The organism is Halomonas sp. ABH4_019 (assembly GCF_056159885.1).
The window spans coordinates 503,834-614,676 of sequence record NZ_JBSWWC010000003.1 but is presented as its reverse complement, the minus strand read 5'-3'; the positions used below and the strand labels follow the sequence as shown (position 1 = coordinate 614,676).

Annotated in this window: 107 protein-coding genes, 2 pseudogenes and 1 riboswitch (2 of these 110 running past the window's edge); of the genes and pseudogenes, 52 read left to right on the top strand and 57 right to left on the bottom strand. The window is 67.7% G+C overall.

The window, feature by feature from the left end:
• The 5 genes from ACXAFN_RS15225 to ACXAFN_RS15205 form a co-directional block, all read right to left on the bottom strand.
• A protein-coding gene (locus ACXAFN_RS15225) for a phenol hydroxylase subunit P4 (RefSeq protein WP_474989962.1) crosses the window boundary here: on the bottom strand, nt 1–169 show its start. Its footprint begins 194 nt before the window's first position; 169 of the gene's 363 nt are visible here — the first part of the coding sequence; the start codon lies at nt 167–169; the stop codon falls past the left edge of the window.
• Nucleotides 170–182: 13 nt separating this feature from the next.
• On the bottom strand, nt 183–1,694 hold the full coding sequence (locus tag ACXAFN_RS15220) for an aromatic/alkene/methane monooxygenase hydroxylase/oxygenase subunit alpha (protein ID WP_474989960.1): 1,512 nt from the start codon (nt 1,692–1,694) through the stop codon (nt 183–185).
• A gap of 95 nt (nt 1,695–1,789) precedes the next feature.
• Complete coding sequence (locus ACXAFN_RS15215; RefSeq protein WP_474989958.1) at nt 1,790–2,059, bottom strand: MmoB/DmpM family protein; 270 nt, start codon at nt 2,057–2,059, stop codon at nt 1,790–1,792.
• 72 nt (nt 2,060–2,131) lie between these two features.
• Nucleotides 2,132–3,118: an aromatic/alkene monooxygenase hydroxylase subunit beta gene (locus tag ACXAFN_RS15210; protein WP_474989956.1), complete on the bottom strand. Its 987-nt coding sequence runs from the start codon at nt 3,116–3,118 to the stop codon at nt 2,132–2,134.
• 47 nt (nt 3,119–3,165) lie between these two features.
• Complete coding sequence (locus tag ACXAFN_RS15205; protein WP_474989954.1) at nt 3,166–3,405, bottom strand: phenol hydroxylase subunit; 240 nt, start codon at nt 3,403–3,405, stop codon at nt 3,166–3,168.
• Nucleotides 3,406–3,761: 356 nt separating this feature from the next.
• Here ACXAFN_RS15205 and ACXAFN_RS15200 point away from each other — a divergent pair, with 356 nt between their 5' ends.
• Together ACXAFN_RS15200 and ACXAFN_RS15195 are read left to right on the top strand one after the other, a co-directional pair.
• The gene (locus ACXAFN_RS15200) at nt 3,762–5,474 is read left to right on the top strand and encodes a sigma 54-interacting transcriptional regulator (protein ID WP_474989952.1); all 1,713 of its coding nucleotides are present in this window, start codon (nt 3,762–3,764) and stop codon (nt 5,472–5,474) included.
• Between the two features lie 307 nt (nt 5,475–5,781).
• Nucleotides 5,782–6,261, top strand: coding sequence for a phosphate-starvation-inducible PsiE family protein (locus tag ACXAFN_RS15195; RefSeq protein ID WP_474989950.1), 480 nt, complete (start codon nt 5,782–5,784; stop codon nt 6,259–6,261).
• 199 nt (nt 6,262–6,460) lie between these two features.
• Here ACXAFN_RS15195 and ACXAFN_RS15190 read toward each other — a convergent pair whose 3' ends face one another.
• The 11 genes from ACXAFN_RS15190 to ACXAFN_RS15140 all read right to left on the bottom strand — a co-directional run bounded on the left by ACXAFN_RS15190 (nt 6,461) and on the right by ACXAFN_RS15140 (nt 15,452).
• Entirely contained in the window at nt 6,461–7,432 is a 972-nt protein-coding gene (locus ACXAFN_RS15190) for a branched-chain amino acid transaminase (RefSeq protein ID WP_474989948.1), read from the bottom strand.
• Nucleotides 7,429–8,571: a class II histone deacetylase gene (locus ACXAFN_RS15185; RefSeq protein ID WP_474989946.1), complete on the bottom strand. Its 1,143-nt coding sequence runs from the start codon at nt 8,569–8,571 to the stop codon at nt 7,429–7,431. The genes ACXAFN_RS15190 and ACXAFN_RS15185 overlap by 4 nt, the downstream gene beginning before the upstream one ends.
• Entirely contained in the window at nt 8,568–9,509 is a 942-nt protein-coding gene (gene lhpI, locus ACXAFN_RS15180) for a bifunctional Delta(1)-pyrroline-2-carboxylate/Delta(1)-piperideine-2-carboxylate reductase (RefSeq protein ID WP_474989944.1), read from the bottom strand. The genes ACXAFN_RS15185 and lhpI overlap by 4 nt, the downstream gene beginning before the upstream one ends.
• A gap of 1 nt (nt 9,510) precedes the next feature.
• Nucleotides 9,511–9,867, bottom strand: coding sequence for a RidA family protein (locus ACXAFN_RS15175; RefSeq protein WP_474989942.1), 357 nt, complete (start codon nt 9,865–9,867; stop codon nt 9,511–9,513).
• A gap of 40 nt (nt 9,868–9,907) precedes the next feature.
• Nucleotides 9,908–10,942 (bottom strand): histone deacetylase family protein, encoded by a 1,035-nt coding sequence (locus ACXAFN_RS15170; RefSeq protein WP_474989940.1) that lies wholly within the window; start codon nt 10,940–10,942, stop codon nt 9,908–9,910.
• A gap of 22 nt (nt 10,943–10,964) precedes the next feature.
• Nucleotides 10,965–12,242 carry a TRAP transporter large permease gene (locus tag ACXAFN_RS15165; RefSeq protein WP_474989938.1) on the bottom strand — a complete coding sequence of 426 codons (1,278 nt, stop codon included), beginning with the start codon at nt 12,240–12,242 and terminating at the stop codon, nt 10,965–10,967.
• Nucleotides 12,239–12,784 (bottom strand): TRAP transporter small permease, encoded by a 546-nt coding sequence (locus ACXAFN_RS15160; RefSeq protein WP_474989936.1) that lies wholly within the window; start codon nt 12,782–12,784, stop codon nt 12,239–12,241. The genes ACXAFN_RS15165 and ACXAFN_RS15160 overlap by 4 nt, the downstream gene beginning before the upstream one ends.
• A gap of 75 nt (nt 12,785–12,859) precedes the next feature.
• Nucleotides 12,860–13,936, bottom strand: a complete 1,077-nt coding sequence (locus ACXAFN_RS15155; RefSeq protein ID WP_474989934.1) for a TRAP transporter substrate-binding protein — start codon at nt 13,934–13,936, stop codon at nt 12,860–12,862.
• Between the two features lie 135 nt (nt 13,937–14,071).
• Nucleotides 14,072–14,845, bottom strand: coding sequence for a helix-turn-helix domain-containing protein (locus ACXAFN_RS15150; protein WP_474989932.1), 774 nt, complete (start codon nt 14,843–14,845; stop codon nt 14,072–14,074).
• 84 nt (nt 14,846–14,929) lie between these two features.
• Nucleotides 14,930–15,256: a hypothetical protein gene (locus ACXAFN_RS15145; RefSeq protein ID WP_474989930.1), complete on the bottom strand. Its 327-nt coding sequence runs from the start codon at nt 15,254–15,256 to the stop codon at nt 14,930–14,932.
• Nucleotide 15,257: 1 nt separating this feature from the next.
• Complete coding sequence (locus ACXAFN_RS15140; protein WP_474989928.1) at nt 15,258–15,452, bottom strand: hypothetical protein; 195 nt, start codon at nt 15,450–15,452, stop codon at nt 15,258–15,260.
• Between the two features lie 327 nt (nt 15,453–15,779).
• On the opposite strand from ACXAFN_RS15140, the gene ACXAFN_RS15135 reads away from it, so the two are divergent.
• From ACXAFN_RS15135 to ACXAFN_RS15080, 12 genes are all read left to right on the top strand, one after another.
• Nucleotides 15,780–16,955, top strand: a complete 1,176-nt coding sequence (locus ACXAFN_RS15135; RefSeq protein WP_474989926.1) for an alcohol dehydrogenase catalytic domain-containing protein — start codon at nt 15,780–15,782, stop codon at nt 16,953–16,955.
• Nucleotides 16,952–18,004, top strand: a complete 1,053-nt coding sequence (locus ACXAFN_RS15130; protein ID WP_474989924.1) for a proline racemase family protein — start codon at nt 16,952–16,954, stop codon at nt 18,002–18,004. Before ACXAFN_RS15135 ends, ACXAFN_RS15130 begins: the two co-directional genes overlap by 4 nt.
• 81 nt (nt 18,005–18,085) lie before the next feature.
• Entirely contained in the window at nt 18,086–18,574 is a 489-nt protein-coding gene (locus ACXAFN_RS15125; RefSeq protein ID WP_474989922.1) for a LabA-like NYN domain-containing protein, read from the top strand.
• A 226-nt stretch (nt 18,575–18,800) separates the two neighbouring features.
• Nucleotides 18,801–20,540, top strand: coding sequence for a sodium:solute symporter family protein (locus ACXAFN_RS15120; protein WP_474989920.1), 1,740 nt, complete (start codon nt 18,801–18,803; stop codon nt 20,538–20,540).
• Nucleotides 20,541–20,773: 233 nt separating this feature from the next.
• Nucleotides 20,774–21,850: a patatin-like phospholipase family protein gene (locus ACXAFN_RS15115; protein ID WP_474989918.1), complete on the top strand. Its 1,077-nt coding sequence runs from the start codon at nt 20,774–20,776 to the stop codon at nt 21,848–21,850.
• Between the two features lie 275 nt (nt 21,851–22,125).
• Nucleotides 22,126–22,440 (top strand): hypothetical protein, encoded by a 315-nt coding sequence (locus tag ACXAFN_RS15110; protein WP_474989916.1) that lies wholly within the window; start codon nt 22,126–22,128, stop codon nt 22,438–22,440.
• A gap of 91 nt (nt 22,441–22,531) precedes the next feature.
• Nucleotides 22,532–22,870: a hypothetical protein gene (locus ACXAFN_RS15105; protein WP_474989914.1), complete on the top strand. Its 339-nt coding sequence runs from the start codon at nt 22,532–22,534 to the stop codon at nt 22,868–22,870.
• Between the two features lie 40 nt (nt 22,871–22,910).
• A complete protein-coding gene (locus ACXAFN_RS15100) occupies nt 22,911–23,369 on the top strand; it encodes a copper chaperone PCu(A)C (RefSeq protein WP_474989912.1) in 459 nt (152 codons plus the stop codon).
• A 13-nt stretch (nt 23,370–23,382) separates the two neighbouring features.
• Nucleotides 23,383–23,973, top strand: a complete 591-nt coding sequence (locus ACXAFN_RS15095) for an SCO family protein (RefSeq protein ID WP_474989910.1) — start codon at nt 23,383–23,385, stop codon at nt 23,971–23,973.
• 195 nt (nt 23,974–24,168) lie between these two features.
• The gene (locus ACXAFN_RS15090) at nt 24,169–25,329 is read left to right on the top strand and encodes an efflux RND transporter periplasmic adaptor subunit (protein ID WP_474989908.1); all 1,161 of its coding nucleotides are present in this window, start codon (nt 24,169–24,171) and stop codon (nt 25,327–25,329) included.
• Nucleotides 25,329–27,263 (top strand): MacB family efflux pump subunit, encoded by a 1,935-nt coding sequence (locus ACXAFN_RS15085; protein WP_474989906.1) that lies wholly within the window; start codon nt 25,329–25,331, stop codon nt 27,261–27,263. Before ACXAFN_RS15090 ends, ACXAFN_RS15085 begins: the two co-directional genes overlap by 1 nt.
• Nucleotides 27,256–28,659, top strand: coding sequence for an efflux transporter outer membrane subunit (locus ACXAFN_RS15080; protein ID WP_474989904.1), 1,404 nt, complete (start codon nt 27,256–27,258; stop codon nt 28,657–28,659). Before ACXAFN_RS15085 ends, ACXAFN_RS15080 begins: the two co-directional genes overlap by 8 nt.
• 22 nt (nt 28,660–28,681) lie before the next feature.
• On the opposite strand, the gene ACXAFN_RS15075 is transcribed toward ACXAFN_RS15080, so the two are convergent.
• A complete protein-coding gene (locus ACXAFN_RS15075; protein ID WP_474989902.1) occupies nt 28,682–29,005 on the bottom strand; it encodes a TfoX/Sxy family protein in 324 nt (107 codons plus the stop codon).
• 30 nt (nt 29,006–29,035) lie between these two features.
• Nucleotides 29,036–29,830 (bottom strand): helix-turn-helix domain-containing protein, encoded by a 795-nt coding sequence (locus ACXAFN_RS15070; RefSeq protein ID WP_474989900.1) that lies wholly within the window; start codon nt 29,828–29,830, stop codon nt 29,036–29,038.
• Nucleotides 29,831–29,949: 119 nt separating this feature from the next.
• On the opposite strand from ACXAFN_RS15070, the gene ACXAFN_RS15065 reads away from it, so the two are divergent.
• Nucleotides 29,950–30,417 carry a carboxymuconolactone decarboxylase family protein gene (locus ACXAFN_RS15065; protein ID WP_474989898.1) on the top strand — a complete coding sequence of 156 codons (468 nt, stop codon included), beginning with the start codon at nt 29,950–29,952 and terminating at the stop codon, nt 30,415–30,417.
• A gap of 37 nt (nt 30,418–30,454) precedes the next feature.
• Here ACXAFN_RS15065 and ACXAFN_RS15060 read toward each other — a convergent pair whose 3' ends face one another.
• Nucleotides 30,455–31,354, bottom strand: coding sequence for an AraC family transcriptional regulator (locus ACXAFN_RS15060; RefSeq protein ID WP_474989896.1), 900 nt, complete (start codon nt 31,352–31,354; stop codon nt 30,455–30,457).
• Nucleotides 31,355–31,611: 257 nt separating this feature from the next.
• Here ACXAFN_RS15060 and ACXAFN_RS15055 point away from each other — a divergent pair, with 257 nt between their 5' ends.
• The 6 genes and pseudogenes from ACXAFN_RS15055 to ACXAFN_RS15030 form a co-directional block, all read left to right on the top strand.
• Nucleotides 31,612–31,893 (top strand): hypothetical protein, encoded by a 282-nt coding sequence (locus ACXAFN_RS15055; protein ID WP_474989894.1) that lies wholly within the window; start codon nt 31,612–31,614, stop codon nt 31,891–31,893.
• A gap of 227 nt (nt 31,894–32,120) precedes the next feature.
• Nucleotides 32,121–33,173, top strand: coding sequence for an NAD(P)-dependent alcohol dehydrogenase (locus ACXAFN_RS15050; protein WP_474989892.1), 1,053 nt, complete (start codon nt 32,121–32,123; stop codon nt 33,171–33,173).
• A gap of 278 nt (nt 33,174–33,451) precedes the next feature.
• A complete protein-coding gene (locus ACXAFN_RS15045) occupies nt 33,452–34,450 on the top strand; it encodes an NADP-dependent oxidoreductase (protein ID WP_474989890.1) in 999 nt (332 codons plus the stop codon).
• Nucleotides 34,447–35,073 carry a nucleotidyltransferase family protein gene (locus ACXAFN_RS15040; protein WP_474989888.1) on the top strand — a complete coding sequence of 209 codons (627 nt, stop codon included), beginning with the start codon at nt 34,447–34,449 and terminating at the stop codon, nt 35,071–35,073. The genes ACXAFN_RS15045 and ACXAFN_RS15040 overlap by 4 nt, the downstream gene beginning before the upstream one ends.
• Before the next feature lie 83 nt (nt 35,074–35,156).
• A complete protein-coding gene (locus tag ACXAFN_RS15035) occupies nt 35,157–35,627 on the top strand; it encodes a (2Fe-2S)-binding protein (RefSeq protein ID WP_474989886.1) in 471 nt (156 codons plus the stop codon).
• Nucleotides 35,627–37,714, top strand: a pseudogene (locus tag ACXAFN_RS15030) (xanthine dehydrogenase family protein molybdopterin-binding subunit); the annotation flags it as partial. The gene ACXAFN_RS15035 and the pseudogene ACXAFN_RS15030, both read left to right, overlap by 1 nt.
• A 307-nt stretch (nt 37,715–38,021) precedes the next feature.
• Here ACXAFN_RS15030 and ACXAFN_RS15025 read toward each other — a convergent pair.
• Both ACXAFN_RS15025 and ACXAFN_RS15020 read right to left on the bottom strand, forming a co-directional pair.
• Nucleotides 38,022–38,303 carry a hypothetical protein gene (locus tag ACXAFN_RS15025; protein ID WP_474989884.1) on the bottom strand — a complete coding sequence of 94 codons (282 nt, stop codon included), beginning with the start codon at nt 38,301–38,303 and terminating at the stop codon, nt 38,022–38,024.
• Between the two features lie 270 nt (nt 38,304–38,573).
• Nucleotides 38,574–39,305 carry a lipoyl protein ligase domain-containing protein gene (locus tag ACXAFN_RS15020; RefSeq protein ID WP_474989882.1) on the bottom strand — a complete coding sequence of 244 codons (732 nt, stop codon included), beginning with the start codon at nt 39,303–39,305 and terminating at the stop codon, nt 38,574–38,576.
• 543 nt (nt 39,306–39,848) lie between these two features.
• On the opposite strand from ACXAFN_RS15020, the gene ACXAFN_RS15015 reads away from it, so the two are divergent.
• The 6 genes from ACXAFN_RS15015 to ACXAFN_RS14990 are packed head-to-tail and all read left to right on the top strand — an operon-like array spanning nt 39,849 to nt 45,666.
• Nucleotides 39,849–42,641 carry a monovalent cation/H+ antiporter subunit A gene (locus ACXAFN_RS15015; RefSeq protein WP_474989880.1) on the top strand — a complete coding sequence of 931 codons (2,793 nt, stop codon included), beginning with the start codon at nt 39,849–39,851 and terminating at the stop codon, nt 42,639–42,641.
• On the top strand, nt 42,641–42,979 hold the full coding sequence (locus ACXAFN_RS15010) for a Na+/H+ antiporter subunit C (RefSeq protein ID WP_474989878.1): 339 nt from the start codon (nt 42,641–42,643) through the stop codon (nt 42,977–42,979). The genes ACXAFN_RS15015 and ACXAFN_RS15010 overlap by 1 nt, the downstream gene beginning before the upstream one ends.
• The gene (locus ACXAFN_RS15005) at nt 42,976–44,499 is read left to right on the top strand and encodes a monovalent cation/H+ antiporter subunit D (protein WP_474989877.1); all 1,524 of its coding nucleotides are present in this window, start codon (nt 42,976–42,978) and stop codon (nt 44,497–44,499) included. The genes ACXAFN_RS15010 and ACXAFN_RS15005 overlap by 4 nt, the downstream gene beginning before the upstream one ends.
• On the top strand, nt 44,496–45,002 hold the full coding sequence (locus tag ACXAFN_RS15000; protein WP_474989875.1) for a Na+/H+ antiporter subunit E: 507 nt from the start codon (nt 44,496–44,498) through the stop codon (nt 45,000–45,002). Before ACXAFN_RS15005 ends, ACXAFN_RS15000 begins: the two co-directional genes overlap by 4 nt.
• Complete coding sequence (locus tag ACXAFN_RS14995) at nt 44,999–45,268, top strand: K+/H+ antiporter subunit F (protein ID WP_474989873.1); 270 nt, start codon at nt 44,999–45,001, stop codon at nt 45,266–45,268. Before ACXAFN_RS15000 ends, ACXAFN_RS14995 begins: the two co-directional genes overlap by 4 nt.
• The gene (locus ACXAFN_RS14990; RefSeq protein WP_474989871.1) at nt 45,265–45,666 is read left to right on the top strand and encodes a Na+/H+ antiporter subunit G; all 402 of its coding nucleotides are present in this window, start codon (nt 45,265–45,267) and stop codon (nt 45,664–45,666) included. The genes ACXAFN_RS14995 and ACXAFN_RS14990 overlap by 4 nt, the downstream gene beginning before the upstream one ends.
• 61 nt (nt 45,667–45,727) lie before the next feature.
• On the opposite strand, the gene ACXAFN_RS14985 is transcribed toward ACXAFN_RS14990, so the two are convergent.
• Nucleotides 45,728–46,627, bottom strand: coding sequence for a substrate-binding domain-containing protein (locus tag ACXAFN_RS14985; protein WP_474989869.1), 900 nt, complete (start codon nt 46,625–46,627; stop codon nt 45,728–45,730).
• Nucleotides 46,628–46,736: 109 nt separating this feature from the next.
• Between ACXAFN_RS14985 and ACXAFN_RS14980 the strand changes: the two genes are divergently transcribed.
• The 3 genes from ACXAFN_RS14980 to ACXAFN_RS14970 are packed head-to-tail and all read left to right on the top strand — an operon-like array spanning nt 46,737 to nt 49,035.
• The gene (locus ACXAFN_RS14980) at nt 46,737–47,441 is read left to right on the top strand and encodes an ABC transporter permease (protein WP_474989867.1); all 705 of its coding nucleotides are present in this window, start codon (nt 46,737–46,739) and stop codon (nt 47,439–47,441) included.
• Nucleotides 47,438–48,160, top strand: a complete 723-nt coding sequence (locus tag ACXAFN_RS14975; RefSeq protein ID WP_474989865.1) for an energy-coupling factor ABC transporter ATP-binding protein — start codon at nt 47,438–47,440, stop codon at nt 48,158–48,160. Before ACXAFN_RS14980 ends, ACXAFN_RS14975 begins: the two co-directional genes overlap by 4 nt.
• Nucleotides 48,161–48,198: 38 nt before the next feature.
• A complete protein-coding gene (locus ACXAFN_RS14970) occupies nt 48,199–49,035 on the top strand; it encodes an ABC transporter substrate-binding protein (protein ID WP_474989863.1) in 837 nt (278 codons plus the stop codon).
• 74 nt (nt 49,036–49,109) lie between these two features.
• Here the strand turns inward: ACXAFN_RS14970 and ACXAFN_RS14965 are convergent, their stop codons facing one another.
• On the bottom strand, nt 49,110–50,906 hold the full coding sequence (locus ACXAFN_RS14965) for an NAD(P)/FAD-dependent oxidoreductase (RefSeq protein ID WP_474989861.1): 1,797 nt from the start codon (nt 50,904–50,906) through the stop codon (nt 49,110–49,112).
• A gap of 353 nt (nt 50,907–51,259) precedes the next feature.
• On the opposite strand from ACXAFN_RS14965, the gene ACXAFN_RS14960 reads away from it, so the two are divergent.
• From ACXAFN_RS14960 to ACXAFN_RS14935, 6 genes are all read left to right on the top strand, one after another.
• The gene (locus tag ACXAFN_RS14960) at nt 51,260–53,233 is read left to right on the top strand and encodes a sigma-54-dependent Fis family transcriptional regulator (protein ID WP_474989859.1); all 1,974 of its coding nucleotides are present in this window, start codon (nt 51,260–51,262) and stop codon (nt 53,231–53,233) included.
• Between the two features lie 257 nt (nt 53,234–53,490).
• On the top strand, nt 53,491–54,660 hold the full coding sequence (locus ACXAFN_RS14955) for an isovaleryl-CoA dehydrogenase (protein WP_474989857.1): 1,170 nt from the start codon (nt 53,491–53,493) through the stop codon (nt 54,658–54,660).
• A 112-nt stretch (nt 54,661–54,772) separates the two neighbouring features.
• A complete protein-coding gene (locus tag ACXAFN_RS14950; protein ID WP_474989855.1) occupies nt 54,773–56,380 on the top strand; it encodes a carboxyl transferase domain-containing protein in 1,608 nt (535 codons plus the stop codon).
• Nucleotides 56,381–56,511: 131 nt separating this feature from the next.
• Complete coding sequence (locus ACXAFN_RS14945; protein ID WP_474989853.1) at nt 56,512–57,342, top strand: enoyl-CoA hydratase/isomerase family protein; 831 nt, start codon at nt 56,512–56,514, stop codon at nt 57,340–57,342.
• A complete protein-coding gene (locus tag ACXAFN_RS14940) occupies nt 57,339–59,414 on the top strand; it encodes an acetyl/propionyl/methylcrotonyl-CoA carboxylase subunit alpha (RefSeq protein ID WP_474989851.1) in 2,076 nt (691 codons plus the stop codon). Before ACXAFN_RS14945 ends, ACXAFN_RS14940 begins: the two co-directional genes overlap by 4 nt.
• 256 nt (nt 59,415–59,670) lie before the next feature.
• A complete protein-coding gene (locus tag ACXAFN_RS14935) occupies nt 59,671–60,570 on the top strand; it encodes a hydroxymethylglutaryl-CoA lyase (protein ID WP_474989849.1) in 900 nt (299 codons plus the stop codon).
• 289 nt (nt 60,571–60,859) lie between these two features.
• Here the strand turns inward: ACXAFN_RS14935 and ACXAFN_RS14930 are convergent, their stop codons facing one another.
• Nucleotides 60,860–61,513: a TetR/AcrR family transcriptional regulator gene (locus tag ACXAFN_RS14930; RefSeq protein ID WP_474989847.1), complete on the bottom strand. Its 654-nt coding sequence runs from the start codon at nt 61,511–61,513 to the stop codon at nt 60,860–60,862.
• 93 nt (nt 61,514–61,606) lie between these two features.
• Between ACXAFN_RS14930 and fabF the strand changes: the two genes are divergently transcribed.
• The gene (fabF, locus tag ACXAFN_RS14925) at nt 61,607–62,872 is read left to right on the top strand and encodes a beta-ketoacyl-ACP synthase II (protein WP_474989845.1); all 1,266 of its coding nucleotides are present in this window, start codon (nt 61,607–61,609) and stop codon (nt 62,870–62,872) included.
• 135 nt (nt 62,873–63,007) lie between these two features.
• Here the strand turns inward: fabF and ACXAFN_RS14920 are convergent, their stop codons facing one another.
• The 7 genes from ACXAFN_RS14920 to ACXAFN_RS14890 all read right to left on the bottom strand — a co-directional run bounded on the left by ACXAFN_RS14920 (nt 63,008) and on the right by ACXAFN_RS14890 (nt 70,156).
• Nucleotides 63,008–65,197: an OsmC domain/YcaO domain-containing protein gene (locus ACXAFN_RS14920; RefSeq protein WP_474989843.1), complete on the bottom strand. Its 2,190-nt coding sequence runs from the start codon at nt 65,195–65,197 to the stop codon at nt 63,008–63,010.
• Nucleotides 65,198–65,367: 170 nt separating this feature from the next.
• Complete coding sequence (locus tag ACXAFN_RS14915) at nt 65,368–65,946, bottom strand: acyloxyacyl hydrolase (RefSeq protein ID WP_474989841.1); 579 nt, start codon at nt 65,944–65,946, stop codon at nt 65,368–65,370.
• A 189-nt stretch (nt 65,947–66,135) separates the two neighbouring features.
• The gene (locus ACXAFN_RS14910; RefSeq protein WP_474989839.1) at nt 66,136–66,435 is read right to left on the bottom strand and encodes a hypothetical protein; all 300 of its coding nucleotides are present in this window, start codon (nt 66,433–66,435) and stop codon (nt 66,136–66,138) included.
• Complete coding sequence (locus ACXAFN_RS14905; protein ID WP_474989837.1) at nt 66,428–67,309, bottom strand: hypothetical protein; 882 nt, start codon at nt 67,307–67,309, stop codon at nt 66,428–66,430. The genes ACXAFN_RS14910 and ACXAFN_RS14905 overlap by 8 nt, the downstream gene beginning before the upstream one ends.
• Before the next feature lie 107 nt (nt 67,310–67,416).
• Nucleotides 67,417–68,211 (bottom strand): hypothetical protein, encoded by a 795-nt coding sequence (locus ACXAFN_RS14900; protein WP_474989835.1) that lies wholly within the window; start codon nt 68,209–68,211, stop codon nt 67,417–67,419.
• 309 nt (nt 68,212–68,520) lie between these two features.
• Nucleotides 68,521–69,492, bottom strand: a complete 972-nt coding sequence (locus ACXAFN_RS14895) for a hypothetical protein (RefSeq protein WP_474989833.1) — start codon at nt 69,490–69,492, stop codon at nt 68,521–68,523.
• Nucleotides 69,493–69,571: 79 nt separating this feature from the next.
• The gene (locus ACXAFN_RS14890; RefSeq protein WP_474989831.1) at nt 69,572–70,156 is read right to left on the bottom strand and encodes an HNH endonuclease; all 585 of its coding nucleotides are present in this window, start codon (nt 70,154–70,156) and stop codon (nt 69,572–69,574) included.
• A gap of 222 nt (nt 70,157–70,378) precedes the next feature.
• Between ACXAFN_RS14890 and ACXAFN_RS14885 the strand changes: the two are divergent.
• Nucleotides 70,379–70,468, top strand: a pseudogene (locus ACXAFN_RS14885) (hypothetical protein); the annotation flags it as partial.
• A gap of 126 nt (nt 70,469–70,594) precedes the next feature.
• On the opposite strand, the gene ACXAFN_RS14880 reads toward ACXAFN_RS14885, so the two are convergent.
• Nucleotides 70,595–71,011 carry a hypothetical protein gene (locus ACXAFN_RS14880; protein ID WP_474990170.1) on the bottom strand — a complete coding sequence of 139 codons (417 nt, stop codon included), beginning with the start codon at nt 71,009–71,011 and terminating at the stop codon, nt 70,595–70,597.
• Nucleotides 71,012–71,297: 286 nt separating this feature from the next.
• Here ACXAFN_RS14880 and ACXAFN_RS14875 point away from each other — a divergent pair, with 286 nt between their 5' ends.
• The gene (locus ACXAFN_RS14875) at nt 71,298–71,753 is read left to right on the top strand and encodes a DCC1-like thiol-disulfide oxidoreductase family protein (RefSeq protein ID WP_474989829.1); all 456 of its coding nucleotides are present in this window, start codon (nt 71,298–71,300) and stop codon (nt 71,751–71,753) included.
• A gap of 34 nt (nt 71,754–71,787) precedes the next feature.
• Here the strand turns inward: ACXAFN_RS14875 and ACXAFN_RS14870 are convergent, their stop codons facing one another.
• From ACXAFN_RS14870 to ACXAFN_RS14845, 6 genes are all read right to left on the bottom strand, one after another.
• Nucleotides 71,788–72,618, bottom strand: coding sequence for an alpha/beta fold hydrolase (locus ACXAFN_RS14870; RefSeq protein WP_474989827.1), 831 nt, complete (start codon nt 72,616–72,618; stop codon nt 71,788–71,790).
• Nucleotides 72,619–72,775: 157 nt separating this feature from the next.
• Nucleotides 72,776–74,302, bottom strand: a complete 1,527-nt coding sequence (locus tag ACXAFN_RS14865) for a sodium:solute symporter family protein (protein WP_474989825.1) — start codon at nt 74,300–74,302, stop codon at nt 72,776–72,778.
• The gene (locus ACXAFN_RS14860) at nt 74,295–74,531 is read right to left on the bottom strand and encodes a hypothetical protein (protein ID WP_474989823.1); all 237 of its coding nucleotides are present in this window, start codon (nt 74,529–74,531) and stop codon (nt 74,295–74,297) included. The genes ACXAFN_RS14865 and ACXAFN_RS14860 overlap by 8 nt, the downstream gene beginning before the upstream one ends.
• A 58-nt stretch (nt 74,532–74,589) precedes the next feature.
• On the bottom strand, nt 74,590–75,987 hold the full coding sequence (locus ACXAFN_RS14855; RefSeq protein ID WP_474989821.1) for an amidase: 1,398 nt from the start codon (nt 75,985–75,987) through the stop codon (nt 74,590–74,592).
• Nucleotides 75,988–76,104: 117 nt separating this feature from the next.
• On the bottom strand, nt 76,105–77,001 hold the full coding sequence (locus ACXAFN_RS14850; RefSeq protein WP_474989819.1) for a LysR family transcriptional regulator: 897 nt from the start codon (nt 76,999–77,001) through the stop codon (nt 76,105–76,107).
• Between the two features lie 3 nt (nt 77,002–77,004).
• Nucleotides 77,005–77,496, bottom strand: coding sequence for a GNAT family N-acetyltransferase (locus ACXAFN_RS14845; protein ID WP_474989817.1), 492 nt, complete (start codon nt 77,494–77,496; stop codon nt 77,005–77,007).
• A 159-nt stretch (nt 77,497–77,655) separates the two neighbouring features.
• Here ACXAFN_RS14845 and ACXAFN_RS14840 point away from each other — a divergent pair, with 159 nt between their 5' ends.
• Both ACXAFN_RS14840 and ACXAFN_RS14835 read left to right on the top strand, forming a co-directional pair.
• Nucleotides 77,656–78,561, top strand: coding sequence for a cation diffusion facilitator family transporter (locus ACXAFN_RS14840; RefSeq protein ID WP_474989815.1), 906 nt, complete (start codon nt 77,656–77,658; stop codon nt 78,559–78,561).
• A 35-nt stretch (nt 78,562–78,596) separates the two neighbouring features.
• Nucleotides 78,597–79,055: a RidA family protein gene (locus ACXAFN_RS14835; protein WP_474989813.1), complete on the top strand. Its 459-nt coding sequence runs from the start codon at nt 78,597–78,599 to the stop codon at nt 79,053–79,055.
• A 61-nt stretch (nt 79,056–79,116) separates the two neighbouring features.
• Here the strand turns inward: ACXAFN_RS14835 and ACXAFN_RS14830 are convergent, their stop codons facing one another.
• The 7 genes from ACXAFN_RS14830 to ACXAFN_RS14800 form a co-directional block, all read right to left on the bottom strand.
• The gene (locus ACXAFN_RS14830; protein ID WP_474989811.1) at nt 79,117–80,793 is read right to left on the bottom strand and encodes a mechanosensitive ion channel family protein; all 1,677 of its coding nucleotides are present in this window, start codon (nt 80,791–80,793) and stop codon (nt 79,117–79,119) included.
• Nucleotides 80,794–80,944: 151 nt separating this feature from the next.
• On the bottom strand, nt 80,945–81,421 hold the full coding sequence (locus ACXAFN_RS14825; RefSeq protein ID WP_474989809.1) for a VOC family protein: 477 nt from the start codon (nt 81,419–81,421) through the stop codon (nt 80,945–80,947).
• Nucleotides 81,422–81,573: 152 nt separating this feature from the next.
• The gene (locus ACXAFN_RS14820) at nt 81,574–81,927 is read right to left on the bottom strand and encodes a DUF1428 domain-containing protein (RefSeq protein WP_474989807.1); all 354 of its coding nucleotides are present in this window, start codon (nt 81,925–81,927) and stop codon (nt 81,574–81,576) included.
• Nucleotides 81,924–82,301, bottom strand: a complete 378-nt coding sequence (locus ACXAFN_RS14815) for a YciI family protein (RefSeq protein WP_474989805.1) — start codon at nt 82,299–82,301, stop codon at nt 81,924–81,926. The genes ACXAFN_RS14820 and ACXAFN_RS14815 overlap by 4 nt, the downstream gene beginning before the upstream one ends.
• A gap of 49 nt (nt 82,302–82,350) precedes the next feature.
• Nucleotides 82,351–83,166: a YciI family protein gene (locus ACXAFN_RS14810; protein ID WP_474989803.1), complete on the bottom strand. Its 816-nt coding sequence runs from the start codon at nt 83,164–83,166 to the stop codon at nt 82,351–82,353.
• A gap of 147 nt (nt 83,167–83,313) precedes the next feature.
• A complete protein-coding gene (locus ACXAFN_RS14805; protein ID WP_474989801.1) occupies nt 83,314–84,597 on the bottom strand; it encodes an RNA polymerase sigma factor in 1,284 nt (427 codons plus the stop codon).
• Between the two features lie 225 nt (nt 84,598–84,822).
• Complete coding sequence (locus tag ACXAFN_RS14800) at nt 84,823–85,422, bottom strand: LysE family translocator (RefSeq protein ID WP_474989799.1); 600 nt, start codon at nt 85,420–85,422, stop codon at nt 84,823–84,825.
• 99 nt (nt 85,423–85,521) lie between these two features.
• Here ACXAFN_RS14800 and ACXAFN_RS14795 point away from each other — a divergent pair, with 99 nt between their 5' ends.
• A complete protein-coding gene (locus tag ACXAFN_RS14795; protein ID WP_474989797.1) occupies nt 85,522–86,919 on the top strand; it encodes an aminotransferase-like domain-containing protein in 1,398 nt (465 codons plus the stop codon).
• A 252-nt stretch (nt 86,920–87,171) separates the two neighbouring features.
• On the top strand, nt 87,172–88,380 hold the full coding sequence (locus tag ACXAFN_RS14790) for an ammonium transporter (protein WP_474989795.1): 1,209 nt from the start codon (nt 87,172–87,174) through the stop codon (nt 88,378–88,380).
• A gap of 170 nt (nt 88,381–88,550) precedes the next feature.
• Here the strand turns inward: ACXAFN_RS14790 and ACXAFN_RS14785 are convergent, their stop codons facing one another.
• Nucleotides 88,551–88,979 (bottom strand): GFA family protein, encoded by a 429-nt coding sequence (locus tag ACXAFN_RS14785; RefSeq protein WP_474989793.1) that lies wholly within the window; start codon nt 88,977–88,979, stop codon nt 88,551–88,553.
• A 135-nt stretch (nt 88,980–89,114) separates the two neighbouring features.
• Between ACXAFN_RS14785 and ACXAFN_RS14780 the strand changes: the two genes are divergently transcribed.
• The 4 genes from ACXAFN_RS14780 (at nt 89,115) to ACXAFN_RS14765 (ending at nt 93,626) form a co-directional block, all read left to right on the top strand.
• Nucleotides 89,115–90,821 (top strand): chloride channel protein, encoded by a 1,707-nt coding sequence (locus ACXAFN_RS14780; RefSeq protein ID WP_474989791.1) that lies wholly within the window; start codon nt 89,115–89,117, stop codon nt 90,819–90,821.
• Nucleotides 90,811–91,953, top strand: coding sequence for an extracellular solute-binding protein (locus ACXAFN_RS14775; protein WP_474989789.1), 1,143 nt, complete (start codon nt 90,811–90,813; stop codon nt 91,951–91,953). The genes ACXAFN_RS14780 and ACXAFN_RS14775 overlap by 11 nt, the downstream gene beginning before the upstream one ends.
• Nucleotides 91,954–92,096: 143 nt before the next feature.
• Entirely contained in the window at nt 92,097–93,089 is a 993-nt protein-coding gene (locus tag ACXAFN_RS14770; RefSeq protein ID WP_474989787.1) for a serine hydrolase domain-containing protein, read from the top strand.
• Between the two features lie 99 nt (nt 93,090–93,188).
• On the top strand, nt 93,189–93,626 hold the full coding sequence (locus ACXAFN_RS14765) for a secondary thiamine-phosphate synthase enzyme YjbQ (RefSeq protein ID WP_474989785.1): 438 nt from the start codon (nt 93,189–93,191) through the stop codon (nt 93,624–93,626).
• 97 nt (nt 93,627–93,723) lie between these two features.
• Here ACXAFN_RS14765 and ACXAFN_RS14760 read toward each other — a convergent pair whose 3' ends face one another.
• The 6 genes from ACXAFN_RS14760 to ACXAFN_RS14735 form a co-directional block, all read right to left on the bottom strand.
• Nucleotides 93,724–93,861: a hypothetical protein gene (locus tag ACXAFN_RS14760; protein ID WP_474989783.1), complete on the bottom strand. Its 138-nt coding sequence runs from the start codon at nt 93,859–93,861 to the stop codon at nt 93,724–93,726.
• Complete coding sequence (pyk, locus tag ACXAFN_RS14755; RefSeq protein WP_474989781.1) at nt 93,858–95,330, bottom strand: pyruvate kinase; 1,473 nt, start codon at nt 95,328–95,330, stop codon at nt 93,858–93,860. The genes ACXAFN_RS14760 and pyk overlap by 4 nt, the downstream gene beginning before the upstream one ends.
• Before the next feature lie 58 nt (nt 95,331–95,388).
• On the bottom strand, nt 95,389–97,557 hold the full coding sequence (locus tag ACXAFN_RS14750) for a TRAP transporter permease (protein WP_474989779.1): 2,169 nt from the start codon (nt 97,555–97,557) through the stop codon (nt 95,389–95,391).
• Between the two features lie 89 nt (nt 97,558–97,646).
• The gene (locus ACXAFN_RS14745; protein WP_474989777.1) at nt 97,647–98,627 is read right to left on the bottom strand and encodes a TAXI family TRAP transporter solute-binding subunit; all 981 of its coding nucleotides are present in this window, start codon (nt 98,625–98,627) and stop codon (nt 97,647–97,649) included.
• 103 nt (nt 98,628–98,730) lie between these two features.
• Nucleotides 98,731–99,858: a glycerate kinase gene (locus tag ACXAFN_RS14740; protein ID WP_474989775.1), complete on the bottom strand. Its 1,128-nt coding sequence runs from the start codon at nt 99,856–99,858 to the stop codon at nt 98,731–98,733.
• Nucleotides 99,859–99,924: 66 nt separating this feature from the next.
• Nucleotides 99,925–101,070: a tartrate dehydrogenase gene (locus ACXAFN_RS14735; RefSeq protein WP_474989773.1), complete on the bottom strand. Its 1,146-nt coding sequence runs from the start codon at nt 101,068–101,070 to the stop codon at nt 99,925–99,927.
• Between the two features lie 59 nt (nt 101,071–101,129).
• On the opposite strand from ACXAFN_RS14735, the gene ACXAFN_RS14730 reads away from it, so the two are divergent.
• The 4 genes from ACXAFN_RS14730 to ACXAFN_RS14715 all read left to right on the top strand — a co-directional run bounded on the left by ACXAFN_RS14730 (nt 101,130) and on the right by ACXAFN_RS14715 (nt 104,542).
• Nucleotides 101,130–102,029, top strand: coding sequence for a LysR family transcriptional regulator (locus tag ACXAFN_RS14730; protein WP_474989771.1), 900 nt, complete (start codon nt 101,130–101,132; stop codon nt 102,027–102,029).
• Between the two features lie 400 nt (nt 102,030–102,429).
• A complete protein-coding gene (locus ACXAFN_RS14725; protein ID WP_474989769.1) occupies nt 102,430–102,864 on the top strand; it encodes a DUF411 domain-containing protein in 435 nt (144 codons plus the stop codon).
• A 190-nt stretch (nt 102,865–103,054) separates the two neighbouring features.
• Nucleotides 103,055–103,231: riboswitch (FMN riboswitch) on the top strand.
• 105 nt (nt 103,232–103,336) lie between these two features.
• The gene (locus tag ACXAFN_RS14720; protein ID WP_474989767.1) at nt 103,337–103,816 is read left to right on the top strand and encodes a 6,7-dimethyl-8-ribityllumazine synthase; all 480 of its coding nucleotides are present in this window, start codon (nt 103,337–103,339) and stop codon (nt 103,814–103,816) included.
• 255 nt (nt 103,817–104,071) lie between these two features.
• Nucleotides 104,072–104,542: an aminoacyl-tRNA deacylase gene (locus ACXAFN_RS14715; RefSeq protein ID WP_474989765.1), complete on the top strand. Its 471-nt coding sequence runs from the start codon at nt 104,072–104,074 to the stop codon at nt 104,540–104,542.
• A 92-nt stretch (nt 104,543–104,634) separates the two neighbouring features.
• Here the strand turns inward: ACXAFN_RS14715 and ACXAFN_RS14710 are convergent, their stop codons facing one another.
• The 5 genes from ACXAFN_RS14710 to ACXAFN_RS14690 form a co-directional block, all read right to left on the bottom strand.
• Nucleotides 104,635–105,834, bottom strand: a complete 1,200-nt coding sequence (locus tag ACXAFN_RS14710; RefSeq protein WP_474989763.1) for a methyltransferase — start codon at nt 105,832–105,834, stop codon at nt 104,635–104,637.
• Complete coding sequence (locus ACXAFN_RS14705) at nt 105,824–106,786, bottom strand: YbgA family protein (protein ID WP_474989761.1); 963 nt, start codon at nt 106,784–106,786, stop codon at nt 105,824–105,826. The genes ACXAFN_RS14710 and ACXAFN_RS14705 overlap by 11 nt, the downstream gene beginning before the upstream one ends.
• A 79-nt stretch (nt 106,787–106,865) precedes the next feature.
• Complete coding sequence (locus ACXAFN_RS14700; RefSeq protein WP_474989759.1) at nt 106,866–107,666, bottom strand: helix-turn-helix transcriptional regulator; 801 nt, start codon at nt 107,664–107,666, stop codon at nt 106,866–106,868.
• A 50-nt stretch (nt 107,667–107,716) separates the two neighbouring features.
• Nucleotides 107,717–108,784, bottom strand: coding sequence for a class II histone deacetylase (locus ACXAFN_RS14695; protein WP_474989757.1), 1,068 nt, complete (start codon nt 108,782–108,784; stop codon nt 107,717–107,719).
• 50 nt (nt 108,785–108,834) lie between these two features.
• Complete coding sequence (locus ACXAFN_RS14690; RefSeq protein WP_474989755.1) at nt 108,835–110,289, bottom strand: Na+/H+ antiporter NhaC family protein; 1,455 nt, start codon at nt 110,287–110,289, stop codon at nt 108,835–108,837.
• Nucleotides 110,290–110,451: 162 nt separating this feature from the next.
• Between ACXAFN_RS14690 and ACXAFN_RS14685 the strand changes: the two genes are divergently transcribed.
• Nucleotides 110,452–110,843, top strand: partial view of a ChaN family lipoprotein gene (locus ACXAFN_RS14685; protein WP_474989753.1) — the 5' end (the start) only. Its footprint extends 760 nt past the window's final position; the window shows 392 of its 1,152 coding nt (coding positions 1–392); its start codon is at nt 110,452–110,454; its stop codon lies off the right edge, out of view.

Sequence of the window (110,843 nt, the reverse complement as noted above, 5' to 3'; positions counted from 1 at the left end):
CGTCGCGGAAGGCATCGAAGGACATTGCCGGATCGGCGAGAAAGGTCAGCGGGGCGCAGAACAGCAGGTGGCGCTCCCACATCACGTACACCAGCTGCTGGCCGTGGAAGTTCTCGGCGCGGTCCCGCACCGGGCCCCGGTAATTCGCATAGTTGGCTTGCACGCTCATGATCGTTGCCTCCTCAGACGGCCTGTTTCCACGCATTCCAGCGGTGCTGCTCCGCGGAGCCCTCGAAGTCGAGGTTGTCCTCGCCCATCTCGATCCGGTAGTAGTCGCCGATCACCTTCTCGAGATCGGCGCCACCGCAGTTGCCCTGCAGGATCTGGTGCACCGGCAGCCAGGCCTGCACGTACTTCTCCGGCTCGTGCTGGAAGATGTCGCGGCAGCCATCGGAACAGAAGTGGTAGCGCTCGCCCTCGTGCACGGTGTCACGGTGGCTGAGCAGGGTGTCGTCGTCCGGCTCGGTGATCGACAGCGGGATCTGGCACACCTGGCACAGCTGCGGCAGGGTGTTGTTGTAGAAGCGCTCGCCGCGGGCGGCCTTTTCGGCCAGCAGCTCGAAGCGCGGCCGGTAGAGACGGTCGAAGGTGTCGGGATACTTCTCCGACAGCCAGTCCATCTCCTTGGCAGTGGGAATCCAGGTATTGAAGGCGGTGGCATGGCCGTACTGGTAGAAGATGAACCAGGCCTGGTGGCTGACATGGTGCTTGCCGGTAACGGTCTGCTCGGCATACTTGGGCGGACGAATGCCGTAGCGCTCGAGCTCCTTGAACAGCGCGCCGCCGGCCTCCTCGTAGTACATCGTCCAGGCCTCGGCCCAGGACATCACCTTGTTGGGCAGCATGTAGTCCATCATCATGCCGACGATCGACAGCAGCCGGTAACCGCGCCACAGCCACTTGTCCAACCAGCGCTGGACGATAGGCACGTTGTCCTCGTGCTGCTCGAGGATGAACTTGATGATCTCGAGCCCCAGGGTCATGTGACGCGCCTCGTCGGACTGCGCCGAGAAGCCGAAGGTCACGGTGTTCATGTCGCCGTTGTAGGCGGCCCCCGACATGAACGGCAGGAACAGCAGGTTGGTCAGCACGTACTCGAAGGAGAACGAGATCGCGGTCAGGAATTCGAAGGGACCGGCCGTGGAGGCATCCTCGAAGAACGACTTGGGTACCGACAGGTACCACACCCGGTCGAACATGTGCGGGAAGTCATGCATGCCACCGAAGTACTTGTTGTAGTGGCTCATGGCATGGATCTGGGTCTGGGTGTGGCGAAGCTCGTCGATGGACTGCATCTGGCAGGCGATACGCGCGCCGACACCGCCGAACTGGCGCCCCACCCGGGCATAGCCCTTGTAGGCGTTGTACTCCAGCGGGGTCACGGCGGTGATGAACAGCTTGACCGCATTCAGGTAACGCGGGTCAGAGATCTTCATCTGGCCGTTGTTCTGCGACACTGCGTCGAAAATAGCGTACAGCTTGCGTTCCTTCTCCGCCTGGAATTTCCAGTAGTTGTCCATGGTCAGGCGGAACGGGTCCTCCCACTGGCTCCAGTCGGTGATCTTGATGCCCTCGAAGCTCTCCTGGGGAAAAATGTCCTCGTAGCGCTGGTAACTGGGTTCCCAGTCCAGGTCACGGGTCATGATCCGGTAGCGCTCCTTCATGTTGAGGCGCTTGTGGGTCTTGGCGTTCATGGGAAGGCTCCTCGCCGTTATTGTTGGCTGGCTGTTGGCAGATGATTGGCTGGCGCATGCGTGTGGGACCGGCGTATGGCGCGAGCCACCACGGCTCAGGTGTTCCAGTAGAGGGTGAAGCTGTCGTCGTCCTCGTCGACGTTGCCACCGAGGCTGATCAGGTCGACCTGCAGCTCCTGGGTGTCCCAGTCGCGACCCAGCTTCTCCTCCACCGTTTCGCGCCGGATGGTCAGGCGATCGTCGGCTTCGATGCGCACCATCGCCGGGCTGTGCTTGACCTCGGCACTTGGGTTGTCCTCGGTCACCGCCTCGACGATGAAGCGGGCATTCTCGTTGTCCTGCAGGGCGATAAAGACGCGTGACATGAGCGGGTACTCCATTGGCGATAAAGATCGGGGGTTGGCGTGCAAGATCGAGCGTGGCGATCGAGCGCCGGCTCAATGCGTCTCGAGCAGGCCGAGCTTGGCCAGGCGCTTGTCGAGGATCGACAGGGCATCGTCGAGCGTTACACCGGCCCTGGCGGCGATCGGCTGCAACGCGGCAACGGCACGCTCTCGCCATGCCAACACCCAGCGTGCGAGCAGGCCGCGGTTCTCGTCGCTTTCGGTGGCCAGCGCCTTCACCAGCGCATCGATGAAGCGACTGCCGTCCTTGAACCACTCGCCCATGAAGTCGGTGAGCATGGCGAGTTGGCCGCCTCCCGCGTCCATCAATCGGGCATCCAGGGTTTCCTGAACGAAGGGATACAGCAGGCCGTCCAGCACCAGGTTCTGGGCCACCGACAGCTCGGCCCAGTCCTCGAGCACCAGCGTGTCTTCGACGTAGCGGCGTACGCCTTGCCAGTCGGGATCGTCCATCCACAGCCGCTTGGCCTCGCCCAGCAGCACTCCCGGGCTGTCATCGATCAGCAGGCCGATCCGCGACAGGTACTGGGCCGCGGCCAGTCGGTCCATGCCGTGAAACATGTGGGCCTGGCTGAGGGTGGTGCCGTAGGCGGTCGAGGCGATACCGACATTGTTCATGTTGGCGCCGAGCTCGACGTGACGCAGCGGCAGCAGGCACTCGGTCACCAGGCGCCGCGCCTCGTCGCTCAGCTGGCCGCCGAGATGGCGCTTCTCGAAGAAGGCGAAGCTGGTTTCGGTGCTCTCCTGGAACTTGGCACGGGCGCCGACCCAGGCGCCGTAATAGAACTGGCGAGGATCGCTGAAGGCATACCAATCCTCCATCTTCAGCGCCGTGTAACCCGGGTCGTAGAGCTCATGCCGCTCGTCGAACATCGGACGATAGTGGAAGTTCTCGGTCGGCTGGATATCGAAACTGGCTTCCTGGTAGCGGGTCGCCGGCTTGTCGCCGAATCGCCTGCGGGTGTGGCCATAGGTCTGGCGAATCGGCTCGATTTCTGCCGTCTTGATCTCGACGCTCATAGTATCTCCTCGCTTGTTGTTGTCCGGTGTTGTCGACACCTGCTCGCTTATTGGCTGACGCTGTAGCGCCACTTTTCCATCTGGATATCGACCTGCCTGGCCTGCTCATCGCTCATGTGAATCACCTCATTTCGGGCGCAGAACGCCTCGAAGGCCTGGGGGGGAAGGATCAGCTCGACGAAGAGTTCGGGATTCTCGATGGCAAAGTCGAACTCGACGAACTTCTCGCTGCGCTCCCTGACACGCACATAGCGCTTGAGAGGACGGGAAATGACGGGTTGGGACATCGGGCACCTCCGGATGCATCATCACCCTGACGTTACAAGCGTCGTGCCAGATGCCGATTCGTAATAAAAAATCATTGATAAACAATAAATTGAAAAGAAAGCAACCCAGATGCCGTGCCCCCGAAGGCCGCCAGGCATCAAGCAAATGATGAGTTGCTGCCTTGCAGCGTCATCAATTCATGAAACCGGAAGGCCGCCGGGCGATGGCCAAGCGGAATGCTGGTGGGAAAAGCGCGGGAGATTTATGCTGGATCTCCGGCCGGCGGAGCGCCCGGCCGGGAAAATACGACCAAAGAATCATCATCACAATAACCACAACATCCCGCATGCCAACGCCCGACACCGTGAGAGACCCCATGCCCACGCCCTTGACGACGCCGCGCTATCCCGACAGCCAGGACATCCTGGACAAGTTGCGCTTCCTGCCCAGCGAGGGGCAGATATGGCTCGGCGAGCAGCGCATGCTGCTGCTGCAGGTCCAGACCATGGCCACGTTCCGCCAGGAAATCGTCAACACCATGGGCATGCAGCGCGCACGCAGCTTCTTCATGCGCCTGGGCTACCATGCCGGCCTCCAGGACGCCGAGCTGGCCCGATCGGTACGCGGCCAGGAAATGTCGGTGGAAGACGGCTTTCTCACCGGGCCCCAGCTGCACGCGCTCCGCGGGCTGGTGAAGGTAGTCCCCATCGCCCTGGACATCGATCCCCGACATGGCCACTTCTATGGCGAATTCGAGTGGCAAGACTCCTACGAGGTCAGCATCTCCCAGCACATCTTCGGCCCGCTCAAGGAGCCGGTGTGCTGGCTTCAGCTGGGCTATGCCTGCGCCTATTCCAGCCAGTTCCTCGGCCAGGAGATCCAGTATCGCGAGGTGGAATGCCGCGGTTGCGGCGACGCGCGTTGCCGCATCGTCGGCAAGCCGGCCCGAGAGTGGGAGGATCATGAAGCCTTCGCCGAGCTGTTCCGCGAGGACCCTCTGATCGACGAGCTCTACGAGCTGCAGTCGCGCATCGCCTACCTGGAGGACGACATCGCCCGCCACCAGGGCGAGGAGCGATACCGCCCCATCGGTCAGGCCCCCGCCTTCCTAGGCGCCCTGGACCTGATCGATCGCGCCGCCCGCTCCGAGGTGCCGATCCTGCTGCTCGGCGAGACCGGCACCGGCAAGGAGATCCTCGCCCACCGCGCCCACCAGCAGAGCGCGCGCGCCGACAAGCCCTTCGTGGCGGTCAACTGCGCGGCGATTCCGCCCGAGCTGATCGAGTCGGAACTGTTCGGCGTCGAGAAAGGCGCCTACACCGGCGCCGTGCAGTCCCGAGCCGGACGCTTCGAACGTGCCCATGGCGGCACCCTGTTCCTCGACGAACTCGCCGAACTCTCGCCGCGGGCTCAGGCCGCCCTGTTGCGCGTGCTGCAGGAGAAGCAGATAGAGCGGGTCGGCGGCCAGGAGAGCCGCCACGTCGACGTGCGCATCGTCGCCGCCACCCACGGGGATCTCGCCGAGCGGGTCCAGGACGGTCGCTTCCGCGCCGACCTGTTCTTCCGGCTCAATGCCTATCCGGTGGCGATCCCGCCGCTGCGGGATCGTCGCGACGACATCCCGCTGCTCGCCGAGCACTTCCTCAAGCGCTTCGAGCAGCACTACCGCCTCAAGAGCCTGGGCTTCACCGACCAGGCCCAGGCGGCCATGCGCCGCCACGACTGGCCGGGAAACATCCGCGAGCTGCAGAACACCATCGAGCGCGGCGTGATCCTGACCGGCGACGGTCATGCGGTCGGCGAGCAGGCATTGTTGGGTCAGGCGCCAGACACCGCCCGCGGCCAGGTACTCGGCGACAGCGGTCATCTCACCCAGGCCGGCGATGACGCGGCCACCGGCGATGCGCTGGAAGCGTTGTGCGGCAGCATCCTGGAAGGCGGCATTGCCTTGGAAGCGCTGGAGGAAGCATTACTGGCGCGGGCCTATCGTGATGCCGGCGGCAACGTCTCCGCGGCGGCACGGCGCCTGGGCCTTAGCCGCGCCGCGCTGGACTATCGATTGAAGAAGCGCCAGATCGGCGAGCGCTGAGGTCCGCCGCACCCGTCGGGTTACGCCTCTCAGGCTGACGCCACCGAACCGTCATGCAACGGTCACGGTGGCGTCATCTCTGTCGCCGACACTGATCCTGCCCAAGACGGGACCGGCAAGGGACACTGCCACACGCTTTGCCAGGGATGCCAGGGGCAGGACGCCCCTCAGGGACGCCGATCTCGGCATCGGGACGATGCCCAGGGAGGATGGAGATGTCGCCACGACGCCCTGCGTCGTGGCGTTTTTATTGGCGAACGCCCGGGCAGGGTGGCAGAGTGCTCTAAGGCCCGCCAGGAGAGACGCCATGAGCACGGAGCCCGAGACTCCCAAGGTGCCACGCCAGCGACTCGTCCACGACGAACTCCCCGAGGAGCACGACGATCCGCTGATCGGCATCCTGCATCGCGTCATACGCGTCGGCGTCAAGGTCATGGCGGTACTGATGGTGCTGGTGATTCTATGGGGCATCTTCGACGTCATCTACGTCCTCTACCAGCAGCTCGCCTCCCCGCCCTTCCTGCTGCTCGAGGTCGGCGATATCTTCCGGCTGTTCGGCGCCTTCATGGTGGTGCTGATCGCCATCGAGATCTTCATCAATATCCGGCTCTATCTCGGTACCAGCGTGCTGCCCATCCAGTTGGTGATCGCCACCGCGCTGATGGCCATCGCCCGGAAGGTGATCGTGCTGGACATCGAGACCGTCTCGGCCGAATACGTCCTGGCCATCGCCGCCGTGGTCCTGGCGCTGGGCGTCACCCACTGGCTCGTCGCCCGCAAGTCCTAGGCTTTGTCTGAAAAGCCGGTGAGCGAAGGCTAGACAAGGCAAAAATCGGTGAAAAGACGGAGTTTACAGGTAGTAAATGAGTACTTTGAGCCGATTTTTAACGCCGTATAGCCGAGCGCAGGCACTTTTCAGACATTGCCTAGTGTCTTGACATGCCTAACCCGAGCCCACTGCGACAACAGCACTCCCCCCAATGGGCTCAGGCGGGCGTCAGCCAGTCACCGAAGCCCGTCAGGTCGTCGCCCAACTCACCTCGGGTGACCCGCCGATAGAGCCACTGCAGGCGCGCGGTCGCAGAGTCATCGGCGATCGGCTCGCCGGGGGGCGGTGCTCCCGCTCTCGCCCCGATATGGCGGCCGTCCAGCTCGCGCAGCGGCAGGATCTCGGCCGCGGTGCCGGTGAGGAAGGCCTCGTCGGCCACATATAGCTCATCGCGGGTGATTCGCCGCTCCACCACCTCGAGCCCCATCGCTTCCCGGGCCAGGCGGATGACGCTGTCGCGGGTGATGCCCTGCAGGCAGGAGGTGATCTCCGGGGTATGCAGGACGCCGTCGCGCAGCAGGAAGACGTTGGCCGCCGAGGCCTCGGCCACGTAGCCCTCGGGATCGAGCATCAGGGTCTCGTCGAAGCCCGCCTTCACCGCCGTGTTGAGCGCCAGCATCGCGTTCACATAGTGGCCGTTGGTCTTGGCCCGACACAGGCTGATATTGACGTGGTGGCGCGCCCAGGAGGACGTCAGCGCCCGCAGACCGACGCTCGATGCCTGCGGCGAGACATAATCGCCGAGGTCCCAGGCGGCAATCATCACGTGGCTGGTCAACCCCTTGGCACGCAGGCCCAGGCCTTCGGCGCCCAGATAGACGGTCGGCTTCAGGTAGGCGTTGGTCAGGCCGTTGCGCGTCAGGCACTCGCGCTGGGCCGAGATCAGGGCCTCGGCGTCGTGAGATAACGGTATATCCAGGGCGTGAGCGCTATCCAGCAACCGCCGGGTATGCTCGGCGACCCGGAACAGGGACGGACGGCCATCCGGGCCCTCATAGGCCCGCACGCCCTCGAAGCAGCCCATGCCATAGTGCAGGGTGTGGGTCAGCAGATGGGTCCCGGCCTCACGCCAGGGCAGCCAGTCGCCGTCTCGCCACAGCCAGCCGTCGCGGTCATAAAGGGGCGTCATGGGATTCTCTCGTCGGGGGAAGGATGAGCGAACCAGCGATCGCGCCAGTCGTCGATCAGGGCCCGCTGATGGGGCTGCAGGGCCTGGTAGCCCCAGGCGGCGATCTCGTCGTTCTGGGGGTCCGGCACGGCGATCTCGCTGCCCGCCAGGGCCTCGATCACCGCGTGTCCGCAGAAGGGCACGTAGCCTTCCGAATAGCCGCCCTCGTGGATCATCACCAGCCGCCCGCCACAGACGCGCTCGGCCAGCGCCATGAGCCGGCGGGTCATCTCGCCGAAGGCCCGGCCGTTGAGCAGCATCTTGCCCAGCGGATCCTTGGCGCAGGCGTCATAGCCGCAGGCGACCACGATCAGCTCGGGCCGGAAGGCCTCGAGGGCCGGCAGCACCAGGGCCTCCATGGCATGGGCATAGGCCCCCAGGCCGCAGCCTGGCGGCAGCGGCAGGTTCAGGCAGGCGCCCCGCCCCGCTCCCTCGCCCTGCTCCTCGAAGGCGCCGGTGTCCAGCGGGTAGTTGCCGGCCTGGTGGATCGACACCGTGAAGACCTCGGGGTCGGCGTAGAAGGCCGACTGCTGGCCGTTGCCGTGGTGGACGTCCCAGTCGAGGATCGCCACTCGCCCCACCTGGCCGAGCGCCCGGGCGCGCCTCACCGCCACCGGGATGTTGCCCAGCAGGCAGAAGCCGCGCCCGCGGTCGGCCTCGGCGTGATGCCCCGGCGGGCGGCACAGCGCATAGGCGTTGGTCAGCCCGCCGATGGCCACCGCCTCGACCGCCGCCACGGCGAGCCCGGCGGACTGGCACGCCGCCGCCAGGCTGCCCGGCGTGTAGGGCGCGCAGTCCCCGGCGTCGCCGCCGCGGTCGCGATCGCCGGCCGCCAGGGCCTCCAGATAGCGCACGGTATGGAAGCGCTCGAGGTCCTCCCGCGTCGCGGGCGGCGCCTTGCGCATCGCGAGCTCGTCGATCAGCCCCGAGACCTCGAGCAGGTTCTTGAGCCGCCGCTTGCTCTCCGCACTCTCCGACGCCGGCTGGGGCTGACGGAACTCGCCCGGGGAGGCGAACACCCCGATGGCGCCGGGATCGTGCCAGAAGCAGCGCTCGTGCCAGAAGAAGCCCGTGGCGGGCCTCGTCGTCCCGGCCGTCATGGGCCCGCCTCCTGGCGCTCCCAGACCTCGATGGCGGCCGCCAGGTCCTCCAGCGAGGCGCCCACCGACTTGAACACCGTGATGGCCTCGTCGCCGCTGCGGCCGGGCTTTCGACCATCCAGCAGTTCGGCCAGCTCGCCGCGCAGCGCGTCGAAGGCGAAGGCGCCCTCGTCCACGGCCTGGAGGATATCCCCGGCCTCGCCCCGGGCCCCGGCGTAGGTGTCGACGAACACCTCGCCGCGTCGCAGGCACTCGGCGTCGGTCTCGCGCATGGTCGGCCGGAAAGCGCCGATCAGGTCGAGGTGGGTGCCCGGCGACAGCCAGTCGCCGCGAACCAGCGGCTCGCTGGACAGCGTCACGCAGCTGACCAGGTCGGCCTCGCGGGTCGCCGCCTCCAGGTCGGTGACCGCCGCGGTATCGAAGCGATCCGCATACTCGGCGGCCAGGCGCTCGGCCTTGTCGGGATGCCGGCCCCAGATGCGTACCCGGCGAATCGGCCGCACCGCCGCGTGCGCTTCGATGACCATCGGCGCCAGCTTGCCGGTGCCCACCACCAGCAGGGACTCGGCGTCCGCCCGGGCCAGTTCGCGCGCCGCCAGCGCCGAGGCCGCGGCGGTGCGCCGCCGGGTCAGCTCGCTGCCGTCGATGCAGGCCAGCGGTCGGCCGTGCTCGCCCTCGCTGAGCAGGTAGACGCCGGCAATCGCCGGCAGGCCATGATCGGCGTTCTGGGGAAAGACGTTGACCATCTTCACCCCGATGTAGCCGGCCCGCTCCCAGGCCGGCATCAGCAGCAGGGTAGCCTCGCCGTCGGGGCGATGCATGGCGTGGTGATGCCTCGGCGGCGACTCCACCCCCTCGCGGAAGGTGACGGCCAGCCGCTCCACCAGCGCCGGCCAGGCCAGCGCCGCGGCCACGTTATCGGCGTCGATGATGCGCATCTCAGGCCTCCGGCAGCGCGGCCACGACCATGATCTCGACCTTCCACTCGGGCCTGGCCAATTGGGCCTCCACGGCGGCCCTCACCGGCGGACGGCCAGGCGCTACCCAGGCATCCCAGGCGGCGTTCATCTCGGCGAACTCGCTCATGCTGGTCACCCAGATCTGGGCGGAGACGAGGTGTTCCTTGGCGGTGCCCGCCTTGGCCAGCAGCGCGTCGATGCGCGCCAGCACCTGCTCGGTCTGGCCGCGCATGCCCGCGCCGGCATCGGTAGGCACCTGACCGGCCAGGTAGACGGTGCCGTTGTGGACGACGATCTGGCTCATGCGCTCGTTGCTGTCGTGGTGGCTCAGGCTCATGGCGTGTCTCTCTTCTCTCGCGTTCTCTGTCGGGACGCCCTCAGGCGCCTTGGAAGCCACCCATGAAGGCGGCCAGGTTATGGCTCAGGTGCTCAGTGGGATAACCGCCCTCCTGCACCAGCACCGTGGGCAGGTCGAGCGCCGCCAGGCGTCGGCCCACGGCGGTGAAGTCCGCGGTTTCCAGGGCCAGGCCGGCCAGCGGGTCGGCGCGGTGGGCGTCGAGGCCCAGGGCCACCACCACCACCGCGGGGCGGAACTCGGTGAGGCGTTCGACCAGGGTGTCCAGGGCGGCCAGGAAGGCCACGCCGTCGCTGCCCACCGGCAGCGGCAGGTTGAGGTTGGCGCCGTGTCCCGCGCCCTCGCCGACCTCGTCGGCGCCGCCCCAGAAGAACGGATAGAAGTCCGCCGGGTCGGCGTGCAGCGAGCCGGTCCAGACGTCGCCGTCGGCGTAGAAGATGTCCTGGGTGCCGTTGCCGTGGTGCAGGTCGACGTCGAGGACCGCCACCCGGGGAAAGCGCTCGCGCAGCAGCGTCGCCGCCAGGGCGGCGTTGTTGAGAAAGCAGAAGCCCCCGGCCCGCTCCGGGCCGGCGTGGTGGCCGGGTGGGCGGCACAGCGCATAGGCGGCGTGCTCGCCGCCGGCCACCGCCTCGGCGGCGGCCTGGGCGGTGGCGGCGCTGGCGAGGATACCGGCGAAGCTGTCGGCGGTGATCGGACAGGCCATGTCGTGCAAGTGCCAGCCGGCCTGGCCCACCGGATGGCGCGGGTAGTGGTGGCCGCCGCCGCAGGGATGCACGTTGGGTGCGACGATCTCCGCGGCATCCGGCATCGCCCGCCAACGGGCATGGATGGTCTCCAGGAAATCGAGGTAGCGCGGGGTATGGATGCGCGCCAGGCGCTCGCGCAGCCGCGCGCCGTCGGCCTCGGCGGGAGACGTGAGCGCGAGCCCGGCCGCGGCCAGCCCCTCGCCCAGCAGCTCGGCCCTCACCGGTCCCTCGGGTGAAGGCGCCGGCCGGCCCCGCAGCAGGAAGGTCTCCGGGGCGTGTCGCTCCTGGTCGGGATGGTAGAAGAGCTTCATGGACCTGTCCTTGTCACGGGGCTCAGTCGAGCAGCGAGGGAATCCAGGTGGACAGCGACGGGAACACCGCCAGCAGCACCACCACCGAGATGAAGGCCGCGTAGAACGGCAGCGAGGCGACGATGGCCCGCTCGTAGGGCACCTCGGCGATGCGCGCCGCGGTCATCAGCGTCATGCCCACCGGCGGGGTGACGTTGGCGATGTTGAGCGTGACGATCATCACGATGGCGAAGTGCAGCGGGTCGAAGCCCAGCGAGACCATGGCCGGCACTACCACCGGGCCGATCACCACCAGCGCCGGCAGCACGTCCATCACGGTGCCGAGCACGATCAGCAGCAGGCACACCAGCATGATCTGGACGAAGGGCACGTCGCTGAGCGTGGTGATCAGGGTCGCGGCCTCTCGGGCGATGCCCGAGCGGGTCACGAACCAGCCCAGCACCGCCGAGGTGGCCAGCAGGAAGAACACCACCCCGGAGAACTTCACCGTGGTGACTAGCGCCAGCCAGACCTTGTGCAGCGTCAGGTTGCGGTAGAAGACCATGCCGATGAACAGGGCGTAGACCGCCGCGAAGCCCGAGGCCTCGGTGATGGTGGTCATGCCGGAGAGGATCCCGCCGAGGATGATCAGCGGCACCAGCATGGCCGGCAGCGCCGAGAGAAAGGCGAACACCGCCACGCGGACCGGCGTGCCGGCCTGCTTGGGATAGCCGCGCCACCAGGCCAGCACGATGCTGGTCACCAGCAGCGCCAGGGTCATCAGCACGCCGGGCAGGATGCCGCCGGCAAACAGGTCGATCACCGAGATGTCGCGCAGCAGGGTGGCGTAGACCACCATCACCACGCTGGGCGGGATGATCGGGCCGATGATCGACGAACAGGCGGTGATGGCCGCGGCGTATTCGGCGTCGTAGCCCTGCTTCTTCATCTCCGGGATCATGATCTTGCCGATCGCCACGGTATCGGTGATCGCCGCCCCGGTGAGGCCGGCGAAGAACAGCGACACCGTGACGTTGACGTGGGACAGCGCCCCGCGAACGCGCCCGAACAAGGCGTTGTTGAAGGCGATCAGCTTTTGGGTCAGCCCGCCCTGGTTCATCAGCTCGGCGGTGAAGATGAAGTACGGCACGGCGATCAGCATGTAGCCGGAGACCCCGGAGAACATGCGATCGGCGATGATGCCGACCAGGCGTTCGCCGCCCAGCGAATACACGCCGGCGACGCCGGAGATGGCCATGACCACGGCCACCGGGGCGCCGATCAGCAGCACCAGGACGAAGGCGATGATGGCGGGAGTCATGGGCGGGCCTCCTCGTCGTTGGCGTGGATCGCCTCCTCGATCGCCGCAGACTCGTCGACGAAATGCTCGAGCAGGCCGAAGCCCTGCACCAGGTGCAGCAGGAAGATCGCCCCGGACAGCGGCACGGCGATGGCCGTCCACTTGCGGGATATCTGGAGGTTGTCGGACACCATGTAGACCTGGGTGGCATTCTGGAAGAAGCCCCAGCCATACCAGATCACCAGCAGCGCGAAGCCCGCCATCACGACGAGCGTGAGCCCGGCGCACAGCCTGACCAGCGCCTCGGGCAGCAGGCGCATCAGCAGCGTCATGGCCACGTGCTCGCCGGCGTGCAGGGCGATGGTAGATGACAGCAGGCCGATCCACGGCAGGAACAGCCGCGCCAGCGAGTAGGTCCAGCTCAGGGCATCGCCGGTGAACAGGGTGTACAGGAAGCCCGTGAAGGAGATGGCCAGCATGCCGAGGATACAGGCCACGCACACCACGATGGCGGCCCGATTGACGGCATCACTGACCCGACGGGCCGAGGTTGTCAGGCTCATGGGCGCTCCGGCGGCGGTCATGGGCGACGGGGCGACGCTGGGGCCGCCCCGTCGTGGCGGGCGATGGCCGGAGGATCACTGGCCGTAGCGCTGGTAGGCCTGCTCGGGCAGCGATTCGCGCAGCGACTGCACCTCGGCCAGCAGGTCGTCGACCAGCTGCGGGTCGGCGCCGAAGTCCTCGACGATCCAGGTGCGCCAGGCCGGACGGGCGATCTCGGCCATGCGCTGGCGCTCGTCGGTGGGCATGATGTAGCACTCCTCGAACAGCTCGCAGGACTTCTGCCAGCTGGCCGTGGCGAGCATCGCCGAGGCCCCGTGGCTGAGCGCCACCGCCTCGCGGGCGGCCCCGGTCACGATGCGCCGGTAGTCCTCGGGCAGTTCCTGGAACCAGCTCTCGCTGACCACCCAGGAGGCGCTGTTGTACACGTGGCCGGTCAGGGTGGTGTAGTCGGTGACCTCGTCCAGCCCGTAGGTGGTGTTGATCACCGGGGCGTTGAACTGGCCGTCGGCCAGGCCGGTCTCCAGGGCGGTGATCAGCTCGCCCCAGGGCAGCGGCGTGGCCGAGGCGCCCAGCGCCTTCATGGTCGCCACGTGGGCCGGGTTCTCCTCGGTGCGGATGTTGAGCCCCTCGAGGTCATCGACGGTCTCGATCAGGCGCTCGTTGTTGGTGAAGGCCACGAAGCCGCCGCCGTCGTCGAAGGTGCCCAGGTAGCGCATGTCGGCGGCCTCGACGGTGCCGGCCATGAAGTTCGCGAACCACTCGCCGTCGAAGAACGCCCAGGCCTGGCGCCAGTTGTCGAACAGGAAGGGGGCGGTGACCACCTGGTAGTCCGGATAGAAGGACGACATGGCCCCCGAGGTGAGGATGCTCGACTGCAGGGCGCGCCCGCCGGCCTGGACCTGGGAGCCGGTCTCCACCTCCGAGCCCATCTGGCCACCGCCGAAGATCGAGACCGCGAGGTCGCCCTCGGTCTGCGACTCCACCTGCTCCTTGAAGTGCACCAGGGCGGGATAGATGCTGTTGTTGGTCAGGTTCTCGGGGATCAGGGTGGCGATGGCCATCTCGTAGGACTGGGCCTGCGCCTGGGTAACGGCCAGGGCCAGGGGCAATACGGCGCATGCCGCCAGTCGGGGAAGCGTCTGGGTTGTCATCGTCTCGACCTCTTGTGGTTGTTATCGAGCCGGGCCGCAAAGGCCCGACGCCGGTGACTGAACCTCAAGGTAGGTCGGGCGCCCGCCGCCTGCTTGCCCGAGGCTGCGGCCTGCTTGCCCCAGGCTACTGAACCCTCACGACCGGCGACGCTCCCGGGAGGGGGCGATCTCGAACCGGCGACGGTAGGCGCGGGAGAAACTGCCCTGGTCGCGAAAGCCTACCAGGGCCGCGATATGGCCCAGGCTCAGGTCGCTGTGATGGACCAGGGTGCGGGCGTGCTCCAGGCGGCGCCGCTGGACGTAGGCCTGCGGGGTCAGGCCGGTGCGCTCGCGGAAACGGGCATGGAAGTGCCCGACGCTCAGCGCGCACAGCGCCGCCAGGCGCTCGACCCGGATCTCATCGGCCAGGTGGCGGTCGATCCAGGCATCCAGGCGAGCCAGGTCGAGCCGCCCCTCGTCGGCCTCGGCCAGGATCGCGCCACCCGTCGACGGCTCGACGGCCAGGTGCAGGTAGAGCGCACGCAGCAGCAGCGCCGCGATCTCGCTGTGCAGCGCAGGGCAGGCCTCGAGCTGCAGCATCAGGCTGTCGGCCAGCCGATTGAGCCGCGGCGGCACGCCGAAGAAGCGCGGGCGGTCGAAGAGCCGCTCGATGCGCTCGCCGTCGCGCAAGCCGGGCAGGGTCACGGCGGGAATATCCAGCACGAAGGTCCGGTTGCGCCCGTCACCGCGATACTCGTGGTGGCGGGCACAGGGAATCAGGCATCCCCGTGCGCCGGTGATGCGCTCGCCCTGCCCCTCGATGGAGAGCTCGGTGGCGCCCCGGGTCGCCAGGATCAGCTGGTGATGGTCGTGGGCGTGGGCCACATGCTCGCGTTCGAGGGTGGTGGCCCGCAGGTCGAAAAGAGACATGGCGTCCTGCCGGAGACTCGTCGATGACGCCCTTTAACATGGGCCGAGCCGACCGAGAACGCAACCGGCGGTCCCCGGTGCGGCTCAGCAGCGCCCTTGCATGGCGAGCCCCGGCGGGCAGAAGCGCGAGCGGTGGCGGCCGTCGCGATGATGGCGATGGCGCCGATGATGGGCGCGACGCTTCCCGTCATCGCGATCGTGATAGTGGCGATCGTGACGATGCCGGCGTTCATGATGACGGCGCTCATGGTGGCGATGGCCGTCGTGATAGCCGCCGAACTCCACCAGCGGGCCGGTATCGATGCGCGCCGGCGTATAGCTGCAGCCGGCCACCATCAGGGCCGCCGCCAGCCCCAGGGCGATGACGGCTCGCCTGCCGACACACGACAGGCCGCGCCCCTCTTCCGCCACCTCAGCAGCGCCCCTTCTTGGCCTGACCCGGCGGGCAGAAGCCGCCGCCGTGGCGATGACGATCATGGTCATGGTCGTGACGATCGCCGAATTCCACCAGCGGCTCGGCGTCGATTCGTGCGGGGGTATAGCTGCAGCCGGCCATGACGGTGGCGGCACTCAGCAGAATCACGGACATCAGCAGGCGATATGACATGGGGCCTCCTCGGCGAGATGAATGGCCACCATTCTAGCGAAGCCTCTATGCCTTACCCATGTGGCACGACGGCGACAGGCGTGTCGCCGCCGAAAGACAGTTCGCTCACCCTCTCCTCGCCAGAGGACGACATCGCCCGTGTCGCGCCCCTCCTCTTCACGATCGCCTCGTCCACATGCCGACACCCCAGGGCTCGCGCTCAGCGCCGTGCCAAAACCGAAAAAACCCCCAATGCCGCGGCAATAAATCGAAAAAAACCCCTGATGGTGCGCGCCGGCGACTTTGCTATCGTCGCCCTTGAATCCACCCCAGACGAGGAGTTTGCCGATGGGCGCAGCGTCCCTGCCCGCTCAGGTCCCCCCCACCATGGCCGCCATGCGGCTGGTCGGTCACGGCGACGTGGACCAGCTGGTCTTCGATGAGTCCGTGCCCACACCGCGCCCCGGTCCCGGCGAGGTGCTGGTGAAGGTCACCGCCACCGCCAAGAACAACACCGACCGCAAGGCGCGCGAGGGCCTCTACCCCACCAAGGACCAGGGCGACGTGACCTCGTTCGCCATGGGCGGCTCACCGACCCTGACCTTCCCGCGCATCCAGGGCGCCGACGTGGTCGGCCGGGTGGCCGCCGTGGGCGACGGCGTCGATGCCTCGCGCCTGGGGGAGCGTGGCCTGCTGGACTTCAACCTCTACGCCGACGCGCGCCGCGACATCAACCTGACGCCGGACTACTACGGCCACGGCGCCGACGGCGGCTTCGCCGAATACGTCGCCGTGCCCTCCGACCAGTTCCACCACGTGCCGAATCCCGAGCTCGCCGACGCCGAGCTGGCCGCCATGGGCATGTGCTCCTACCAGACCGCCTACCACATGATGACCGCGGCGGGCGTGAAGACCGGCGAACGCATCCTGGTCACCGGCGCCAGCGGCGGCGTGGGCACCGCCCTGATCCAGCTGTGCCGGGTAGTGGGCGCCATTCCCTACGCCCTGAGCCAGCAGGACAAGGCCCCCGCGCTGCTCGAGCTCGGCGCCGAGGCGGTGCTCGACCGCTCCGACATGCACGACTTCGAGGCCAAGGTCAGGGCGGTGACCGGCGGCGCGCCGATCGACGCGGTGATGGACCTGGTCGGCGGCGAGATGACCGATCGCTTCATCGACACCATGATCTTCGACATGAAGGCCCGCGCGAGCTACCCGAGGCTGTCGATCGCCGGGGCCAGCGGCGGCAACGTCAGCGAGATCATGTGGACCCGCATCTACCTCTACCAGGTACAGATCTTCGGCGTTTCCCACGGCACCCGCGAGGAGGCCGAGCAGCTGGTGGAATGGATCCGCGGCGGCCGGCTCAAGCCGGTGCTGCACGCGGCCTTCAGGCTCTCCGACCTGCGCGAGGCGGAGCGCTACTTCGTCAACCGCGGCAGCAACTATTTGGGTAAGATCGTGATCGTCCCCGATGCCGAGTGGGACGAGCACGGCGCCCCCTTCGCCCTCGAGGGAACACCATGAGCAAGCCCGAGCTGAAGATCCGGCTGATGGACACCCACGCCGGCGGCGACGTCAGCCGCATCGTGCTCGGCGGCATCGACCCGCTGCCGGGCGCCACGGTGCGCGACCAGATGCACTACCTGCGCGACGACGCCGACGGCCTGCGCAAGCTGCTGCTCGACGAGCCCTACGGCATCCCCGAGATGTCGGTGGACCTGATCGTGCCGGCCACCGACCCGGAGGCCGAGGCCGGCTACATCATCATGGAGGTGATGGGCTACCCCATCTACTCCGGCTCCAACACCATCTGCACCGCCACGGCGGTGCTGGAAGCCGGCCTGGTGCCCAAGCGCGAGGGCCGCCAGCGCTTCCTGCTGGAATCCCCCGCCGGGCGGGTGCAGATCGAGGCGCTGGTGGAGAACGACGTGGTCGAGGCCATCACCTGCGAGGGGCTGCCGAGCTACATCGACACCTATCGCAGCACCATCCACGTGCCCACCATCGGCGACGTCACCTACAGCGTGGCCTACAGCGGCGGCTTCTATGCGCTGGTCGACGCCGCCGAACTGGGCTTCTCGCTGGTGCGCGAGGAGGAACGCGCGCTGTCGGAATGCGCCTACAAGATCGTCGAGGCGCTGCAGGCCGAGCGCGGTTTCTCCCACTACACCCTGGGCGACGTGGGCCCGCTGCCCTTCCTGCACTTCATGGGCCCCGTGGAACAGGTGGCCGACGACTTCTATCGCTCGCGTTCCACCACCTACGTGCATCCCGGGGTGATCTGCCGCAGCACCACCGGCACCGGCACCTCCGCGCGCCTGGCGCTGATGCATCATGAAGGGCGCATCCGCCCCGGTGACAAGCTCGAGACCGTCTCGCTGCGCGAGACCGGCTTCATCGGCGAGTTCACCGGCACTCGCCTGGAGGGCCAACAGCCGGTGGTGGAGAACACCATTACCGGCAAGGCCTTCGTGCTGGCCCACTCCGACATCGTCATCAACCCCGAGGATCCCATGGTTCGCGACGACAGCGTGTACCATATCCTCGGCTCGCGACACGACGCCGCGAGCTGAGCCAGGCGCGCCGGCTTCGAGCCGGCGCGTTGTCTTCTGCCGCGGCCACGCCGCCCGGCCAACCCTCGCCAAGGGGCCTGCATGCCGAAGGTACTGATCCTGTTGGATGTCCAGAACCTCTACTACACCAGCCGCCAGGCTCATCGTCGCAACGTCGACTACAACACCCTCTGGGCCCGAGCCACCGCAGGACGCCAGGTGAGCCGGGCCTTCGCCTATGCCATCGATCGCGGCGACGAGAAGCAGCGCCAGTTCCAGAACATCCTGCGCGCCATAGGCTTCGAGGTGAGGCTCAAGCCCTTCATCCAGCGCGCCGACGGCTCGGCCAAGGGCGACTGGGACGTGGGCATCACCCTGGACGCCATCGAGCACGCCGGCGAGGTGGACCTGGTGGTGCTGGCCTCCGGCGACGGCGACTTCGCCCCGCTCGTCGACAAGTTGCGCGACAAGTTCGGAGTGGAAGTGGAGGTCTTCGGGGTCCCCGCCTACACCGCCGATGCCCTGATCCGCTCGGCCAGCCGCTTCGTGCCCATCGAGGGCGAGCTGCTGCTGGGCGCTCCCCCACGCTAGCCCGGCACACCAGCGGCGAAACGATCCTCCAGACGCCATGCGTCGGGCGTTTCACAGCCTTCTCGCGGCGCCCCAGTCGCCGCATTGCCCGTCGCGCCGTCTGCTCAGCGCAGACTCCCACCCTCCGATGTCGCATCGACGGCATGCCATGACGCTTCCAGAACGCCTTCCCCGCGGCGGAGCCGCATCATGGTCCCCCACAAATCAATAAATTACGGTTCCTGCCATGGTCTACACCTCCGCCATCCTGCTGAGCCTGATCGGCTACTTCGTCATCGGCCACCTGGCCGGGCGCCGGGTCAAGCACCTCGACGACTATCTGGTCGCCGGGCGCAACGCCCCGACCTTTCTCATCCTCGGCACCCTGGTGGCCAGCTACCTGAGCACCAGCGCCTTCCTCGGCGAAACCGGCTTCGCCTACCAGGGCTATCCCTTCGTGATGCTGATCTTCGCCGCCATCAGCACCTCGGGTTGCCTGCTCGGCGCGCTGGCCTTCGGCCGCTACCTGCGCCGCAGCGGCGCCCTGACGGTGCCGGAGTTCTTCGGCAAGCGCTTCGCCTCGAAGCGCGTGCAACGGATCGCCGGCCTGACCACGGTGCTGGGCCTGGGCGCCTACCTGCTGGGCGTGATGCAGGGCGCGGGCATCATGTTCCAGGAACTCACCGGCCTGCCCTACTGGGTCGGCCTGGTGCTGGTGTGGCTGACCTATACCGGCTTCATCCTCTACTCCGGCTCGCCGGGGGTGATGCTGACCGACACGGTGATGTTCGTGATCTTCTCGGTGGCGGCGCTGGGAGGCTCGCTGTACATCATCCATGACCTGGGCGGCTGGCACGGCGTGGTCGAGGGCCTGCTGGCCCAGGGCGACAAGCCCGGCATCGCCCTGTGGCACGGCGTGCTGCAGGGTGACGAGGCGGCCTTCTCGACGCCCGGCGAGGCCCTGACCTGGGGCCTGACCCTGGGCCTGGTGTGGGCCGCCGTGCTGGCAGCCAGCCCCTGGCAGTCCAGCCGCTACCTGATGGCGCGCAACGAGCAGGTGGTGATGCGCTCGGCGATGCTCACCGCGGTGTCGCTGGCCGTCTTCTACGCCCTGATGATGATGACCGGCGCGGCGATCAACCTGTATGACCCGACGCTGAACGGCGAACGCGCCATGGTGTGGGCGGCCCTCAACGTGCTGCCGACCTGGCTCGGCGTGGTGATCCTCACCGGCGTCTTCGCCGCCGGCCTGTCATCTTGCTCGACCTTCCTGTCGATCATCGGCTTCAGCATCTCCAACGACATCCTGCCCGCCAACCGCAGCGAGGCCTCGGCCATGCGCGCCAGCCGCATCGCGGTGCTGGGCGCCGGCCTGGCCGCCCTGGTGCTGGCGCTGTTCCAGCCGCCGGCGGTGATGGCCGTGGTGTGGTTCGCGGCGACCCTGTTCGCCTCCTCCTGGGGTCCGGTGGCGCTGATGAGCATCTGGAGCCGCCGGATCACCGCCGCCGGCGCCGGCTGGGGCCTGACGGTCGGCTTCGTTGGCAACCTCATCCTGTCGCTGATGGTCCAGGCCGAGTGGATCGCGCTGCCGACCTACCTGCACCCGGTGCTGCTCAGCACCCTGATGGCGCTGGTGGCGATCGTCGTGGCCTCGCGGCTGACCCGGGTCAGCCAGGCCGAGCGCGATTACCTGGCCTTCCTGCATCGCGACGCGGAGCACGAGGCCAGCGGCTGGGCCGCCGGCTCGCGCCGGGTGGCCGTCTTCACCATGCTGGCAGGCGTCGGCGTCGGTGCCTTCCTGTGGCGCCAGTACGCCGTGACGCTGGCCGAACTGGCCGGCCGCTTCGGTATCCCCGAGTCGGCGGTCACCGGCGCCTACGCCCTGGCCGCAGGTTGCGGCGCCATGCTGGTGATCGCCGGCGCCGTGGGCTATCGCGTGGTGCGCTCGCGCGGCGCCGCCCGCCGAGATCTCCCGGCCGAGGCCTGACCGCCACCTTTCGCCATCGAGCGCGGCGCGCCGACCCGGGCGCCTGGCTCGCCATCCCGCCGCTTCACTGCCTGCGCCCATCGTGCCCGACCGGCCGATGGGCGCACTCGGTGCCCACCCCTGCCTCCCCTGTAGCGGCCCTGCGCTCCCGGAGCGTGGCCAGGAAGCCACGGCAAGCATGGCGCGAGCCGTCTACACTGCAACGCAGCATGGACGCCGACACAGGAGCTCGCATGGCTAACCGCATCCCCGCGGCAGACAGGAAACGCATCGACCTGGCCCTGCAGGGCGGCGGCTCCCACGGGGCCCTGACCTGGGGCGTGCTCGACCGCCTGCTGGAGGACGAGCGCCTCGAGATCGACGCCATCAGCGGCACCAGCGCCGGGGCCATGAACGCCGTGATGCTCGCCGACGGCCTGCACCGCAACGGCCGCGACGGCGCCCGCGAGGCGCTGCGAGCCTTCTGGGAGGCGGTGAGCCGCATGGCCCGTTTCTCTCCCCTGCGGCGCACCTTCTGGGACCGCCTGATGGGCAACGATAGCCTCGATTACTCCCCCGGCTACCTGTTCGTGGAGGGGCTGACCCGGCTGGTGGACCCGGGGCGCCTCAACCCGCTGGGCCTCAATCCCCTGCGCGACCTGATCGAGAAGCAGGTCGACTTCGCCCGAGTCAATGCCTGCGGCCAGGTCAAGGTCTTCGTCACCGCCACCAACGTACGCACCGGCCGGGCGACGATCTTTCGCCAACCCGCCCTCTCGGTGGATACCCTGATGGCCTCGGCCTGCCTGCCGACCCTGTTCGCTCCCGTGGAAATCGACGGCGAAGCCTACTGGGACGGCGGCTACAGCGGCAACCCCGCCCTCTATCCGCTGGTCGACAACCGCGGCTGCAGCGACCTGGTGGTGGTGCAGGTCAACCCGCTGGTCCGCCGCAAGCTGCCCGACGGTGCCCGGGAGATCATCAACCGGGTCAACGAGATCACCTTCAACTCGAGCCTGGTCAAGGAACTGCGCAGCATCCGGCTGCTGCAGCGGCTGATCGAGGCCGAGGGCCTGGAGCTCGAGCGCGTCCGTGCCATGCGCCTGCACCTGATCCACGCCGAGCAGGAGGTCGAGGAACTCAGCGCCTCCAGCAAGATGAACGCCGAGTGGGAGTTCATCTCGCGGCTGCACGACCAGGGACGCGCCTGGGCCGACCGCTGGCTGGCCGAGCACTTCGAGGCCATCGGCCGGCACTCCACCTTCGATCTGGACGCCGTCTTCGACGACACCTTCGCCGCACCGCTGACTCGACCGGATAACGCCGACTGACCAAGCCGGTCTTGCATGTCGTGAACTCGTCCAGCACCAGGGGTCCGAGCATTATTCGTGAGATCTCCGAAAGCCCTGCCTATGTCCTGACGGGGGCGATCTCACAACCGACCCTCGGTCATTCCCCCTCCTAGCACGCCGGCTCGCTGCGCATGACGATGACCTGGCGCTCCGGGCTCGACGCGCAGCGCATCGTGCCGCCGGCCGACATTAGCCGCCGCCTCGCGTTTCTGGCACTATCCCATGCCATCACGAGAGACCGACCAAGGAGCCCCATGAGCAGAGAGCTGGATGACTTCGAGAAGACCATGCACCAGGAGATCGACGCCTTCCTCAAGGCGGAGCCCGGCACCGCCAAGCGTCCGCCCCCCGCCAAGGAGCCACCGGCCGCCCGAGCGAAGGCCAGCGAGATCCGCACCGGCCACATCGTCAAGCTCGCCGTGCGCACCAAGCAGCTGGAGATGGACAGCACCTTCGAATACCACTCCACCAGCATCTCCAAGCTCGAGGCCCAGATGGAAGCCGAAAAGGCCGCCCGCCAGGCCGGCTACCCGATCATCGGCTATGTGATCGACATCCAACGGCTCTGAAGGTCACGCCTCCTACCGACGACGCTCTGGCCCTGCGGTCAAACGCCGCGCCCGCTTGTCGGCTCCCCCGGACGCACATAGAATCCCGGCCATGTCACATTCTCGTCCCTTCGTCTTGATGCTGGCCATTCCGGTGGTCCTGATACTGGCCCTCGCCGGTGCCATCTTCGGTGGCCAGGTCATCGCCGACGGCCGCCTCGACGGCAAGATCCAGCGGGCCCTGGCGAGCTCTCTCGATACCTCGAGCGAGATCGAGCTGCGCCATCTGCAGGAAGTGCAATACGGCTACGGCGTCTGTGGCCTGTACCGCACCACCGACTCGGAGGATGGCTACGCCTCCTTCTTCTACGACACCACCAACGACCGCCTCACGCTGGACGTCAACTCGCGCCGCTACAAGTCGCACTGCAGCCTGTCGGCGGTCTGCTGACACCGCGCCGGGACACGGCACCACCCAACGGAGAATCGCCATGCCGATCCGCGACACCCTGACACGCTCCCCGCACCGACTGGCCTTCGGCCTGCTGGCCCTGCTGCTGTCGGCGGGTACCGCCCAGGCCGCGGACCTGGACGTCTCGGAGGCGCGGCTGCGGCTGATGCCGGGCGACCTGCCGGGTGCCGGCTACTTCCGGCTGCACAACGCCGGCGACGAACCCGTGACCCTGACAGGCGCCGACAGCGACGCCTACGGCGATGTGATGCTGCACATGACCATGAGCGAGGAAGGCATGTCCAGCATGCATTCGGTCTCCGAACTCGAGGTGGCCCCCGGCGATACGCTCGAGTTCGCCCCCAAGGGCTATCACCTGATGTTGATGAAGCGCGCCCGCCCGCTCGCCGTGGGCGACGAGGTCGAGGTCACCCTCGAGTTCGCCGACGACCGTCGGCTTCCTGTCACCTTCGATGTGGTCTCGCCCACCTCCCTGTAACATGAGAGCGACCATGACTCCCGCCCTCTCCAAGTGGTGCCTGCCGCTCGCGGCGTCGCTGTGGCTGGCCGGCTGCAGCGACCAGAACTGGCGCACCACGGACATCTCCGAAATCATGCCGGCGCTGGACTTCACCCTCGTCGACGAAAACGGCGAGACAGTGAACGAGGCGGACTACCTCGGCAAGACCACGCTGATGTATTTCGGCTTCACCCACTGCCCCGACGTCTGCCCGACCTCGCTGGCGCGTCTCGCGGCCGTCACCCAGCAGCTCGACGAAGCGCTTCGCGACGACATCCAGGTGCTGTTCGTCTCGGTGGACCCGACGCGCGACACCCCCGAGGTCCTGGAGCGCTACACGGAAGTGTTCGGTCCACAGTTCATCGGCCTGACCGGCGATACCGCCGAGCTGGATGCGCTGACCAACCGCTATCGCGTCTCCTACGAGTACGGCGACCAGTATCCCGAGGGCAGTTACGACGTCACCCACTCGAGCGCCATCTTCGCCTTCGACCCCCAGGGCAACGCGCAGCTGCTGCTGCGCGACAGCGACCCGATGGAGAACCTGGTCGCCGATATCGGCCGCCTGGCGTCCCAGGGCTGACGCCCACCACGGCGGCGCCCGCCGCCGTGGTCGCCACCTCACTCCTGCCCCCCGCTCCTACCCTCACTCCTTGTCCCTCGCTCCGCGCTCCTCGCCCTCGAACCCTGCTTATCATTTTCCTCCCAACCAAATCATATTGTTTGCAATTTGCGACGCTAGAGTCGTGAACCATTCTCATTGGTTCCTGGATGCGCCATGACACGCTGGATTCGCCGTCGCCCGAAAACGCCCCTGTCGTTGCTGATCATCGTCGCCCTGTTGCTGGTGGCCGGCTGGCGCTGGGGGCTGGCCTCGGCCCCGGCGGTGCAATGGCAGACCGCCCAGGTGGAGCGCGGCGACGTCGAGGAAGTGGTGACGGCACTGGGCACGCTGGAGCCCGAGGACTACGTGGATGTCGGCGCCCAGGTGTCCGGCCAGCTCACCGAGCTGCACGTGGACGTGGGCGATCGCGTGGAAGCCGGGCAACTGCTGGCGGAGCTCGACGCCTCGGTGCAGCAGACCCAGGTGGAGGCCGGGCTGGCCGAGCTCGAAGCGCTGCGCGCCCAGCTCGAACAGCGCCAGGCGGAACTGGCGCTCGCCCGCCTGCAGTACCAGCGCCAGCAGCGCCTGCGCGAGGCCGACGCCACCAGCGACGACGCCTTCCAGACCGCCCGTTCCACCCTCGCCGTCACCCGGGCGCAGATCAAGGTGCTCGAGGCGCAGATTCGTCAGAAGCAGGCCAGCGTCGAGGGCGACCAGGCCAACCTCGGCTACGCCAGGATCTATGCCCCGCGCGACGGCACGGTGGTCAGCCTCGAGGCCCGCGAGGGCCAGACCCTGAACGCCAACCAGACCACCCCGACGCTGATGCGCATCGCCGACCTGTCGACCATGACGGTCTCCACCCAGGTCTCCGAGGCCGACGTGGATCGTCTCGCCGCGGGCATGCCGGTCTACTTCAATACCCTGGGCAACGGCCGGGTGCGCTATGACAGCACCCTGCGCCAGGTGCTGCCGACCCCGGAAGTGGTCAACAACGTGGTGCTCTATACCGCCGAGTTCGCCGTCGACAACGACGACGGCCGGCTGATGTCCGGCATGACCGCCCAGGTCTTCTTCGTGGTGCAGTCGGCGCGGGACGTGCTCAACGTTCCGGTGGCCGCCGTCCGGGGCGACGCCTCGGGCGGGTCCCGAGTGCGGGTGCTCGACGCCCGCGGCGAGCCACAACGACGCGAGGTCGAGGCCGGCTTCAGCAACCGGGTGCGCACGGTGATCGAGGGCGGTCTCGAGGAAGGCGACCGCGTGGTGATGGGCCAGGCGGCGTCCGGCCAGGCCAACCGAACCGGCGACGCGCCGCGCCGTCGGGGGCTGTTCTGATGGCGCTGATCGAGCTGCGCGACATCCGCAAGCGCTACCCGGCCGGCGAGCAGGACGTGGAGGTGCTGCACGGCATCGATCTCAATATCGAGGCCGGCGAGTTCCTCGCCATCATGGGCAGCTCCGGCTCCGGCAAGTCCACGCTGATGCATATCCTCGGCTGCCTGGACCAGCCCAGCGGCGGCGAGTATCGCTTCGCCGGCCGGCCGGTCACCGCGATGGACCACGAGCAACTGGCCTGGCTGCGCCGCGAGATGTTCGGCTTCGTGTTCCAGAGCTACCACCTGATCGGCACCGCCAGCGCCTGGGAAAACGTGGCCCTGCCCGCCATCTACGCCGGCATGCCGCGCGACGAACGCAAGACCCGCGCCCAGCGGCTGCTCGCCGAGCTCGGCCTGGGCGAGCGCCTGGAGAACCGTCCCCACCAGCTCTCCGGCGGCCAGCAGCAGCGGGTCTCCATCGCCCGGGCGCTGATGAACGGTGGCCAGGTGATCCTGGCCGACGAACCCACCGGCGCCCTGGACAGCGTCAGCGGCGAAGCGGTGATGGCGCAGCTGCGCGAGCTGGCCCGCCGGGGACATACGGTGATCGTGATCACCCACGATGCCAAGGTCGCCGAACACGCCGACCGCGTGGTGGAGATCCACGACGGCCGGATCCTCGACGACCGCCACCACCGCCCCCATCGCGGCGACAAGGCCCAGGCCGTGGCCGAGCCGCCGCAGCGCTCCGGCCTGCCGGACGCCGGCGAGATCGGCGAGGCGGTGCTGATGGCGCTGCGCTCGCTCAGGGCCAACTGGCTGCGCACCCTGCTGACCCTGCTCGGCATCGTGATCGGCGTCGGCGCGGTGGTGGTGATGCTGGCGATCGGCCAGGGCGCCAAGCAGGACGTGGTGGCGCGCATCAGCGACCGCGGCACCAACCTGCTGGTGATCCGCCCGGACCGCGGCCAGCAGCGCGTGGCCGACGGCGTGATCGCCACCCTGGTGCCGGACGACGCCAAAGCGCTCGAGACCCTGCCCAACGTGCGCACCGCCGTGCCGGAGATCTCCGGCAGCGTCACCGCCCGGGCCAACGGCCAGGACGTCTCCACCAGCGTGCAGGCGGTGACCGCGGACTTCACCGGCCTGCGCGACTGGCAGCCGGTACAGGGCATCTTCTTCGCCGAGCAGGACCAGGCCGCCTACGCGCCGGTGGCGGTGATCGGCCAGACGGTCAAGGACAACCTCTTCCCGAACAGCGATCCGCTGGGCCAGTTCCTGATGCTCGACAGCATCCCCTTCCAGGTCATCGGCGTGATGGGCGCCCAGGGCGCCACCGACTGGGGCGACGACCAGGACGACGTAGTGTTCGTGCCGCTCTCCACCGGCACGCTGCGGCTGTTCGGCCAGAACTACCTGCGCTCGATCACCCTGGCGGTGGACGACGTCTCGCGCATCGACGCCACCGAACAGGCCGCCGTGGACCTGCTCACCCAGCGCCACGGCCAGCGCGACGTGCGCGTGTTCAACATGGCCTCGCTGCTCGACATGGTCTCCGAGACCCAGAACACCCTGACCATGCTGCTCGGCTCGATCGCCGCGATCTCGCTGCTGGTCGGCGGCATCGGGGTGATGAACATCATGCTGGTCAGCGTCGCCGAGCGGGTCCACGAGATCGGCATCCGCATGGCCACCGGGGCGCGCCAGCGCAACATCCTCCAGCAGTTCCTCACCGAGTCGGTGGTGGTCTCCGCCCTGGGCGGCCTCATCGGCGTGGCCGCCGGCCTGCTGGTGGGTGGGCTGCTGACCTGGCTCGGCATGGCCATCGTGTTTTCCGTGCCGGTGATGGTGGCGTCGTTCTTCTGTGCCGCCGTCATCGGGCTGCTGTTCGGTTTTGCCCCGGCGCTCAAGGCCGCGCGCCTGAACCCGGTGGAGGCATTGAGCAATGATTAGCATGAACCGCACCGTCGCCCTGCTGCTGGCGGCGTCGCTGCTGTCCGGCTGCGCCCTGAGCTCCGGGCTCGACGCGCCGACCGCCGAGCCGCCCGCCCAGTGGCTGAATCAGCAGCGCGTCAGCCAGGCCATGGTGGCCCAGCCTCGCTGGTGGACGCAGTTCGGCAGCGACGAGCTGGACCGGCTGGTGGCCCGGGCGCTGGCCGCCAACACCGACCTGCAGGCGGCTGCCGCGCGCATCGAGCAGGCCGACGCCCAGCTCGCCCAGGCCGGCGCCTCGCTGTTCCCGACCCTGGGGCTTTCCACCGGTGCCAGCCGCAACGGCACGCTCGGCGCCAGCGGCACCACCGAGGGCTACAGCGCCAATCTCAACGCCAGCTACGAGCTCGACCTGTGGGGTGCGCTGCGCAACAGCCGCGATGCGGCCAAGGCCTCGCTGCTGGCCAGCCGCTTCGCCCGCGACACCGTGCGGCTCAGCGTGCTCGCCAGCGTGGTGAACACCTACCTGCAGGTGCGCTACCTGCAGGACAGCCTGGCGCTGACCCAGGACAACCTGGCACTCGCCGAACGCTTGCTGGAAGTGGTGAGGGCCAAGGTGGACAACGGCGCCGTCTCGCCCCTGGACCTGGCCCAGCAGCGCACCGCGGTGGCCAACGCCCGGGCCCAGTTGCCCGACCTGCGCCAGCAGCTGCGCCAGAGCCGCTACGCGCTGGCCGTACTGGTCGGCGAGACGCCCCAGGGCTTCTCGGTGGACGGCGGCGGGCTCGAGGCACTGGCCCTGCCGGACATCCAGGCCGGCCTGCCGGACCAGGTGCTCGCCCGGCGCCCGGATGTCGCCCAGGCCCTGGCCTCGCTGATGGCCGCCGATCGACAGGTGGCGGTCGCCCGGGCCGACTACTGGCCGTCGATCTCCCTCACCGGCAGCGGCGGCTATTCCAGCAGCGACCTGTCGTCACTGCTCAGCGGCGACGCCCTCTACAACCTGGCTCTGTCGCTGCCCCAGACGCTGTTCGACGGCGGCGCGCGCGGCGCCCGGGTGGATCAGGCCACCGCCGCCTGGGAGGAGCAGCGCGCCGGCTACGTCGGCACCCTGCTCACCGCCCTGCAGGAAGTGGAGCAGTCCCTCGGCAGCGTGCGGGCCCTGGCCGACCAGCGGCAATACCGCGACGAGGCCTACCGGCAAGCGGAGGAAGCCTACCGCATCGCCCGTGTCCGCTACCGGGAAGGCGCCACCGAGCTCACCGACGTGCTGAGCGCCCAGAGCAGCTTCAACGGCGCCCGCCAGACCCGCCTGGACCTGGCCCTCGACCGGTACCAGTCCCGGGTCACCCTGTTCCGGGTGCTCGGCGAGGGCAGCGAGGCCCGGGACGACGAGGTTTTGGCACCGAACGCCTGACCCGCGCGAGGCCGTGACCTGTTCAGGCGCGACCACGCAGTGCCGCCGCCAGGGAACGACGCGCCCATGCCAGCGCCAGCTCGGGGTCCTCGAACAGCGCCTCCGGCGCCCGGTAATACGAGAGTCTGACGACCTTCCCGCGGCGCAGGTACGCGAAGGGTTCGAGCTCCTGGCGTTCGAAATCCGCCACGTTGTCCGTGTCCGCCTTGAGGTAGAGAGTCTCGTCCGCCACCAGGGCGAACATCACCCCATCGTGATAGACCCCATGCCCGCCGAACATCCGTCGCGTGGTGATCGGGCCCAACAGCGAGAATACGTCCCGCAGGTGTTCCGTGTACTCGCTCATCCCTGCTCCCTTATCCAGAAACGCGAGGGCTCAGCCCGCCGTCAGGGCCCGCCGTTTCGCCTGGTAGGCGCCAGGGGTGATGCCCATCACCCGCCGGAAATCATGGGTGAAGTGGGCCTGATCGGCGAAACCGGTGCGGTAGGCGATATCGGTCATCGACGCCTCCGCCGCCGAGCGAATCAGCTCCCGGGCGAAGCCGACCCGCTGAAGGCGGCTGAACTGCTTGGGGGTGAACCCTACCTGGGTATGGAACAGGCGCTCCAGCTGGCGCTGGCCGACACCGCTGTGCGCCATCAGCCGCGACAGCGGCAGGGTCCCGTGATGCCGCTCGATCATGCCCAGCACCTGAGCCAGGTCGGGGTGGGGCCGTGGCGGGCAACGCTCCAGCCGCCGCAACAGGGTCGCCTCGATCAGGGCGATGCGCTCGGCGGTGCCATGGGCCGCGGCCAGCCGGTCCTGCAGGGCCTCGAACGGCGCCAATGGTTGGGGCAACAGGGCCAGGTCCTGGTGGCCGCGCAGTTCCGGCAACGGCAGGCCGAAGAAGGGGTAGCCGCGCCCCGGGTGGAAGCGAATGCCGAAGGCCTCCAGCGGGCCGATGATCTCGACCCGCGCGCTGCGCATGGCCGGCCCGCAGGCCAGCGTGGTGGCGCGCAGCGCCTCGCCGTCGAACGCCAGCGCCCCGGCCAGGGTGAAGATGAGGCCGCTGCCGGCATCCGGGTGCATGAAGCCGGGCGAGCCGGCCGGGCCGGCATGGCGCAGCCGCCAGTAGCACTGCACGTGGGTGGCGAGCGCCGGGCTGGGTCGGTAGGTCTGAAAGGCATCCATGGCACGGCATCCACGACCGTCGATGCCGCATCTTATCGAGCGGTGTCGATTTTTTACAATGGCCCGGCCGCCGGACCGCCTAGGCTGTCCCTCGTCCCCATCAGACGAGGAAATGCCCCATGCAACTGAACTATCCGACGCAAGCACCCGGCGCCCTGCGCGCCATGGCCGGGCTGGAGCGCTACATCAAGGCCGAGCGCTCGCTGGAGGACGGCCTGCTGCACCTGATCAAGATACGCGTCTCCCAGCTCAACCGCTGCGCCTATTGCATCGACATGCACACCCAGGACGCCCGCCTGGCCGGGGAAACCGAGCAGCGCCTGTACGCCCTCAGTGCCTGGCGCGACACCCCCTTCTTCCGGGCGAGCGAACGGGCCGCCCTGGCCTGGGCCGAGGCCACCACCCGGCTGGCCCAGTCGGACCTCGACGACGGCCTGCTGGCGGAACTGCGCCGGCACTTCGGCGACAAGCAGATCGTCGACCTGACCCTGGCGATCGTGGCAATCAACGGCTGGAACCGCCTGAGCGTCGGCTTCGGCGCCGAGGCCGGCAGCTATACGCCGGGCCAGTTCGACGGCGCGGGCTGAGGCGGATCGCCCCTCGTCGCCTGTCGCCGAGGGGACCTCACGACGCCTGCAGCGCACGCTCTTCCTTGCGGTGCTGCAGCGGCGAGATGCCGAAGTAGCGCTTGTAGTCGCGGCTGAACTGGGAAACGCTGCGATACCCCACCGCCTCGGCGGCCTGGTTGACGTTGCGGGCCTCCTGGACGAGCAGCTGCTGGGCCTTGATCAGTCGCAGGCGCTTGAGGTACTGCAGCGGCGACGCCTGGGTCACCCGCTTGAAGTGCTGGTGGAAGGTCGAGGGGCTCATGCTGGCCTGACGCGCCAGGTCCTCCACCGAGATCTCCTCGGCGAAGTGGCCATGCAATCGCGACAGCACCTGGACGATCCGCGAATAGTGCCCCTGGTGGTGCACCAGGGCACGCAGCGCCGGCCCCTGCTCGCCGCGCAGCGCCTCGAAGATCACGTCGCGCACGCGGAGCGGCCCCATGGCGGCGGTCTCGGCGGGGTCGTGCAGCGTTCTCAGCAACCGCACGCTCGCCCCCAGCATGCCCTCGGTCATCGACACCGAGGCCATGGGCACGGGCGCTTCCTCGTCTTCGGTGTCGCGCTCGCCCATGGCGGTCACCAGCTCGCCGAGCAGCGCCGGATCGAGGCGTATCGACATGCCCAGCAGCGGCGCCTCGGCCGAGGCGTGGGTCTCGCACTCGAAGGGCAGCGGCAGCGTCTGCACCAGGTACTGGCCAGGGCCGTAGTGGATCTCGCGATCGCCGAGATAGCCGATCTTGTAGCCCTGGGCGACGATGATCAGGCTCGGTTCGTACATCAGCGGCGTGCGGGCGCAGGGGCGTCGCACCCCCATCAGCGTTACCGTCGACAGCGGGGTCGGCGTATAGCCGTCTCGCTCGACCAGCGGCGCGAGCAGCTCGACCAGCGGGCATGACACGGCTTTCAAGACTTGCATCCCGGGTTCCTCTGTTTTCGGTCCTGCCATATGATCGTGACGATTCTAGCCCACATTCGTGCCTCCTTGCGCACCGAATCACAGGAATAAGCAAAAACGCCGGAGAAACACCGGTCCTCGGCGGCCGCTTCCCCGGCCATAATGTCGCCATCCTCACACGAGGTCACAGCGTTCGAGACGACAGGCCCCGGCCACACCTTGGCCGCCCTCCTTCGCCGCCGACGCCGTGTGATGTTCCCGACATTGGAGACCGATCCATGAAGACCCGACTGACCCTGTCCGCCCTGTTCCTGTCCACCCTGTCCCTGACCGCCCAGGCCGACAACGCCGCCGAGCGCGCCCTGCGGCTCAACCAGGCACCGCTGGCACCGATGAACCAGCGAGTCGAGCCGACGGAGCGCTCCACCCCGAGCGCCCACTTCGGCGGCGGCAGCGAGGCCATGCAGCAGGCCCGTGCCGCCCTGAAGGCCCGCAGCGTCGAGACCCGCTTCGCGGTCCACGACGACGCCCTCGAGCCGGCCCGGCACGCCACCAGCTGAACCGTCGAATCGCGACGACGCCCCGGCGGGGCGTCATCGTCTGGCATTCCACGGCGCTTCCACCGCCGGCCGATTATGACGACTTACCGGACATCGTGCGCGACTCGCTCCCCACCCTTCGGAGGAATGCGCAAAAACGCCGGAGAAACGACGGTCCATGACCGCTCCCCGGCTTCCCATAATGTCCTCGTCCCCTTACCCCCTCATACCGAGAGGAGTCTCGCTTCATGAGCCAAGCCCGTTCCTACGCGGCCCATGCCGCCGACCAGTCCCTGGCCCCCTACTCCTTCGAGCGTCGCCAGCCGCGCCCGGATGACGTCGCCATCGAGATCCTCTACTGCGGCGTCTGCCACAGCGACCTGCACTTCGCCCGCAACGACTGGGGCATGACCCGCTACCCCATCGTGCCCGGCCACGAGATCGTCGGCCGCGTCACCGCGGTGGGCGACGCGGTCAGCCAGTTCCGGGTCGGCGATCTGGTCGGCGTGGGCTGCATGGTCGATTCCTGCCGCCACTGCCAGCCCTGCCAGGACGGCGTCGAGCAGTTCTGCCTCGAAGGCTTCACCATGACCTACGGCAGCGACGACCGTCACGACGGCAGCTTCACCCAGGGCGGCTATTCCGACCGCATCGTGGTCAACGAGCACTTCGTGCTGCGCATGCCCGAAGGCATCGACCTGGCCTCCGCCGCCCCCATCCTGTGCGCCGGCATCACCACCTACTCGCCGCTCAAGCATTACGGCGTCAAGGCCGGCCACAAGGTCGGGGTGATCGGCATGGGAGGCCTCGGCCACATGGGCGTCAAGCTGGCCAAGGCGCTGGGCGCCGAGGTCACGGTGTTCACCCGCTCCGAGGCCAAGGTCGAGGAAGCCCGCCGTCACGGCGCCGACCACGTGGTCGTCTCCACCGACGAGGCGCAGATGACCGCCGTCGCCGAGACCTTTGATTTCATGCTCGACACCGTGCCGGTGCAGCACGACCTCAACCCCTACCTGGCGGCCCTGAAGTACGACGGCACCCACATCCTGGTGGGCCTGCTCGATCCCATCGAGCCGGCCGTCGAAGGCTTCAACCTGGTGTTCAAGCGCCGTGTGCTGGCCGGCTCGCTGATCGGCGGCATCGAGGAGACCCAGGAGCTGCTCGACTTCTGCGCCGAGCACGATATCCGCTGCGATATCGAGACCATCGACATCCAGGACATCAATACCGCCTTCGAGCGGATGGAAAAGGGCGACGTGCGCTACCGCTTCGTGATCGACATGGCCTCGCTCAAGGCCTGATGCCCGACCGCCGGCCGCCCCCTGGGCGGCCGGCATCGTCGTGGCCCTCGTTCACCGAACACCACATGACACACTAGGCTATGTCTGAAAAGTCGACGAGTGATGATCAGACAAGGCAAAAATCGACGAAAAGACGGAGTTTACGCGGTGTAAATGAGGACTTTGACCGGGCTCGCGCACGAGTCGATTCTTAACACCGTATGAGCGAGCGCAGGCACTTTTCGGACAAAGCCAAGGCTGATCAGCGCCGGCCCAACACTCCAGGAGGGAAAGACGACATGCAGTCACGCTACTTCACCATCACCGACCATCCCCAGGGCACCCCGTCGCGGGAGCTGTTCGCCCTGCGCGAGACCGAGCTGTCGGCGCTGGCCGAGGGCGAAGTGCGGGTGCGCAATACCTGGTTGTCGGTGGACCCCTACATGCGCGGCCGCATGAGCGGCGTCACCACCTACATCGAGCCCTTCGCGCTGGGGGCCCCACTGGAGGGTGCCGCCATCGGCGAGGTGATCGAATCCCGCACCGAGACCCTGCCGGTGGGCACCCGGGTGCGCCACATGGGCGGCTGGCGCGACGTCGCCCAGCTGCCGGCCGCGCAGTGCGACCCGCTGCCGTCCTTCGATGTGCCGGAACAGGCCTACCTGGGCGTGCTCGGCATGCCGGGCATGACCGCCTGGACCGGGCTGAACCGCATCGCCGAGATGAAGGAAGGCGACAACGTGCTGGTCAGCGGCGCCGCCGGCGCGGTGGGCTCGCTGGCCGTGCAGCTGGCCAAGGCCAAGGGCGGCACCGTGGTCGGCATCGCCGGCTCCCAGGACAAGCTCGACTGGCTCGAGGCCCACGGCGTCAAGGGGGTGAGCTACCGGGGCCGCGATGCCACCCAGCTCACCGAGGCGCTGCAGGCAGCCTGCCCCGAGGGCTTCGACGTCTATTACGAGAACGTCGGTGGCGTCTGCCTCGAAGCGGCGCTGAACACCCTGCGGGTCGGCGCACGCATCGCGGTATGCGGAATGATCGCCCGCTACAACGAGGCCACCCCCAGCGCCGGCCCCGGCAACCTGGCGATGATCCTGATCCGCCGTGCCCGCATGGAAGGCTTCATCGTCTTCGACCACTGGGCCCACTACCCGCAATTCCTCGAGCAGATCGGCCCGCGGGTCGAGAGTGGCCAGCTCGACTACGAGGAGACCGTGGAGGACGGCCTCGAGCGTACCCCGGACGCCTTCCTCAAGCTGTTCGAGGGCGCCAACCGCGGCAAGATGCTGGTCCGACTGTGAACCGCCCCGGTCGGGGCAATGCCGGGGACGTGGTGGCGGTGATCCTGGCAGCCGGGGCCTCGCGACGCTTCGGCGACGCGGACAAGCGTCGGGCCCGGCTGCCGTCGGGCCAGACGCTACTGGCCGCCACCGTCACCAGGGCCGCCGCGGCCTTTGCCCGGCTGCGCGTGGTGATCCGCGACGAGGACGACCCCGCCGCCCTGGGCCTGGCGCCCGACACCTCAGTGATCCGGGCGCCCCATGCCGGCGACGGGCTCGGGGCCAGCCTCGCCGACGCCTTCTCCGCCCTGGCCGCCGACCCCGAGCTGGCCGACGCCCCGGCCGCGGCGGTGCTGCTCGGCGATATGCCAACACTGGCACCCGAGACGCTGGCACGGCTTCGCGACCGCGCCGAGCGCGGGCGCATCGTGCGCCCCCGGCACGCCGGCCGCCCCGGGCATCCTGTGCTGTTCGGCCGCGTTTTCTGGAACGAACTCGCCGGCCTCGGCGGCGACGACGGCGCACGCCAGGTCATCGCCCGCCACCGGGGCCACTGCCTCGAGATGGCGGTGGACGATCCCGGCATCCACCTGGATATCGACATCGCCTCGGACCTGGCTGCCCTGCCCCGAGGCTTACCTTGAGAGAGGCCACCCTGCCAATCCGCCGGCCGAAGTGGCGGCTACACTGCCCCGAGTGAGCGCCAGACAATACAAGGAGAACGACCGTGACGACCCTGACCATCAATGGGCGGACCCACGAGGTCGACGCCCCGGACGACATGCCCCTGCTGTGGGCGCTCCGCGACCTCGTCGGCTTCACCGGCACCAAGTATGGCTGCGGCCGCGGCCTGTGCGGCGCCTGCACCGTGCACCTGGACGGCCAGGCCACCCGCAGCTGCATCACCCCGATCTCCGCGGTGGGCGAGCGCAAGGTCACCACCATCGAGGCCATCGCCGACGACCCCACCGGGGCCCGCGTGCAACAGGCCTGGCGCGAGCTCGACGTGGTCCAGTGCGGCTACTGCCAGTCCGGCCAGATCATGTCGGCCACCGCGCTGCTGCGGGGCAAACCGTCACCGGACGACAGCGCCATCGACGGCGCCATGAGCGGCAACATCTGCCGCTGCGCCACCTATGCACGGATCCGCGCCGCCATCCATGAGGCCGCGGCCTCCCTCGGCCAGGAGGTGTCCTGATGCACGTCTTGAAGCAGCAAGCCCAGTCCCGCGCCGCCGCCGCCCTGTCCACGGTCAACGTCAGCCGCCGCGGCTTCATGAAGGGCTCCGCCGGGCTCGCCCTGGGGCTCTACATGGCGCCGCTGCTGGGCCGCAAAGGCAGCGCCCGGGCGGCCGACGACGACGGCGAGTTCGCCCCCAACGCCTTCGTGCGCGTCACGCCGGACGGCGAGGTGGTGGTGCTCGCCAAGCACATCGAGATGGGCCAGGGCACCTACACCGGGCTGGCGACCCTGGTCGCCGAGGAAATGGACGCCGACTGGTCCTCGGTGCGCGTCGAGGGCGCCCCGGCCGACACCCGGCGCTACCAGAACCTGGCCTTCGGCATCCAGGGCACCGGCGGCAGCACCTCGATCGCCAATTCCTTCGAACAGATGCGCCGCGCCGGCGCCACGGCGCGCGCCATGCTGGTGGCGGCCGCCGCCGAGCGGCTCGACGTGCCGGCGGACAGCCTGAGCACGAGCCACGGCAAGGTCGTTCACGAGGCCTCGGGCCGCGAGCTCGGCTTCGGCGAGCTGGCCGAGGCCGCCGCCGACCTCCCGGTGCCCGACGAGGTGACGCTAAAGTCCCCCGAGCAGTTCACGCTGATCGGCAAGCAGCGCCTGATGCGCCAGGACAGCCCGGCCAAGACCGACGGCAGCGCGCGCTTCACCCAGGACGTGCAGCTCGACGGCATGCTGATCGCCGTGCCGGCGCATCCGCCGCGCTTCGGCAGCCGACTGACCGGCGTCGACGACGCCGAGGCGCTCGAGGTGCCCGGCGTGGTGGCCAGCGTGCGCTTCCCCTCCCCGACCCGCGACGGCGACCTGGTCGCGGTGCTGGCGACCAACACCTGGGCCGCCATCCAGGGCCGCGACGCCCTGACGCTGGAGTGGGACGACAGCCAGGCGTTCAGCATGGGCAGCGAAGCGCTGGAGGCCGACTACCGCGAGCGCGCCGGCAAGCCCGGCAAGACGGTCACCGATCGCGGCGACGCCGCCGAGGCGCTGGAGGCCGCCGACCAGGTCATCGAGGCCGACTACGTGGTGCCCTACCTGGCCCACGCCGCCATGGAGCCGCTCAACTGCGTGGTCGACCTGCAGGACGATCACGTCAACATCCTCAACGGCGAGCAGTGGCAGACCCTCGACCAGCAGGCGGTGGCCAAGCTGCTCGACCTGCCGCCGGAGCAGGTGCGCATCGAGCAGCTGTTCGCCGGCGGCAGCTTCGGCCGCCGCGCCAACCCGATCAGCGACTACGTGCTGGAGGCCGCGGCCATCGCCAAGGCCGCCCGCGACCAGGGTCAGGCCGTGCCGATCAAGATGGTCTGGACCCGCGAGGACGACACCCGTGGCGGCCACTACCGGCCGTTCAATGTCCATCGCGCCCGCCTCGCCCTGGACGCCGACGGCAACCTGACCGCCTGGCATCAGCGCCTGGTCGGCCAGTCGATCATGGCCGGCACGCCGATGGCGTCGATGATGGTCAAGGACGGCATCGATCCCACCTCCGTGGAGGGCGTCGCCGACCTGGCCTACGGCGTGCCGGCACTCCGCATCGAACTGCACACGCCCCAGGACATCGGCGTGCCGGTGCAGTGGTGGCGCTCGGTGGGTCACACCCACACCGGCTTCTCCACCGAGAGCCTGATCGACGAGGCCGCCGTGGCGGCGGGCCAGGACCCCTACCGCTACCGCCGCGAGCGCCTCGGCGAGCACCCGCGCTGGCGGGGCGTGCTCGATCTGGCGGCCGAGAAGGCCGGCTGGTCGACGCCCCTCGAGGCCGGCGCCGAGGGCGTGAAGCGGGGCCGCGGCATCGCCGTCCACGAGTCCTTCGCCAGCTACGTCGCCCAGGTCGCCGAGGTCTCGGTGGACGCCGGCGGCCGGCTCAAGGTCGACCGAGTGGTGTGCGCCGTGGACTGCGGGCTGGCGGTCAATCCGGACATGGTGCGCGCCCAGATGGAAGGCGGCATCGGCTTCGCCCTGGCGGCGGCGCTGCACAGCGAGCTGACCCTCGACGACGGCCGGGTGCAGCAGTCGAACTTCCATGACTTCCAGGTGCTGCGGCTCAACGAGATGCCCGAGATCGAGGTGCACATCGTGCCCTCCGCCGAGGCGCCGACCGGGGTCGGCGAGCCCGGCGTGCCACCGCTCGCCCCGGCGGTGACCAACGCCATCCACGCCGCCACCGGCCAGCGCATTCGCCGGTTGCCGATCGGCCTGGATCTCGGCAGCAAGACGCCGGCGGAGATCGCCCTGGCGACGGTGGCGGACGTGGTCAGGGTCATGCGCGGACGCTGAGGCTAGCGTCTTCCCCTCCCACACGACGATGCCCCGCCGAAGCGGGGCATCGTCTCATCGCTCAGAGGCCCCGTGCTCAGGTAGTGGCATCCTTGGCCGGTGCCAGGCCATCGTCGGACGCCGTGAAGCGAGTCTCGGCGCCGTGGTTCAGCAGGGCCGCGCGGGCCTGTTGCATGGCCGTGCTGCCGCCCTGGATCTGATTGGCCTCGACGGCATGCGCCGCGCTCGGAGCCTGTTGGCTCAAGGTAGACAGCGGCTCCTGGTGCAGTTGCAGGGCTCGCTCGGCGGCATTGTCGGCCTGGGCGGCCAGCGGCAGTGCGGCGATGAGCAGGGCGGAGAGGGTCAGCTTGGTGTTCATGGTCAGCCTCCTGGTGTCTTTGATCGTGGGTCTAACTGCTTTTTGCTTCATTTGTTAGCAGTTTATCTTTCACCAAAAACGAACAAAAGAGACTGTTTTCGGATGCTATATTCGATTTTATAGAAAAAACGATACCCCGACCGCCCCGGGAGATGATCGACCCGCGGGGATGGCACGACGAGCTTCGCCGGCCGATGAGGCTGATACTGCGCGCGGTGAAACGCTGACACGCCCCGCCCGGCGACGCCCGGCGACGCCCGCCACGTCGCCTCATGCCGTCTGCGGTGCCCGCTCCGTTGCCAGCCGCGCCAGCAGGTCGGGCATCGCGGTCTCGATCTCCAGCGCGGGCAGCGTCTCGCCCAGGGCGACATGGCGGTCGCCGCGAAAGCGTTGCGGGTCGTCGACGGCGGCCTGGAAGGCGTTGACCACCTCGACCAGCGCCTCCGGCGTGCTGCCCACCTGCATGGCGCCGTGCACCAGCAGCGCCATGGCATCGCTGCCGGGCACCCGCCGCCAGCGCTGGGCGGTGCCGACCAGCTTGCGCCCGCCGATGCGCACGTTGAAGCGCCCGTCGCAGTAGGCGCCGGGCACCGGGCCGAGATCGGCGTCGGCCACGCCCAGCGCGGTCAGCCAGTCGCACCAGGGGTCGCCCAGACGACGATAGCCCCACGCCAGATTCGCGGCGGAGCCGCCCACCTCGCAGCGCAACGCCAGGGCCACGTTGACCACCGCCTCGCTCTGCGGCACAGGGGTGCCACCGGTGGCACGGAATCGCAGCGGCCAGCCCCGTTCGGCCAGCCGCGCCCGAGCCGCCTCGAAGCCCGCCAGTCGCTGGTGGCGGCGCGGCATCACCAGGGCGCGGTCATGGGGCGACCAGGCCAGCCAGCCGAGCGTCGCCTCGCCCCGGCAGACCCGCTCGAGCAATGCCTCCTCGGCGGCGAGGCCCTCCTCCACCGAGGGACGTTGCAGGGCCATGCGGGCGAAGTCGAGCGGATCGGTCATGTGGGCTCCCGGTTCTTAATGGCGTGCCGATCGCGAGCCCCGGCACGGGACGCTCGCGGACCCGACCAGTCTAGTGTCCTGTATCAGAGGTTGCCTGTAGAATTCTGGCGGCCCCTTGCGCCGCCATGCCGCGTCGCGGCGCCTTGCCTGGCAACCCAATGCGCTCGCCATCTCTTCAACGAACCTCCGAAACAGGACACTAGCGGAAACGCCACCGTCGGCGCGCCGTTCAGCGCGGCCACGGAGCGTTGACGCGAGGCACGGCAGGGGCAAACAGGCGCACTATAGTGAAAATGCCGGTCCCCGCATCTTCCGGCGATCCCCATCCGGGGCGGCGGGTGACTCGCCTTCTCCGGCATGCTTCTGGCCGGTGCGGCGATGGAATGCGAGGGCGATTCTTCGCGTGCTTCAGGGAGGCTGCCCCATGACAGGGACGATCACCGAGCGTCGAACCGCATACGCCGGGCAGCCGGCGCTGGAAGGCCGAAGACGGGGACATTACGCCCCCTCGCCCCTGTCCTGCCGCTAGCCGAACAGGCCCGCATGGCACTCGCCCTCGTCATCCTGTTGCCGCTGCTGGGCGCGCTGCTCCCCGCGCTGTGCCCTGGCAGCAGCTGCCGACGGCTGGCCTGGCTCGCCGCCCTGCCCAGCGTCGCCAGCCTGACCCTGCTGGTGAGCTTTCTGCCACGGGTTACCCGCGGCGAGGCGGTCATTCGGGAACTGAGCTGGCTGCCTTCCCTGGGGCTGAACGCGGCGTTGCGCCTCGATGCCCTGGGCCTGCTGTTCGCCCTGCTGATCACCGGCATCGGCTGCCTGATCCTGCTCTACGCGCGCTACTACTTCGAGGGCAACGCCTCGGCCGCGCGCTTCTTCACCCTGATGCAGCTGTTCATGGCGGCGATGCTGGGCATCGTGCTCTCCGAGAACCTGCTGTTCATGCTGGTGTTCTGGGAACTGACCAGCCTGGTGTCCTTCCTGCTCATCGGCTTTGACACCGACCGCCAGGCGGCCAGGCTGGGGGCGAGGATGTCACTGGTGATCACCGGCGGCGGTGGGCTGCTCCTGCTGGGCGGCATCGTGTTGCTGGGGCAGGCCGCCGGCAGCTACGAGCTCTCGGTGGTGCTCGAGGCCGGCGAGCGGATCCGCGCCCATGAGCATTACGGCCTGATGCTCAACCTGATCCTGCTCGGCGCCTTCACCAAGTCGGCCCAGTTTCCCTTCCACCTCTGGCTGCCCCATGCCATGGCGGCGCCGACGCCGGTCTCCGCCTATCTGCACAGCGCCACCATGGTCAAGGCGGGACTCTTCCTGCTCGCCCGGCTGCACCCGGCCCTGGCGGAGACCGGGCCGTGGTTCCATCTGGTCACCCTGACCGGCATGCTGACGCTGATGGTGGGGGCCTTCGTGGCCATGTTCATGCACGACATGAAGGGGCTGCTGGCCTACTCCACGGTGTCCCACCTGGGGTTGATCATGCTGCTGCTGGGGCTGGGCACGCCCATGGCGCTGTCGGCGGCGCTCTTCCACCTGGTGTGTCATGCGCTGTTCAAGGCGCCGCTGTTCATGATGGCGGGCTATGTGGACCGGGCCACCGGCACCCGGGACATGCGCCGGATCAACGGCATGTGGCGCTTCATGCCTTCGCTGATGGCCCTGTCGGCGATCCCCGCGGCGGCCATGGCCGGCCTCCCGCTGATGAGCGGCTACCTGAGCAAGAAGATGCTGTTCGGCGAGAGTCTGCGCGTCGCCTCGCCGGACTGGGCGAGCGTGGTGATTCCCCTCTGGGTGACCCTGGCCGGGCTGTTCTCGGTGGCCTACTCGATTCGCATCTTCCACAACGTCTACTTCAACGGCCGGCCCATCGACCTGCCCACCTGGCCGCCCCGCGAACCCCGCCCGGCGGCCCTGCTGCCCATCGCGTTGCTCGCCCTGGCCACGCTCTGGGTGGGCATGGCACCCTCGGGGCTCTACGCGACGCTGGTCCACCCGGCGTTCGAGGCCGCTCGCCAGGCCGACCTCGCCGCCTACGACTTCGCGGTGCCGGGCGGCACCCGCCCCATGCTCATGAGCCTCGTCGCACTGGCGGGCGGCGCGCTCTTCTACCGCCTCCGCGGCCCGCTGTTCCGCCTTCACGCCCGGCTGCCGGAAGTGGATGCCAAGGAGATCTTCGACTGGATCATGCGCCGGGCCATCGAGCTCTCCCAGCGCCGCGTCTTCCAGCTCGAGAACGGCTCGCTGCAGCGCTACCTGACCTTCCTCATGATCACCGTGGTGGTGCTGGTCGGCGTGGAACTGCTCGGCGTGGCCCGCTGGCACGGCGGCGTCCCGCTCGCCCCCCTCGACCCCTTGACCGGGCTTGCCGCCATCCTGTTCTGCCTGGCCGCCATCGGCGTGGTGCGCTTCCACCACCATCGGCTGCCGGCCCTGCTGCTGCTCGGGGTGACCGGTCTGTTCGTGACCGTCGCCTTCGCGCGCTTCTCGGCGCCGGACCTCGCCCTGACGCAGCTGATGGTGGAAGTGATGGCGGTGGTGATCATGATGCTGGCGCTTTCCTTCCTGCCGCAGCAGTCGCCCAGGGAGTCCTCTCGGGCGAGGATGGGGCGGGACCTCGCCATCGCCGGCCTGGTGGGCAGCGGCGTGGCGGCCTTCAGCTTCGCCATCCTGACCCGCCCGCAGCGCACCATCTCCGACTTCTTTCTCGCCAACAGCCTGCCCGGCGGTGGCGGCACCAATGTGGTCAACGTGATCCTGGTGGACTTCCGCGGCTTCGATACCCTGGGCGAGATCACCGTGCTGGGCATCGCGGCGGCGGCGGTCTTCGCCTTCACCCGCGACCTGCATCTCAAGGAGCGGGTGGTCGACACCCATCCGGGGCACTGGGTCGCCGAGCCGCACCCGATCATGTTGAGCACCGTGGCCCGGCTGGTGCTGCCGATCGCCCTGCTGGTCTCGGCCTATATCTTCCTGCGCGGCCACAACCTGCCCGGCGGCGGCTTCATCGCCGGGCTGATCACCGCCGTGGCCTTCACCCTGCAGTACATGGCCGGCGGGCTGGTCTGGGCCCAGGCGCGCATGCTGACCGCCTTCCGGCCGCTGATCGGCGCCGGCCTGCTGATCGCCGTGGCCACCGGCCTGGGCAGCTGGTGGCTCGGCTACCCCTTCCTCACCTCGGCCCACGCCCACCTGCACCTGCCGCTGATCGGCGAGGTCGAGCTGGCCACCGCCATGCTCTTCGACCTGGGCGTCTACGCCACCGTGGTCGGGGCGACGCTGCTGATCCTGGCCAACCTCGGCAAGCTGATGACCGTGGCCGGCCCCGGCAAGGAGATCGGCTGATGGAACTGCTCTATGCGATCACGCTCGGCGTGCTGACGACCTGCGGGGTCTACCTGCTGCTGCGGGCGCGCACCTTCACGGTCATCCTCGGCCTCACCCTGCTCTCCCACGCCGTCAATCTCTACCTGTTCGCCTCGGGACGCCTGGTCACCGGCGCACCGGCCATCGTCGGCCTCACCGAGCGCTCGGCGGATCCCTTGCCGCAGGCGTTGGTGCTGACCGCCATCGTGATCGGCTTCGCCATGACCGCCTTCGTGGTGGTGCTGGCCCTCAAGGCCGCGGTGGAGCTGCGCAATGACCATGTCGACGGCGAGAACCCGGACGAGGACCGCACATGAGCCACACCCTGATCCTGCCGATACTGCTGCCGCTGATCACCGGCGCGGGCCAGCTGGTGTTCTACCGACTGCCCTTCGGCGCGCAGCGCCTGGGGGGCATCGTCAGCACCCTGGGCCTGGTGCTGCTGGGCGCCTGGAGCCTGCTCATGGCCGACTCGGGGGACTACCATCTCTACCATGCCGGCGACTGGCCGGCGCCGTTCGGCATCGTGCTGATCCTCGACCGCCTCTCCGCCATCATGCTGGCCCTGACCGCCATCCTGGGACTGTGTTGCCTGCTCTATGCAAGCCGCGGCATCGACCGCCGCGGAGCGCACTTCCATGCCCTCTTCCAGTTCCAGCTGGCCGGCCTCAACGGCGCCTTTCTGACCGGCGACCTGTTCAACCTGTTCGTGTTCTTCGAGATCCTGCTGATCGCCTCCTACGCCCTGCTGCTGCATGGCGGCGGGCGGGCGCGCAGCCGGGGCGGGCTGCACTACGTGATCATCAACCTGGTGGGCTCGGCGCTGTTTCTGATCGCCCTGGGCACCCTCTACGGCCTCACCGGCACCCTCAACATGGCCGACCTGGCGCTCGCGGTGGCGTCCGCGCCACCGGGGGACGCGCCGCTCCTGGCGGCGGCCAGCATGGTGCTGCTGGTGGTGTTCGGCATCAAGGCCGCCATCCTGCCGCTGCTGTTCTGGCTGCCCCGCGCCTACTCCGCCGCCAGCGCGCCGGTGGCCGCGCTCTTCGCCATCATGACCAAGGTCGGCATCTACGCCATCCTGCGGGTCTTCCTGCTGGTCTTCGGGCTGGGCGAGACGCCGGTCAACGCCGCCGCCTGGCAATGGCTGTGGCCGCTGGCCCTGCTGACCCTGGCGCTGGGTGGCGTCGGGGTGCTGGGGTCGGACAGCCTGCGCACCCTGACCGCCTACCTGGTGATCATCTCGGTGGGTACCCTGCTGGCCACCATCAGCGTCGTCACCCCGGCGAGCCTCGGCGCCGCGCTCTTTTACCTGATCCACAGCACCGGCATGGCGGCCGTGTTCTTCCTGCTGGCCGACCTGCTCGGCCAGCAGCGCGAGACGGGCTACGATCGCTTCTCGGTGGTGGCGCCCATGGGCCACCGCGGGACGCTCGGCGGCCTGTTCTTCATCGCCGCCATCGCCATGGTCGGCCTACCGCCATTCAGCGGCTTCGTCAGCAAGGCCTGGATCCTCCAGTCGACGGCCGGCGAGCCCCAGGGATTCTGGCTATGGGGCGTGCTGCTGACCGCGGCGCTGCTGACCCTGATCGCCGTCAGCCGCACCGGCAGCAGCTGGTTCTGGCGCCCCGCAGGCGCCGGCGAGCCGCGTCCGCTGGATCGCAGCTGCCTGGCCATCGTCTGCACCATGGTGGCCCTCAACGGAGCGCTGTCGGCGCTGGGCGAGCCGGTGATGAGATACCTGGAGCTGACCGCCGAGCAGCTGCTGATGCCGGACGCCTACATCGCCGCCATGCTGCCGGAGGGCATGGCATTCGAGCAGCAGGTGGCGCCATGACAGCATCGTTTCGCTCCCGTCGGTTCTGGCTGCCACACCCGCTGTTCTCGCTGTTCCTGGCGCTGCTCTGGTTGCTGATGGTCAACGACTTCAGCGTGGCCCATGCCCTGCTGGGGCTGACCCTCGGCGTGGCGATCCCCTTCGTGACCCACGCCTTCTGGCCCGAGGAGGCGAAGATCAGGCGTCCCCTGCCGCTGCTGCGCTATCTGCTGGTGCTGCTGGTGGACATCCTGCGCTCCAACCTGGTGGTGGCTTGGCGCATCCTGCGCCCCGCCCGACACCTGCGGCCGGCGTTCTTCACCTATCCGCTGACGCTGGATGACGACTTCGCCATCACCCTCCTGGCCAGCACCATCTCGCTGACGCCCGGCACCGTCTCGCTTCACTACGATGCGAAGGCCCATGCCCTGCTGGTGCACGCCCTGCACCTGGAAGACGAGGCCGAGGCCGTTGCCACCATTCGCCAGCGCTACGAGCGGCCCCTCGAGGAGATCTTCCGATGATTGCCGTCGTCATCCCCATCGCCATGACGCTGTTCGCCGTCGCCGCCCTGCTCAACCTCTACCGCCTGGCCATCGGCCCGGATATCGTCGACCGGATCCTGGCGCTGGACACCCTGATGATCAACAGCATCGCGCTGATCGTGCTGGCGGACATCTGGATGGGATTGGGTGTGCTGTTCGAACTGGCCCTGCTGATCGCGCTGATGGGCTTCGTGAGCACCGTCGCCATGTGCAAGTATCTGCTGCGGGGGGACGTCATCGAATGACCCAGGTCGACATGCCGGGATACCTGCAACTCATCGTCGTCGCCTGCCTGCTGTTCGGTGCCCTGGTGGCCCTGATCGGCTCCTGGGGACTGGCCAAGCTGCCCGACTTCTACACGCGGCTCCACGGCCCGACCAAGGCCAGCACCCTGGGCGTCGGCTGCACCCTGATCGGGTCGCTGCTCTACTTCAGCCACCAGCAGGACGGCGTCTCGGTCCAGGAGGCACTGGTCACGATCTTCCTGTTCGCGACCGCCCCGGTCAGCGCCCACATGATGGGCAAGGCCGCCCTGCGCCGAGGCCTCGAGGGGGTGCCCGGCACCCGCAACGTGCCGGACCGTCGGCCGCCCCCGAGAGAGCCGGGCGAGCCGGGGGCCGATCCAGGAGACGGCGGGCGCTGACCCTCGGCGCGAGGCGCCGAACGGGCACGGCCATGGCACTGCACTGGCTTCCCCGGTCGCATCAGGCGTTGTAGACCACCGCCCCCAGCTCGCCGACATCGTAGCCGCCCATGGCCTCGGCCTGCTCCCGGAGGCGCGGCGTGCGGGCGAAGGCCAGCAGCTTCTGCAGTGGCGGCTCGAAGTAGCTGCGCCGTCTCAGGGCCAGATCGAAGGCCTCCTCGTGCAGCGTCACGAAGGCAAGACCCTGGCGTCGCGCGGCCGCCTCGACGCCTAGCCCCGCGTCGGCCGCTCCCTGATGGATGGCCAGCGCCAGGTCGTCCTCGGAGCGCGAAGGATGTGAGATGAAGGCCAGCGCCTCGGCGTCCACCCCCGCCCGCGCCAGCAGCCAGGCCAGCAGCCGCTGGGCGCCGGCCCCGGCCTGGCGATGGGCCAGGCGCACCCCGGGCCGTGCCAGATCCTTGATACCGCCCAGGCCCAGCGGGTTGCCCGGCGCCAGCAGCAGCCCCTGGCGGCGCCGGGCCCAGCGCACCATCACCAGGTCGCGCATGCCGGCGAGCCCCAGCGCCTCGGGGCGGTTGTAGCGCCCGCTGGCCGGGTCGACCAGGTGCAGCCCGGCCGCCATGGCCTCGCCGGCCAGCAGCCGGCGCACGCCGTCGCCGCTGCCGTGGCACAGGGTCGCCAGGTCGGCGCCGCTCTCGCGCAGCGCCCACTCCAGCAGCGGGTCGTGGCTGCCGGCGAGCACCGCTGGCACCGCAAGCGCCCCGGGCGCATCGCCCTCCAGGTGGCTCATCAGCCACAGGTCGAGGCTCTGGCGGGGAAACAGCAGCTTGCCGGTGGCCCGGGTGCAGGGGATCTGGCCCTGGCGCACCAGGTCGTAGACCTTGCGCGGCTTGAGCCGCAGGTAATCGGCCGCCTCGGCGGTGGTCAGGTAATCGTGACCCGCGCTCGTCCGATGGCTCATCGTCACCCCTTCAGCGTCATTTCGCTGTTTCAGGCTGCATATTTTTCAACACTCCCTGCGTTCAGCGTAGTCAGGACACATGCTGCCTGTATCGACACGGGAATGCGCCATGCCTCAGCACGACTCCGCGCTCGCCACCGCGCTGGCCTTGATCCTCGAGCGGGACCCGACCCTGCTCGGCATCGTCGGGCTGTCGCTCAAGGTGTCGCTCGGCGCGGTGCTGATCGCCACCCTGCTCGCCCTGCCACTGGGGGCGGCCCTGGCGCTGTGGCGCTTCCCGGGGCGCGGCATGCTGGTCGTTATCCTCAATGCGCTGATGGGCCTGCCGCCGGTGGTCGCGGGGCTCGCGGTCTACCTGCTGCTGTCCCGGGCCGGGCCGCTGGGCGAGCTCGGCCTGCTGTTCACCCCCGGCGCAATGGTGGTGGCTCAGGTGATGCTGGTGATGCCGATCATCGCCGCCCTGACCCGCCAGCAGGTCGAGGCGCTGCACCACGAGTACCACGAGCAGCTGCGCTCGCTGGGGCTGTCCCGGGCGCGCATGATCCCCACCCTGCTGTGGGACGCCCGGGTCGGGCTGCTCACCGTGGTGCTGGCCGGCTTCGGCCGCGCCAGCGCCGAGGTCGGTGCGGTGATGATCGTCGGCGGCAACATCGACGGCGTCACCCGGGTGATGACTACCGCCATCGTGCTCGAGACCAGCAAGGGCAATCTGCCCCTGGCACTGGGGCTCGGCATCGTGCTATTGGGGCTGGTGGCGCTGGTCAACGCCGCCGCTCATCTGCTCGGCGAGACGGCCAGGAGACGACTCGGATGAACACCATGCTGCAGGCCGCGCCCCGCGCCGCCGCACTCGCGCTCGAGGCGGTGGGTTTCGAGCATCGCGGCCAGCCGCTGCTCGACGGGGTCTCGCTGCGCCTCGAGAACTGCCGGCGCACCCTGGTGCTGGGCCCCAACGGCGCCGGCAAGAGCCTGCTGATGCGCCTGGCCCACGGCCTGCTGACGCCGAGCCACGGGCGGGTGCACTGGGACGGCCCACCGCCCCGCCAGGCGATGGTCTTCCAGCGCCCGGTGCTGCTCAAGCGTTCCGCGCGGGACAACCTGCTCCATGCGCTGGCCGTCCAGGGCACGCCCTGGCGGCAGCGCCGCCGCCTGGCCGACGAGGCCCTGGCACGCTTCGGGCTCGACGCGCTCGCCCGGCGCCCCGCCCGGGTGCTGTCCGGCGGCGAGCAGCAGCGCCTGGCCCTGGCCCGGGCCTGGCTGCTGTCTCCGGCCATGCTGTTCCTCGACGAGCCCACCGCGTCGCTGGACCCGGCCGCCATCCGCGCGGTCGAGGCGGCGGTCGACGACTTCCACCGCGCCGGCACCCGCATCCTGATGAGCACCCACGACCTGCACCAGGCACGCCGCCTGGCCGACGAGGTGGTCTTCCTGTGCGGCGGGCGGCTGCTCGAACGGACCCCCGCCGAGCAGTTCTTCACGTCCCCCGCCACGCCCGAGGCGTCGGCCTTCCTGCGCGGGGAACTGATCGGCTAGTCCCGCGCCCCCTCGACCGCTACTCCAGGAGTCTCGCGATGCGCACCATGACCACGCTCGCCACCGCCGGCCTGCTGAGCCTGACGCTGAGCGCCGAGGCCCAGGACGACACGCCCTATATCACCCTGGCCTCGACCACCTCCACCCAGACCTCCGGGCTGTTCGACGCCATCCTCCCCCCGTTCACCGAGGCCAGCGGCATCGCGGTGCGGGTGGTCGCCGTGGGCACCGGCCAGGCCTTCGAGATCGCCCGACGCGGGGACGCCGACGGCCTGCTGGTCCACGACACCGAGGGCGAAGCGCAATTCGTCGCCGACGGCTATGCCAGCGAGCGCGCCGACGTGATGGTCAACGACTTCGTGCTGATCGGCCCCGCCGACGATCCGGCGGACATTCGCGACGCCGAGAGCGCCACCCAGGCGCTGGCGCGCATCCACGCCAGCGGGGCACCCTTCGCCTCCCGGGGCGACGACAGCGGCACCAACCGTGCCGAGCTGCGCCTGTGGGATGCCGCCGGCATCACCCCCGAGGGCGAGTGGTATCGTGAGCTCGGCAGCGGCATGGGAGCAACGCTGAACACCGCCGCCGGCATGGACGCCTATGTGATGTCCGACCGCGCCACCTGGGTCGCCTTCGACAACCGCCAGCGCCTCGAACTGCTGTTCGAGGGCGACCCGGCGCTGTTCAACCAGTACGGCAGCCTGCGGCTCTCCGAAGATTGTCACCCGCACCTCAAGCACGACCTGGCCCGGCAATGGCATGACTGGCTGCTCTCAGACGACGGCCAGCAGTCCATCGCCGACTTCCGGGTGAAGGGACAGCAGCTGTTCTTTCCCAATGCCGAGCCCGATGCCCGGGCCAGCGCCGCCGAATGACACGACGCCGGCCCGCCCCGTAGCGAAACGGAGCGGGCCGGCGCGTCATGGTCTGCCGCTGAGTACGAGCCGGATCAACTCAGGTGATTGACCTCCTGCAGGCCGTAGACGGGGGTGGGAATGCCCTCCAGGCGCGCCTTGAGCTGCAGCGCCAGGTAGTGGGAGTAGTGGCGGGACTGGTGCAGGTTGCCGCCGTGGAACCATAGCGCCTGCTGCCGGGTGGGCTTCCACATGTTGCGCAGCTCGCCCTCCCAGGGCCCCGGGTCCTTGGGCGTGTCGGAGCCGAGTCCCCAGCACTTGCCGACTCGGTCGGCGACCTGCTGGGAAATGATCCGGGCCGCCCAGCCGTTCATCGATCCGTAGCCGGTGGCGTAGACGATCAGGTCCGCGGGCAGCTCCGAGCCGTCGGTCAGCGTCACCGAACGCGGATTGATGCACTCGATGCCGACGCCGCTGCGCAGCTTGATGTCGCCGTTGGCCACCAGGTCGCAGGCGCCGACGTCGATGTAGTAACCGGAACCGCGCCGCAGGTACTTGAGGAACAGCCCCGAGTCGTCCGCCCCGAAGTCGAGCAGGAAGCCCGCCGCCTCGAGCCTGCGGTAGAAGTCGGCGTCACGCTCGCGAATGGCGTCGAAGGCCGGGCGCTGGAAGTCCGGCAGCACCTTGTAGGGAATCGAGGCGAAGATCAGGTCGGCCTTGTCGTGATCGATGCCGTTCTGCAGCGCCTGTTCGGAGTACAGCGGGCCGAGCACCTCTTCCATCAGCGAGTCGGACTTCACGATATGGGTGGAGGAGCGCTGCAGCATGGTCACGTCGGCGTCGTGCTCCCAGAGCGCCGCGCAGATGTCGTGAGCGGAGTTGTTCGAACCCACCACGACGACCTTCTTGCCGCGATAGGCGTCCGGCCCGGGATGCTGGCTGGAGTGCTGCTGCTCGCCCTCGAAGGTCTCGGCGCCGGGGAACTGGGGCACGTTGGGCATGCCGGACATGCCGGTCGCCAAGACCAGCTGCTTCGGCCGCAGGGTGACCCGCTCGCCGTCGCGGTTGACCTCGACCACCCACTCGCCGCTGGCCTCGTCATAGCGGGCGCCCTCGCACTCGGTGGAGCTCCAGTAGTTGAGCTCCATCACCTTGGTGTACATCTCCAGCCAGTCGCCGATCTTGTCCTTCGGCGCGAACACCGGCCAGTTCTCGGGGAAGGGAAGGTAAGGCAGGTGGTCGTACCAGACGGGATCGTGCAGACACAGCGACTTGTAGCGATTGCGCCAGGAATCGCCGGCCCGCGGGTTCTTCTCGATCACGATGGTCGGCACGTTCAGCTGCTTCAGCCGTGCGGCCAGCCCGATGCCGCCCTGCCCGCCACCGATGATCACGCAGTAAGGCTGGCGCTCGTAGCCCAGCTCGGCCTCCTCGCGCCGGCGTGCCTCGAGCCAGGTCTCGCGCTGCTTGTTGGCACCGTGCTCGGCGCCCTTGGGCCGGTACTCACCGCGGGGCTCGGGGAAGTCCTTGAGCTCGCGCATGGCGGTCAGCAGCGTCCAGCACCTGCCGTCCTTCAGGCGCACCAGCCCCTTGCCCCTCGCCTCGGCGGTCTCGAAGGCCAGCCAGGCCTCGATGACGCCATCGGCCTCGGCGGCCTCGCCCTCCAGCCGCCAGCGGCCGGGCCGGACGGTGTCCAGGGTGGCCTCGAGCATGGCCCGGATCTCGTCCTGGCCCTCCAGCGTCTTGAGGTTCCAGGTGAAGGCGACCAGGTCCCGCCAGTAGCATTCCTCGCCGAACAGCGTCAGGGCGCCCGCGACATGGCGATGGTCGAGGGCGGCGGCGAAATCGTCCAGCCACTGCTGGGCCAGTTGAGTTGGCGTGGGTGTCGTCATGACGGTGATCCTCTTGTTGTTTTGATGCTATCGGCTCTGGCAACGAGCCATCGGGATGACACGCCAAGGCCCAGCAGGAAGCGTGCCAGCCCGGAACGGTCCCGCGACTGGCCACGCAACTCGCTGAAAAGCAATGAAGAACCCACCACTCGGCGGCGTGGCGAGAGCGTCGCCGCCTCGCCACGACGTGACAGCTGTCACCCGTACGCCCCGCCGGGCCGCGTTACAGCTGTAATGCCCCGACCAAGGGCGAAGCCGGCACCGATTGACTCCCGCCCGTGGCGGCATAGGCTGACAAGAGCACGCCCGATCATCACAAGAGCCGCCGGCCAGGCGGCCCAACGGAGGCAGACGTGGCTCTGCACGCCGAGCAACGCCAGCACATCGAGACCCTGATCCGACTCGGCGAAGGCCGCGACGCCGAACCGTTCGACTATCGGGACGTGATCCAGCGCTCGTGGCAGCGCTGCCTGGGCGAATACCGCCTCGACCCCGGCCGGCCGCGCCCGGTGCGCGTGCTGACCCAGCAGGCGCTGCGCGACCATCAGGAGCCGGTGGACGAACTGCTGCACGTGGCCCGGGCCGGCGTCGACCGCCTCTTCGGCCAGGTCGCCCAGCTCGGCTATGTGCTGCTGCTCACCGATCGTCGCGGCATTACCGTGGCCTTTCGCGGCCACGGCGAACAGGACCGCGCCCTGCGCCGGGCCGGCCTCTACCTGGGCGCCGACTGGGACGAGCGCTACGCCGGCACCTGCGCCGTGGGCACCTGCCTCCACGACGGCCAGGCCATCACCTGCCACCAGAGCGAACACTTCGACGCGACCCACATCGCCCTGACCTGCACGGCGGCGCCGATCACCGATCCCCAGGGCCGGGTGATGGCGGTGCTGGACATCTCCGCCCTGCAGTCGCCGCGCTCCCAGGAGAGCCAGACCTTCGCCCTGGCGCTGGTCAACCTCTACGCGCGGATGATCGAGGACGCCTACTTCCTGCATCGCTACCGGGACTGCCTGATCCTGCGCTACGACACCGCTCGAGAGTTCGTGCACCTCAACGGCCGCGGACTGATCGCCATCGAGGAGGACGGCAGCGTGATCGCCGCCAACCACGGCGGGCGCGCCCTGATCGACGAGCACCTGCGCCGCTGGCCGCCCTGGTCCGCGGACTGGCGTCCCGGCGCGACCCAGCTGTTCGACGCCGAGCTCGGCGACCTGCTGGGCATCCCCGGCGCGGGCGAGGACCAGATCCGTGCGTTTCGGGCGCGGGCCAACGACGCCACCTGTTTCGTCACCCTGCTCGAGCCGCGGGGTCGCCCGCCGGCCGCCCGAGCCCCGCGCGAGGAAGCCCCCACGCCGGTGCCGGCCCTGGACCGGTTGGCCGCCGACGACCCGGCGATGCACCGCGTGCTCAAGCTGGCCCGCCGCCTGCGCCATGAGGACGTCAGCGTGCTGATCAGCGGCGAGACCGGCACCGGCAAGGAAGTGCTGGCCCGCGCCCTCCACGACAGCGGCAAGCGCGCCGACAAGCCCTTCGTGGCGGTGAACTGCGCCGCCATTCCCGAATCGCTGATCGAGAGCGAGCTGTTCGGCTATCTGCCCGGCGCCTTCACCGGCGGGCGCGCCAAGGGCATGCGCGGGCTCATCCAGCAGGCCGACGGCGGCACCCTGTTCCTCGACGAGATCGGCGACATGCCGCTACCGCTGCAGACCCGCCTGCTGCGGGTGCTGGCCGAGCGCGAGGTGATGCCGCTCGGCGCCGAGACGCCGGTGAAGGTCGATATCCGCGTCGTCACCGCCACCCACCGCGACATGGCCGAGCTGATCGCCGCCGGCCGCTTCCGCGAAGACCTGTACTACCGGCTCAACGGCGCTCAGCTGCGCCTGCCCGCCCTGCGCGAGCGCGCCGACCGCCACCACGTGATCCGCTGCGTGCACGCCGCCTTGCAGGAGGAGCGCGGCCAGGCCTGCCACCTGCGGGCCGACGCCGTGAGCGCGCTGCTGGCCTACTCCTGGCCCGGCAACGTCCGTCAGCTCAAGAACGCCCTCGCCTTCGCCATGGCCACCGCCGAGCGTGACGAGATCACCCTGCACGACCTGCCCGAGGAGTGTCAGGCCGGGGCCGCGCCGTCCCTGCTGGTCACGACTCCCACCCCGCTCGCCTGCGCGCCCGCAGCGTCGGAGGATGGCCAGGCGCTGCTCGAGCTGCTGCAACGCTCGGCCTGGAACGTCAGCCGGGTAGCACGGGAATTGGGCGTCTCGCGGCCCACCGTCTATCGCCGCATGCGCCGTCACGGCCTGGTGGCGCCCAATCATCGGCCCGTCGGGTAAAGCGCGAGGGGCGAGAAATCAGGGGTAAGAAAATGACGTGAAGTGGCCCTGCCCCCGCCACGGTGTACTGACGCCTGTTCGCCCTCTTGCTGCTCTCCTCTTGCTGATCCCCTCTTGCTTCTATGCTCAAGGCATACGGCTTGGTGACTGCGACCTTGGTCTAGCCATTCAAAAGCTGCACTTTACGTTAACGTAAACCTATCCTAGGCTAGCCACATCGCCTCAACGGCCCACCTTACACACCACGGGAGATCGCCATGCACGCCCCCTACGCGCCCCTCGACTTCGGCCTGGCCGACGAACTCAACATGCTACGCGATCACGTCAACGCCTTCGCCCGCGACGAGATCGCCCCGCGCGCCGCCGAGATCGACGAGCAGAACGCCTTCCCCAATGATCTGTGGCAGAAGTTCGGCGACATGGGCCTGCTCGGCATCACCGTGCCCGAGGAAGACGGCGGCAGCGGCATGGGCTACCTGGCCCACTGCATCGCCATGGAGGAGATCTCCCGGGCCAGCGCCTCGGTGGGGCTCTCCTACGGCGCCCACTCCAACCTGTGCGTGAACCAGCTCAAGCTCAACGGCTCGGCCGAGCAGAAGGCCAAGTACCTGCCCAAACTGATCAGCGGCGAGCACGTCGGGGCACTCGCCATGTCCGAGCCCGGCGCCGGCTCCGACGTGGTGTCGATGAAGCTGCGCGCCCGCCAGGACGGCGACCGCTTCATCCTCAACGGCAACAAGATGTGGATCACCAACGGCCCCGACGCCGAGGTGCTGGTGGTCTACGCCAAGACCGACCCCGACGCCGGCTCCAAGGGCATCACCGCCTTCATCATCGAGAAGGGCATGAAAGGGTTCTCCACCGCCCAGAAGCTCGACAAGCTGGGCATGCGCGGTTCCAACACCTGCGAGCTGGTGTTCGAGGACTGCGAAGTGCCCGCGGAGAACGTGCTCGGCGAGCTCAACAAGGGCGCCCGGGTGCTGATGAGCGGCCTCGACTTCGAGCGCACCGTGCTGGCCGCCGGCCCCATCGGCATCATGCAGGCCGCCATGGACGTGGTGGTGCCCTATGTCCATGAGCGCAAGCAGTTCGACCAGTCGATCGGCGAGTTCCAGCTGGTGCAGGGCAAGATCGCCGACATGTACACCACCCTGAACGCCTGCCGCGCCTACCTCTACGCCGTGGCTGGCGCCTGCGACCGCGGCCAGACGTCTCGCAAGGACGCCGCCGGGGTGATCCTCTACTGCGCCGAGAAGGCCACCCAGGTCGCGCTGGACGCCATCCAGCTGCTCGGCGGCAACGGCTACATCAACGAGTACCCCACCGGGCGGCTGCTGCGCGACGCCAAGCTCTACGAGATCGGCGCCGGCACCAGCGAAATCCGCCGCATGTTGATTGGCCGCGAGATCTTCAACGAATCAAAATAAGCTGGAAGCTGAAAGCGTGAAGCTGGAAGAGTTTAAGCCCTTGATTGAGTGGTTTTTCTTCAAGCTTCCGGCTTCAAGCTTCAAGCTTCAAGCTTTTATCCCGGAGGGATAAATGAGCGTTCTGACGTCCCAGATCAACCCCCGCAGCGAGGGCTTCCAGGCCAGCGACGCGGCGATGCGCGCCGAGGTCGGCAAGCTGCGCGAGCTGACCGCCGCCATCGCCCAGGGCGGCGGCGAGAAGGCCCGCGCCCGCCACGAGTCCCGCGGCAAGCTGTTCGTGCGCGACCGCATCGACCACCTGCTCGACGAGGGTTCGCCGTTCCTCGAGTTCTCGGCGCTGGCCGCCCATGAGGTCTACGACGGCTCGGTGCCCGCCGCCGGCGTGGTCACCGGCATCGGCCGAGTGTCCGGCGTGGAATGCGTGATCGTCGCCAACGACGCCACCGTCAAGGGCGGCACCTACTTCCCGCTGACCGTGAAGAAGCACCTGCGCGCCCAGGAGATCGCCCGCAAGCATCGCCTGCCCTGCCTCTACCTGGTGGACTCCGGCGGTGCCTTCCTGCCCCGCCAGGACGAGGTGTTCCCGGACCGCGACCACTTCGGGCGCATCTTCTACAACCAGGCCACCCTGTCCGCCGAGGGCATCCCGCAGATCGCCGTGGTGATGGGCTCCTGCACCGCCGGCGGCGCCTACGTGCCGGCCATGGCCGACGAGTCGATCATCGTCAAGGAACAGGGCACCATCTTCCTCGGCGGCCCGCCGCTGGTGAAGGCCGCCACCGGCGAGTCGATCAGCGCCGAGGACCTGGGCGGCGCCGACGTCCACGCCAAGAAGAGCGGCGTGGCCGACCACTACGCCGAGAACGACGCCCACGCCTTGCAGCTGGCCCGCCGCTGCGTGGCGCGGCTCAACTGGCAGAAGCGCGGCCAGTTGGCCATGGCCGAGCCCAAGCCGCCGCGCCTCGACCCCGAGGAGCTCTACGGCATCGTCGGCACCGACCTCAAGAAGCCCTTCGAGGTGCGCGAGGTGATCGCCCGTATCGTCGACGACTCGGCCTTCGACGAGTTCAAGCGCTATTACGGCGACACCCTGGTCACCGGCTTCGCGCATATCCACGGCCATCCGGTGGGCATCGTCGCCAACAACGGCGTGCTGTTCTCGGAGAGCGCGGTCAAGGGCGCGCACTTCATCGAGCTGTGCGCCCAGCGCAAGATTCCGCTGGTGTTCCTGCAGAACATCACCGGCTTCATGGTCGGCTCGAAGCATGAGCACGAGGGCATCGCCAAGCACGGCGCCAAGCTGGTCACCGCCGTGGCCTGCGCCAGGGTGCCCAAGTTCACGGTGCTGATCGGCGGCAGCTTCGGCGCCGGCAACTACGGCATGTGCGGCCGCGCCTATGACCCCAACCTGCTGTTCATGTGGCCCAACGCGCGCATCTCGGTGATGGGCGGCGAACAGGCCGCCGGGGTGCTGGCCCAGGTCAAGCGCGAGCAGATCGAGCGCGAGGGCAACGACTGGAGCGCCGAGGACGAGGCCACCTTCAAGCGCCCGATCCGCGACCAGTACGAGCACCAGGGCCACCCCTACTACGCCAGCGCGCGGCTGTGGGACGACGGCGTCATCGACCCGGCCCAGACCCGCGACGTGCTGGGCCTGTCGCTGGCCGCCGCCATGAACGCCGAGGTCGAGGAGACGAAATTCGGCGTGTTCAGGATGTAGGCGCGCGACGCGCGAGAGGGAAGATGGAAGAGAGAAGAAGGAAGAGACGAGATAAGGTAGAGGTGCTTCTTCCTTCTTCAAGGCGCACAGCGCCGTTCTTCCCTCTTCGATCTTTTCGAAAGAGGTCTGCCATGTCACAGACAAGCTTCTCAAGACTCGAGATCGACGACCGCGGTGTCGCCCGGCTGACGCTGGAGCGCCCGGAGGTCCACAACGCCTTCGACGACCACCTGATCGCCGAGCTCAACGACCACCTGCGCCGCGTCGGTGAGCTCGCCCATCGCGGCGAGGTGCGGGTACTGGTGCTGGGCTCGGAGGGCAAGAGCTTCTCGGCCGGCGCCGACCTGAATTGGATGAAGCGCATGGTCGACTACGACTTCGAGGACAACCTCGCGGACTCCCGCGAGCTCTCGGCGCTGATGCACGGCCTGGACACCCTGCCCTGCCCCACCCTGTGCCGCGTGCAGGGCGCCACCTTCGGCGGCGCCGTGGGCCTGGCCGCCTGCTGCGACCTGGTCGTCGCCTCCGAGAAGGCCAGGTTCTGCCTCTCCGAGGTGCGGATCGGCCTGTCGCCGGCGGTGATCAGCCCCTACGTGCAGCGCGCGCTCGGCGAGCGGCAGATGCGCCGCTACGCCCTGACCGCCGAGGTCATGGACGCCGCCACCGCCGAGCGCCTGGGCCTGGTCCATCGCCTGGTGGCGCCGGACGAGCTGGACGCCGCCGTCGACGCCATGGTCGACACCCTGCTCGCCACCTCGCCCCAGGCCAGCCGCGCCACCAAGGCGCTGCTCGCCGAGGTGGCCCGCGCCCCCGACAGCAACGCCACCCGCGACCACACCTGCCGCATCATCAGCGAGCTGCGGGTGAGCCACGAAGGCCAGGAGGGCCTGGCCAGTTTCTTCGAGAAACGCCGCCCCGCCTGGGCCCCGGACGACCCATCGAACACGGAGCGCCAGAAATGACCCGGACGACCTCCCCCGACGCCCAGCGCTTCGACACCCTGCTGGTCGCCAACCGCGGCGAGATCGCCTGCCGCGTGATGCGCACCGCCCGCCGCATGGGCCTGCGCACCGTGGCGGTCTACTCCGACGCCGACGCCAACGCCCGCCACGTGCGCGAGGCCGACGAGGCCGTGCGCCTCGGCCCGGCCGCCGCCCGCGAGAGCTACCTGAACGTGGCGGCCGTGGTCGAGGCCGCGCGGCGCACCGGCGCCGGTGCCATCCACCCCGGCTACGGCTTCCTCTCCGAGAACGGCGCCTTCGTCGAGGCCCTGGACGCCGCCGGCATCACCTTCGTCGGCCCGCCCGCCTCGGCCATCGCCGCCATGGGCGACAAGTCCGCCGCCAAGGCGCGCATGTTTGATGCCGGCGTGCCGCTGGTGCCCGGCTACCACGGCGAGGGCCAGGACGACGCCCTGCTGCGCGACGAAGCCGATCGCATCGGCTATCCGGTGCTGCTCAAGGCCAGCGCCGGCGGCGGCGGCAAGGGCATGCGCGTGGTGGAATCCGGCGAGGCCTTCCAGGCCGCCCTGGACGGCTGCCGCCGCGAGTCCCGGTCCGCCTTCGGCGACGACCGCATGCTGATCGAGAAATACCTGGTGCAGCCGCGCCACGTCGAGGTCCAGGTGTTCTGCGACGCCCACGGCCACGGCGTCTACCTGTTCGAGCGCGACTGCAGCGTGCAGCGCCGCCACCAGAAGGTGCTCGAGGAGGCCCCGGCGCCGGGCATGACCGAGGCGCTGCGCCGCGAGATGGGCGAGGCCGCGGTGCGCGCCGCCCGGGAGATCGGCTACGTGGGCGCCGGGACGGTGGAATTTCTCCTGGACGTGGATGGCTCTTTCTACTTCATGGAGATGAACACCCGCCTGCAGGTCGAGCACCCGGTCACCGAGATGATCACCGGCCAGGACCTAGTGGAGTGGCAGCTGCGCGTGGCCATGGGCGAGGCGCTCCCCATGGCGCAGGAGGCGTTGACCATCACCGGCCACAGCTTCGAGGCGCGCCTCTATGCCGAGGACCCGGAGCAGGACTTCCTGCCCGCCACCGGCACCCTGACCCGCTTCGGCATGGACCTCGCCGGCGCCGGCCTCGCGGCCGAGCGGGTGCGCCTGGACAGCGGCGTCGAGAGCGGTGACGCCGTCTCCATGCACTACGACCCCATGCTCGCCAAGCTGATCGTCCACGGCGACGACCGCGCCCAGGCACTCGCCACCCTCAACCGCGCCCTGGCCGCCCTGGACGTGCGCGGCGTGGTCACCAACCGCGGCTTCCTGCAGCGCCTGGCCACCCACCCGGATTTCCGCGACGCCAAGCTGGATACCCGCTTCATCGAGCGCCATGAGGACACGCTGTTCGCCGAGCGCCGGGTGGCCCCGGAGGAGTACGCCGCCGCGGCGCTGATCGGCCTGCACCAGCTGGCCCGGGAGTGCGAGAGCGACTCGCCCTGGGACCGCCACGACGGCTTCCGCCTGAACGCCCCCCACACCATCCGCATCGCCCTGTGCGCGCCCGAACTTTCTCAAGGGCCAGCACAAGGCGCCGACGATGCCGAGAGCGTGACGGTGGTCGAAGGCAAGCGCGAGGGCCAAGGCTCGCCCTGGCAGCTGACCCTGAACGGCGAGAGCCTATCCGCCACCTATGCCGCCACCCTGGAACCGCTCGAGGGCGACGCCGTGGCGGTGACCCTGGACGGCCATCGCCGCCGGATCCAAACACGTCGCGACGGGAACGTGGTGGTGATGGTCGACCCGCAGCGCGAGACCCGGCTGTTCTGGCGGCGCATCGACGCCATCGACCACGGCCATCACGAGGCCGAATCCACCCTCACCGCGCCCATGCACGGCACCGTGGTGGCACTGCTGGTGGAAGCCGGCGCCCGGGTGGAGAAAGGCATGCCGCTGATGGTCATGGAAGCCATGAAGATGGAGCACACCATGACCGCCCCCGCCGACGGCCACGTGGACAGCTTCCACTTCGCCGCCGGCGACACGGTCGGCCAGGGCGATGTGCTGCTGGAGTTTGCCGCGGACGAATAGTGCCGAGCGCCGAGCGCCGAGCGCCGAGCGCCGAGCGCCGAGCAGTAGCATGGCCGTATCGGCGATGATGGCAATCGCCAGGTACAACTCAGGTGAGCGGCACCGGGGACAGTTCGAAGAGGGTGTCCTATGCCATGGATGGCATCGGTAGCGTACAGGGAAGTATTTACAGCGCCCCCTCGGAGAACTGTCGCCGGGTAAGCCGCGACGCGAGGCCAGATCATCGGCCCGTCTTGAGCAGGACAGGAGATAATTCATGGCATTTCCCAAGCGCGTGCGCCTGGTCGAGGTCGGCCCCCGCGACGGGCTGCAGAACGAGCCCGAGGCGATCGGAACCAAAACCAAGCTGGAACTGATCGACCGCCTCGGCGCCGCCGGCCTCGCCCATATCGAGGCGGCGAGCTTCGTCTCGCCGAAGTGGGTGCCGCAGATGGCCGACCACCGCGAGGTGATGACCGACCTCACGCGCCGCAACGGCATCGTCTACTCGGCGCTCACCCCCAACCTCAAGGGCCTGGAAGCCGCGCTGGAATGCGGCGTCGAGGAAGTGGCGGTGTTCGGCGCCGCCTCCGAGGCCTTCTCGCAGAAGAATATCAACTGCTCGGTGGCGGAATCGCTGGAGCGCTTCGCCCCGGTGCTCGAGCGCGCCAAGGCGGCCAATGTGCGCGTGCGCGGCTATGTCTCCTGCGTGCTTGGCTGCCCCTACGAGGGCGAGATCGCTCCCGCCAAGGTCGCCAAAGTATCGAAGGCCCTGTATGAGATGGGCTGCTACGAGGTATCGCTGGGCGACACCATCGGCACCGGCACCCCGCTCAAGGCCAAGCGCATGCTGGAGGCCGTGGCCCGCGACATCCCCATGGACAAGCTCGCCGCCCACTTCCACGACACCTACGGCCAGGCACTCGCCAACCTCTACGCCGTGCTCGAGGAAGGCGTGGCGGTGATCGACAGCTCCGTGGCCGGCCTCGGCGGCTGCCCGTATGCCAAGGGCGCCTCCGGCAACGTGGCAAGCGAAGACGTGGTGTATCTGCTCGACGGCCTCGGCATCGAAAGCGGCATCGACCTGGAACAGCTCGCCGCCACCGGTCACTGGATCACCCAGGCCATCGGCCGACCCAATCGCTCCAAGGCAGGCGTGGCCCTCTCCACCAAGTAACGCCAACAACGAATCTGGGTACCAACATGAAAAAGCCCCGAGTCGGCGAACCGACTCGGGGCTTTTCCATGCGGCATCGAAGAAAGATCGACTGGCGAGGACTCGTCCGAAAAGTCGGCGAGCGAAGGCTAGCCCTAGGCCCGTTCCCTACGGGCCAACGTACTTCCCACTTCCGTGTGGGTCGCAAGGCAAAAATCTGGGAAAAAGCGCAGTTTACAAGTCGTAAATGAGCATTATGACCTGATTTTTAACGCCGTATAGCCGAGCGCAGACACTTTTCGGGCATCGACTAAAAGGCGGCGCGCGCCGCCCCTAGCATATCCTCCATCTCGCTCTCCTCAACGCCGAGCATTCGCAGGATATGGCGCTGGGCGGCGTTCAGGACATGCTGGCGTTCCGCTTCCTCAGGCAGGCTCTTGGCGATGGCCACGGCGCCGACCAACGAGGCGAGAATGGCGCGGGATTTCTCGGCGATGACCTCGCGATCGGGCTCGAACGGCAGCTTCTTCAAGCGCCCCAGCGCGATGAGCCGGGTCTCCAGCATCTTCTTCACGCGCAGGTAGGAGGCCTCGAACAGGGTGCGAATCTCGGCGTTTTCATTGCCGATTTCATTGAACAGCACCGATTCCGGGCCGGGGGCTCGCTTGCGCTCCAGCTCCTGCAGGTTCCAGCAGTTGGCCACCAGGTCGGTCAGGTGCTTCACCGAAAGCGGCCCCTTGACCAGCCTGGCCGCACGGCTGCTCTCCAGGGTCTGCTGCACCGAGGCCTGATACAGCGCCTCCTTGGAGGCGAAGTGGGCATAGAAGGCCCCATGGGTCATCCTCGCCAGCTTCATGATCTGGCCGATGGAGACCTTTTCGAAGCCTCGGCGACTGAACAGCTCGATGGCCGACTTGAGGATTCGTTCCCGGGAATTCGCCTTGTGGGCTGCCGAGTAAGGCATCGCAACCTCGTCGTCACGCGACTGAATATTACCTTGATCATATATTGCCCGGTGCTAGCGTGGCGAAAACCCTGAACCGCAAGGTAAAGCGCCATGCAGTCCCCTCTCGTCATCACCGGCATGGGAATGATCAGCCCGCTCGGATGCGGCGTCAAGGCAAGCTGGGAACGGCTGGTCGCCGGCCGCTCGGGCATCGGCCCGATCACCCGATTCGATACCGGCGAGCTGCCGATCAAGGTCGCCGGCGCCGTGCCGGACATCGCCGACGACCCCGAGGCCGGGCTCGACCCGGACCGGGTGGCGGATGCCAAGGAACGCCGCAAGCTGGAGCGCTTCAGCCTCTACGCCATGGCCGCCGCCGACGAGGCCCTGGCCCAGGCCGACTGGTTCCCCTCCCAGCAGGCCGACCGCGATGCCACCGCGGTGATCGTGGGCTCCGGTATCGGCGGCTTCCCCACCATCACCCAGGCCCAGACCACCCTGACCACGCGCGGCCATCGGCGCCTCTCGCCGTTCACCGTGCCGGCCTTCCTGGCCAACCTGGCCGCCGGACACGTGTCGATCCGCCATGGCTTTCGCGGGCCGCTGGGCTGTCCGGTCACCGCCTGCGCCGCCGGCCTGCAGGCCATCGGCGACGGCATGCGGCTGATCCGCAGCGGCGAGGCCGAGGTGGCCGTGGTGGGCGGCGCCGAGGCCTGCATCGACCCGCTTTCGCTGGCCAGCTTCAACGCCATGAAGGCGCTGTCGACGGAGCGGGACGATCCGAGCCGGGCATCGCGCCCCTTCGACCGGGACCGAAACGGCTTCGTCATGGGCGAAGGCGCCGGCGTGATGGTGATCGAGACCCTGGCCCACGCCGAGGCGCGCGGGGCCACGCCCCTGGCCGTGCTGAGCGGCTACGGCACCCGCGCCGATGCCTACCACATCACCGCCGGGCCGGATGACGGCGCCGGCGCCGCGGCCGCCGTTCGGGCGGCGCTGAACATGGCCGGCCTGTCGCCGGAGGCGATCGACCACATCAATGCCCATGCCACCTCCACGCCGGTCGGCGACCGGGCCGAGATCGCCGCCCTGCGCGGGGTGTTCGGCGACGGCCTGGCCGGAGTGCCGATCTCCGCCACCAAATCGGCCACCGGCCACCTGCTCGGCGCCGCCGGTGGCGTGGAGGGCATCTTCTCCGCCATGGCAACGATCCAGGGCCGGCTGCCTCCGACCCTCAACCTCGACAGCGCCGACGACGACATGCTGGGCCTGGACTTCGTGCCCCACGCATCGCGTGAACACACCATCCAGCACACCCTGTGCAACGCCTTCGGCTTCGGCGGCGTGAACGCCGCCCTGATCCTCAGCCGGCCGTAGCGGCCGGCATCGACCGCCCCGCTCTCTCACCACGCACCCAACGACAAGCCCCCGAGCCGGAAAACCGGCTCGGGGGCTTGGTCATGCGGGGCGAAGCGCCGGCGGCTTGGTCATGCGGGGCGAAGCGCCGGCGGCTTACTCGATGCCCGCCAGCGCCGCGCGATGGGCGTGCAGCTTCTTGTAGCTCTCGATCAGGCGCTGGTGACGCTCCAGGCCCTCGAGCTGCATGCCGACCGGCTCCAGGCCGTGGAAACGCACCGTGCCGTTCACCGAGCCGACCACGGCGGCCATGGTGTCTTCGCCGAACATGCGACGGAAGTTGTAGAGGAAGTCGTCCAGCTCCAGCTCGTCGTCCAGGGCGATCTCCAGCACCGCGTTCACCGCCTGGTAGAAGAGCCCGCGCTCGACGGTGTTGTCGTTGAACTGCAGGAACATCTGCACCCGGTCCAGGGCGTCCTCGTGCTGGCCGAGCGCCAGGTTGATCAGCAGCTTGAGTTCGAGGATGGTCAGCTGGCCCCAGACGGTGTTCTCGTCGAACTCGATGCCGATCAGGGTGATGATGTCCTCGTGGTCATCGATCTGGGTCTCCTCCAGGCGCTCCAGCAGCTCGCCCAGCTGAGCGTCGCTGAGCTCGTGGAGGTGCAGGATGTCCTCGCGGAACAGCAGCGCCTTGTTGGTGTTGTCCCACACCAGGTCCTCCACCGGATAGACCTCGGAGTAGCCCGGCACCAGGATGCGGCACACCGGCGCGCCCAGCTCCTCGAACACCGCCTGGTAGGCCTCCAGGCCCAGCTCCTCGAGGATGCCGAACAGGGTCGCGGCTTCTTCCTCGGTCGTGCCCGAGAAGTCCCACTCGACGAACTCGACGTCGGCCTTGGAACTGAAGAAGCGCCAGGACACCAGGCCCGAGGAGTCGATGAAGTGCTCGACGAAGTTGTTGGGCTCGGCGATCGCCAGGGAGTTGAAGGTCGGCGGCAGGAAGTCGTTCAGGCCCTCGAAGCTGCGGCCCTGCATCAGCTCGGTGAGGCTGCGCTCCAGGGCCACCTCGAGGCTCGGGTGGGCGCCGAAGGAGGCGAACACCCCGCCGGTCTTGGGGTTCATCAGGGTGACGCACATCACCGGGAACTGGCCGCCCAGCGAGGCATCCTTGACCAGGATCGGGAAGCCCTGGGCCTCCAGCGCCTCGACGCCCTCGAGGATGTCCGGGTACTTCTCGAGCACCGCCCGCGGCACGTCGGGCAGGGTGATCTCCTCCTCGATGATCTGGCGCTTCACCGCCCGCTCGAAGATCTCCGACAGGCACTGCACCTGGGCCTCGGGCAGGGTGTTGCCGGCGCTCATGCCGTTGCTGAGGAAGAGGTTCTCGATCAGGTTGGAGGGGAAGTAGACCGTCTCGCCGTCCGACTGGCGCACGTAGGGGATCGAGACGATGCCGCGCTCCACCTTGCCGGAGTTGGTGTCGATCAGGTTGGAGCCACCGAGCTCGCCGTCCGGGTCGTAGATTTCCCGGCAGTGGTCGTCGAGGATACCATCCGGCAGCTCGTCGTTGGGGCCGGGCTGAAACCACTCCTCGTTGGGGTAATGCACGAAGCGGCCGTTCGCGATCTCCTCGCCGAAGAACTGGTCGTTGTAGAAGAAGTTGCAGCTCAGCCGCTCGATGAACTCGCCCAGCGCCGAGGCCAGCGCGCTCTCCTTGGTGGCGCCCTTGCCGTTGGTGAAGCACATGTTGGAGTAGGCATCGCGAATGTGCAGCGACCACACGTGGGGCACGATGTTGCGCCAGGAGGCGATCTCGACCTTCATGCCGAGGTCCTCGAAGATCGCCGTCATGTTGGCGATGGTCTGCTCCAGCGGCAGGTCCTTGCCCTCGATCCAGGTGCTCGCGCCCTCCTCCGGCTTGGCCATCAGCAGGGCCTGGGCGTCCTCGTCGAGGTTCTCGACCGTCTCGATCTGGAACTCGGGGCCGGTCTGCACCACCTTCTTGACCGTGCAGCGCTCGATGGAGCGCAGGATGCCCTGGCGGTCCTTGTCGGAGAGGTCCTCCGGCAGCTCGACCTGGATCTTGAAGATCTGCTTGTAGCGGTTCTCCGGGTCGACGATGTTGTTCTGCGACAGGCGGATGTTCTCGGTGGGAATGTCCCGCGCGTTGCAGTAGACCTTGACGAAATAGGCCGCGCACATGGCCGACGACGCCAGGAAGTAGTCGAAGGGACCGGGGGCCGAGCCGTCGCCCTTGTAGCGGATCGGCTGGTCGGAGATGACCGTGAAGTCGTCGAACTTGGCCTCCAGCCGGAGGTTGTCGAGATAGTTGACCTTGATTTCCATTGACAAAGCACCGGATTCGTGGATTCGGGCGGCCGTAGCGCGTAGCCGGCCATTATCCAGCTTTTGGGGGGCTTCGTCTTGGGCGGGTGGTCAAAAAATCGCCAGTGCGGGGGCGCCGAGGGCATGGCCCGCTCGGGCTCGGACGCCGCTGGGCAGCACGACGACGATGCTCAATACCGGTAACGGAACTCGATCATGTGGAAATCCGCTCCGGTCGTGTCCGAGCCATTCACGCCGGCATCGGAGTAGTGAAGAAACCGATAGCCGACGCCAAGGTGCCGATATAGTGGCACCCCGATGCCCAGCGTCAGCGCGAACTGGAAGGGCCCGCCGAAATCCTGCTCCCCGAAGCGATGCCGGCTGATCAACGCGCCACCCGCCCCCAGGTCCAGCAGGAAGCGCCCGTCCTCGCTGCCCAGCGTCAGCTCCGGAATGGCCGACACCACCAGCGCATTTTCCCCCGCCCCGCGCAGCAAACCGGCACTCGCCATCACTCGTGTGCCCACGCCCCAGCCCGACGCGGAGTAGCGCTCCCATGGCAGGCCAACGTTGGCCGACAGGTCATACTCCTTGAAGTCCTCCGGCGCCTCATCCCCCAGCAGGGTCTTCTCCGAGACCCGGGCACGCAGGCTGAGGCTCTGCAGCTCCCAATCGTCGGCAACGCTCGGGCCAGGCGCGAGCAGGCAAGCGAAGACGCTCGGCACCAGCCCGAAAGACACAGCATGGCGAGACAACCCGATCACAGGCATCGTCCACCCACCTAAAAAAAGCCCGGTCATCCTCAGGTTAGCGCAAGTGGTAACGGCGGGACGTGAGCAAGGATTTGTGGAAAGCGTAGGTGGTACCGATCATCGGCGCGCTAACGTCTGATCTAAGCGGCGCGACTTTAGCCGCGTCCGGTGGAGGCCCGAAGGGCCGGAGCGTACTTGAGCGATTTGTTAGTCAACACGCTCGCCTTTTTCTCTTGCGAGATCGAGTAGCAACTGTCGTTCTTCAGCCCTTCTCCGCCACGGCCGATTCGTGGTAACAACCAACGCCGCTACCGCAACAATTGCCGGGTGGACGAAGCCGTACACTAGCCCAGCTTGAGGAGCGCTGGACGTCATCGCAATGAAGCTGTTGCCAAATGCTGCCCCACCAACGATTGGATTTATCCACTTTAAATATGGCCAGAGCCTTAAATAGCGCTTGGCGCGCCAAATTACTTCGACCTGGGATGGTTCAACGATTTTACCCATAGAACTTCTCGTTGTTTGACGCCCAAATGCAGCCGCGCGCTTTTTGCGTCGGCTGCATTTGCTTGTTATGCGATTCGCTGTTTGGTGCTAAATCTAGCAGCACAGGTAGTTTAACTATTCCAGACTGAACAATTGCCACAAAAGCTATAAGTATAGTGAGTGACACCATCTTCTTTTGTAGCTTTACAGCTTCTGTATGCCTTCGCTCTTCCTCTTCGTACTTTTCAATCGTGCTTATGGCTTTCCCAGCAACCACGTATTCTGCGTTTACCTTTCTCAGTTCACCGGACTCAACTAAAGAATCAAGGTATAGCTCTAGCCTGTTCTGTTGCTCACCGGCTGATGGATGCAAAACCCACTTTATCGAATATAGCTTGGTCATCAAACCGATGACACCAATTCCGTTATGCTCTCGATCTAGTTGATCATTCATCATAAATTGAATCAGCTCCATTCGCTTTCTAGTGACGAGCTTCTTCTTATTAAAGAAATACTGGTTAGCGGAACTAATGTAGCGGTAAAGATGTATTTTTAGATAAACGATTTTTAACAGGTAGCTCCAAGCCAAATCATATACGTTAGAGTAGACAACCTCAGAAAGGCCGTAATAGTGAGTTATTTTCAAGCTGCTATCATCTAGGTCATTAATTGAAATAGAGTGCTCTTCGGCATATTGCTCACCATTCCACCTCAATCCAGTCAATAGACCTTTTTCAAATCCGGTGGCAACAAAAAAAGGTTCGTTATCGCGATCTAACGCAACAACAAAGCAGTTTACTTTTTCACCTTCTGCTCCCGACCGTGGGATTCGAGATTCGCATGACCTTGAAATCACTTTCGGAAGGAGCCACTTTGAAACTAAATTTTTCAGCAATTGCTTCTCCTGCGCTCACGCATAACGCATGAATTGAGGGGCCTTTGCGGAGTGGATCCCGAAGGGCGTAACGAAACAAAGGTCCCTCTCCAACGATTTGTTGGTTGTCATATTATTGTGACCTCCGATTCTGAGAGCTCGTATTCCATTAAATCTACTTTTAATCTTTTTAGAGCAGCGGAGACATCTGACGGCAAATTCGATGGATGCGGAAGCAACATGATTTTTTTGCAGTTATCGGATCCGGAATGAACCATCAATTGCCCCAGTGCCGTATAAGCATCGTATCGAGTGCTATTAGTTTTTACCTCATAGACCTGAGATAGCTTCCCGTCTATTTTTACACCCAGATCGATTTGCGCATTTTTAACAATACGTGAATTCTTTGGAAGACCGCGTTTTGTTAAAAGCTGGTAGAGGGCGTCAACGACGTCGCCGTGGCGCGAATAATAATCTATATTGGTTTTGCGTTTTCCTTTACGCCGCCCCGAGGATTCCGAGTAATATTCTTCAAATATTCTTAGCTTTTCTCTGAACTCTTTTTTGTCTATTTCGCCGGATCGGACCGCTTCTTTAAATCCGACTATTGTTTGTATGTACTTCATAGCAGGGCGGATAGCTCCTCGACCGGAGATCGGCATCACAACAACGCCGTAACGTGCTTGATCACTTTGATCTCGGACTGGTACGAGCGAGTGATTACTCCAAGCGAGAAAAGCAGATTTACCAACTCCTTTTGTGCCGCCACCGACCCGGCCAGAGTGCAATAAGTATACCCTCCCGTCCTCGCTGTTTCGAGCAAACGAACCCGCTATTTGCCCATTTGACCCTACAAATGGAGTGTTTATTTCTACAGTTATTTGTAGCCCGGCATCTTCAGAGAACAAACCAAACCAGTTCAATTTCCTCGGATTTGGTGTTTCTGAGGCTTTAAGGTCGCCAGGCCAAAACCAATACTCTCCGTCAGTATAGACTCGAGCGTCATATGTGGTTCCACCAGGGTAACCAATATTTTTCGTGGCTGTGCGAGACCAATTCGTTTCTATTGTTCGTAGGAGTTGAGCGTGTGCTTCGGCTATTTCTTTCTTCGACTCTAAAAGCGTAAACAATGGCTTCGACCTTTTTTATTTCCAGAGCACTCGGAAGTTTGATAAGACACCCAACGCCGGCAGCAGGGGCGCGACGTCAGGAGCGTCCCTTGCCTGTATTGGTTAGATTTCTTGATTGCCGCCTCCGAATAGGTCCGACTGGGAGGCTCGCAATTTCAGAGCATGCTTATAGCTCTTTCCCTGCGGAGTTTCAATCGACTGCCTTTCGTCATATTTACGAATTACAGTTTTTACAACATAGCCGGTTATCTCGACCTCGCCAATCTCATCTAACCTTCTACAAACATTGAGAACACACTCTAAAAACGTACCATGTTGAAAGGAGACTTCTTCCCTTAAAACTTGATGCTGAAAATCTGCATCCTGCATTGTGAAGCCAATAACCTTATCATCATAAATCCCTTTCCACTTATACCGCCCATCTCTCAATACGGGACTTACGACTTCTATATTGGCATTTTCGATAACTAATGGCTTTATCGAATGCGAAGTCAGTATAAAATCGTGAAATCGCGCCTTCGGGACATTTCTTTCTGGCGCAAAAGATTTTAGGTTTTGACCTAGAGGTGAGATCCCGATTGATTCTACGTCATCACGGCCGCTTAGATTTTTGTAGAAGTTAGACCTTCTGACAACTATCCTAGGTTCTTTTTCCAATAAGTGAACAGCGTCATCTCGTATAACATCCTCAGTCCTAGGCTCCACTTCACGTAATTCTTGGCGCAATTTTTCAACTTGTAGTCGTTTTTCTTCAATGCTAAGCTCTGTTAATTCTTTGCTAAGCGCCTCTTCCTCTGATTCGTATATCTGTGGTGCAAGGGACACAAGAATAGCCACAACGGAGAGAACAACGCTCAACTGCCCAGAATTCTCCCCGGCCCACTTCCAAATCTCTCTCAAGCCACCTTCTGCAAGTGCTTGAGCATCGATCTGGACTTGCACCCCAAGAGTAGAGGCAACCTCCTGAAAAATAGCTAGTAATTCCGCCTCGCAGCGATTGCGAAGAACAGCATCCATCGAGTGATCGCCATTTTCCAAATAATAATGGAGCTCGATCCCTCCAACTGAAGTCATGCTATTCTCCTTGTAAATCTAACGCCGTTATAAATTGCCGAAAGAAGCGCAGCGTATTGAGGTCAATTTGATGATTTTGTTAGCCAAAATGCTTCTTACGATGGCAATTTGGACAAAGTGCTTCTGCATTTTCTACAGAATCTTCCCCACCGTTTGAAAGAAATACTTTATGGTGAACTTCTAAGTAGGGGGAACCGTCTTTTGAACGAAGAAAAGGAGCCGATTTGCCGCAGTGTTCGCATTTACCATCCGCCCGCACTAAAACCTCGGCGACTACATCAGCATTCCTTATAAATTCTGCTTGGTACGTGAGCCTCATCGCTGGTTTTCGTGATGCCTCTTTGAGCCTTTTTTGGCGTTTCTCTGAGTCTTTTAAAGCTGCTTCAACATCGTCATAGAAAGAGCTTTGTGCCTCTTTTTGTTCCTTTATATTTACAAATTCTACCGGAAGCTTTTTCAGGACAGCCTTCATTTGGTTGGTGGTATAGGTCGCTGGAGGGCAATCAGCGGCAAGAGCATAGGTATACTTTAACGGGTACAGCTCGCCATAGATTAATAAAAACCAATCCACTCTATTTAGAGTCTGCGTCCATGGACGAACATTGGCTTTGTACTTTTCGACTCCATCTAGAAGCTGCTTCATCGTTATTACCGGAGCAGTCACTTCTCCTCCTTTTGGCTAACAGTGATTAGGTGGAAAGCTCGGATATTGGATGAACATGCCGACACGTTCAACAAGCTTATCGAGCCTGCCGTGCTGCACCTAACCCATTGATATCAAATGAAGCCAAGAAAAGCTCGGCTCCCTATGCAGAATTCGCGTGCTTGCGCGTTTTGTCGGCACCAATAATGCTGTATGTACATCCATGCATAGAGAGAAGGCACCATGGATACGCACAGCAAGCTGCCGAAGCTGATGGACCGCATGAAGGCCACCCTGCGGGTAAAACGTTACAGCCTGCGAACCGAAAAGACCTACTGCTACTGGATCCGTTTCTTCATCCGTTTTCATGGAATACGGCACCCGGTCCGATACAGCCACACCCGAGGTGCATGCTTTCCTGGAATGCCTGGCGTCGATCCATTAAGTCCAATGCTTTGGCTAATCACTTTGTTGCGCCTTAACGGCGCGATCTACCAAGGTTTCATAGTAGCTTGCGACCACCTCATACTCATGCACTTTGGTGATGTCATCATCCGGCCGCAACCCAGCCAGAGACATCAACACCAGCAACTCGTCTCCCGTCACTCGGTAGGCTTTATGTGTTTCTTCTTTCCCATTAACTCTCTTCCAGAAACTCCGCATTCTTGAGAGCAGGTTTCTCTTTTCGGCCTCATGGTATCGAATACGATTCTGGGCAATGATCAAAACCTCTTCATCGGAGTACTTCAATCGATTAGCATATTTTCGTGAACTATTGACCCACTTTGCGAGCAAAGGGGTAACAGCATTCGGCTTCTTTGATATGAGATCACGCTCAACTTCACCTTCTACATTTCTGTATCTTCCCTCAGCCACTTCCACTCCTGACATCCAAAGAGCTTGCAAGCTCAAGCAGGCACGCTACCGCCCGGCCGACCTGAAAAAGTAACAGCCCTCCGGCCGTCTACTGCGGTAGCCCCTGCGTCCCTTGTGTGGCCGTCTCCAGCGGCCTTATTAGCTGATGCTATTCGAACGGGATATCGGCTGCAAAAGGCGTGTCTTGAACTGTGCCGAAAGGCGCAGAGGGAGGAAAAACGAGACGGTTTGCAGCTACGCGGGGGCCGCGTAGGCTGGAAGATGCCCAGCGCGAAGGGAGCACGTCATGTCACGACCGACCGATGTTCGGGAACCCGAAAACGCCGAGCCCGAGACGCCCGAGAGCCACCCGGCGCCCAGCCGTCGGATGCGCCTGGTCTACGATGGCGACTGTCCGATCTGTCGACGCTATGTGCTCTGGTACCGCATTCGCCGCGACGTCGGCGAGCTGGAGCTGATCGACGGGCGCCAGGATAGCGAGGCGCGACGCGAACTCAGCGCCCGGGGCATCGACCTGGACCAGGGCTTCGCCCTGCAGGTCGGCGATCAGTGGTATCACGGCAGCGAGACCCTGCATCGCCTCACCCTGCTCGGCACGCGCAGCGGGGTGTTCAACCGGCTGATGTATCGCCTGTTCGCGAGCCCCCACCGCGCCGCCCGCCTCTACCCCGGGCTCAAGGCCTGCCGCAATGCCCTGCTGCGCCTGTGCCGCATCCCGCCCATCGACAACCTGCGCCGCTGAGCGGAACCGGGCTCACCCGATGAACGGCCGTGGTTTAGCCGAAGCGTGATGCCAGGAAGTCGGTGATGGCCGCGTTCACCCGCTCGGGCCGTTCCAGCGCCGAGAGGTGGCCGGCGCCGGGGATGATCTCGAGGGTCGAACCCGGCAGCCGCTCGTGAATCCGCCGCGAGAAAGGCACCGGCAGCGAGCGATCCTCCTCCCCCACGATGACCAGCGACGGCACCTCGATCTCGGCCAGGCGTTCGAGCAGCGAGTCGCGCTTGATCAGGGCATCCAGGCCCAGCAGCGCCGAGGGCACGTGGATGTCGGCGAAGCGTTCCTTCCACTCATCCACCAGGACGGGATTCTCGCGGTGGGTGGTGGCGGCGAACATCAGCCGCGCCACCGAGGGCAACAGCGGGCGCAGCCCGAACCGTTTGGCGCAGGCGCCCATGGCGCGATACTTGAGCTTATGAGCGAGGGTCTCCGAGCCCGCGTCGGTGTCGAGCAGGATCAGGCCGGCCACCCGTTCGGGATGTTCCAGGGCGGCGCGCATCGCCACCATGCCGCCGATGGAGAGCCCGCACCAGATCGCCTGCCGGATGCCGAGCTCGTCCAGCACCGCGATCACGTCGGCGACGGCGTCGTAGAGGGTGAACGGCTGGTCTAGGTGGCTCGAGCGGCCGTGGCCGCGGAAGTCGATGTTGACGACCCGGCGTTCGCCGGCCAGGGCGGACGCCTGCTCGCGCCACATCTCCCCGGAGCACAGGAAGCTGTGCCCGAGCACGATGGGAATGGCCTGCTGGCAGTGTTCCTCAGTGCCGTGTTCCTCACCGCCGTGTGCCTCGAAGGCGATGGTGACGCCGCGATGTTCGACCTGGGGCATGGGAATTCCTTATGTAGCAGGCGTTAACATGATGAATGCCGGCAGCATAGCAAAAGCCCCGAGCCCTGGTGTCATCAGGGGTCGGGGCCGGAGGCTTGATATGTGCACCGGGAGGGGCGTCGACCGCTCCGACCGGCGCTAACCGCGGCCTGCGGGGTTACTCGCGGCCGAGGGTGGCCGCCTCGATGGTACGGCCCCGCTCCGGGCTGCCCAGCCGAGTGAGCCCATGGGGCGCGGCGATGCGGAAGAAGCGCTCCACCACCTCGCTCGGCGCCGGCCGGGTGGCCAGCGACACCGCCACTAACACCGGCAGGTTGAGCATCAGCCCCCAGAAGCCGGCATGAATGCCCAGCGGATGCTTCCACAAGGTGGTGAACGCCACGGTCACCAGGAAGCCGCTGACGATGCCGGCCATCACGCCCGGCTTGGAGGCCCGCGGCCACAGGAACATGCCGATGAAGGCCGGCAGCACCTGGGTGGCGAAGCCCAGCCCCACCAGCAGGATCATCACCAGGCTGCCCGGCTCGGCGATCGCCAGCGGGGCAATCACCAGCGCCATCAGCGGCACGATCATCCAGCGCGCCAGCCTGCCGGTGCGCGCCTCGGAGAGCCCCAGCAGCGGCTGCACCACGTCCTTGCTCCACGACAGCGCCACCGAGTGGATGAACGGCTCGCTGGAGGACATCGAGGCGGCCAGGGTGCCGGCGCCGAGCAGCCCCACCAGCCACACCGGCAGGAATTGCATGGCGTACTCCAGCACCACGGTGTCGGCGCGGGCCAGCTCGGGCAGCGCGAAGATGCCGATGAAGCCCACTACCACCATCGGCAGGATCACCACGTAGTAGGTCGGCAGCCAGGTGGCGCTGCGGCGGATGGTGCGCGCCGAGGAGGCGCTCATCCACTGGGTCCACACCGGCGGCATGAAGGAGAGCATCGAGACGATGACCGAGGTGGTCCAGAAGCTGAAGCTCATGTCGCCGCCGGCCCCGGGCAGGGTCAGGAACTCACCGTGCTCGGCCTGCAGCCGCGTGAACAACGCGCCGACATCGAGCCCGCCGGTGGCACCGTGCAGCGCCCAAAGCCCCACCGCCCAGGCCACCACCAGCATCAGCACGCCCTGGAAGGCATTGGTGCGGCCGATGGCGCGCTGGCCGCTGACGAACAGGTAGACCGCGATGCAGGCCAGCACCAGCGGCACGCCGAGCCATATCGGGATCGCCCCGCCGCTCATCACGTTGAGGATGTAGGCGGAGCCGATGGTCTGCAGCACCGCGTAGGCGATCGAGCCGATCGACATCACCAGCGAGGCCAGGGCGCCCAGCAACGGACTCTGGTAGCGGTCGGCGATGGCGCTGGCCTGGGTGACGTGGCCGAAGCGCTCGCCGAACTGCCACACCTTGGGGCCGACGTACCAGGCCACCAGCGCCAGGTAGGCGAGATAGACGGCCACGTAGAACACCGGCACGCCCTTGGCATAGGCCCAGCCCGGCGCGCCCATGAAGGTGTAGGCGCTGACGCTGCCGGCGGCGATCAGCAGGTAGAGCGTCACCGGCCCCATGCTGCGGCCGGCCACGCCCCACTCCTCGAGGCTGTTCATGCGCCGCCCGCCCCGGGCGCGCAGGCCGATGACCATGGCGATGGCCACATAGGCCAGGGTGATGAGCAGCGGCCAGGGGCTAGTCATGGGGCGCCTCCTTGTACTCGAGCACGCGATTGGCGATCAGCATCACGGCGAAGCAGGCGAAGATGACCACATAGCTCCATACCACCAGCAGCGGCAGGCCCATCACCAGCACGGCGCGGTTCACCCAGCCGATCACCGGCCAGATGCCCGCCGCGATCACGGCGACGAAGGCGATCAAGAGCCCCCAGCCGGCGCGGCTGGTGGGCAAAACGACGAGACGAGATGACATGACAAGAACTCTCCCACGGTGACGATCTAAGGCAATACCTGAACGATGGACGCGGACCTTACTGCGACGCAGGCGGCGACGGCCAACGCGGCGCGAGCGCCAGGCGCGTCTCCAGCGCCTTGCCCAGCTTGAGCACCAGGTGGTCGGCGAAACGCGGGCCGATCAACTGCACGCCGAGCGGCAGGCCCTCGCGGGAGAAGCCGGCGTTGAGGGACAGCGCCGGCTGCTCGCCCATGTTCCACGGCACGGTATAGACGATGTGCTCGAAGGGCCTCAGCGGGTCGTTGGTGGGCGAGGGCCAGTCCGCGGGGAAGGCGACGTTGGGCGTGGTGGGCGAGATCACCGCGTCGACGTCATCGAACACCGCCTCGGTGGCGCGTCGCATGGCCAGGGTCTGCTCGAAGCCGCGCACCGCCTCGACACCGCCGATCCGCCCGCCGTCATCGGCCCAGGCAAGAATCGCCGGCAGCACCCGCTCGCGCTGCGCGGGGGGCAACGCCTCCAGGGCGCTCCACTGGCGCACCCGCCAGAAGCGGTCCAGGCCGTCGAGCATCTCGCGGCTCAGCACCGGCGCCAGCGGCACCAGGATGGCCCCGGCGGCCTCGAGCCGGGCGGCAGACGCCTCCACGGCGGCGGCGATCTCGTCGTCCAGCGGCAATCCGCAGCCGGCCTCCATCATCACGCCGATGCGCAGGCCCGCCACATCGAGCTCGAGGTCCGTCCAGTCGATCGTCTCCGGCTGCAGGCGCGTGGCGTCGCGGCGGTCGGTACGCGAAAGGCTCGGCATCATCAGGGCGGCATCGTCGACGCTGCGCGTCATGGGGCCGGCGCAGCGCCCCACGTAGTAGGGATCGATGGGAATCCGCCCCTGCGTCGGCTTGAAGCCCACCACGCCACACCAGGCCGCCGGCAGGCGCACCGAGCCGCCGATGTCGGTGCCCACGTGCAACGGCCCGTAGCCGGCCGCGACGGCGGCCCCCGCCCCGGAACTGGAGCCACCGGTGTTGCAGTCGAGCCGCCAGGGGTTGCGAGTCAGGCCGTGGAAGGAAGACAGCCCCGAGGAGAGCATGCCGAAGTCCGGGCAGGTGGTCTTGGCCAGCAGCAGGGCGTCGTCTTCGGCCAGGCGCGCCGCCGGCGGGGCATCCTCCTCGGCGGGCGCCTGGGTGCCGAGGCCGGTGCCGTTCGGCACCGGCAGGCCGCGGGTGGCGATCAGCTCCTTGAGGGTGACGGGCACGCCGTCCAGTGGGCCGCGCGGCGCACCGCGTGCCCAGCGGTCGCTCGAGGTACGCGCCGCTTCTCGAAAGGCCGCCGGCCGGAAACCGTAGAGGGCATGGATGTGTGGCTCCCAGCGCTCGATGTGCTGGATCAGGTCCTCGGCGAGGTCCAGGGGCGACAGCGTCTTGTGGCGATAGGCGCCCAGTAGCTGGGTGGCGGTCATCTGGTGGGGGGCAGTCATTCACGATTCCCTGTCTTGTTGTTGGCCTCCCCAGCTTGGCGCCGCCCGGTGTCTACCGCCATCACAATTGCGATGCCAGGGTGTCCACTTATTGTGTGCACATACCCGACACCCCTTTCACTCCAGGTCCTGCAGCGCCGAGGCCAGCAGGCCAAGGCAGGCCTCGGTGGCGAAGCTGCGCTGGCGGTGGCGATGCAGGCAGAGGTCGAGCCGGGTACGCGGCAGCTCCCCCGGCGCCAGGGGAACGCTGGCCAACTGGCCATCGCGGCACTCCCGGGCCACCGCCATGGACGGCAGGATCAGCAGCGCGGCCCCGGCCATGGCCAGCGCCTTCTGGGTCTCCAGGGAGGCGGCGTGGAAGGTCGGCGTCAGGGCCACGCCCTGCTGACGCGCCGCCTCGTCGAGCGCCTGGCGCACCCCATAGTGCTCGTCGGGCAGCGCCAGGGGGTATTCGGCGAGCTGTGCCAACCGCAGTTCGCTGGCCCCGGCCAGCGGGTGGCTCGGCGCCATCACCGCGTGGTGCTCCAGGCGGCCGCTGGCGAACGGCTGGATGTCATCGTGGCGCGGCATGAAGAAGGTCAGGCCGATATCGGCGTCGCCGCTGCGCAGTGCCTCGACGATCCCACCGGCACTGGCGATCTGGATGTCGAAGCGCAGGCTCGGATGGCGCGCGCTCAGTTCGGCCAGGGTCGGCGCCAGCAGGCCCGCGACCGCCCCCTCGGCCACGCGCAGGCTGACCCGCCCGGTGCGCAGCCCCTTGAGGTCGGCGATGTGTTCCTGCACCCGCTCCAAATCGCGCAGGGTACGGCGGGCCTGCACCGCGAGCAGCTCACCGGCGGCGGTGAGACGGATGCCGCCCGGGCCGCGTTCGAGCAGCGGCGCGCCGAGCTGGTGTTCCAGCAGGTCGATCTGGCGGCTGATCGCGGTGGGGGCGATATGCAGCCGACCCGCGGCTTCGCGCAGCGAATGGCTGCGGGCCACCACGTCGAAGTAGCGCAGGGCTCGCCAGTGCATGGCTCAGCCCACGTCGGCCGGCGTCGAGAAGGTACGCTGCATGATGGTCACCGCCTCGCCGCGGTAGTGGCGCTCCTCGACGTCCTGCCAGCCCAGCCGGCGGTAGAGCGCCTGCTGGTCCGGGGTGTAGAGGTAGAAGCGCTCGACGCCGTGGGCCCGGGCCTCCTCCTCCACTCGGCGCACCAGCGTCGAGGCGATGCCGCGGCCGCGCCACTCGGGCAGCACATAGACCGAGGCCAGCCAGGGCGTGAGCTCGCGGCGGTCGCTCATGTCGTCGACCACCAGGCTGGCCATGCCCACCGGGCGCTCGCCGTCCAGGGCGGCGAACACCGAGGGCACGCCGGCCGGGCCGCAGTCGGCGCGGAAGTGGGCGATGGCGGCGGCGCGGTCGCGGCCGGGGTTCAGGTGGCCCCATTCGGCGTGGGCCCAGCCGGCCAGGGTGGCCACGTGGGGCGAGTGGGCGTCGATGCGGACGAGAGGCAAGCCGGATTCCATGGCGAGAGTCTTCCTGTCGAGTGACGTGACGTGGCCGGGCCGCGCGCGGCCCGACAAAAACGCCACAGTATCCCCGCTCTCGCCGCCGCTGGCCAGGGCCCTCGCCCGGCTCGCAGGGCTCGGCTAGACTCGAGGGCTCGGTCACCAGGGAAGATGTCCATGTCCACCACCCTCGAACAGCGCGCGCTCAAGCTCTCCATCGTGATGACCCTGCTGGTCTCGAGCCTGGGGGTCGCCTTCGGCCTGCTGGCCGGCTCCCGCTCGATCCTCTTCGACGGGGTCTTCTCGACCATCGACGCGGCCATGTCAGCCCTGGCGCTGGTGGTCACGCGGCTGGTCGCCCGCGAGGTCAGCCAGCGCTTCCAGCACGGCTACTGGCACCTTGAGCCGCTGGCGGCGGCGCTCAACGGCTCGATCCTGCTGTTGCTGTGCTTCTACGCCTTCCTCAACGCCATCCAGGGGCTGATGGCGGGCGGCCACGAGCTGGCCTTCGGCGTGGCCATCGTCTATGCCGTGGTGGTGGCCACGGTGTGCTTCGCCATGACCGCCTACCAGCGCCGGCTCAACCGCGACGTCGGCTCCGAGTTCGTGCGCATCGACATGCACGGCTGGCTGATGGCGGGCCTGATCACCGGCGCACTGCTGGTGGCCTTCGTGATCGCGCTGATCCTCGAGCGCACCGCCTACGCTTACCTCACGCCCTACGTGGATTCGCTGCTGCTGGCAGTCCTGACCCTGGCCTTCCTGCCGGTGCCGATCGGCATCGTGCGCCGGGCCATGAAGGAGGTGTTCCTGATCGCGCCGAGCGCGGTCGACCGCGAGGTGCACGCCGCCATGGCGCCGGTGATGGCACGCGACGGCCTGCTGGAGTACAGCAGCCACGTGGCCAAGGCCGGCCGCGGGCACTTCATCGAGATCCATATCGTCACCCGGCCCGACTTCGCCGCCGCGCGCGGCGTAGCCGAGCTCGACGAGGTTCGCGCGGCCATCGCCGCGGGCCTGAGCATTCCCGCCGAGCACCGCTGGTTCACGGTGTCGTTCACCGCCGACCCGGCCTGGACCTGACCCCGCCGGGCCGCGCCACCCCGAGGAGACGCCCCATGCCCGAGTTCCACAACTCCCCGACCCTGCCGCTGCCGACCTTCCCCGGCAGCCACATCGCGCTGGACGAAGACTACGTGTACCTCTCCGGGCTCAACGCCGCCGACATCCAGGGCGGCGAGACGATCCTCGGCGACGTCGGCGAGGAGACCCGCTGGGTGATGGGCCGCCTTGCGCACCTGCTGGAGTCGGTAGGCTGCAGCCTGGCGGACACGGTGCGCGTGGCGGTGCACCTCACCGACCTGGACGAGGCGGAGGCGATGAACGCCGCCTATGCGGAATTCTTCACCCCGCCCCACTACCCGGCGCGCACCTGCACCGAGTCGCCGAGGCTGCTCGGCGGGGCCAGCGTGGAGATCACCCTCACCGCGCGCCGCCCGGCCGACGCCGGCCTCGAATCCGAAGACGACGCCGACACCGATGGCGACGGCGAGACGTCCGCCACCCCGGACGACTGAGCCGGCACCCCGTCCGTCATTCCACGCCGGGCCGGCGCGCGGCGGTCCGACTCGATCCGACTCAGGAAGCCGCCCCGCCATCGCCGCGGGCGATATCCTGGCGGCCGAGCACCACCAACTCCCGCGGCCACCATTCCGGATGCTCGTCGCGAATGAAGGCCAGCAGCCCCTCGCGCACGTTGTTCTCGGCGATCCAGCCGCCGACCGGCTCGCGGGTCATCAGGTAGCAGGAGGCCTCCAGGGTCGCCTCGCGCTGCGCCGTCACGTGGCACTCCAGCTTGTCGGGGTCGACGACGAATTCTTCCCGCCGGGCGAGCTCGATGAAGCGCTCGCGCAGCACGGCGATGTCGGCGCTGAGGTGCAGGGTCAGGGCGATCTGCCGGTAGAGCCGGGGGTTCTTGGTGGAGAGGTTGTCGAAGGGCTGGGAGACGAAGTAGCGGATCGGCACGATCAGCCGCCGCTCGTCCCAGGAACGCAGCCGCACGAAGGTGTAGAAGATGCCCTCCACATAGCACCACTGGCCCTCGAACACGATCAGGTCGCCCATGCGGATGGGCTTGGCCAGCGACACCTGGACGGAGGACAGGATATTGCCCAGCACCGCCTGGCCGGCGATGCCCACCAGCACGGTCAGCACGCTCGCCGAGGCCACCAGGGTCATGCCCAGGGTGCCGAAGAGGTTGATCTGGCTCAGCACGTAGGCGATCACGGCGACCACCGTGACCAGGATGATGCCGCGACGCAGCGCATAGAGCGAGGTCAGCAGCTTGCGCTCGTCGCGATGCCTGGTGTCGTCGATCTCGCCCACCAGGCGCTGGGTCATCTTCATCAGGAAGGCGTCCAGCAGCCGCACCGCCACCAGGCCGACGCCCCAGGCCATGACGATGATCAGCAACACCCGCAGCGTCGTGGTGACCGCCCCGGAGAACGAGACCACGGTGTCGAGCAGCATCCGCGCGACCAGGGCCATGGAGATGAATGCCATGGGCACCTGGATCCGTCCGGTGAAGGCGCCGCTGATCCGCCGGAAGATGCGCCCGACCAGCCAGTCCACCAGCCGATGCACGCCCCAGCCCACCAGGCCGATGATCAACAGGAAGATCGGCAGGGCGATCCACTCCCAGACGCGCAGCTCGCCGAGGGGCGCCTGCAGGCGCTGGGGAAGATGATCTTCCAGCCAGGAGGGGCCGTACTCGGCGTACAGGGCGGGCACGTAGGACAGGCTGTCCGGGGTGATCAGCCACACCGGGTCCCGCTCGCCGACCCGGTAGCGGGCCAGGCGGATGTCGTGGGGCGCGCCGGCGGCCTCCAGGGAGGTGAGCAGCAGGTTGCGGCGCGGCATGCCGGCCATGGGATGCTGGCCCGAGGGCGCCACGATCATGGCATCGCGGCGGCTCGGCAGGTCGGCGGGCTCCAGCCAGTCGCCCCGTCGCAGCACCGAGGCCAGCTGCCGGGCCAGCTCGGCGCCGCGGGCCGCCTGCTCGTCGGGGGAGAGGTCGGCGAGGTTGAGCAGGTGCGCGGCCGAGCCGAAGTCGCCTCGCTGGGTCAGGGTCAGGAAGCTGCGCAGCGCCTCCCGGGGCGTCTTGCGGCGCACCTCCTCGGGAGGCTCGCCGAGCCCGGCGTTGAGCGACTCGAGGTCGAACCAGCGCCGCGGGTCGCCGTCCGGCGATTGCGCGAGGCTCGGGCCGGCGGCGAGCAGGGCGACGACCAGCAGGATCCAGGTGAGGCAACGTGGCATGAGGAGCGGTCCAGTCCAGGGAGTTCCGGGAAGCGGCCATCCAGGCCGGCGGTCGCCAGCAGTACACCCCATGGCCCCGCCGGTCGTCCAGCCCCGCCGCCACGGGTTCGCCGGCGCGTCGCCCCTCGGCGCCCCTGGTGGGCCCGCCGTTTCAGGCGCCGTCCGCGGCGCGCTCCAGGTCGGCGATGACGAACTTCTCCATCCGCATCATCGCCTCCATGGCCCGCCGGGCCCGCCCGGGATCGGGGTCGCGCATCAGCTCGTGCATGCGCACGGGCACCACCTGCCAGCGCAGCCCCCAGCGATCCTGGAGCCAACCACACTCGATGGGGCGGCCGCCCTCGCCCAGGGCGTTCCAGTAGTGGTCCACCTCGGCCTGGTCGGCGCAGTCGATGTGCAGCGAGATCGCCTCGGTGAAGGGCATGCCGGGCCCGCCGTTCATGGCCAGGTAGCGCGCGCCGTCGAGGACGAACTCCACCAGCAGCACCTCGCCGGCCGGCACGCTCGGCGTGTCGACCGGCGAGTGCACCACCCGCTCGATGCGGGAATCGGGGAACACCGAGACGTAGAAGCGGGCCGCCTCCTCCGCCTGGCCATCGAACCACAGGAAGGTCGTGATCCGGTGCATATCGCATCCTCCCGGCAGGCGCGCGCCCGCCATTCATCGTGGAAAGAAACACTCGCAAGACGCCGATCGGCGACGCGCCCCGGCCGGCATGAAACGTCGGCACCTTGTTTGGAAAGTCGGCGAGCGCTGGTCAGACACCCTTCGGGCAACGTTTATTCGTCGACGACCATCTCGAATCCGCCATAGATCAGCCGCTTGCCGTCGAAGGGCATGGGATTGACCTCCGGCGACAGTCGCGGGTCTTCCATGATGCGGGCCATGGCCCGGTCGCGTACCTCCCGAGACGGCCAGTGCACCCAGGAGAACACCACACTCTCGTCGGGCTGGCGCTGCACCGCCATGGTGAAGGAGGTCACCTCGCCTTCCGGGACATCGTCGCCCCAGCACTCCACCACCTTCAGGGCGCCATGCTCCTTGAACACCACCGCCGCCTGCCGGGCATGCTCGATGAAGGCCTGCCGGTTGGCGGTGGGCACGGCGGCCACGAAACCGTCAACGTAGTTCATGATGTCTCTCCCGTCTCGTCTTTGGGGGGTAGCTCGCGTACCGGGCGCACCTCGATGGTGCCCAGCCGCGCCGGGGGAATGCCCCCGGCCAGGCGCAGCGCCTCGTTGAGGTCACGGGCCTCGAGCAGGTAGAAGCCGGCCAGCTGCTCCTTGGTCTCGGCGAAGGGGCCATCGGAGACCAGCGTCTCACCGTCGCGCCGGCGCACCTTGGTGGCGCTTTCCACCGGCTGCAGCGCCCGGCCGGTGACGAAGTGGCCCTGCTCGGTCAGGCGCTCGACGCAGCCCAGACATTCCTGGTTGAGGTCGTGCCACTCGCGCTCGGACATGGCCTCGATCAACTGCTCCTGGTAGTACACCAAGGCGACGTACTGCATGCCTTCCTCCTTGTGTCGTCGACACGCTGGGATCATGGGCGCCGTGGGATCACGGACACTGCTCGCTGGGGGTGGCGACCATCCACTGCACGCCGAAGCGGTCGGTCGCCATGCCGAAGCCCTTGGCCCAGAAGGTGGCCTCGAAGGGCATCTGCACCTGGCCGCCCTCGGCCAGGCGCTGGAACACCTCCGCCGCCCGCTCGACGTCCTCGTAGTCGAGGAACAGCTGGGCCCCCTGGGGCGCCTGGTAGCAGTCGCCCATCGCGTCGGCGCCCATCAGGCGATGGCCGCGGACGTTGAGCGAGGCGTGGGCGATCCGGTCGTGCCACTCGTCCGGCACCTCGGCGGCGGCCGGGGTCTCGCCGAAGGTCAGCATCGCCTCCAGGTGGCCGCCGGTGACCTCGGCATAGAAAGTCATCGCCTCGCGGCAGTCGCCGGCGAAACTGAGATGCACCTGCAGCCCCCGGGGCAGCCGGGCCTGGGCGATGTGCCGGTCCAGGCCGGCGCCGGGTTCGAAGTCCTGCATGGCAAAGTAGCGACGCAGCTCGAGGGTGACGCCGCCATCTTCCGGCGGCCACTGCTTGGCCCACTCGATGGCGTCCTCCAGGGAGTCGACCTCGAGCACGCTGTAGCCCGCCAAGAGCTCCTCGGTGGCCGCGAAGGGCCCCGCCACGACCCGCGGCTCGCCATCGCGAAACGCGATCCGGCAGCCCTCCCCGCTGGGGCGCAGGCCATCGCCGGTGACGAAGACGCCGGCGCGGATCATCCGCTCGTTGTAGTCCGACATGGCCTTCAGCAGTTCCTGGCTCGGCAGCTCGCCCGCCTCGGTCGCCGCGTCGGCCTTGCGCATCAGCATGTAGCGCATGACATCGTTCCTCCTGGCTGTGGGGACCTCTCGCCCGGCGCGACTCCGCCGGTGAGGGAGACCTTCTCCCGGCGACCCTTCGCCGGTGAGATACACAGGAGTCGCGCGGCGAGCACGCGAATCGACAGCCCGGCGACATTTTTTTCGCTACGCCGGCGAACCGTGGCCGGGGGCCGGGCCGGCGGCGGCATGGGGCACGGCATCGGCGGGGCCGGCCGCGTCCAGCTCCGCCAGGCGACGCACCAGGAAGCGCCGCTCGGGTTCCTGCACGGTCAGCGCCAGGGCCCGTTGGTAGGCATGGCGCGCCGCCTCGCGATGCCCGGCGCGGCGATGCAGGTCGGCGCGGGCGGCGTGGAAGAGGTGGTAGTCGACCAGCTGATGATGGTCGGCCAGCGCCTCGAGCAGCGCCAGGCCGGCCTCGGGTGAGTCGTGCATGGCCACGGCCACCGCCCGGTTGAGCTCGACCACCGGCGAGGGCTGCTGCCGCTGCAGGGCCCCGTAGAGCCTCACGATGCGCCGCCAGTCAGTGGCCTCGGCACTTTCCGCCTGGGCATGCACGGCGGCGATGGAGGCCTGCAGGGTGTAGGGATCGGTGGGCGTCAGCGCCAGGGCCCGCTCCAGCCAGGCCATGCCGGCGCGGATCTGCCCGGCGTCCCAGCGGCGGCGATCCTGCTCCTCCAGCGGCACCAGCTCGCCCTGCGCGTCCTGGCGCGCCTCGCGGCGGGCGTGGTGGAGCCGCATCAGGGCCAGCAGGCCGAATACCTCGCCCCGGGGCAGCAGCTCGGCCAGGGCCTCGCCCAGGCGCAGCGCCTCGTCGGCGAGCCCCACGTCGACGACCCGCTCGCCGTCGCTGGCGGAATAGCCCTCGTTGAAGATCAGGTAGATCACCCCCAGCACGCCGGGCAGCCGCGATGGCAGCTCGGCGGCATCGGGCACCTCGTAGGGAATGCCGGCGGCGCGCAGCCGACGCTTGGCGCGGACGATGCGCTGGGCCAGGGCGGCCGGACGCTGCAGCAGCGCGCTGGCGACCTGTTCGGTGGTCAGCCCGGCCATCTCGCGCAGGGTCAGCGCCAGGCGGTCGGACATCGACAGCGCGGGATGGCAGCAGGTGAACAGCAGGCGCAGGGGGTCGTCGGCGATGTCGCGGGCCTCCTCGGCCTCGCCCTCGTCGGGCACCAGCAGGTGGGCGTGCTGGCGGGCGGTCTGCCGGCGCCGGATCTGGTCGATGCCGCGGCGATGGCCGACCCGGATCAGCCAGGCCACCGGCGCGTCGGGCACGCCCTCCCCCGGCCAGCGGGCGACGGCCGCGGCGAAGGCGTCGTGCATGGCCTCCTCGGCGGCATCGAAATCGCCGAGGCGGCGAATCAGCGTCGCCAGCACGCGGGGGGCGTGCCGGCGATAGAGGGACTCGATGGAGACCTGGACCTGCATGGCGATAGCGCTCCCGGGGCCGTTCCGTGGCGTGACGCCCATGGCCGGGCCCGACGCGGCCATTCACCGGCTCGCTCGGACGCCCTGGCGCCAGCCTCCAGCATAGTCGCTGGCGGCCTCGGGGGGTCACTCGACGAAAGTGATAGCGACCCGCTTCGCTGCCGACGGCATCGACGGCCGTCGACCGGCATGGCGCGCCTCGTCGCCCTGGGCGCTGCCCCGCCCTCAGCCGAGGATGAAGATCACGCAGGCCGCGGTGAGCGCACCCATGCTGCCGTTGAAAACCCGCCAGGCGCGCGGCCCCTTGAGCCAGCGGCCGATGGCCATGCCGAAGCCCGCCCACATCGCGATGCAGGGCAGCGCCACCAGCTCGGCGAAGCCGGCCAGCACCAGGGCGTTGACCACGGTGTTGCCACCCTCGGGCAGGAAACTCGCCATCAGCGTCAGGCCCATCACCCAGGCCTTGGGGTTGGCGAACTGGAAGGCCGCCGCCTGCCAGAAGCTCTGGGGGCGCCCCTCGGCATCGCCGAAGCGGGGCGGCGGCGCGGTGGCGATGCCCCAGGCCAGGTACAGCAGGTAGAGGCTGCCGGCCACGCGCAGCAGGGTCTGCACCAGCGGGAAGCGCTCGAAGACCATGCCCAGGCCCAAGGCGATGGCCGAGAACAGCACGAAACAGCCGCCCAGGATGCCCAGCAGGTGCGGCAGGGTGCGCCGGAAGCCGTAGTTGGCGCCGGAGGCGGTGAGCATCACGTTGTTGGGGCCGGGCGTGATGGTCATGGAGATCATGAACAGCGACGCGGGCCCGAAGGCGGCCAGGGTGTCCATCGAAATTGTACCCCTACAATTATGGTGAATGGGTTTATTTATGCCGGCTTTTCTGAGCATAATGGGCACAATAACGGCGTCAAAGGTTTTATTGTCACCATGACAATCTGGACACCCGAGCTCCCCGACGGCGGCCCGCGCTACCGCCGTATCGCCGAGGCCATGGCCGAAGCGATCGACAGCGGCGAGCTGGCCCCGGGCGCGAAACTGCCGCCCCAGCGCCAGCTGGCCGACCGCCTGGGCGTCACCGTGGGCACCATCACCCGCGCCTATGCCGAGGCCCAGCGCCACGGCTGGGTCGAGTCCCGGGTCGGCAGCGGCACCTACGTGCGCCGAGCGGCCGAGGACGCGCCGGTACCCTTCTTCCGCGCCGGCCAGCCGGCGGGCGACGGCGTCATCGACATCAGCATGAGCCTGCCGCCGCCCCATCCGCTGCGCGCCCGGGGCCTCAAGCGGGCGCTGGAGGGCATCACCGCCTCGCCGGAGGCCCTGCAGGACGCCACCGAGTATCAGCACGAGGCGGGCAGCGAGGCCCAGCGGGCGCGCATCGCCGCCTGGCAGGGCAGCCTCGGCCTGCCCGACGACCCCGAGCGCCTGCTGATCACGCAGGGCGGCCAGCACGGGATCCACCTGGTGGCGAATGCCCTCGCCCAGCCGGGCGACCTGGTGGCCGCCGATGCCCTTACCTACCCCGGCTTCGTCTGCGCCGCCCAGCAGGCTCACCTGCGTCCGCTGGCGGTGCCGATGGACGCCGACGGCCTGGACGTCGAGGCGCTGGCCCGGCTGTGCGCCCGCCAGCCGCCGCGGCTGCTCTACACCACCCCGGACCTCAACAACCCGACGGGCGCTCGGCTCAGTGAAACCCGCCGCGAGCGGCTGGCGGCCCTGGCCCACGAGCACGATATCTGGCTGATCGAGGATGCCGTGCAGTACCTGCCCGAGGCCCAGCGCGGCACGCCGCTGATCGACCTGGCACCGGAGCGCACCCTGCATATCTTCAGCACCTCCAAGGTGCTGGCCGGCGGGCTGCGCATCGGCAGCCTCACGGTGCCGGAGCAGCTGCAGGAACGCCTCTGCTCGGCCCTGCGCGCCCAGAGCTGGATGGTGCCGCCGTTGATGGTGGAAGCCGCCTGCCGCTGGATGGAGGATCCCGACAGCCGCGAGCTGCTGCGCTGGCAGGTCGACGAGCTGGCCGCCCGCCGCCGCCTGGCACTGGACCGCCTTTCCCCCTACGCTCCGCTGTGCCGCGAGGGCTCGTCGTTGATCTGGCTGCCGCTGCCGGCGGGACGACGCAGCAGCGAGGTGCAGGCGCTGCTGGCCCGGCGCGGGGTCAAGGTCTCCACCCCCGAGCCCTTCTGCATGGGCAGCGAGCCGGCGCCCCAGGCCATTCGGCTGTGCCTGGGCCCGGCCGAGACCCGCGAGACCCTGGAACGCGCCCTGACGATTGTCGACGAGCTGCTCTCCGAGCCGCCCTCCTCGCCCTGGCAGACCCTGTAGGTCGGCCTCCAGGCCCGGTCCGGAGGACGGCGTGCACTCCTTGAGCGCGGCGGCGCGCGCCATTCACCCCAAGCGTGCATGGCGACGCAAAACGGCACCACCAGGGTGCAACTTCGTCACGTGGCGGCTCGCTCGCCCCGTGTCGGTGCCGAGAAAGCACTGATATGGCGCAGCATGCGCCAGAACGGAACACTAATTGCTTATCTCCTGTGAATCTTGCCATTTCCCCATGCATCAGGAGAGATCATTCCCGTGGATATCACGAGTGCCGTCGAGACCCTGACCCAGAGCGCCAACACGCTATTCATCCTGATCGGCGCCATCATGGTGCTGGCCATGCACGCCGGTTTCGCCTTCCTCGAGGTGGGCACGGTGCGCCACAAGAACCAGGTCAACGCCCTGGTCAAGATCATGACCGACTTCGGCGTCTCGGCGCTGGTCTACTTCTTCGTCGGCTACTTTATCGCCTACGACACCCACTTCTTCGCCGGCGCCGAGGAACTGACCGCCGGCCACGGCTATGCCCTGGTGAAGTTCTTCTTCCTGATGACCTTCGCCGCGGCGATCCCGGCCATCGTTTCCGGGGGCATCGCCGAGCGCGCCCGCTTCTACCCCATGCTGGTCGCCGCCGGGGCGGTCGTCGGGCTGGTCTATCCGTTCTTCGAGGGCATCGTCTGGAACGGCAACTACGGCCTGCAGGACTGGCTCGCCGCCACCTTCGGCGCCGGCTTCCACGACTTCGCCGGCTCCGTGGTGGTGCACGCCTTCGGCGGCTGGGTGGCGCTGGTGGCGCTGCTGCTGCTGGGCGCCCGCCGCGGCCGCTATCGCGGCGGCAAGGTGGTGGCCTTCGCGCCTTCCAACATCCCCTTCCTGTCGCTGGGCGCCTGGATCCTGACCATCGGCTGGTTCGGCTTCAACGTCATGTCGGCCCAGACGCTGGACAGCATCAGCGGCCTGGTGGCGGTCAACAGCCTGATGGCCATGGTCGGCGGCATCCTGGTCGCCATGGTGCTGGGCAAGAAGGACCCGGGCTTCATCCATAACGGCCCGCTGGCCGGCCTGGTGGCGGTGTGCGCCGGCTCCGACCTGATGCACCCCATCGGTGCGCTGATTACCGGCGGCGTGGCCGGCGCGCTGTTCGTGTGGCTCTTCGAGTGGGCCCAGGAACGCGTCGAGCGCCTCGACGACGTGCTGGGCGTGTGGCCGCTGCACGGGGTGTGCGGCGTGTGGGGCGGCATCGCCGCAGGCATCTTCGGCCAGGCGGGTCTGGGCGGCCTCGGCGGCGTCAGCCTGATGTCCCAGCTGATCGGCTCGCTGGCCGGCGTGGCGGTCGCGGTGATCGGCGGCCTGGTGGTCTACGGCCTGGTGGCCAAGGTCTGCGGCCTGCGCCTCAGCCAGGAAGAGGAATACAACGGCGCCGACCTCAGCATCCACCGTATCGGCGCCACCTCGCTGGACTGAATCGCCGCGAATCGAGACGACGCGGGGCCCAGCCGGCCCCGCGTTCCATGCCCGAATCCCGCCCTGGGCCTCCTGACCCTAGGCCTCCCCTCTTTCTCCCGCTCCTTTCCCCTCGCTCCTTTCCCCTCGCTCCTTGCCCCTCGTACCTCATCCCTCATCCCCCTCCCCCTTCACTCCTCCAGCGTCTCCCCGGATCCGCCGAGCTCCGCCGGCACGTCCTTCATCTTGGGCAAGCCATCGGGAATGCGCAGTACCGCTTCCTGGTAGTGCACGTGCAGCTGGGGCGCGAAGGCCAGCTCGGGCAGCAGCGCCGCATAGACATCGACCAGCCCCATCTCCGGGTGCTCGGTCAGCACGTGCCCGCCGCAGTGCCGACACCAGCGGCGCCGGCTGGCGGACGTCTTCTGGTAGCTTTCCAGCGCCTCTTCCCCCCGAGCGATCCGCACCGCATCGGGCTTCCAGAGGCTGAAGGCATTCACCGGGCCGGCCGACCAATGTCGGCAGGACTCACAATGGCAATAGCCCATGGCCTCTGGCTCGCCTTCGACCTCGACCTGGACGGCGCCACAGAAGCAGCCGCCGCGATAGCCTTGACTCATCGTCCACCTCCCGTGTCTCCATCGGATGCCCGTTCAGTGTAGCCGCCGAGGTGGACCATCCCTTACCCAGCGCCTACACCTTGTTACATGACCAAGCCGGATACAGGGAAAGTCGAGGGCCGCGGGGCACGGGGCGTGCTGCGCTTTCTGGGACTGGTGGCGCTGGGCGGCGTGATCGGCGGCGTGGCGGCGCTGGCCGCCGTGGGCTTCGTCAGTGCGGTGCTGTGGCTCAACGACCTGCTGCTGATCTCCCCGCGCGGGCGCATGATGCTCGCCCATCCCGAATGGCTGGCGGTGGCCACCGTCCTGGTGCCGACCCTGGGCGGGCTGGTGGTCGGCCAGCTGCACCGGGCCATTCCCGAGGGCCGCCCCCACACCCCCGCCGACGTCATCGCCGCCGTGCAGACCCGGCGCGGCCGGCTGCCGCCCAGAGCCGGGGCGCTCTCCGCCCTGTCTGGCCTGGTGTCGCTGGGCGCCGGGGCCTCGGTGGGCCAGTACGGCCCGCTGGTGCACATGGGCGCGAGCCTCGGCTCGTCGGGCGCGCGGCTGCTGCACCTGGGCCGCTCCGAGGACAACATCACCATCGCCTGCGGGGTGGCCGCGGCCATCGCCACCGCCTTCAATGCGCCGCTGGCCGGCATCGTCTTCGCCCACGAGGTGGTGCTGCGCCACTATGCGCTGCGGGCCTTCGCCCCGGTGGCCGCCGCCGCCCTGGTGGGGCACGTGATCGCCGCCCAGGTGCTGGACCGCGGCGCGCTCTTCCACGTGGTCGACCTGGCCATCCCCCGCCCTTGGGAGTTCGCCGTCTTCCTGGCCATCGGCGGGCTGGGCGCGCTGGTGGCCGGGGGCTACATGAACGCCATCCTCGGCGTGGGACGGCTGGCCAGGCGCCTGCCGTTGCCCGCCCCGCTGCACCCGGCGCTGGCCGGGGCGCTGCTCGGCGTGACCGCGCTGTGGGTACCCGACATCCTCGGCATGGGCCAGGAGACGCTGCGCTTCGCCACCATCGCCGGGGCCTTCGGCGGGGTCGAGCTCGCGGTGGTGATGCTGCTCAAGCTGGGCGCCACGGCGCTGTGCCTGGGAATGGGCTTCGGCGGCGGGATCTTCAGCCCGGCGCTGGTGATCGGCACGCTGTTCGGGGCCCTGTGCGGCACCCTGGTGGCGATGGTCGGCGGCGCCCAGGATACCTTCGTCTTCTATGCCATCTGCGGCATGGTCGCGGTCACCGCGCCGGTGATCGGCGCGCCCCTGACCAGCCTGCTGATCGTCTTCGAGCTCACCGGCAGCTATGCGCTGACCACCGCGGCGCTGGCCAGCGTGACCCTGGCGAGCCCCATCGCCGCCCAGCTGTTCGGCCGCTCGCTGTTCGACATCCAGTTGACGGCCCGGGGCCTGGACCTGTCCTCGGGGCGCAGCCGGGCGGTACTGGAAGACGCGCGGCTGGGCGACCTGCTGAGCCAGGAGGGCGTGCGCCTGCGCCCCGAGACCTCGGTCGACGAGGCCGTCCGCGCACTGGGCCAGTCGGGCCACGGGGAGGCCTACCGAGTGGACGCCAAGGGCCGCTACCGGGGCAGCCTCACCCTGGCCGACCTGGAGGTGATGCGCGAGGCCGGCCAGGGTACGGCGCCGATCGCCGATTGCCCGACCACGCCGCGCCCGGTGCTGGGGCCCGAGGCCTCGGTCTGGATGGCCATGCGCCAGTTGCAGGAGATGACCGGCGAGGCCATCGCCGTGGTCGACGAGCAGGACGTCTTCCACGGCGTGGTCTTCGAGGCGAGCATCGCCCGGGCCTTCCTGCGCTACAGCGACGAACTCCGACGGGAGGAACACGGTGCGGGCTAGACGACGCCTGGGCGCCCTCGCCCTGACCCTGATGCTCGCCCCGGCCCTGCCGATGCCGGGCCCGTCGGCGCCGGCCCGGGGCGATCCCGCCGCCGCGCCGGCAGCCGAACCGCTGACGGTGCTGAGCTGGGGCGGCGCCTACGAGCGGGCCCAGCAACGGGCGCTGTTCGCGCCCTTCACCGAGGCCACCGGCATCCCGGTCGCCGTGGCGCGCTACGACGGCGGCCTGGCGGCGCTGCGCCGCGCGGTGGCCCAGCAGGACGTGCCCTGGGACGTGATCGACATGACCCGCAGCGAGGCCATGGCGGCCTGCGAGGCGGGCCTGCTGGCGCCGCTGGAGCGGGATCTCGCCGCCCCGGCCCCGGACGGCACGCCCGCCGAGCGCGACTTCATCGACGACGCCTTCGGGGCCTGCAGCCTCACCCACTCGGTGTTCGCTACCGTGGTCGCCTATCGCCCCGACGCCTTCCCCGGGCGCCGCCCCACCGAGATCGCCGACCTCTTCGACCAGCGACGCTTCCCCGGCCCCCGAGCCCTGCAGCGCACGCCCTCGGTGAACCTCGAGTGGGCGCTGCTTTCCTACGGCGTGCCCCACGAGGAACTGTACCGACTGCTCAGCACTCGGCGGGGCCTGTCGCTGGCACTCACCCGGCTGGCCGGCCTCGAGGGCCTGCGCTGGTGGGAGACCGGCAGCACGCCCGCGCAGCTGCTGATCGACGGCGAGGTGACCATGGCTTCGGGCTACAACGGGCGCTTCTTCGACGCCATGATCAACCGCGACGCGCCAATCGCCATCCTCTGGGACGGCCAGGTCCAGGAGCACGAGGTGTGGGCGATTCCGCGCCACGCTTCCCATCCCGAGGCGGCACGCCGCTTCATTCGCTACGCCACCGCCACCGAGCGCCAGGCGGCGCTGACCCGCTACATTCCCTACGGCCCGTCGCGGCACAGCGCGACCGAGCGCATCACCACCCACGCCGACAGCGGCATCGACATGCGCCTGCATATCCCCACCCACCCGCTCAACGCCCAGGGGGCGGTGGCCAAGGACGAGACCTGGTACGCGCGGACCCACGAGCGCATCGGCGACTACTTCCGCGCCGCGCTGCTGGGCGAGACCGGCGGCGACTGAAAAGAGTGGCCGCAGGACGCCGTGTACGCCGCCCCGGGATGTCGGCACCGGAACCCGGCCGAGAATCCGCGATCCACTCTGAAGCCCTGCCGGTCTCGGCCCGGCGGCTCTCTTCGACGCCCCAAGCAATGGAATCGCATCTCATGATCACTCGCCGCGCCTTCACCAAGCTGGCCCTCGCGGGTCTCGCCGCGCCCTGTACCACGCTCGCGTTCGGCCAGCAGGGCGACGACATCGACCAGGCCCTCGGCGGCCTCGACCAGTTGCACTCGCTGCAGGTCCAGCTCGGCGACCGGCTGCTGGTCGCCGAAGCGCCGAGGGGCCCGGGCCTGGACGCGCTGGCGGCCATCAAGTCCTGGGTGGCGCTGCTGCTGGGGAGCTGCATCGCCCGGGGCGAGATCCGGTCGGTCACCAGCCGCCTCGTCGACGTCTCGCCCTCGATCGTGCCGCCGGATGCCACCGAGGGCGTCGACGACCTCACGCTGGAGGACCTGGTGACGCTTCAGGCCGGGCTCGAGAGCACCTCGGGCGCGCAATACGGGGCCTGGGTGGCCTCGTCCGACTGGTTGGCCGATGCCCTGACCCGGCCCATGGTGGCGACGCCCGGCGGCCGCATGATCTATTCGACCGGCACCACCCATGTGCTGGGCGCCGCCCTGGCCGAGGCCTCGGGCCAGAGCCTGCTCGAGCTCGCGCGCCGGCGGCTCGGGGAACCGATGGGGCTCGAGATCCCGCCCTGGGTCCGCGACCCCCAGGGCTACTACCTCGGCGGCAACGGGATGGCGCTGACGCCCCGGGCGATGCTGTCGCTGGCCCGATTGATGCGCGATGACGGCCGCTTCAACGGCCGGCAGGTCATCCCCGCCGACTGGATCCACGCCTCCATCGAGCCCCGCGCGCGCTCCCCCTACTCGGGCATGGGCTACGGCTATGGCTGGTTCATCAGCGACAGCGGCTACGTCCTGGCCCGAGGCTATGGCGGCCAGGTCATCGCCGCGCATCGGGAGCGCGGCCTGGCCGTCGCCATCACCTCCGACCCGAACCGCCCGGCCCGGTCGGCCGGCTATTTCGGCGACCTCATGCGGCTGCTCGATGGCCCCATCCTGCGATTGGCCGACGCAGGCCGCGACGCCTGAGACGCCCCCTCTTCAGCCGGAATCGAGGCCAGGCCCGGGGGTGTCGTCGCGGGTCGTCCTCGCCTATCCTGAGCGCCCACCACGCCAAGGGAGAGCATCATGTTCTGGGACCAGCAGGAAATTCGCCTCGCCCCGCGCGAACGGGGCTTCCACCTGATCACCGACGAGATCACGCGCGCCCTGCCCGGCCTGGGGGAGCTCGAGGTCGGCCTGCTGCACCTGCAGCTCCTCCATACCTCGGCCTCGCTGACCCTTAACGAGAACGCCGACCCGGACGTGCGCCACGATCTGGACGCCTTCCTGCGCGACCTGGTGCCCGGCGACCTGCCCTACTTCCGCCACACCCTGGAGGGCCCGGACGACATGCCCGCCCACGTGGCGGCCAGCCTGCTCGGCACCCAGCTGACCCTGGCGGTGCGCGACGGCCGCCTGGCACTGGGCACCTGGCAGGACATCTGGCTCGGCGAACATCGGGATCAGGGCGGCGGACGGCGACTCATCGCCACCCTCAACGGGCGCCAGGCCGAGGATCGATAACAGGGTTCCGGCCCGACAACCTCCACGCGCGTGATCGGGCCCTTCCGAGAACATCCTGGTGGATCGACACGCCTCCCGGCCGCCGGCGATTGACGCCTCAGCCCTCAATCTCGTGGTCGGCGAGCCGTTCCAGGGCCTGGGCGATGCCACCGTTGGCGGCGCAGGCCTGTAACAGCAGGTGGCCCACCATGGGACGGCCCATGATGCCGAGACCACTAAAACCGATCTTGCTCATCCGGTTTTCCCGTAGGGAGGACTAGTTACGGTCAGGAGTTTCAGGGTATTGGTGCCGCCGTGGGCGTTCATGTGATCGCCGCGGGTGAGGATGACGTGATCGCCCGGCTCGGCGATGGCCCGCTCCACCAGCAGCGCCATGGCCCGATCGTTGAGCTCGGTGGCGTCCATCTCGCTGGTGTCGAAGGGCAGCGAGATCACCCCACGATACAGCGCCATGCGCCGCTGGGCGACGGGGTTGTGGGCCAGCCCGACGATCGGCAGCCCCGAGCGGATCCGGGAGGCGATCAGCGGCGTGTAGCCGGTGGCGGTCATGCAGGCGATGGCGGCCACCCCGGTCAGGTGGTTGGCGGCATACATGGCCGAGAGCGCGATGGTCTCGTCGATCCTGGAAAAGCCCTCGTGGATGCGGTGCCCGGAGGACTGGGCGATGCGCTCGCGCTCGGCGCCCAGGCACACCCGCGCCATGGCCTCCACGGTCTCCACCGGGAAGTCGCCGGCGGCGGTCTCGGCGGACAGCATCACCGCGTCGGTGGCGTCGAGCACCGCGTTGGCCACGTCGAACACCTCGGCGCGGGTCGGCAGCGGCGCCTCGATCATCGACTCCATCATCTGGGTGGCGGTGATCACCGCGCGGTTGAGGCTGCGGGCGTGCTTGATGATGCGCTTCTGGGTGCCGATCAGCGCCTCGTCGCCGATCTCCACGCCGAGATCGCCGCGGGCCACCATCACCGCCTGGCTGGCCTCGATGATGCCGTCCAGGGTGGCGTCGTCGGCCACCGCCTCGGCGCGTTCGAGCTTGGCCACCAGGCCGATGTCGGCCCCGGCCTCGCCGAGCAGCTCGCGGGCCTCGACCATGTCGGCGGCGCTGCGCGGGAAGGACACCGCCAGGTAGTCGACGCCGATGCTCACCGCGGTCTCCAGGTCGGCCTTGTCCTTGTCGGTCAGCGCCGGGGCGGACAGCCCGCCGCCCTGCTTGTTGATGCCCTTGTTGTTGGACAGCTCGCCGCCCACCACCACGCGGGTGTGGATGGAGCTGCCGTCGACCTTCACCACGTCGAGCACCAGCCGGCCGTCGTCGAGCAGCAGGCGGTCGCCGGCGGCCACGTCGGCGGCCAGGGCCTGGTAATCGCAGCCGACCCGCTCGGCGTCGCCGGCCTCGCGGTCGAGGGCCACGTCGATGACGAAGGGCGCGCCCTCGGTGAGGCTGACCTTGCCGTCGCGGAAGCGGGCGATGCGGATCTTGGGGCCCTGGAGGTCGCCCAGGGCGGCGACGCTTCGGCCCTGGCGGGCGGCGATCTCGCGCACCGCGGCCAGGCGGCGGCGGTGGTCGTCCGGGGCGCCGTGGGAGAAGTTGAGGCGCACCACGTCGACGCCGGCGGCGATCATCGCCTCCAGCACGCCGTCGCGGTCGCTGGCGGGACCCAGGGTGGCGACGATCTTGGTGCGACGTAAAGGAGATCGTGTCATGGGAATCCTGACGGTAGGAAGAAGGGAACGGGGGCCGTCGGCCCCCGGTGTCGGTGAATCAGGCTTGCGCCTTGGGATCGGGCCTGGCCTTGAGGGCCGCCAGCTGCCACGCCAGCACCAGCGCCCCCAGTGCAATGCCCACCAGATCGGTCAGCCAGCCACCGGCGATCATCGACAAGGCAGCCACCACCAGCAGCAGGCGTTGCAGCAGGTTCACCCGGCCATTGAGGAACCAGGCCTGCACCGCGGCCGCCAGCAGATAGATGCCGACACCGGCGGTCAGGGCCACGCGCAGGATCTCTAAACCGCTGCCGTCCATCAGCAGGGCCGGGTTGTAGAAGAACATGAAGGGCACGATGAAGGCCGCCAGGCCGAACTTGAAGGAGGTGGCCGCGGTTTTCAGCGGATTGGTGCCGGAGATGGCCGCCGCGGCGTAGCCGGCCAGCGCCACGGGCGGGGTGATCGCCGACAGCACCGCGTAATAGAACACGAAGAAGTGCGAGACCAGCGGCGAGATACCGATTTCCTGAAGGCCGGGCGCCACCACGGAGGCCGCCACGGCATAGGCCGCGGTGGTCGGCATGCCCATGCCGAGCAGGATCGAGATGCACATGGCAAAGAACAGCGCCAGTAGATGGCTGGCATCGGCGATGCCCAACAGCATGGAAGCGAAGCGCGCGCCGATGCCGGTCAGCGAGATGACGCCGACGATGATCCCGGCGCAGGCGCAGACGGCGATCAACGGAATGGCCATGCGCGCCCCCAGCGAGAGCGCATTGAGCAGGGCCCGCGGCCCCATCCAGTGCGGGGTGAACCAGGACACCACGGCGGCGCTGAGCATGGCCAGGGTGCCGGCACGAATCACCGAGTAGCCCTGGAACAGCGTCACGATCAGGATGATGATCGGCAGGAACAGGTAGACCTGCTTGAGCAGCTGGCCGAAGACCGGCAGTTGATCCCTTGGCAGCCCCTGCATGCCGTCACGGCGCGCCTCCAGATCGACCATCAGGAAGATCGAGAGGAAGTAAAGCGCCGCCGGGATGAGCGCCGCGATGGCAATCTCGGTATAGGGGATACCGGTCACCTCGGCCATGATGAAGGCGCCCGCCCCCATGATCGGCGGCACGATCTGTCCGCCGGTGGATGCCGCGGCCTCGATGCCGCCGGCACTCCTCGGGTGATAGCCCACCTTCTTCATCAGCGGGATGGTCAGCGAGCCGGTCGCCACCACATTGCCCGCCGAGGTGCCATTGATCATGCCCATCAGGCCGGAGGCGAAGACCGCCACCTTGGCAGGACCGCCCCGTGCACGACCGGCGGCCGCGAAGGCAAAGTTCACGAAGTAGTCACCGACACGCGATGCCTGCAGGAAGGCGGCGAAGGTAATGAACAGAATGATGTAGGTGGAGGACACGGCGGTGGTCGGTCCCAGCACACCATTGTCGGTATACAGATAGGTAAAGAAGCGCGAGGCCGTGTAACCGCGATGCTCCAGCAGGCCCGGCAGGTACGGGCCGGCAAAGGAATAGACGAGGAACACGCCGGTGATGATGATCAGGGCCAGTCCTGCCACGCGGCGAGTCAGCTCCATGATCAAGACCACGCCGGTCGCCGCGACCAGCATGTCGACCGGGTTGGCCATCGGCATACCGGCCGTCATGCGCCAGCGTCCCAGCACCAGCACCAGGTAGGCCGCCACCAGCGTCGAGACCACGATCAGCACCAGGTCGGCCCAGTTGATCGAATCGCTCGCGCTGCGCCAGGTCCAGCCAGCGATGAGCGCCACCGCCGCGGCCACTGCCAGTGACAGGCTGAAATGGGTAAGCACCCAGGCCGCGGGTGAAACGCCCTGAACGCCGGCGAGGAACCAGGCGTACAGCAGACAGACCGTGGCATAGCCGGCGGCCAGTAGGCCCGGGACCAGAGCCAGCCACTCGGCCCTCGACATCCGGCGGGATGCGCTGTGTCGCTCCAGGCTCATGGCCGCCGTGATGGCGAAACCGATGGCCAGGCCACCCGCCACGTGAATGATCCGGAAGGTCCAGGTCTCGATCGGCTCGATGTTGAGTGCATAGAGGTGCAAGGCGGTAAAGAACACACAGGCAAGAAACACCGTCTTGCCGAGCACGCCGGAGAGGACGCGTTCATTGTGAGCCAGGGGGGCGTCGGCGACACCTTCATTGCCGATCTTGCCCGCGGCCTCTTCACTTCGAATATCTTGGGTCATGCCAGGTCACCATGAGGGTTACGAATGCCCGGTGGCCTCACGACGCGCAAGGCGCCGGCCGTCCGGCCGGCGCCCCTGTCACGTGAGGTTCAGCCGCGCAGGTCTTCCGGGATGTCGTAGCCGTTCTCCTCGAACCAGCGCACGGCGCCCGGATGCCAGGGAATGAGCGCGTTGTGCTCGAGGTTCTGCGGCAGGGTTTCCTTGGCGGAACCATGTACCTGTTTCATGCGTTCCTGGTTTTCCATGACCGTCTTGGTCACCTCATAGACCAGTGACTCGGGCATGTCCTTGTGGGTGATCGCAAAATTCCACAGGGAAATGGCCGGCACGTCCTCTTCCAGGCTGCTGTAGGCCGCGGCCGGAATGGCCGACTGGCTGAGCTCGGGATAGTCGCCGAGCACCTGGGACATTTCCTCCTCCGAGAAGGAGAAGATGTTCACATCGGCCTGGGCCTCCAACTGGCTGAAGGCGGAGACGGGAATCCCCGAGGCGAAGGCGAAGGCATCGATAAGGCCATCCTGAACCTGGCCGGCCTGGTCGGCGGCGCCGCCGTTCTGGGCTTCCACGGAGATGTCCAGCTTGTCGAACAGCTGGGGAAAGTAGAGATCCCCCGTGCCACCGGCCGGCCCGATACCGACCGTCTTGCCGTCGAGATCGGAGATCGAGTCGATCCCCGAGCCTTCCAGGGCGATCACCTGCAGGGCGGTCTGATACATCGGGAAGACCGCGCGCACATCGGTGTGCTCGACATCCGGCGCGAGCTGGCTGTTGCCGTTCCAGGCCTGATAGGCCGGGCCGGTAGTGACCATGCCGAAGTCACTCTCCCCCATCTGCACGAGCGTGACGTTCTGCACCGGCCCGCCGGTGACCTCGGCCCCGAACGACACCCCGGTCTTCTCGCCGACCAGGTTGCCCCAGCCCGAGCCGTAGATGTAATAGGTCGCCCCCTGGCTGCCCGTGGCGATGGACAGGCTCTGCGGCCAGTCTTCCCGGTTGGCGTTATCCTGGGCGAAGCTGCCGCCGGCGATCGTGGCACACAGGGCGGCGGTGGCAATCTTGTAGCATTTCATGGCGCACTCCAGTTAGCGAAGATCTTGTGGTTGTTGGAGATTTCTTGGAAACCGCTATTCCGTTCAGGACATACTCCTCCCGCTACAGTCGATGCATTTGCGTTCAGGCTGCCAGCAACCTGACGATCGCCTCGCACCGGTCACTCAACAGCGCCGGTGTCCGCTGAATGGCCGTGGCCAATGACATCGGGCCATCCGCCAGCCCGAAGGCCGCGGTGACGCCCTGCTCATGGGCTGCCCGCCAGCCCTCTGCCAACTGACCGGCGAGCACGACCACCGGCACTCCATGCTCCCGGGCCAGGCGCGCGATGCCGATGGGCGTCTTGCCGGACAGGCTCTGGCCATCGAGCCGCCCCTCCCCGGTGATCACCAGGTCCGCGCCCTTCAACTTGTCGGCAAAATCGACCTGCTCCATGACCACCCGGATGCCGGGCTTCAGGGAGGCCCCCAGGAACGCCATGGCGGCATAGCCCATGCCGCCCGCGGCACCGGCCCCCGGTGTGTGGCGCACATCCCGCCCGATCGCCGTCGACACCCGATCGGCGAAGACGCCGAGGGCCGTCTCCAGGGTTTCCACCTCCTCGGCCGAGGCCCCCTTCTGGGGGCCATAGACCGCCGTGGCTCCCTGAGCTCCCAGCAGAGGATTGTCGACGTCGACGGCGGCCACGACGGACAGCTCCTCGAGGCGGGGATCCAGCCCCGCAAGGTCGACCCGGTCGAGGCGCTGGAGGTGACCGGCCCCGAGCGGTAGCGGCTGACCGTCCGCGTCCAGCAGGCGGCCCCCCAGCGCGACTAGTAGCCCGGCTCCGGCATCATTGGTGGCGCTTCCGCCGAGCGTCAGCACCAGGGAGCGAGCGCCGGTGTCCAGGGCCTCGCCGATGAGCTGCCCGACGCCATAGGTGGTGCTGTCGCCCAGGGCGTGTCGCGTGATGTCCACCGACGGCAGACCGCAGGCTTCGGCGAGCTCGATGTAGGCCGTGGCGGAAGCCGCATGCCAGCCCCAGGCAGCGTTGACGGGCCGGGAATAGGCATCGAGCACCTCGGCATGGCGGCGCTCTGCCGCCGTGGACGACAGCAGAGCGGCCAGCGTGCCCTCGCCACCGTCACCCATCGGGCAGATCACCACCTGGGCCCCGGGCACGGCACGCTGCACGCCCAGTGCCATCGCCTCGGCGGACTCCCGGGCCGATAGCGAGCCCTTGTAACTGTCCGGTGCGATGACGATCTTCATGGGCACAAGCTCCTGTCGAGGTGGCGGCCCCATGGGCGGGGCGTCCGGCCGAGCACAAGGGTCGAATTACTGCTGTTCGATGTCGTTGCAGATGGCTTGGGTCAGATCCCGGGTCATGGCGGAGCCGCCGAGGTCCTTGGTCTGCAGGCCAGAGGCCGTGAGCCGCTCGATGGCCGCCATCAGCCGCTCGCAAGCCGTGGTCTCGCCGAGGTTCTCGAGCATCATGGCCGCCGTCCAGAATGAGCCCACAGGGTTGGCGATGCCCTTGCCCGCGATATCGAAGGCCGAACCATGAATGGGTTCGAACATGGAGGGAAAGCGCTTCTCCGGATTGAGGTTGGCGGTAGGTGCGATGCCCAGGCTGCCAGACAGGGCAGCCGCCAGGTCGGAGATAATATCGGCATGCAGGTTGGTGGCCACGATGGTGTCCATGGTCTCGGGCTTGAGTACCATCCGGGTGGTTACCGCATCGACCAGCTCACGGTCGATCTCCACGTCCGGAAAATCCTTGGCGACCTCGAAGAAGACCTCGTCCCACAGCACCATGCCGTGGCGCTGGGCATTGGACTTGGTGACCAGGGTCAGCTTCTTGCGCGGACGGCCTTGCGCCAGCTGGAAGGCGAAACGGTGAATGCGCTCGATGCCCTGGCGCGTGAAGACGGAGACCTCGGTGCCGACCTCTTCGGGATGCCCGTGGTGAACACGCCCACCGTTGCCGGAATACTCGCCTTCGCTGTTTTCCCGCACGATGACCCAGTCGATGGCATCGGCGCCCTTCAGGCGGCTGTCCACACCGGGCAGCACGCGGGCCGGACGCACGTTGGCGTACTGGTCGAACCCCTGACAGATGGCCAGACGAAGGTCCCACAGCGAGACATGGTCGGGCACCTCTTCGCTGCCCACGGCGCCAAAATAGATCGCATCGAAGCTGGCCAGCTTCTCGAGTCCACCCTCGGGAATATATTCTCCCTTCTCGATATACCGCTTGGAGCTCCAGTCGAAATCCTCGAACTCGAAGGCAAAGTCGCCGCTCTTATCGGCCAGTGTTTCCAGAACTTTTTTTCCGGCCTCGATGACCTCTAGCCCAATGCCATCTCCGGGAATGACGGCGACACGATGACTACGCATACTCGAGCTCCTGATTTGGATTATTGAAACATCAAGCCGGCACTTAAGATCATGCCTGACGTTCCACCAAACCCTAGATGACATTTACGTCCACATACAATACACTGCAGGTTAATATAGAAATAACCGAAGAGTTAACAATCATGTCGAACACGGACTTCGAGTTCTTTATCTCACTGTATCAGGCTGGCAGCATCTCCAAGGCAGCGCGAGAAATGGATATCACACCCGCGGCAGCCAGCAAGCGGCTCTCCAGTATTGAACGCAACATCGGATGTCAGCTGGTCACACGATCGACCAGAGCCATGAGTTTGACCCCCAACGGAGCCCTCTACCTCGAATATGCAAAAAAAGTCACTTACACAATAGAAGAGATGAAAAACGCCTTACAAGAAAACAACGATGAAGCAGAGGGGTTGATCCGAATCAACGCACCTTTTGGCTTCGGGAGAAAGTACATCACTAGCTTTATCTCTGACTTCATAAAAGAAAACCCGAAGGCGGAGTGCCAACTACAGCTGTCCGATCATCCCTTGAATCTTGTCGCCAATTCATTTGACGTTGGCATTCGCTTTGGCAGCCTTCCCAACTCGGGCCTCCATGCCAAGAAAATCGCGTCACATCAACGCCTTCTGTGTGCCTCCCCCTCCTATCTCGCCGAGTATGGTGAACCATCCCAACCTAGTGACCTCATCCAGCACAACTGTATAGTTTTAAGACAGAACGAAGACACTTACGGCAATTGGAACTTCTCGAAGGATGACCAAACACATCATGTTCAAGTCAGGGGAAACATGAGCGCCAACGATGGAGAAAGCGTTCTCACTTGGGCCTTAAACGGACATGGAATAGCCATACGCGCCGAATGGGACGTTCATCACCATATCGACAACGGAGCGCTAAGGAGAGTAATGAAAAATTACTCACTACCCAACGCCGACATTTACGCCGTCTATCCTTACAACCAGCATGTGCCTTTACGCGTACGCCGATTCATCGACTTCATCTCGACCAGGATGAGCACCTTGCCTTTCAAGACCTAACTTATCGACACCCTGACACCACAGGAAAATTTGATGCCTCATGAACCTCACCCAAGATTCAAAACAAAACTCCGCCACCCACTTCCCATGAGACATATAATCAAACCATGAATTCAAGCGGTGCGATACCGAACAAATCAAGACGATCACCAGACTAACTTCCCGCTACTGGAAATCTACGACAACACGAACACCATGCCGGTGAGATTCGATTTCCGCCGGCGGCATCCATCAATGGCGCAGTATCCAATGGAACACACCCACAAACGCCAATTTCAACAACAACTTATGTGCTGCACACAGCTTTGCTGGGCGCCCCGGAGCTGGTATAGATCGAGCCTGACGGCGTCGCTCGGCTCCCCGCGAGCGGCGCCATGACTCGCTCGACAGGAGAACGCCCATGTCCCGCCCGACCGCCCTGTGGTTGACCACCGCCCTGCTCACCCTGACCGGCACCGCCCAGGCCAACGCCCTCGAGGCCCGCCTCTACAAGAGCCCGTCCTGCGGCTGCTGCAGCGCCTATGCCCGCCAGCTGGCGGAACGCGGCGTCGACGTCGAGGTGGTCGAGACCCACGACCTGGGCGGCGTCAAGCAGGCCGCCGGCGTGCCCTACGGCGAGGGCGCCTGCCACACCATCGAGCTCGAGGGCTACGTGATCGAGGGCCATGTGCCCTTCGCCGCCATCGACCGCCTGCTGGAGGAGCGCCCCGACATCGACGGCATCGGCCTGGCCGGCATGCCGGTCGGCACGCCGGGCATGCCCGGCCCCCAGCAGGCGCCTTTTGAGGTGAAGCAGTTCGATGATCGCCGGGCCACGCCCTGGATGACGCTATAAGGGATCGCGCGCCGAGAGCCAGGTCGCGGCTGTTGCGGCTATCCGACTGACAGCGACATCGGACATTCTCGCCGCGCCGCTCCCCGCCGCCGATAGGGGCGAGGCTGGCGGCGCGAGGCGTCGCCGCTTACAATGGCGCAACCGCGATCCGGGCCCCGCTGGGCGAGCCCCGACAGGCACCGGCCGCGGTCATTGTTCTCAGGGCGGGGTGAAAGTCCCCACCGGCGGTGATGGCCACTTTCGCCTCAGCCCGCGAGCGCCCGGGAGGCCAGCGTGCGGTTCCCCACCCACGCGGCCATGCCCGGGGTCAGCAGATTCGGTGAGACTCCGAAGCCGACGGTGATAGTCCGGATGGAAGAGAACGGCACCTTGGACGGGCCAAAGGCGCGCTCGCGGTTCATGCCGCCTGCCCCGGCTTGCCCGACGAAGGTTCCCGCATGCCCTGATTCTGGTGAGATCAACGAGGAAAACCATGAATCAGCCCCTATCCAGCCAGTCCCCGCGCATCGCCTTCATCCAGGCCAGCTGGCACGACGACATCGTCGGCCAGGCCCGCGAGGCCTTCATCGCCACCCTCGCCGAGAAGCACGGCATCGCCGCCGATCGCGTCGAGGTCTTCAGCGTCGCCGGCGCCTACGAGATCCCCCTGCAGGCCAAGCTGCTGGCCGGAAGCGGGCGCTTCGACGCCATCGTCGGTGCCGGCTTCGTGGTCGATGGCGGCATCTATCGTCACGACTTCGTCGCCCAGGCGGTCATCGATGGCATGATGCGGGTACAACTCGACACCGAGGTGCCGGTGCTGTCGGTGGTGCTCACCCCCCACCACTTCCACGAGCACGCCACCCATACGGCATTCTTCCACGAGCACTTCGTGACCAAGGGCCGCGAGGCCGCCGAAGCCTGCGCCATGACCCTGGAGAACCACCGCCAGGCGCGCCGACTGGTGGGCTGAGGAGCGCCGCCAGCTCGGCATGCCCGACGACGCTGCCCGGCCTGGTGCCGGGCAGCGTCGTCTCGCGCCCGCGACGAGAACCTCCCCGACCGCCTCCCGCGACTTTTTCATCGGGTTCCCGGCACACCGGCACGCAAACCTCACGGGCCGCCCGCGCCAGGCCGGACTATTCTTGTCATCAGGGAGACACGCATGCCAGGAAGGGAGACACGGTAATCCGATGGGTCGGCCCACTGGGCCGAGGGAGTGCGCGTCATGGCCATGCCGATGACGATCCGGGAGTACCTCCGCGCCTGCGATATCGACTACGAGGAGGTTCCCCACCCGCGCGAAGTTTCCACCAGCCGCATCGCCGAGATGTCCCACGTCGGGGGCAGCCAGTTGGCCAAGGCGATCATGCTGCATGGCGACCAGGGCTATCGCGTCGCCGTGGTGCCCAGCACCTGCGACGCGGACCTGGAGAAACTCTCGCAAATGTTCCACGAACGGCTCGAACTGGCGAAGGAGGAGGAGATTCGCCACGAGTTCAGCGACTGCGACCCCGGCGCGACGATCGCCGTGGGCCAGGCCTACGGCCTGCAGGTCTATCTCGACGACCAGCTGCGTCACCAGCCCGACATCTACTTCGATGCCGGCGACCACGAGACCCTGGTGCACATGAGCGGCAGCGAGTTCGACCGTCTGATGGCCGATAGTCGCCACGGCGCCTTCAGCCGCCCTCACTGACCCCCGAGCGGGGACTCACCGACCGGCCACGCCCCCGGGCGTGGCCGGTCCGCGTCGGGGCCCCGGCGTCTCGCCCTGGCTGAGGCGGGCGGTCAGAGCGTCTCGATCAACAGGTTACGCGGGGTCAGCTCGCGTGCGCAGAAGGTGCCCAGGCGCACTCGCTGGCCGGCCTCGCGCAACCGCCAGGCCCGGTCGAGCGCCAGCCATACTTCCAGCGGGCGACGATAGAGATGGCGCACCAGCTCCAGGCGCGTGACCTCGGCCAGTCGCCGCCAGCCCGCCGTCTCGAAGGCCGCCCAGTCGAGCCTGGCCGGCAGCGCGAGGCCCTTGCGCTCGGCCGCCCAGCGACAGAAGCCGGCGAAGTCGTCGGGCAGCCTGCCGTAGCCGAGGCTCGGCACCGGCAGGTAGGCATCATGGCCACGTACCTCGCGCTGCAGCCGGTCGAAGCCCAGCCGCCAGGCATTGGCACGCCGCCGGTGACGGCGCACGCCGCGCGGCGCGGTCACCGTCTCCTGCACCGCCATGGCCAGATCCTCGCGGGACAGCGCCAGACCGTGCTCGGCCATCAGCGCCCGGCCCCGCCGGGACAGGGCGCGATACTCGCTGGCCTCGGTGCGGTGGTAACAGCAAGGCGCCAGGCTCACCGCCGCGCCGCGCTCGGCGGCCAGCTCGAGCAGCCGACCGTGCAGATCGCCGCAGGCATGCAGTGCCGTGACCCGACGCCCGGGCCCCAGCCATTCCCCGGCGCCCTCGCCCAGCACGTCCTGCTGATGCAGCCGCACCGGCTGGGCCTGACGCTCGGCCAACGCCTGTCCCGAGTCGCACAGCCCGGCCTGCCACTCCAGGCCGGTCACCGCCCGGCCGTGCAACCGAGCCAGGGTGCGCGACAGGTGCCCCTTGCCGGCACACCACTCCACCAGGGACTCGTCCTCCGCCGGCGCCACGCAGCCGGCGAAGGCCTGGACCTGGCGCCACTTGCGCGCCCCGATGCCCTCGCCCCAGGCCTCGGGCAGGGCGTCATGGCCGGGAGACAGGTCCGGCAGGTCGCTGGCCTCGGCGAGTTCGGCCACCGGCAGCCAGGCCGACAGCGGCGAGGCCTCGAAGGGGCGATCCTGGAGCCGGTCCGCCCGGTCGTCGGAGAGCGCCAGCAGCGCCTCGTCGAGCCCCGGAGCCGCAGCGCCCCAGGGCGTGTCACGGTGCTGGAACGGCAGCGGCCGCCACAGCGGCTGGCCCTCGGCCAGCAACCGGGTGAGTGCGGCGAAGCGCGCCTCGAACCTCGGCTCAGATGGCATTGCGCAGGCCCAGCTCGTAGGGATGCGGGTGGAGGTACGACTGGGCGCGAATGTAGTCGGAACCGTGGCGCTTCAGGTAGTGGTTGAGCAGCCGCATGGGCACCGCCAGCGGCACCTGCTGGCGGCGATATTCCTCGACCGCGGCCAGCAGGTCCTGGCGGGTCTCGCCGTCCAGGGCCCGCTTAAGGTAGCCCATCACGTGCATCAAGGCGTTGGTGTGGGACTTGCGGGTGGCCGGCGTCGACAGCGCCGCCATGAAGCGCTGCAGGTAGTGCGCCATGGCCTCGTCCAGCGGCACGTCATGGGCCTCGCCCAGGTAGCGCCCGAGTTCGCGGTAGGTCTCGACCCGGTGGGCCATGAGCAGGAACTTCTGGCGGCTGTGGAACTGCAGCAGGGCATGACGGCTGGGCGACGGTTCGACGTGGCGCTTCCAGTCGTCCAGGGCGTAGACGCGGGTGATGAAGTTCTCGCGCAGCACCGGGTCGTTGAGCCTCGCCTCCTCCTCCAGCGGCAGCTCCGGAAAGTCGCGGCGCATGGCGCGCACGAAGGCGCCGGCATCGGCATGGCTGGGCATGCCGTTGGGGTGATAGACCTTGACCCGCTCGAGGCCGCAGCTCGGCGAGCCCTTCATCAGGATGAAGCCGCGCAGGTGCCGGTGCGCCTCGATGAAGGTCTCGCTCACCTCCTCCAGGCGCTCGGTGACGTCCAGCGATTCGTCCACGCTGCCCTTGACCCTCGGGGTCTCGCCGGCCCTGCCGACCAGGCGGATCGGCTCGCGGGGCACCCCCAGCCCGGCCGCCAGCTCGGGGCAGAAAGGCTCGAAGGCGAAGCGTTCCGCCAATACCTGCAGACAGTAGCGCGACCGCTTGTGGCCGCCGTTGTAGCGCACCTCCTGGCCGGTCAGGCAGGCGCTGATGCCGACCGGGATGCCCTCCTGCGATTGCTGCGCCATGCCGAGCGCTCCTGTGCCAGTGACTGCCATGCGCACAGGATAACGCCGGGCGCCGGCGCCCGCGAGATGCCGGACGCGATCAGGCCCGCGTCTCGCGATGCTGGAAGAGCATGAACTGGCGGAACAGTTCGGCCTGGCTGCCGATGTTGAGCTTGGCGTAGAGACGCTTGCGATGATTCTTCAGGGTGCCGAGAGTGATGCCCAGTTCCCGCGCCATTTCCGGGCCGGTATGGCCGCGCAGGATCAGCCAGGCCACCTGGCGTTCGCGCTCGCTGAGGCAGTCCTGCCCGAAGCTCTCGAGCAGCGTCGGCGACTCGTGGAGGGTCGGCAGGTGCAGGCTGCTGGCGAGCCAGAACTGGCGTATCAGCGCCTCCAGCAGCGGAAACAGGTACGCCAGGATAGCCATGAGTTCGGCCTCGCCGGTGGCGTGATGTCGCCGGTAGAAGCCGAAGGACAGCGACAGGCATTCGCCCTGCCCCAGCGGGAAGAAGGCCGCGGCCTCGTCGTAGAGCCCGAGATCGCGGTAGTAGGTGGCGAAGTAGTCGCTGTGGCGAAAGCCGGCCGGCGCCAGCTCGTCCAGGGTCCAGAGCCCAGCCTGGGGCGTCGTCTGCCAATGGCGATAGAAGGGATCGAGCAGGTACATGCGCTCGACGTAGGGCACCAGCACGCGCCGGTCCAGCTCGGCGGAGAGGTTGTCGGCCAGCACCGTGGGGCGCCCGCCGCGGGGAAAGTGGAAGACCACGTGGCTGATGTCGGGAAAATAGGCCTCCAGCGCTCGCCCGAGGCCCTCCAGGAACTCGGGCGAGCGTACCTGGTCCGCCAGCCGGGCCACCGGGGCCAGACTGGCAGGCGCTAGGCTATCGCGGGAGGCAGGTGCCATGGGCATCCTCTGGTCAGGGGGCGGATCGGCGACGCCGACAGGCGTCCAGCCTAACCGATCGCCTCGAGCATGGCAGCGGCCCGCTCGATCAGCGCCGCCTGATGAGGCTGCAGGGACTGCTGCCCCCACTGGGCGATCTCCGCCGCGGCCGGGTCCTCGGCGGCGATGGCGCTGCCCGCCAGCGCCTGGATCACCGCATGGCCACAGAACGGCACGTAGCCCTCGGAATAACCGCCCTCGTGGACCATCACCAGCCGCCCCTGGCAGAGGTCGCCGGCGGCATCCACCAGCATGCGCGTCATGCGCCCGTAGGTGGTGCTGTCGAGCAGCATGCAGCCCAGCGGATCCATGGCCGCGGCGTCGTAGCCGCAGGCCACCACGATCAGCTCGGGCCGGAACCGCGCCAGCGCCGGCAGCACCACGCGCTCCATGCAGGCCAGGTAGGCGCCGATTCCGCTGCCGGCGGGCAGCGGCACGTTGAGGTTGTAGCCGTGACCGGCGCCCTCGCCCCGCTCCTCCAGGCCCCCGCTGCCCAACGGATAGTTGTTGTCGTGGTGCAGCGACAGGGTCAGTACCTCATCGCTGTCCCAGAAGGCGCGCTGGGTGCCGTTGCCATGATGGACGTCCCAGTCGATCACCGCCACGCGGCCCAGGCCATGCCGCGCCTGCATGGCCTTGACCGCCACCGGGATGTTGCCCAGCAGGCAGAAGCCACGCCCGCGGTCGGGTTCGGCGTGATGGCCCGGCGGGCGGCACAGCGCGTAGGCGTTGTCGCAATCGCCCCGCAGCACGGCGTCCATGGCCTCGATCGCCTGACCGGCGGAGCGGCGCGCGATGGCGTAGCTGTCGCGCCCCACCGGTGCGCACTCGCCGGCCTCGCCATGCCCGCGCTCGCTCATCTCGGCGAGCCGCGCCAGATAGTCGCGGGTGTGGAAACGGCGCAGGTCCAGCTCCTCGGCCGGTGCGCCCTTGAGCGGCACCAGCTGGTCGATCAGGCCGGTCATCTCCACCAGGTTGCGCAGCCGACGCTTGGTCTCGGGGTGCTCGGCGGCCCCCGCCGGCTGCACGTGTCCGCCCGGGGCGGGAAACACCGAGCAGGGTCCGCCGTCATGCCACATGCAGTGTTCGTGAAACGCAAAACCGGTACGACGCATCGTCTCGTCCTCGTTCAAGCCAGCAGGAAATAGGCCAGGGCACTGATCAGCGCCGCCAGCAGCACGTAAGGGAGTTGGGTCAGGGCATGCTGGATCGGCGAGATGCCGCAGCCGCGTGCGCTGAGCACCGTGGAGTCGCCAAAGAAGCAGGCATGGGAGCCGAAGGCCCCGGCGGAGATCATCGCTCCCAGGGTGAGCGACAGGGAGGCGTCGGTGGCCTGGGCGATGGGAAGGACGATGGGAAAGGCGATGGCATAGACGCCCCAGAACGATCCGGTGGCAAAGGCCAGCGCGGCCAGCAGCAGGAAGGTCACCCCGGGCAACCAGCTACCGCGCATCACCGGTTCCACCCAGGCGACCAGGGTCTCGGTGAGCCCGAGGCTCTCGTTGACCGCTTGCAGCATGAAGGCGGCGAAGACGATGCCCAATGGCAGCAGCATCTGCTGGAAGCCCGCCAACAGCTCGTCGAACAGCCGGTCAAGCGGGGCGATGCCCTGGACGATATACAGCCCCAGGGTGACCAGCAGTGCGAAGCCGACCCCGATCAGGGCGTCGATATCGAACCACCAGGTCGCCAGCAGCAGGGTGAGCACCGGCAACACGAAGTTCATCAGCCGCGGCGGCCGGTGGGTCCGGCGCTCGGCGTCATCATCGGCCGCTTCATGCTCGCGGGCCTCGTCGCCGCCCTCGGCGGCCTTCATCCGCCCGAGCGCCGGGACGACGCCGGAGGCCACCAGCAGCACCAGCGCCAGGGCCACCCAGGGGTAGATCAGGTAGGGCACCAGGCCGAGGTAGTAGCCGAACCCCTGGCCGGCCTCGGCCAGCCGGTGGCTCTCCAGCAGCCCCGCCAGGTAGATCGCCCAGGTGGAAAAGGGAATCAGCAGGCAGATCGGCGCCGCCGTGGAGTCGACGATGTAGGCCAGCATCGAGCGCGAGAGCCCCAGACGGTCGAACAGGCGCTTCATGGCCGCCGAGACCGTCATGGCGTTGAGATAATCGTCGATGAAGATCAGCACCCCGAGACCCGTCGCCCCGAGCATGGCGCTGCGCCGGCTCCGCAGGTAACGCCCGGCGCTGAGGCTGAAGGCCTCGGTGCCGCGGGCGAACTGCAGCAGCCCGATCAGGCTGCCCAGCAGGCCGCAGACCAGGATGATCCAGCCCATGGTGGGGTTCTGCATCACCTCGAGGCCGGACACGGCCATGTCCTGCACCGCCGTGGTCGGCGAGAGGATCAGGAAGCCGCTGAGACAGCCGGCCAGCAGCGCCTCCAGGGTGCGGCGAGTGAGCAGCGCCATGCCGATCACCACCAGGGTCGGCAGCAGCGCATAGAGGCCGTAGGCCGAATCGTCCACCAGCAGGTGGCCGCTCAGGCTAGCGGCCACCACCGCCGCCAGCAGCGCCAGGCCGCGCCCCAGCCGGTGCTCGGCGCCCAGGCCATGCTCGCGTGGGTAATGCGTCGAGTCTTCCATTGCCATCCCCTTGTTGTTGTTGACGGACACGGCATTGATAGCACCCCGCCAACGGCGGCTCGATATCCCCAAGGGGACAATCGGCAGGCCGGGCCCGTCTCGGCCTTTGCCGCGACGACGCCCCGGGATAGGCTGGCGGGAGAAAATCCCGCCGGAGCCCGAATGCCGCCCAACCCCGCCAGCATCATCGCCGCCCTCGCCCTGCTGCTCGGCCCCGCCTCGCCGGCGGTGGCCGAGGCGCCCGACTGCCCGGCCCCGGGACAGTGGCTCGCCGGCGACGGCACCCCGACGACCGGCGACGCGCTGCTGCGCGCCATGGCCGAGCGCGACATGGTGCTGCTCGGCGAGCGGCACGACCGCGCCGATCACCACCGCTGGCAGCTGCATACCCTGGCCGGACTGCATGCCCTGCATCCGCGGCTGGTGATCGGCCTGGAGATGCTGCCGCGGGAGGCCCAGCCGGCGCTGGATGACTGGGTAGCCGGCGAGCTGAACGAAGCCGAGTTCCTCGCCGAAAGCGGCTGGTACCGCCACTGGCGGCTCGACCCCGACCT

What these genes read in the sequence shown, in the direction of transcription:
- ACXAFN_RS15220 (WP_474989960.1), bottom strand. Translation starts at nt 1,694, where the DNA reads ATGAACGCCAAGACCCACAAGCGCCTCAACATGAAGGAGCGCTACCGG.
- ACXAFN_RS15215 (WP_474989958.1), bottom strand. Translation starts at nt 2,059, where the DNA reads ATGTCACGCGTCTTTATCGCCCTGCAGGACAACGAGAATGCCCGCTTC.
- ACXAFN_RS15210 (WP_474989956.1), bottom strand. Translation starts at nt 3,118, where the DNA reads ATGAGCGTCGAGATCAAGACGGCAGAAATCGAGCCGATTCGCCAGACC.
- ACXAFN_RS15205 (WP_474989954.1), bottom strand. Translation starts at nt 3,405, where the DNA reads ATGTCCCAACCCGTCATTTCCCGTCCTCTCAAGCGCTATGTGCGTGTC.
- ACXAFN_RS15200 (WP_474989952.1), top strand. Translation starts at nt 3,762, where the DNA reads ATGCCCACGCCCTTGACGACGCCGCGCTATCCCGACAGCCAGGACATC.
- ACXAFN_RS15195 (WP_474989950.1), top strand. Translation starts at nt 5,782, where the DNA reads ATGAGCACGGAGCCCGAGACTCCCAAGGTGCCACGCCAGCGACTCGTC.
- ACXAFN_RS15190 (WP_474989948.1), bottom strand. Translation starts at nt 7,432, where the DNA reads ATGACGCCCCTTTATGACCGCGACGGCTGGCTGTGGCGAGACGGCGAC.
- ACXAFN_RS15185 (WP_474989946.1), bottom strand. Translation starts at nt 8,571, where the DNA reads ATGACGGCCGGGACGACGAGGCCCGCCACGGGCTTCTTCTGGCACGAG.
- lhpI (WP_474989944.1), bottom strand. Translation starts at nt 9,509, where the DNA reads ATGCGCATCATCGACGCCGATAACGTGGCCGCGGCGCTGGCCTGGCCG.
- ACXAFN_RS15175 (WP_474989942.1), bottom strand. Translation starts at nt 9,867, where the DNA reads ATGAGCCTGAGCCACCACGACAGCAACGAGCGCATGAGCCAGATCGTC.
- ACXAFN_RS15170 (WP_474989940.1), bottom strand. Translation starts at nt 10,942, where the DNA reads ATGAAGCTCTTCTACCATCCCGACCAGGAGCGACACGCCCCGGAGACC.
- ACXAFN_RS15165 (WP_474989938.1), bottom strand. Translation starts at nt 12,242, where the DNA reads ATGACTCCCGCCATCATCGCCTTCGTCCTGGTGCTGCTGATCGGCGCC.
- ACXAFN_RS15160 (WP_474989936.1), bottom strand. Translation starts at nt 12,784, where the DNA reads ATGAGCCTGACAACCTCGGCCCGTCGGGTCAGTGATGCCGTCAATCGG.
- ACXAFN_RS15155 (WP_474989934.1), bottom strand. Translation starts at nt 13,936, where the DNA reads ATGACAACCCAGACGCTTCCCCGACTGGCGGCATGCGCCGTATTGCCC.
- ACXAFN_RS15150 (WP_474989932.1), bottom strand. Translation starts at nt 14,845, where the DNA reads ATGTCTCTTTTCGACCTGCGGGCCACCACCCTCGAACGCGAGCATGTG.
- ACXAFN_RS15140 (WP_474989928.1), bottom strand. Translation starts at nt 15,452, where the DNA reads ATGTCATATCGCCTGCTGATGTCCGTGATTCTGCTGAGTGCCGCCACC.
- ACXAFN_RS15135 (WP_474989926.1), top strand. Translation starts at nt 15,780, where the DNA reads ATGGGCGCAGCGTCCCTGCCCGCTCAGGTCCCCCCCACCATGGCCGCC.
- ACXAFN_RS15130 (WP_474989924.1), top strand. Translation starts at nt 16,952, where the DNA reads ATGAGCAAGCCCGAGCTGAAGATCCGGCTGATGGACACCCACGCCGGC.
- ACXAFN_RS15125 (WP_474989922.1), top strand. Translation starts at nt 18,086, where the DNA reads ATGCCGAAGGTACTGATCCTGTTGGATGTCCAGAACCTCTACTACACC.
- ACXAFN_RS15120 (WP_474989920.1), top strand. Translation starts at nt 18,801, where the DNA reads ATGGTCTACACCTCCGCCATCCTGCTGAGCCTGATCGGCTACTTCGTC.
- ACXAFN_RS15115 (WP_474989918.1), top strand. Translation starts at nt 20,774, where the DNA reads ATGGCTAACCGCATCCCCGCGGCAGACAGGAAACGCATCGACCTGGCC.
- ACXAFN_RS15110 (WP_474989916.1), top strand. Translation starts at nt 22,126, where the DNA reads ATGAGCAGAGAGCTGGATGACTTCGAGAAGACCATGCACCAGGAGATC.
- ACXAFN_RS15105 (WP_474989914.1), top strand. Translation starts at nt 22,532, where the DNA reads ATGTCACATTCTCGTCCCTTCGTCTTGATGCTGGCCATTCCGGTGGTC.
- ACXAFN_RS15100 (WP_474989912.1), top strand. Translation starts at nt 22,911, where the DNA reads ATGCCGATCCGCGACACCCTGACACGCTCCCCGCACCGACTGGCCTTC.
- ACXAFN_RS15095 (WP_474989910.1), top strand. Translation starts at nt 23,383, where the DNA reads ATGACTCCCGCCCTCTCCAAGTGGTGCCTGCCGCTCGCGGCGTCGCTG.
- ACXAFN_RS15090 (WP_474989908.1), top strand. Translation starts at nt 24,169, where the DNA reads ATGACACGCTGGATTCGCCGTCGCCCGAAAACGCCCCTGTCGTTGCTG.
- ACXAFN_RS15085 (WP_474989906.1), top strand. Translation starts at nt 25,329, where the DNA reads ATGGCGCTGATCGAGCTGCGCGACATCCGCAAGCGCTACCCGGCCGGC.
- ACXAFN_RS15080 (WP_474989904.1), top strand. Translation starts at nt 27,256, where the DNA reads ATGATTAGCATGAACCGCACCGTCGCCCTGCTGCTGGCGGCGTCGCTG.
- ACXAFN_RS15075 (WP_474989902.1), bottom strand. Translation starts at nt 29,005, where the DNA reads ATGAGCGAGTACACGGAACACCTGCGGGACGTATTCTCGCTGTTGGGC.
- ACXAFN_RS15070 (WP_474989900.1), bottom strand. Translation starts at nt 29,830, where the DNA reads ATGGATGCCTTTCAGACCTACCGACCCAGCCCGGCGCTCGCCACCCAC.
- ACXAFN_RS15065 (WP_474989898.1), top strand. Translation starts at nt 29,950, where the DNA reads ATGCAACTGAACTATCCGACGCAAGCACCCGGCGCCCTGCGCGCCATG.
- ACXAFN_RS15060 (WP_474989896.1), bottom strand. Translation starts at nt 31,354, where the DNA reads ATGCAAGTCTTGAAAGCCGTGTCATGCCCGCTGGTCGAGCTGCTCGCG.
- ACXAFN_RS15055 (WP_474989894.1), top strand. Translation starts at nt 31,612, where the DNA reads ATGAAGACCCGACTGACCCTGTCCGCCCTGTTCCTGTCCACCCTGTCC.
- ACXAFN_RS15050 (WP_474989892.1), top strand. Translation starts at nt 32,121, where the DNA reads ATGAGCCAAGCCCGTTCCTACGCGGCCCATGCCGCCGACCAGTCCCTG.
- ACXAFN_RS15045 (WP_474989890.1), top strand. Translation starts at nt 33,452, where the DNA reads ATGCAGTCACGCTACTTCACCATCACCGACCATCCCCAGGGCACCCCG.
- ACXAFN_RS15025 (WP_474989884.1), bottom strand. Translation starts at nt 38,303, where the DNA reads ATGAACACCAAGCTGACCCTCTCCGCCCTGCTCATCGCCGCACTGCCG.
- ACXAFN_RS15020 (WP_474989882.1), bottom strand. Translation starts at nt 39,305, where the DNA reads ATGACCGATCCGCTCGACTTCGCCCGCATGGCCCTGCAACGTCCCTCG.
- ACXAFN_RS15015 (WP_474989880.1), top strand. Translation starts at nt 39,849, where the DNA reads ATGGCACTCGCCCTCGTCATCCTGTTGCCGCTGCTGGGCGCGCTGCTC.
- ACXAFN_RS15010 (WP_474989878.1), top strand. Translation starts at nt 42,641, where the DNA reads ATGGAACTGCTCTATGCGATCACGCTCGGCGTGCTGACGACCTGCGGG.
- ACXAFN_RS15005 (WP_474989877.1), top strand. Translation starts at nt 42,976, where the DNA reads ATGAGCCACACCCTGATCCTGCCGATACTGCTGCCGCTGATCACCGGC.
- ACXAFN_RS15000 (WP_474989875.1), top strand. Translation starts at nt 44,496, where the DNA reads ATGACAGCATCGTTTCGCTCCCGTCGGTTCTGGCTGCCACACCCGCTG.
- ACXAFN_RS14995 (WP_474989873.1), top strand. Translation starts at nt 44,999, where the DNA reads ATGATTGCCGTCGTCATCCCCATCGCCATGACGCTGTTCGCCGTCGCC.
- ACXAFN_RS14990 (WP_474989871.1), top strand. Translation starts at nt 45,265, where the DNA reads ATGACCCAGGTCGACATGCCGGGATACCTGCAACTCATCGTCGTCGCC.
- ACXAFN_RS14985 (WP_474989869.1), bottom strand. Translation starts at nt 46,627, where the DNA reads ATGAGCCATCGGACGAGCGCGGGTCACGATTACCTGACCACCGCCGAG.
- ACXAFN_RS14980 (WP_474989867.1), top strand. Translation starts at nt 46,737, where the DNA reads ATGCCTCAGCACGACTCCGCGCTCGCCACCGCGCTGGCCTTGATCCTC.
- ACXAFN_RS14975 (WP_474989865.1), top strand. Translation starts at nt 47,438, where the DNA reads ATGAACACCATGCTGCAGGCCGCGCCCCGCGCCGCCGCACTCGCGCTC.
- ACXAFN_RS14970 (WP_474989863.1), top strand. Translation starts at nt 48,199, where the DNA reads ATGCGCACCATGACCACGCTCGCCACCGCCGGCCTGCTGAGCCTGACG.
- ACXAFN_RS14965 (WP_474989861.1), bottom strand. Translation starts at nt 50,906, where the DNA reads ATGACGACACCCACGCCAACTCAACTGGCCCAGCAGTGGCTGGACGAT.
- ACXAFN_RS14955 (WP_474989857.1), top strand. Translation starts at nt 53,491, where the DNA reads ATGCACGCCCCCTACGCGCCCCTCGACTTCGGCCTGGCCGACGAACTC.
- ACXAFN_RS14950 (WP_474989855.1), top strand. Translation starts at nt 54,773, where the DNA reads ATGAGCGTTCTGACGTCCCAGATCAACCCCCGCAGCGAGGGCTTCCAG.
- ACXAFN_RS14945 (WP_474989853.1), top strand. Translation starts at nt 56,512, where the DNA reads ATGTCACAGACAAGCTTCTCAAGACTCGAGATCGACGACCGCGGTGTC.
- ACXAFN_RS14940 (WP_474989851.1), top strand. Translation starts at nt 57,339, where the DNA reads ATGACCCGGACGACCTCCCCCGACGCCCAGCGCTTCGACACCCTGCTG.
- ACXAFN_RS14935 (WP_474989849.1), top strand. Translation starts at nt 59,671, where the DNA reads ATGGCATTTCCCAAGCGCGTGCGCCTGGTCGAGGTCGGCCCCCGCGAC.
- ACXAFN_RS14930 (WP_474989847.1), bottom strand. Translation starts at nt 61,513, where the DNA reads ATGCCTTACTCGGCAGCCCACAAGGCGAATTCCCGGGAACGAATCCTC.
- fabF (WP_474989845.1), top strand. Translation starts at nt 61,607, where the DNA reads ATGCAGTCCCCTCTCGTCATCACCGGCATGGGAATGATCAGCCCGCTC.
- ACXAFN_RS14920 (WP_474989843.1), bottom strand. Translation starts at nt 65,197, where the DNA reads ATGGAAATCAAGGTCAACTATCTCGACAACCTCCGGCTGGAGGCCAAG.
- ACXAFN_RS14915 (WP_474989841.1), bottom strand. Translation starts at nt 65,946, where the DNA reads ATGCCTGTGATCGGGTTGTCTCGCCATGCTGTGTCTTTCGGGCTGGTG.
- ACXAFN_RS14910 (WP_474989839.1), bottom strand. Translation starts at nt 66,435, where the DNA reads ATGGGTAAAATCGTTGAACCATCCCAGGTCGAAGTAATTTGGCGCGCC.
- ACXAFN_RS14895 (WP_474989833.1), bottom strand. Translation starts at nt 69,492, where the DNA reads ATGACTTCAGTTGGAGGGATCGAGCTCCATTATTATTTGGAAAATGGC.
- ACXAFN_RS14875 (WP_474989829.1), top strand. Translation starts at nt 71,298, where the DNA reads ATGTCACGACCGACCGATGTTCGGGAACCCGAAAACGCCGAGCCCGAG.
- ACXAFN_RS14870 (WP_474989827.1), bottom strand. Translation starts at nt 72,618, where the DNA reads ATGCCCCAGGTCGAACATCGCGGCGTCACCATCGCCTTCGAGGCACAC.
- ACXAFN_RS14865 (WP_474989825.1), bottom strand. Translation starts at nt 74,302, where the DNA reads ATGACTAGCCCCTGGCCGCTGCTCATCACCCTGGCCTATGTGGCCATC.
- ACXAFN_RS14860 (WP_474989823.1), bottom strand. Translation starts at nt 74,531, where the DNA reads ATGTCATCTCGTCTCGTCGTTTTGCCCACCAGCCGCGCCGGCTGGGGG.
- ACXAFN_RS14855 (WP_474989821.1), bottom strand. Translation starts at nt 75,987, where the DNA reads ATGACTGCCCCCCACCAGATGACCGCCACCCAGCTACTGGGCGCCTAT.
- ACXAFN_RS14850 (WP_474989819.1), bottom strand. Translation starts at nt 77,001, where the DNA reads ATGCACTGGCGAGCCCTGCGCTACTTCGACGTGGTGGCCCGCAGCCAT.
- ACXAFN_RS14845 (WP_474989817.1), bottom strand. Translation starts at nt 77,496, where the DNA reads ATGGAATCCGGCTTGCCTCTCGTCCGCATCGACGCCCACTCGCCCCAC.
- ACXAFN_RS14840 (WP_474989815.1), top strand. Translation starts at nt 77,656, where the DNA reads ATGTCCACCACCCTCGAACAGCGCGCGCTCAAGCTCTCCATCGTGATG.
- ACXAFN_RS14835 (WP_474989813.1), top strand. Translation starts at nt 78,597, where the DNA reads ATGCCCGAGTTCCACAACTCCCCGACCCTGCCGCTGCCGACCTTCCCC.
- ACXAFN_RS14830 (WP_474989811.1), bottom strand. Translation starts at nt 80,793, where the DNA reads ATGCCACGTTGCCTCACCTGGATCCTGCTGGTCGTCGCCCTGCTCGCC.
- ACXAFN_RS14825 (WP_474989809.1), bottom strand. Translation starts at nt 81,421, where the DNA reads ATGCACCGGATCACGACCTTCCTGTGGTTCGATGGCCAGGCGGAGGAG.
- ACXAFN_RS14820 (WP_474989807.1), bottom strand. Translation starts at nt 81,927, where the DNA reads ATGAACTACGTTGACGGTTTCGTGGCCGCCGTGCCCACCGCCAACCGG.
- ACXAFN_RS14815 (WP_474989805.1), bottom strand. Translation starts at nt 82,301, where the DNA reads ATGCAGTACGTCGCCTTGGTGTACTACCAGGAGCAGTTGATCGAGGCC.
- ACXAFN_RS14810 (WP_474989803.1), bottom strand. Translation starts at nt 83,166, where the DNA reads ATGCGCTACATGCTGATGCGCAAGGCCGACGCGGCGACCGAGGCGGGC.
- ACXAFN_RS14805 (WP_474989801.1), bottom strand. Translation starts at nt 84,597, where the DNA reads ATGCAGGTCCAGGTCTCCATCGAGTCCCTCTATCGCCGGCACGCCCCC.
- ACXAFN_RS14800 (WP_474989799.1), bottom strand. Translation starts at nt 85,422, where the DNA reads ATGGACACCCTGGCCGCCTTCGGGCCCGCGTCGCTGTTCATGATCTCC.
- ACXAFN_RS14795 (WP_474989797.1), top strand. Translation starts at nt 85,522, where the DNA reads ATGACAATCTGGACACCCGAGCTCCCCGACGGCGGCCCGCGCTACCGC.
- ACXAFN_RS14785 (WP_474989793.1), bottom strand. Translation starts at nt 88,979, where the DNA reads ATGAGTCAAGGCTATCGCGGCGGCTGCTTCTGTGGCGCCGTCCAGGTC.
- ACXAFN_RS14770 (WP_474989787.1), top strand. Translation starts at nt 92,097, where the DNA reads ATGATCACTCGCCGCGCCTTCACCAAGCTGGCCCTCGCGGGTCTCGCC.
- ACXAFN_RS14765 (WP_474989785.1), top strand. Translation starts at nt 93,189, where the DNA reads ATGTTCTGGGACCAGCAGGAAATTCGCCTCGCCCCGCGCGAACGGGGC.
- ACXAFN_RS14760 (WP_474989783.1), bottom strand. Translation starts at nt 93,861, where the DNA reads ATGAGCAAGATCGGTTTTAGTGGTCTCGGCATCATGGGCCGTCCCATG.
- pyk (WP_474989781.1), bottom strand. Translation starts at nt 95,330, where the DNA reads ATGACACGATCTCCTTTACGTCGCACCAAGATCGTCGCCACCCTGGGT.
- ACXAFN_RS14750 (WP_474989779.1), bottom strand. Translation starts at nt 97,557, where the DNA reads ATGACCCAAGATATTCGAAGTGAAGAGGCCGCGGGCAAGATCGGCAAT.
- ACXAFN_RS14745 (WP_474989777.1), bottom strand. Translation starts at nt 98,627, where the DNA reads ATGAAATGCTACAAGATTGCCACCGCCGCCCTGTGTGCCACGATCGCC.
- ACXAFN_RS14740 (WP_474989775.1), bottom strand. Translation starts at nt 99,858, where the DNA reads ATGAAGATCGTCATCGCACCGGACAGTTACAAGGGCTCGCTATCGGCC.
- ACXAFN_RS14735 (WP_474989773.1), bottom strand. Translation starts at nt 101,070, where the DNA reads ATGTCATCTAGGGTTTGGTGGAACGTCAGGCATGATCTTAAGTGCCGG.
- ACXAFN_RS14730 (WP_474989771.1), top strand. Translation starts at nt 101,130, where the DNA reads ATGTCGAACACGGACTTCGAGTTCTTTATCTCACTGTATCAGGCTGGC.
- ACXAFN_RS14725 (WP_474989769.1), top strand. Translation starts at nt 102,430, where the DNA reads ATGTCCCGCCCGACCGCCCTGTGGTTGACCACCGCCCTGCTCACCCTG.
- ACXAFN_RS14720 (WP_474989767.1), top strand. Translation starts at nt 103,337, where the DNA reads ATGAATCAGCCCCTATCCAGCCAGTCCCCGCGCATCGCCTTCATCCAG.
- ACXAFN_RS14715 (WP_474989765.1), top strand. Translation starts at nt 104,072, where the DNA reads ATGGCCATGCCGATGACGATCCGGGAGTACCTCCGCGCCTGCGATATC.
- ACXAFN_RS14710 (WP_474989763.1), bottom strand. Translation starts at nt 105,834, where the DNA reads ATGCCATCTGAGCCGAGGTTCGAGGCGCGCTTCGCCGCACTCACCCGG.
- ACXAFN_RS14705 (WP_474989761.1), bottom strand. Translation starts at nt 106,786, where the DNA reads ATGGCGCAGCAATCGCAGGAGGGCATCCCGGTCGGCATCAGCGCCTGC.
- ACXAFN_RS14700 (WP_474989759.1), bottom strand. Translation starts at nt 107,666, where the DNA reads ATGGCACCTGCCTCCCGCGATAGCCTAGCGCCTGCCAGTCTGGCCCCG.
- ACXAFN_RS14695 (WP_474989757.1), bottom strand. Translation starts at nt 108,784, where the DNA reads ATGTGGCATGACGGCGGACCCTGCTCGGTGTTTCCCGCCCCGGGCGGA.
- ACXAFN_RS14690 (WP_474989755.1), bottom strand. Translation starts at nt 110,289, where the DNA reads ATGGAAGACTCGACGCATTACCCACGCGAGCATGGCCTGGGCGCCGAG.